Below are 115,343 nucleotides of genomic sequence, written 5' to 3' on the forward strand. Positions count from 1 at the left end.
AACCCTGTCTGAACATGGGGGGACCATCCTCCAAGGCTAAATACTCCTGACTGACCGATAGCGAACTAGTACCGTGAGGGAAAGGCGAAAAGAACCCCGGAGAGGGGAGTGAAATAGACCCTGAAACCGTATACGTACAAGCAGTGGAAGCCCGCAAGGGTGACTGCGTACCTTTTGTATAATGGGTCAGCGACTTACTGTCAGTGGCGAGCTTAACCGTATAGGGGAGGCGAAGGGAAACCGAGTCTGAATAGGGCGCATAGTCTCTGGCAGTAGACCCGAAACCGAGTGATCTATCCATGGCCAGGTTGAAGGTGCGGTAACACGCACTGGAGGACCGAACCCACATCTGTTGCAATAGATGGGGATGAGCTGTGGATAGGAGTGAAAGGCTAAACAAACTCGGAGATAGCTGGTTCTCCTCGAAAGCTATTTAGGTAGCGCCTCGGACGAATCTTCCTGGGGGTAGAGCACTGTTATGGCTAGCGGGTCATCGCGACTTAGCAAACCATGGCAAACTCCGAATACCAGGACAGACTATCCGGGAGACACACGGCGGGTGCTAACGTCCGTCGTGAAAAGGGAAACAACCCAGACCCGCAGCTAAGGTCCCAAAGTTAGTGCTAAGTGGAAAACGATGTGGAAAGGCATAGACAGCCAGGAGGTTGGCTTAGAAGCAGCCACCCTTTAAAGAAAGCGTAATAGCTCACTGGTCGAGTCGGTCTGCGCGGAAGATTTAACGGGGCTAAGCACTACACCGAAGCTCGGGGTGCACACGCAAGTGTGCGCGGTAGAGGAGCGTTCCGTAAGCCTGTGAAGGTGAGTTGAGAAGCTTGCTGGAGGTATCGGAAGTGCGAATGCTGACATGAGTAACGATAATGCGGGTGAAAAGCCCGCACGCCGAAAGCCCAAGGTTTCCTCGCGCAACGTTCATCGGCGCAGGGTGAGTCGGCCCCTAAGGCGAGGCAGAAATGCGTAGTCGATGGGAAGCTGGTTAATATTCCAGCACTTTTCTTAAGTGCGATGTGGGGACGGAGAAAGTTAGGTCTACCGGGCGTTGGTTGTCCCGGGGAAAGGCGGTAGGCATGGATCTTAGGCAAATCCGGGATCCTTTATGCCGAGCACCGAGACGAGTCCTATGGGACGAAGTGACTGATACTACGCTTCCAGGAAAAGCCACTAAGCTTCAGCTTAAGAAAAACCGTACCGTAAACCGACACTGGTAGGCAGGGTGAGAATCCCAAGGCGCTTGAGAGAACTCGGGTGAAGGAACTAGGCAAAATGGCACCGTAACTTCGGGAGAAGGTGCGCCCTCCGGTGTGGTCACGTGCGTGACTGAGCACTGGAGGGTCGCAGTAACCTGGCCGCTGCGACTGTTTATCAAAAACACAGCACTCTGCAAACACGAAAGTGGACGTATAGGGTGTGACGCCTGCCCGGTGCTGGAAGGTTAATTGATGGGGTCAGCCGCAAGGCGAAGCTCTTGATCGAAGCCCCAGTAAACGGCGGCCGTAACTATAACGGTCCTAAGGTAGCGAAATTCCTTGTCGGGTAAGTTCCGACCTGCACGAATGGCGTAACGACAGCGGCGCTGTCTCCACCCGAGACTCAGTGAAATTGAAATCGCTGTGAAGATGCAGCGTTCCCGCGGCAAGACGGAAAGACCCCGTGAACCTTTACTATAGCTTTACACTGAACGTTGAGTTCTTCTGTGTAGGATAGGTGGGAGGCTATGAAACCAGGACGCCAGTCTTGGTGGAGCCATCCTTGAAATACCACCCTGAAGTGCTTGACGTTCTAACCTAGGCCCGTAATCCGGGTCAGGGACCGTGTATGGTGGGTAGTTTGACTGGGGCGGTCTCCTCCCAAAGAGTAACGGAGGAGCACGAAGGTACGCTCAGCGCGGTCGGACATCGCGCACTGTGTGCAAAGGCATAAGCGTGCTTGACTGCGAGATCGACGGATCAAGCAGGTACGAAAGTAGGTCTTAGTGATCCGGTGGTTCTGTATGGAAGGGCCATCGCTCAACGGATAAAAGGTACTCCGGGGATAACAGGCTGATACCGCCCAAGAGTTCATATCGACGGCGGTGTTTGGCACCTCGATGTCGGCTCATCACATCCTGGGGCTGTAGTCGGTCCCAAGGGTATGGCTGTTCGCCATTTAAAGTGGTACGCGAGCTGGGTTCAGAACGTCGTGAGACAGTTCGGTCCCTATCTGTCGTGGGCGTTGGAGATTTGAGGGGGGCTGCTCCTAGTACGAGAGGACCGGAGTGGACGTTCCGCTGGTGTTCGGGTTGTCATGCCAATGGCATTGCCCGGTAGCTATGAACGGAAGCGATAACCGCTGAAAGCATCTAAGCGGGAAGCGCGCCCCAAGATGAGATCTCCCGAGAGCTCGACTCTCCTTAAGGCCCCATCTAGACTAGGTGGTTGATAGGCGCGGTGTGGAAGTGCAGCAATGCATTGAGCTTACGCGTACTAATGAGCCGTGCGGCTTGACCATATAACCCCAAGACGCTTCGCTTCTCTTCAGCGAAACATCTCGTAAGGTTCCAAATCGCTTGTCACTCGTTTACCCCTTTAGCCGGTCCGGCGCTCCTGAGCGCTGACCGCACCCCTTCCCTGGCGGCTATAGCGCTGTGGCCCCACCCGATCCCATCCCGAACTCGGAAGTGAAACGCAGCCGCGCCGATGGTAGTGTGCATCCGCATGCAAGAGTAGGTCACTGCCAGGGACCTTTTTTTGAAAAGCCCCCTCCAACAGGAGGGGGCTTTTTATTTGCGTCTTCGCTGCAGCGGATGCTGTTTCTGGACAATGGTCCTCCGTATCCGCGGGCCGGGCGTGAAATACTCTTGGTTCTGTCCACCTTTCGGACACCACATGTTCGTCCATGTCGATAATCGTCGTCGCTCACGTCTGCACTGGGCCACGCTGTTGTTGGTAAGCGTCTGTGTCGTCTGCTTCGTAAGCCTCGCCCTGATGCACCCGCCCGAGCGTGTCTCGTGGCTGCTCGACTGGGGGACGATCCCGGCGAACATCTTCGATATCAAGCAGCCTTTACTTCCCCAGCTGACCGATCCGGCGCTGCTGAGGCTCTTCACCGCGTTGTTCATCCACGTCGAGTGGACGCATCTGCTCGGAAATCTGCTGTTCCTGGCTATCTTTGGGCTGCCGGCCGAACGGTCGATGGGCTCTCTGCGCTTTCTGACACTCTTCCTTGTTGGCGGCATGGCCTCGAACCTCGTCGGAGCGCTCTCGCTGGCAGGCGTCCTGCGGCCGATCATCGGATGCAGCGGAGCGGTGTCGGCGGTACTGGGTGCCTACGTCGCGCTGTTTCCCCGGGCCAGGTTGGGGCTGGTGCTTCCCCTGGGCCTTTATCTGGAATTCGTGCGCGTCCCGGCGTTCCTGTTGATCGGCATCTGGGTGTTGCTGCAACTGCTGTTCAGTTATGCCGGTCCGAGCTATGGCGCGGTTGTGTGGTGGACCCACATCGCCGGGTTTCTGTTCGGTTTGCTGTTTGCCCTGTTTTCGCGTGACGCGATCGTGCGCCGCATGCGCCACTGAGCCGGAATCCCATGCGCAACAAGAAGCTCTACAAGGTCACTTTCCTGCATCTGGGCAAGTCGTACGAGTTTGTACGCGCGGCACGTTGCCACGAGCTCGCTATGGGGGTTCACCGAAGTCGGCGAGCTGGTGTTCGAGCCTGCTGGAGAGGGACTCCTTGTCGATCCGACCGAGGAACGCCTGCGCGAGGAGTTCGGGGATACCCGCGTATTGCACCTGCCGATGCAGGCGGTGCTCCGCGTCGAGGAGGTGGAACGCAAGGGAAGCATGAGCATCCGCGACGCTGCAGACGGTCAGAAGGTCACACCGTTCCCTCTGCCGACGAAGCCGCGTTGACCGATCTGCCTCAGCGATCCAGCGCGTGGTGCCGGACGAAGCTGCGCAGCAGCCTGCGAGCGTAAGGGGTGGGATTGACCGACGCATAGACCCGCTGCGCATCACTGCCTTCCCGGCGCATGTCATGTCGCTTGCGATGGATGTACGCGCGCATGATCTCGGCGTTGAATTCGGGATGGAACTGCACGCTTAGCGCGTTCGGGCCGTATCGCAGCAGATGATGAGGATCCCTGGCGGAGCGGGCGAGCACACGGACCCCCGCGGGGAGCTCGAGTACGCTCTGTTCGTGGGTGGTATGAGCGTGGAAACGGCCCGGCATTGCGCCGGCCACTGGGTCATCGACCGCTTCGGCCAGCCGCTCGATGGGCAAGGTGCCGATCTCGCGTCCGCCGGGCAGGTAACCGACGCGACCGCCGAGCGCATGCGCCAGCAACTGGTGGCCGTAGCAGACCCCGAACAACGGCAGTCCACGATCCATCGCAGACCGGATCCACCCGGCGGTCCGTTCACTCCACGCCGCGCGGTCGGTCACCATGGACGCCGAGCCGGTGATGAATGCGCCAGCCACCTCGCCCGGAGCGGGCAGCGCCTCTCCGGACACCACATCGATCTCCCTTACACGTTCGCGGGCCAGCCCCGTGGCCACCCGGAACCACTGCGGAAAATCACCGTGTCGCGCACGTATAGGGGCGGGTGCGGACCCGGTCCGGATGACAAGTACCGGGGCCTTCATGCGGCAGACGAGGTGTCCGACGGGTCGATCGGCGGGAGCACGGTGAGTACTTCCTTCACCGTGGTCAGGCCCAGCGCCACCTGATCGGCGGCGGAAATACGCAATGGACGCATGCCCTCGGCCAGCGCCGCGCGGCTCAGACTGGCCAGATCGAGCTGCGGCGAAACCAGGACGCGCAGCGACCGACCCAGCGACAGCATCTCGTAGATGCCGGTACGCCCCATGAAGCCGGTGTTGCGGCACTCCAGGCAGCCGACCGGCCGGTAGACCGTCTCCGGCAGGGGCACGGTCCAGCCATGAGTGAGGGCGATCCATTCGTCCGGATCCTGCGCGGCCGGCTCCTTGCAGTAGGCGCAGAGCGTGCGCACCAGCCGCTGCGCCACCACGCCGGTGAGCGTGGACTGGATGAGGTAGTGCGGAACACCCAGGTCGAGCAGGCGGGTGATCGCGCTGGGAGCGTCGTTGGTGTGCAGGGTGGACAGTACCAGGTGACCGGTCAGCGATGCCTGCACCGCCATCTGCGCCGTGGGCAGATCGCGGATCTCGCCAATCATGATGATGTCCGGGTCCTGCCGCAGCAGGGTCCGCACGCCGGCGGCGAAGTCCAGGTCGATCGATGCCTGTACCTGCATCTGGTTCAGCTCGGGGCTGACCATTTCGATCGGGTCCTCGACCGTGCACACGTTCAGCTCCGGCGTCGCCAGGTGCTTGAGCGTGGAATAGAGCGTGGTGGTCTTGCCCGAACCGGTGGGGCCGGTCACCAGCACGATGCCGTGCGGCCGCTCCACCATCGACCGCCAGGTCGATCCCTCCTGTTCCGAAAAGCCGAGCTGCTCGAAACTCTTCGACACGATGTCCGGATCGAAGATGCGCATCACCACCTTCTCGCCGAAGGCGGTCGGCATGGTGGACAGTCGCAGCTCCACCTCACGACCGGCAGCGGAGCGGGTCTTGATGCGTCCATCCTGGGGACGGCGCTTTTCCGATACGTCCATGCGACCGAGGATCTTGATCCGCGAGGTCACCGCGGTCATCACCGGCGGCGGCAGCTCGAATACCTTGTGCATCACGCCATCGATACGGAAGCGCAGATTGCCGGCTTCGCGCCGCGGTTCGAGATGGATGTCCGAGGCGCGTTGTTCGAATGCATACTGCAGCAACCAGTCGACGATGTGCACGACATGGCGGTCGTCGGCGCCGACCTCCCCGGTCTTGCCCAGTTCGACCAGCTGCTCGAAATTGAGCACGGCCGAGGCATCGTAGCCACCCGCGCCCTTGGCATCCTGCGCCAACTGGATCGAGCGCTGGACACCGTAGAACTCCTGCAGGTACCGGTGGATGTCCAGTGGATTGGATACCACGCGCAGCACGTCGCGCCGGAGCATGTGCGCCAGATCCCGTGCCCAGCCGGCGTCGAACGGCTCGCAGGTCGCGAACGTGATGGCCTCCGGGGATGCGGCGACCGGCAGGATGCGATGACGCTGCGCGTAGGCGAGGCTGACCGTCTGGGTCACCGCCGCCACGTTGATGCGCATCGGGTCGATCTTCAGGTAGGGCAGGTCAGCCTGTCGGGCAACCCACTCGGTCAGCGTCTCCAACCCGAGCGGTCGCCCCGGTTCCCGGCGGTTGGGCAACTTGGCCTGGGAGACCACGACCAGCGGATGCAACTCCACCGTGCTGCGTCCGGCGCGATGGCCCATGCGTACCTGTCGGGCATCGTCGGCAGCGAGGTAGCCATCCACCACCAGGGCGGCGAGCACTTCGTCCAGCTCGAGGCGATGACGCCGGCCGAGCAGCGGAGCACCTTGCGGGGAGGTGGCCATGAAGGGGAGGGAACTCCTGGTGTCCTGGGTGCCGAAAAGCTGGCCGCGATGCGGTCCCAGCTATACTAACGCGCTTTATCCCAGGTCACGGAAAGCCATGTCCGCGCGTACCTTCCAGGACGTCATCCAGACCCTCAACCGCTACTGGGCGGCGCAGGGTTGCGTGTTGTTGCAGCCCCTCGATACCGAGGTCGGCGCTGGCACGTTCCATCCTGCCACCTTCCTGCGCGCACTGGGGCCGGAGCCCTGGGCCGCCGCCTACGTGCAGCCGTCGCGCCGCCCCACCGATGGCCGTTACGGCGAGAACCCCAACCGCCTGCAGCACTACTACCAGTATCAGGTCGTGATGAAGCCGAATCCGGAGAACATCCTGGATCTTTACATCGGCTCGCTGAAGGAGCTCGGCCTCGATCCGCTGGTGCACGATCTGCGCTTCGTCGAGGACAACTGGGAGTCGCCGACGCTCGGCGCCTGGGGACTGGGCTGGGAGGTCTGGCTCAACGGCATGGAGGTGACCCAGTTCACCTACTTCCAGCAGGCCGGCGGCCTGGAGTGCCGCCCGGTCACGGGCGAGATCACCTATGGCCTGGAGCGGCTGGCGATGTACCTGCAGAACGTGGACAACGTCTACGACCTGGTCTGGACCGACGGCCCGCGCGGCGTGGTGACCTACGGCGACGTGTTCCACCAGAACGAGGTCGAGCAGAGCACCTACAACTTCGAGCATGCCAACGTGCCCGAACTGCTGCGCTGGTTCGACGTCTGCGAGGCCACCGCCAACCAGCTGATCGACGCCGGCCTGCCGCTGCCGGCCTACGAGCAGGTGATGAAGGCCAGTCACACCTTCAACCTGCTCGACGCCCGTCGCGCGATCAGCGTGACCGAGCGTCAGCGCTACATCCTGCGCGTGCGCACGTTGGCCCGCGCGGTGGCCGAAGCGTATGTGGCGCAGCGCGAGAAGCTCGGATTCCCGGGCCTGAAGAACATCAAGGAGCAGGCTGCATGAGCGCCGCCAAGCCGTTGCTGATCGAACTCGGCACCGAGGAACTGCCGCCGAAGGCGCTGGACGAACTGGCCGCCGCGTTCGCCCGCGGCGTCTGCGATGGGCTGGCCAAGCGCGGCATCGACGCCGGCCTGGATGCCGCAAGTGTCTATGCCACACCGCGTCGTCTGGCGGTTTATGTACCGGATGTGGCCTTCGCCCAGCCGGAGCAGGTGATCGAGCGTCGCGGTCCCGCGGTGTCTGCAGGCATCGGCGCGGACGGCCAGCCGGCCAAGGCGCTGCTGGGCTTCGCCCAGTCCTGCGGCGTCGGCGTGGACGCGCTGGAAAAGCTCGAGACCGACAAGGGCGCATGGTTCGTCTACCGCAGCGTGAAGCCCGGCCAACTGGTCGCCGACCTGGTGCCGGAGATCGTCGCCGAGGCGCTGAAGGCGCTGCCGATCCCCAAGCCGATGCGCTGGTCCGACCACGAGTACAGCTTCGTGCGTCCCGCGCACTGGCTGGTGATGCTGCACGGAACCACCATCATCGACGGCGAGGTGCTTGGCCTGAAGAGCGGGCGCAAGTCGCGCGGCCATCGCTTCATGCATCCGCAGCCGATCCACGTGGTCGACGCGGACAGCTGGGAGGACGCGCTGCTCGCCGCCAAGGTGATCGCCGACCCGGCCGCCCGCCGTGCCCGCATCCGCGAGGAGGTGGCCCGCGTTGCCGCACAGACTGGTGGCGTGCCGCGTCTCGACGACGCGCTGCTGGACGAGATCGCCAATCTCACCGAGTGGCCGGTGGCGATCGCCTGCACCTTCGAGCCCGAGTTCCTCGCGGTGCCGCCGGAGGCGCTGGTCACCACGATGGAAGCGAACCAGAAGTTCGTCCCGGTGTTCGATGCCGATGGGCGGCTCACCGAGCACTTCATCGGCATCGCCAACGTCGACAGCCGGGATCCGGCAGAGATCCGCAAGGGCTACGAGCGGGTGATCCGGCCGCGCTTCGCCGACGCCAAATTCTTCTGGGATGAAGACCTGAAAACGCCGCTTGCCAGCTACCAGGAGGCGCTGAAGAACGTCACCTACCAGCAGTCGCTCGGCAGCCTGTGGGACAAGACCGTACGCGTGGCCGAGCTGGCCCGCGTCATCGCCGGTCGGGTCGGTGTCGATGCCGGTGCGGCCACCCGTGCCGCCAGCCTGGCCAAGTGCGATCTGCTGACCCGCATGGTGGGCGAGTTCCCCGAACTGCAGGGGGTGATGGGCCGCTATTACGCCAGCCGGCAGGGCGAGCCCGAGGCCGTGGCGCTGGCGCTGGACAGCTTTTACCAGCCCCGCTTCGCCGGCGATGCCATCGCCGCGGACGCCGTGGGCCGGGTGATCGCCGTGGCTGAGCGTCTGGACACGCTGGCCGGCATTTTTGCGGTTGGCCTGAAACCCAGCGGCAGCAAGGATCCGTTCGCGCTTCGCCGCGCTGCGCTGGGTCTGGCGCGCACCCTGGTCGAAGCCGGCCTGGAGATCGACCTGGACGCCGCGTTTGCCGAAGCCCTGGAGCTGCTGCCGGACGCTGCCCTGCAGGCAGGCGTCAAGCCCGCCGGGGACGGCAGCCAGCGGCAGTTCGACGCCGGACAGCGTCGTGCCGAACTGCGCCGCGAACTGCTTGAGTTCGTGCATGACCGCCTGCGTGGCTACTACGCCGAGCGAGGCTTCGACGGACAGTCGTTCGAGGCCGTGCTGGCCGTTGCGCCGGCGAGTCTGGCCGATTTCGACCGTCGCCTGCGTGCGCTGGCCGATTTTTCTCGTCGCCCCGAGGCGGGCAGCCTGGCCGCTGCCAACAAGCGCGTGGCCAATCTGTTGCGCAAGCAGGCCGAGGAGTCCGGCGCGGCCGTGGCCCGGGCCGTGGATCCGGCGCGCTTCGAGCTGCCCGCCGAGCGCGCGCTTGCCGATGCGCTGGAAGCGGCGGACCGGGAGACCCGGGAGGCATGGGGCGCGCGCGATTACGGTCGCGTGCTGGAGCGCCTCGCCCTGCTGCAAGGTCCGGTGGACGCGTTCTTCGACGCCGTGCTGGTGAACGCCGAAGATCCGGCAGTGCGCGCCAATCGCCTGGCCCTGCTCGCACACCTGAAATCGCAGTTCAGCGCCGTGGCCGACATCGCGCTGCTATAGGGCGGACAGCAAAAGGGCAGCGCCAGACGGCGCTGCCCTTCCTTCCGGCTGGGATGGAACGGCCTCAGGCCAGCGTGCGGAGGTCCTGCCGGTTTCGTTCGGCCAGTGCCTGCTGAAACGCCAACAGCGCATCGGCATCGATGCGGGTACCTTCCGGCCCGACGATCTCGTAGAGCGCCGCAAGCATCCGCTCCTGCTCGGCCGGGCCCGGTTGCGCACCGGCCAGCGCCAGGTTCGATTGCAGCAGTCGACGGGCAGCGGCCAGGCGCCGGTCGTCGCCGTGTCCGTCGCTGATCTGCTGGTGGCTTGCACCGAAGCCCTGTGCGAGCGACGGTTCCCGATTGCGGTTCGGTCCGCTCACTTCGGTCGTCGACTGCTCCTCCGAGGCCTTGCTCATGGCGTCCGGCTGGATCGCGCCTTCACCGGCGACCAACCACACCAGGGAGATGCCCAGGGTCTTGGCAAGCGTGACGCAGCGGGCTCGCGAGGGGTCACTGTTGCCGTCGCGCCAACTCCGCACCACGCCCTCGGAGAAGCCGCACATCCGAGCGATTTCGGTGGCGCTGCCGACGCGCTGGATGAGCAGGCGAATGCGCTCGGCGAAGCTGTTGCTGGGATTGGGAACCGGGTCGAGGCGGCTGGTCTCGGAGAGCGAGGGGGGAAGAAGCGATGCGCGGCGAGTGTTCATGATCGTGCCAGGGGTTGATGACCGCTAGGGGAAGGCGCCGGAACGGAGTCCCGGCACGCCAGCTGAATCTCGACAGCTATTCAAGCCTGATCGTTCCTTCGAGAAGGGGGAGCCGCTGCCGTGCAGCCCTCTACAGACAACATCTTGCGGCTTTCCGCTCCCTTTCACCGTCGGCCCCGGGCGATCACATCCGTGTAGCACGGCATCTTGACTTTTCCCGTGGATCTTTTTTGGGCTAAGCTTGCCCACTTCCCCCGCGGTGCCTTGCGAGGCGCGAGCGCGCCTGACAGGGCTCGTGCCCGTTTCAAACCGTTCGATGAGGTTCCACGATGCGCAAGGTAATTTGGTCGCTGGTTTCGGTGACGGCGCTGGCGCTGGCCGGCTGCAACAGCTCCACCCAATCGCCCCAGGCGAACGGTGGCCCCGCCGACGCCGCTTCGGCTGCGGCTCCGCAGGCGAACAACAAGGTGACCGGCCAGATCACCCTGCGCGAACCGGCACAGCTCTCGCCGCAGGCCAAGCTCGAAGTGAGTCTGGTCGACGTGTCGGCGGCGCCGACCGACGCCAACGGCGACGCGACCGCCGCGGCCCCCAATGCTCCGATCGTCACCAAGACGATCTCGCCGGTCGGGTCGTTCCCGGTCAGCTTCGAGCTGGACTTCGATCCGGCCAAGATCAATCCGAACAACCTGTACGTGGTCAAGGCGCACATAGTGGACGGCGACCGCAACTACGAGATGCCGCTGCAGGCGCCGGTGCTGACCAAGGGCGCCAGCAACCAGGTCTCGATCCAGCTGGTCGCCCAGCAGACCCCGGCCGAAAAGGACCTCGCCGCGTTCGAGGACCTGAAGAAGCAGATCGGCGGCATGAAGATCAAGTCCGGCACCAAGCTGGAGAAGGATGCTTCGCGCGGCTGGCAGGTGTTCCGCCGCGACGGGCAGGTGCAGTTCATCCGCGAGCAGGTGGACTACGGCGACAAGGGCTTCACCGACACCGACTACGCCTACAAGGCCGGCAAGCCGTGGGTGGCCGTGCAGCAGAAGAAGTCCAGCAAGGACGCCAAGACGGGTAGCACCGAGCGGGTGAGCTGGGACGTCGATGGCAAGCCGGTACTGCATCAGGTGCTGAGCGGCGGCAAGACCAGCGATCTGTCCGACAGCGAGGCCGCAAGCCTCAAGAGCCAGGCCGAGAACATCCTCAAGCTCGCCGGCAAGTAAGTCGTTTCTATCGCCCTCGTTCGGGACCGCGGCTCTCCCGTATCCCGGATCAGGGAAAGAAAAAAGCCGTCCGCGTTTGCGGACGGCTTTTTTGTTGGCCGGAAGGCCGGGTCAGAACGCGACCTTGAACCCCAGGTTCACGCCGGTGTTCTTCTGGGTGCTGTCGCTGAAGCGGCTATTGACCGAAATCCAGCTGCTCACGCTCGGGGTCAGCTGGGCGGACAGGCCGATATCGGCGCTGCCCCAGGTCTTGTCGGGCATGAAGCCGGACAGCGCGAAGGTACCGCCCATGGTGTTCAGGCCGGCCATCACGGTGCGCGGGTCGGCCTTGCTGTCGTGGTTCCAGGCCAACTCGACGAACGGAGCCATCTGCAGGTCGTTGACCTTCCACGAACCCATCAAGCGCCAGCCCAGCGAGCTGATCAGTGCGTCGCGCTGCTGGCGCCCGAAGTACATCGCGGTCGAGTCGCTGCCGCTCTCGGTGTAGCCATTGACCTTGATGGTCTGCCACTCGACGTGGGCGAACGGACCGGTCTTCAGTGACTGGCCGACGTTGAACCACCAGCCGCCCTCGACACCGCCGCCCAGGTGGGAGCCGTCGGCCTTGCCGCTCTCGACGCGAAGGGCGGGACCGATCTGGATGCGCCGCTCGATGTCCTTGAAGTTCGACTGACCGAAGCTGGCAAAGCCACCGACGTAGCCGCCGCCGTTGGAGTACGTGGCGAACAGCTGGCCGGAGATATCCTGCAGCTTGTAGCCGCCGGTATTGCCCTGGAAGTCCGCCTTGTTCTGGCCCAGGCCCAACGAGACGCCCACGGTGGTGTGGTCGCCGGTGCGTACATCGGCGCCGACGGTCAGGTTGGCGTTGTTGCTGGTGGTCTTCGGCGAGGCATCGGTCGCGTCGAAGCGCTGGTGGCCGTAGTCGAGTGCGGCGAACATGCGCGTGCCGCTGCCTTGGCCGTCGGCCAGCATCTCGTTGCGGATCGCCCGGTACTGCGCGGCGGTCGACGCCAGCGGGGCCTCGCCCAGCATCGACACCTGGCCGGGAGCGGCGATTTCGGCCAGTACCACCTGGGAGAGCAGGCGATGTGCGGCAGTGGTCGGGTGCACGCCGTCGGCGAACAGATAGGTCTGGTCGGTGCCGGCCGCATAGCTGTAGGGCAGGCCGGAGCCTTGCGGACCGCACTGTACGGAACTCGAGGTCAGACCGCAGGCGGCGTCGGTGACGTTGCTGAAGCCGTACGCGCCGGGGTTGGCGATCACCTCGTTGATCAGGCCGTAGGTGTTCACCGGGATGACGTTCAGGCCGCCGGCGCTGAGCTGCGACAGGCCGCTGCTCAGCGTGCTGTTGTAGATAACCGAGAGCTGGGTCGCGCCGGCCGATGCCGCGGCACCACCGGCCATCGCCGACGGGGTTTTGCCGATGTCCGGCAGGTTGTACACCACCACGTAGCGGCCGCCTGCCGCCTGCAGCTGGCCGAGCAGGCCAAGCTCGGTCTGCGCCGCGGTGGCCGTGCCAGTGACCAGCGCCGTGGTGTCGGTGGTGGTCGCGGTCAGATAAAAGATGTCGTTGGCGCCGCCCCATACCTGATACAGCGCATTGGGGTCGGCCTGGCCGCCGGTCGCCGTCAGGTACATGCCCAGCTGCTGCGGCAGGGTCGGGATCGGGCCGGCCGAGGAGTTGTTGACCAGGCCGGCACCGCCGAAGGCGAAGTCGGTGCCGCCCAGCAGCGAAGCCTTGACCGGGTGTCCTAGGCCGTCGGCGACCAGCTCGGCGGCGGTCTCGCCCGGGTTGGTGGTGAAGCGCGTGGGCGACGGCGCGCCGAGGGCCAGCGACAGGTTGCCACCGTCGCTGAGGCTGTCGCCGATGATGACGACCTGGCTGAACTGGGTGGCACTGGCAGCCTGGCTGGCCAGCAGACCGGCGACGATGGCGCCGACGAGAAGACGGGTACGGGGCATGTGTTGAAGCTCCTGAAGCCGGGTTGGTTTTGTTATGACCGGGTTACGTTAATCCCTTCCATACCGGAGCGCATGCTGCGTTGCATCGCGCCGGGACGGGCATGTTGGCGGATCCGTCGTCAGCAGTCGAACACGCGTTCGACTGCGCCGCTGTCGGCGAGGACGCTGGAAAGATCCGCTACCGTAACCTCCAGCGCCTGCCGTCGCCCGCCTGGCCGGGCCAGGATCGGCTGGCGGATGAGGACGTGGCCGGTGGTCGGCATCGCGGCCGGCGCTGGCACGGCCTGGCCGACCAGGACCGCTCCCCGGTTGCCCGTGATCTCTCCGAACTGCGCGCCTTGGCGCGCCAGCGCGGTCGCGGCGAATGCCAGGTAGGGCGGCCGCTCCAACAGTGGCTCGTTGTCCCGGACACGCAATCGCTTCATGCCGGGCAGGACGAGGTCAGGAGGCAAACCCCGGATCACCGCCAGCGTGATGTCCCCCGGTGCCCGGTAGGCGGCGCGGGTCGCCTTGCCGATCAGCCAGCCGCAGAAGGCCCTGGCACTCCACTAAAAGCTGGGCAGGTAACGGCGCACCCACTTGCGCAGCGGGTGCAGCAGTCAGCCGATCCGGCTCCCGATGGATGCGGTCCGCACATCCGGCGCGGGCCGTCCTCTCTGTCAGCGCTGCTTGGCGCGCAGCAGCGCGTCGGCGAACGCGCTGTTGATCGGCGGTGCGGCTGGCTTCGGCTGGCCGCCACCGGGGCGGGGGCCGCGGTTGTCGCGGCGGCCATCGCTACCCTGGCTGCCCGGCTTGCCGCGGCCCTGGCCCGGTTCGTCGTCCAGCCGCATCGACAGGCCGATGCGCTGGCGCGGCAGGTCGACCTCCATCACCTTCACCTTGACGATGTCGCCGGCCTTCACCGCGTCGCGTGGGTCCTTGACGAAGGTGTGCGACAGCGCCGAAACGTGGACCAGGCCGTCCTGGTGCACGCCGATGTCGACGAAGGCGCCGAACGCGGCGACGTTGGTCACGCGACCCTCGAGGATCATCCCGGGGCGCAGGTCCTTCACGTCCTCCACGCCCTCGGCGAAGCTCGGCGCCACGAACTCGGGGCGCGGGTCGCGGCCGGGCTTCTCCAGTTCCTTGAGGATGTCGCGGACGGTCGGCACGCCGAACTGCTCGTCGGTGAACTGTTCGGCCTTGAGGCCGCGTAGGAAGCCGGTGTCGCCGATGATGTTGCGTACCTCGCGGCCGCACTGGGCGATGATCCGCTCGACCACCGGGTACGCCTCCGGATGCACCGCGCTGGCGTCCAGCGGATTGTCGCCGCCGGTCACGCGCAGGAAGCCGGCGCACTGCTCGAACGCCTTGTCGCCCAAGCGCGGCACCTTCAGCAGCGCCTTGCGGTTGGCGAACGGCCCATGCGCGTCGCGGTGCTTCACCATGTTCTCGGCGACCGAGGCGGTGAGGCCGGCCACGCGCGAGAGCAGGGCGGCCGAGGCGGTGTTCACGTCCACGCCGACCGCGTTCACGCAGTCCTCGACGCGGGCGTCCAGCGCGCGCGCCAGCTTCACCTGGTTCACATCGTGCTGGTACTGGCCGACGCCGATCGCCTTGGGTTCGATCTTCACCAGCTCGGCCAGCGGATCCTGCAGGCGGCGCGCGATGGACACGGCGCCGCGCAGGCTCACGTCCAGCTCCGGAAATTCCTTGGCGGCGGTTTCGGAGGCCGAGTACACCGACGCACCGGCCTCGCTCACCACGACCTTGGAGAGCTTGTGTTCGGGGTGACTCTTGGCCAGCCCCTTGATCAGTTCGCCGGCCAGCTTGTCGGTCTCGCGCGAGGCGGTGCCGTTGCCGATCGCGATCAGGTCGACGCCGTGCTTCTGGCACAGCCGGGCCAGCGCGGCCAGCGACTCGTTCCATTGCCGACGCGGCTCGTGCGGATAGATGGTGTCGGTGGCCAGCAGCTTGCCGGTGGGGTCGACCACAGCCACCTTCACGCCGGTGCGGATGCCCGGGTCCAGGCCCATCACGGTCTTGGCGCCCGCCGGCGCGGCCAGCATCAGGTCCTTGAGGTTGTCGCCGAACACGCGGATCGCTTCGTCCTCGGCGCCTTCGCGCACGCGGCCGAAGAGATCGAGCGTGAGGTGCAGGTGCAGCTTCACGCGCCAGGTCAGGCGCACCGTCTCGCGCAGCCAGGCGTCGGCGGCGCGGCGGCGATCGAGGATGCCGGCATGCGCGGCCACGCGGCCCTCGCCCTCGGCGTGGCCCTGCTCGGGATCGAGCGCAGGCGACAGCTCCAGCTCGATCACACCCTCGTTGCGCGCGCGCATCAGCGCCAGCAGGCGGTGCGAGGGAATCTTGCCGATCGGCTCGACGTGATCGAAGTAGTCGCGGAACTTGGCGCCTTCGTTTTCCTTGCCCTCGACCACCTTGGCGCGAATCTGGCCCTTGTCCCACAGCCAGTCGCGCAGCTCGCCGACCAGCGTGGCGTCCTCGGCGATGGCCTCCATCAGGATCGCGCGCGCGCCATCGAGCGCGGCGCGCACGTCGGCCACGCCCTTGTCCGCGTCGACGAAGTCGGCGGCGAAGCTTTCCGGGTCGCGCGTGGGATCCTCGCGCAGGCCGAGCGCCAGCGGCTCCAGGCCCGCTTCGCGGGCGATCTGCGCCTTGGTGCGGCGCTTGGGCTTGTACGGCAGGTAGAGGTCTTCCAGCCGCGCCTTGGTGTCGGCACTGAGGATGTCGCCCTTCAACGCGTCGGTGAGCTTGCCCTGTTCCTCGATGCTGGCCAGCACGGCCGCGCGGCGGTCCTCCAGCTCGCGCAGGTAGCGCAGACGCTCTTCCAGCAGGCGCAGCTGGGTGTCGTCGAGGCCACCGGTGACTTCCTTGCGGTAGCGCGCGATGAACGGCACGGTGGCGCCGCCATCGAGCAGGTCTACGGCAGCGCGCACCTGGTCGGCTTTTGCGGTGATGTCCTGGGCAATGCGTTGTTCGATGCTGAGCATGGTCGAGCGGGGTTTCCTTGCGAACGGGAACGCCACGCGGATGCGAGGCGGCCGCCGATCATAACAAGCGGGCTCGCGCGGCCGGCGTAAACAAGAACGCCGCAGCAAGGCCGCGGCGTCTGCGGGTCACGGTGCCTGGGGTCAGGCGTCGAAACGGCTGCCGGAGGGACTCCGGCTCTGGTTGCTGCCGCTGCGCTGCGCGGAAGCGCGACCGTTGAGCACCAGCGTACCGGCGATCATGTCGTGCAGCGCCTGTTTGCGCTGCGTCCAGCCGGCCATCATGAAGCCGAATAACAGGATGATCGCACTGAGCATCTTGGCCGGATAACGGCCGAGTGCCCGCGGCAGCGAAATGCGCGCGCCGTGCAGGTCGGTGACGCGGATACCTAGCGCCAGCTTGCCAACAGTCGCCTGCCAGGCCGAGCTTTCGCAGAACGCGAAATACAGCCAGGCAACCAAGGCTGTAACGAAACTCGTGCCTGCATTCGCGCTCAGGTACTGGCTGTAGGCGTGCATGACCAGATCGAAGTTGCCCGCAGCGTTCTGCACTGCGTTCGACAACTGTTCCCGGCCAACTTCGCCGCCCATGGCGGATAGGATCATCAGGTTTGGGATATACAGCACCAGCGAATCGACGATGTAGGCCGCGAAGCGCTTCCAGAAGCCCGCGTAGTCTTCCAGCGCCACCGTGGTGGCCTGCTCCGGCAGCGGTGCAGCGGAAAACGGCGGGGGCGTGGCGGACGTCGCCTGGTTCAACTCGTCGGGGAACAGCGAGCTGAGCGGCTGCCAGTCGGCCAGGCCGTCGTACCAGCCCAGGTCGTCGCCGGCCACCTGGCCGCTGCGTAGCCACTGACGGACGTCGGCTTCCTTGTAGGGGCCGTGGCGTTCGCCGTTGCGGCCGATCCAGATTTCCATGTGAGCATGCCTCGCGGTGTTTCGAACCACATCATGATGCCATGGAGCCGGGTCATGCAGCGCCGACTAGGCCGCCCGGCGCTTCAGGTGCACCAGCAGCAGCGAGATGGCGGCGGGCGTGACGCCGCTGATCCGCGCCGCCTGGCCGATCGTTGCCGGCAGCGCGCGCTTGAGCTTGAGCAGCACCTCGGCGGACAGGCCGCGCACCCTGTCGTAGTCGAAGCCCGCCGGAATCGCGGTGTGCTCGTGGCGACGCGCGCGCTCGATCTCCTCGCGCTGGCGCTCGAGGTAGCCGGCGTACTTGGTCTGCACTTCCACCTGGGCGGCGACGTGTTCGTGCTCGACGGCGGGGCCCAGTTCGGGCACCGAGGCGAGCCGGGCGTAATCGAGCTCGGGCCGGCGCAGCAGATCCAGCGCGTTGGTCTCGCGGCTCACCGCAATGCCGAGGTGCCGCTCGATCGCCGCGCCCAGCGCGTTGTTCGGTGCGGCCCATAGCGCACCCAGGCGCTGGGTCTCGCGTTCCACCGCCTCGCGCTTGGCGCGCAGGGCGTGGAAGCGTTCGGTCGGCACCACGCCCAGCGCGTGGCCGGTCTCGGTCAGGCGCAGGTCGGCGTTGTCTTCACGCAGGTGCAGCCGGTATTCGGCGCGCGAGGTGAACATCCGATACGGCTCGATGGTGCCGTTGCTGGTGAGGTCGTCGATCAGCACGCCGATATAGGCCTCGTCCCGGCGCGGATACCACGGCGCCTTGCCCTGCACGGCGAGTGCCGCATTGAGGCCGGCGACCACGCCTTGCGCGGCGGCCTCCTCGTAGCCGGTGGTGCCGTTGATCTGGCCGGCGAAGTACAGCCCGCCGATCGCCTTGGTTTCCAGCCACGGCTGCAGGCCGCGCGGATCAAAGTAGTCGTACTCGATGGCGTAGCCCGGACGGGTGATGTGCGCCCGCTCGAAGCCCTTGATCGAGCGCACCAGCGCCAGCTGCACGTCGAACGGCAGCGAGGTGGAGATGCCGTTGGGATAGATCTCGAAGGTGTCCAGCCCTTCCGGCTCGATGAACACCTGGTGCGAGCCCTTCTCCGCAAAGCGCACCACCTTGTCCTCGATCGACGGGCAGTAGCGCGGGCCGGTACCCTCGATCTGGCCGCTGTAGAGCGGCGAGCGGTCCAGCGCGCCGCGGATGAGTTCGTGGGTGTGCTCGGAGGTATGGGTGATCCAGCAGCTGACCTGGCGCGGGTGCTCCTCGCGCGCGCCCAGGTAGGAGAACACCGGCGCCGGATCGTCACCGGGCTGCTCTTCCAGGCCGCTGAAGTCGATGCTGCGCAGGTCGATGCGCGGCGGCGTGCCAGTTTTCAGGCGGTCGGCCGCCACGGGCAGTTCGCGCAGCTTTTGCGCCAGCGTGCCGGCCGGCGGATCGCCAGCCCGGCCGCCGGCGTACTGCGCGGGGCCGATGTGGATCTTGCCGGCGAGGAAGGTGCCGGCCGTCAGGACCACCGCCGGGGCGTGGAAGCTCACGCCCATCTGGGTGACCACGCCGGTGATCCGGCCGCCCTCGATGATCAGGTCGTCCACCGCCTGCTGGAACAGTTCCAGGTTCGGCTGGGTCTCGACGATCCGTCGAATCGCCGCTTTATATAGCGCACGGTCCGCCTGGCAGCGGGTGGCGCGTACGGCCGGACCCTTGGAGGCATTGAGCGTGCGCCACTGGATGCCGGCGCGGTCGGCGGCCTGCGCCATGGCGCCACCCAGGGCGTCCACCTCCTTGACCAGATGCCCCTTGCCGATGCCGCCGATGGCCGGGTTGCAGCTCATCTGGCCGATCGTCTCGATGTTGTGGCTGAGCAGCAGCGTGCGCGCGCCGGTGCGGGCTGCGGCGAGCGCGGCCTCGGTGCCGGCGTGGCCGCCGCCGATCACGATGACGTCATAAGGTGTCGGGTGACGCATGGAACTGACCTGCTGGGTCCAAAAGTGGACGCGATGGGGCGATATGGTACGGCGACCCCGCATCCCGGGTATCGATCCGGGCGATTGGCATGTTTCGTGCAAAACCCGCGAAGCACTTTTCACGGGCAGACGCGGCGCCGCAAGGCGCGCCGAGATGGAGCGACAGGGGTTCCATTGCGTGCCGGGAAAAGGAAGCGACGGCGGCGCCTTCGGGCGCCGTCTTTTTTTGTCCCTCAAAAACGCCAAGCCCCGCGCCAGAGGGCGCGGGGCTTGGGTTTAGAGATCTGGCGTCCGGCGGTCTCAGGAACAGGGGGAATCCAGGATGACCGTGTTGCCGGACGCCAGAAACCGGGAATTCGTGGACTGATCTTCCAAGTCAGGACTACCGGAGGCGTAGATCGATGTTGGCCTCGAACGCGTGAACCCGATGTGACTGGAACGGCTTTTTTTGCCGAGTCACGGCAGCTCGTGACGTAGCGCGTCAGTCGCGTGATCGGGTACCAAAAAAAGTGTGATCGACGTCACGCGGTTGGCACGCGCGATGCATTTACCCCGACAAGCCAACCAACATCTCAAGGGGGAGTGTCATGGAACTGAGCCTCAACTTCGAACCCGTCTATCAGCAGCATGATCTGTGGATGGAGATCGGTCGCGTCGAACTGGCGATGGAGCAGCTGGATCGTCGTACCGAGCAGGAGCGGGTCGTGTTGCGTCCGCGCCTGGAATCGCGTCGCCATCGCCTGCTCGAGCAGCTGCAGCAGCTCAGCGCCTGAGGCACCGCTCCCGGCCATCGGCCCGGCGTCGAGTTGCGACTCCGCCCCGCCGATGGCCCAGGACGGGCCCAAGCGCCACGTCCACCGGTTTCAGCGCGACAGCACGCTGGCCACGATCTCCGAAAGATTGCGCGAAAGCCCCGGCCGCCCGGCCAGGTCGGACAGGGCTTGACGGGCCATGTCGCGCCGCACCGGTTCGAGCCGTTGCCAGCCGTTGAATGCGGTCGCCAGGCGGGCGGCGATCTGCGGATTGAGTGAGTCCAGCGTCGCCAGCCGCTCGGCCAGCAGCCGGTAGCCGGCGCCATCGGCGCGGTGGAAGCCGCTCGGGTTGCCGCTGGCGAACGTGCCAAGCAGCGCGCGGGCGCGGTTGGGATTCTTCAGCGTGAAGGCCGGATCCCGTTCCAGCGTCTGCACGCGGCCGAGTGCGGGTTCTCCGGGGATCTGCGCCTGTACGGCAAACCACTTGTCCATCGCCAGCGGATTGTCCGCGTGGCGTCGGCGGAAATCGGCCAGGGCGTCGCTTGCTTCCGCGGCACCGCCACGGACGAGTATTCCCAGTGCCGCAAGTCGATCGGTCATGCCCCTGGCCGAGCGGTACTGCGCGTCGGCCAGGGCGTGGGCCGTGTCGACGGAGACCAGGGCCAGCAACTCCAGCACGCGTCGCTGCAGCCGGCGACGGGCCTTGCCTGCGGCGTCCAGCACGAGCGGGCCGGAGGCGCACAGTTCGCGGTAGCGCCGTTCCAGCGCCTCGGCCCCGATCGCCCCACCGAGACGGCTTTGCATGGTCTGGCGAAGTTCGTGGATCCGTGCCGGATCCACCGCCTCCTGCCGTTCGGCCAGCTCGATCTCGCCCGGCGGGGTCAGCAGGTCGGCAAGCAGTGCGGCGTCGAGGCCGGGCTCGCCGAACAGCCGCTTCAAGGCGCCGCTCCAGGCGTCCAGAGCTTCCGCGCCCCCCGTGCGGCAATCATCGAATGCACGCGCGGCAAGCTGCTGGCCGGCCTCCCAGCGATTGAATCCATCCGGGTCGTGGGTGAGCAGCAGTGCCAGCTCGGCGGGTGCGTAGTCGCATTCGAGCAGCACCGGTGCGGAGAAACCGCGCAGCAGCGACGGCACCGGTGCGTGCGGCACCTGTTCGAAGGTGAAGCTCCGTTCGGACGCGTCGAGCACCATCACGGCCTCGGTGCCGCGCGCTTCACCGTCCAGGTGCAGCGGCAGCATGTTGCCGTCGCGATCGAACAGGGCGAGCTTCACCGGGATCGGCACGGCATGCTTGTCCGGTTGCGATGCGGACGGTGGCGTGTACTGCGACAGGGTGAGCATGTAGCGCTGCGTCCCCTCGTCGTAGCGGCCGCGAGCGCGCAGCCGCGGCGTGCCGGACTGGCCGTACCAGGCCAGGTAGGGCATCAGGTCGATGCCGTTCGCCGTGCCCAGCGCGCCGAGGAAATCCTCCAGCGTCGCCGCGCGGCCATCGTTGTCCGCGAAGTAGCGATCCATGCCGCGACGGAAGCCCTCGGTACCCAGCCGGCCGGCGAGCATGCGCACCAGCTCGGCGCCCTTCTCGTAGACGGTAGCGGTGTAGAAATTGTTGATCTCGCGATACTCGGCGGGGCGCACCGGATGCGCCAGCGGGCCGGCGTCCTCGGGGAACTGCGCGCGGCGCAGCAGCGCCACGTCCTCGATGCGCTTGAGCGCGGTCGAGTTCATGTCGGCGGAGAACTGCTGCTCGCGGAACACCGTGAGGCCTTCCTTCAGCGACAGCTGGAACCAGTCGCGACAGGTGACGCGGTTGCCGCTCCAGTTGTGGAAGTACTCGTGGGCGACCACCGCCTCCACCGCCTTGTACTCGTCGTCGGTGGTGGTGTCCGGATCGGCCAGCAGGTACTTCGCGTTGAAGATGTTCAGGCCCTTGTTCTCCATCGCGCCCATGTTGAAGTCATGGGTGGCGACGACGTGGAACACGTCCAGGTCGTAGCTGCGGCCGTAGGCCTGCTCATCCCAGCGCATCGAGCGCTCCAGCGCGTCCATCGCGTAGTGGCAGCTGTCGATCGCGTTGGCTTCCGACCAGATCACCAGTTTCACCGCGCGGCCCTCGGCGGTCACGTAGTCGCGCTCGATCTTCTCCAGCCGCCCGGCGACCAGCGCGAACAGGTAGCTGGGCTTGGGGTGCGGATCGACGAAGCGCGCCCAGTGGCGACCGTCCGGCAGCTCGCCGGCGCCGTCGGGATTGCCGCCGGCCAGCAGCACCGGGAAGCGCGCCTTGTCCGCGCGCAGTGTCACCGTGTAACGGGCCAGCACGTCGGGGCGGTCGGGGAAGAAGGTGATGTGACGGAAGCCCTCGGCCTCGCACTGGGTCAGCAGGAAGCCGGCCTCGCGGCTGCCGGACAGGTACAGGCCCTCCAGCGCGGTATTGGCGGCCGGCTGCACGCGCACGCGGGTGGTCAGCACGCTGCCGTCGCGCATGCCGCTCACCTCAAGCACGTGGTCGGTGTGGCGCCACCGGCTCGCATCCAGTGGCGCGCCGTCCGCCGCGATCGACAGCAGCTCCAGTCCCTCGCCATCCAGCCGCAGCGGCGCATCGACGTCGCTGTGCACGGTGAGGTGGGCGGTGACTTCGCTGCTGTCGATGCCGAGGTCGAACTCCAGGGCGACGTCGCTCACCCGCCAGGCGGGCGGGGTGTAGTCGGCCAGGCGAATCGGCGCGGTGGAGGTTTCGGGACGTGCGGACATGGCGGTGAGACTGTCTGGGGACCGGTCAGGCTAACATGGCGGACCACTTCCACCGGTTCAAGGCAATGCGCTTCGAAGCCCGTTCCGACGCCCTGGGCGCATACCCTCTTGCGGCGCTGAGCGACACGTCCCGCGGCCGCATCGTACGGATCGCCCACCACGGCGCCACCGTGCTGTCGATGCAGGTCACGCATGCCGGCCGGGTCGTCGATGTGGCAGACGGCTACCGCGACGAGGCCGAACTGGCCGCCCGCCCCAGCTCGCGCTTCGCGATCATGGCGCCGTTCGCCAATCGCATCGCCGACGCACGCTATCGTTTCGACGGGGTCGAGCATGACCTGCAGCCCGGGGTGCCCGAGGGCGAGCGCGCCGCCCGCCATGGTTTCGTGCGCGGTACCGACTTCGAGCTGGCGCGGCTGCACGCCGACGAGCACAGGGCCGAGGCGCGCTTCACCACGCGGATAGCCGCGGACGCCTACCCGGGCTACCCGTTTGCGATCGGGCTGGCGATCCACTACCGGCTCGACGAGTGCGGACTGACGCTGGAGGCGACGATGCGCAACGAGGGCGAACGGCCGGCCCCCTGCTTCTTCGGCTGGCATCCGTATTTCCGTCTCGGCGACACCCCGCTGGACACCTGGGAACTGCAGATTCCCGCAGCCATCACGGTGCTGACCGATAAGCGCTACATCCCGCTTGCCGGCGCTGCGGCCAGGCAGGCGCTCGACGACTGGCCGGCACTGGACTTCCGCGCGATGCGCCCGGTCGGACCGCTGAAGCTCGACAACGCCTACGTCGACCTGGCCGCCGATGCCGACGGGCGGGTCCGCAGCCACCTGCGCGATCCGGCCAGCGGGCTCGGACTGGCGCTGTGGCAGGAGCGTGGCGTGACGCTCGCCTTCAGCGCCGATACGGTCAGCCGCGACGTCCGTCGCTCGCTGGCGGTGGAGCCGATGGAAAGCTGGGCCGACGCCTTCAATCGCCCCGACTGTGCGGCGGCGATCCGCCTTGAGCCGGGGGCGGAGCGCAGCTTCCGCTGCGGCGTGGAGTTCACAACCGCATGAACCACGACAGCCTGCCGGGTTTCGACCGGATCCGCGACGCCGCTGCGCGTATCGCGCCATACGCGGTGGTGACGCCGGTGCTGCGCAGCGATGCGCTCGACGCGCTGGCCGGTGCCGAGTTGCACTTCAAGTGCGAGAACTTCCAGCGCGGCGGCGCGTTCAAGTTTCGCGGCGCCTGCAATGCGGTGTGGTCGCTCACCGACGAGGAAGCGCGCGGAGGCGTGGTCACCCACTCCTCCGGCAACCACGGCACGGCCCTGGCGCTGGCGGCAGCCACGCGCGGCATCCCTGCGCACGTGGTGGTGCCGGAGGGCGCGGTGCAGGCCAAGCTGGCGCTGATCGAACGTGCCGGCGCGCTGCTGCATCGCTGCGCGCCGAACCAGGCCGCCCGCGAGACCACGGCGGCCGAGGTGCAGCGGCGCACCGGTGCGCAACTGGTGCATCCGTACGCCGACGACCGGGTGATGGCCGGACAGGGCACGGTCGCGCTGGAACTGCTGGCGCAGGTGCCGGCGCTGGATGCGCTGATCACCCCAGTCGGCGGCGGCGGGCTCGCTTCCGGCGTGGCGATTGCCGCGCACGCGCTGCGCCCGGGCCTGCCGCTGTACGGCGCGGAGCCGGCGGGAGCCGATGACGCGGCGCGCTCGCTGGCCGCCGGCGAACGGATCGAGAGTGTGCTCCCCGACACCGTGTGCGACGGCCTGCGTGCCCTGGTCGGACGGGCGAATCTTGCCGCCCTGCGCGATCACGCGGTCGAGGTGGTCACGGTCAGCGATGAGGAGAGCATCGCCGCCATGCGGCTGCTGTGGCGCGAGTTGCGCATCGTGGTGGAGGTCTCCAGTGCCACCGTGCTGGCCGCGGTGCTCAAGGCACGCGATCGATTTTCCGGCCGGCAGCTCGGCCTGGTGCTGACCGGCGGCAACGTCGACCTGGACGCGTTGCCCTGGTGAGGCCGCTCAGTCGGCGGTGACCGCCTCCGGGACGACCGGGGCAGGGCCGTCGCTGTCAGGTGCGGGAGCGTGCGCGGCATGGTCCACCCGCACCGGCCGGTAGCCCGGTCCGAACGACACCTCGCCCGGCTTCCAGCCGTCCAGCGTGCGCACCGCACCCCAGAAGCGCTTGAACGCCGCCCAGTGCAGGCCGACCAGGCCGTGCTCGTTGTCCCCATCGACCACCGGGTCGCCGACGCCGGTGGGTCGGATCGGCTCGCCGTACAGCGCGGTGCCGAACAGCACGTCCCAGATCGAGAACACCTGGCCGTAATTGCAGTTGTGCAGGTTCGGCCGGGTCGGGTCCACCCGCATGTGATGCAGGCGGTGGAACGTGGGGTCGACGAACAGCCGTCCAAACACCGGGCCGAAGTTCAGCCGGGTGTTGGTGTGCGAGAAGTTCTGCACCAGTTCGCCCAGCAGCATCAGCCAGGCGAAGTCGGTCGGCGCCACGCCGATCGCCAGGCCGACCACGGCGAGGATCATCGACTGGATGAAGCCGTCCACCAGGCTGCCGCGGTCGTTGGTCCAGCAGCTCATCTGCCGCGTGCTGTGGTGCATCGAGTGCAGCGCCCACCACCACGGCAGCGCGTGCTGCACGCGGTGCATGGTGTAGTACACCAGGTCGTAGATCACGTAGTAGACGAGGAACAGCGCCAGCGGATGGTGGTCCAGCGCGGGAAACCAGTGGGTGATGCCGAGGATCGAGTCGCGGCTGGAGGTGTCCGGGCCGCTCGATACGCCGCCGAAATAATTGGCGATCGGCGTCAGCACCAGGTAGGAGAACAGCGGGAAGATCCCGATCAGCATCCACAGCGTGTACTGGAAGTCGACCCGGGTCAGCTTGCGGTCGCTCCAGCGTTCGGCCGGCCAGAAGGTCTCCAGCGGGCGGAACAGGCAGGCGATGATCGCCACCTGCACCACCGCGATCAGCAGCGATTCGGCGATCTCGCGCGGGTCGCCGGCCAGCTTGTCGATGTGCAGCGACTGCAGCAGCGGCAGCACGCCGTGCTGCGAGAAGGCGTCGACCAGGGCTGACCAGGCGTGGGCGGGAGAGAACATCGAGCGTGGCTCCGGCAGGAGACTCCGTAGCCTGCCACGAAAGTCTTTCCCATGGGTTTCGGCCGAGGCGCTACAGTGCTCGCCGATTCCTTGCGGAGCAAGCCATGCAACGTTGTCCGTGGGCCGGTGACGATCCCCTGATGTGCGAGTACCACGACCACGAGTGGGGCACGCCCCTGCACGATGACCGCGCGCTGTTCGAGTTCCTCTGCCTGGAGGGCGCGCAGGCCGGCTTGTCGTGGCGCACGGTGCTGGCCAAGCGCGAACGCTACCGCGAGGTGCTCCACGACTTCGAGATCGAGCGTGCGGCCGCGATGACCGACCGCCAGCTCGAAAAGCTGCTGGCCGATCCCGGCATCATCCGCAACCGGTTGAAGGTGTCGTCGGTGCGCGACAACGCGAAGGCGGCGCTGGCGGCAATCGACGAGCACGGCAGCCTGGATGCGTATTTCTGGTCATTCGTCGACGGTCGGCCGATCCGCAATGCCTGGCGCAGCCCGGCGGAAGTCCCGCCCACCACGCCGCTGTCCGACCGCATGAGCAAGGCGTTGAAGAAGCGCGGCTTTCGCTTCGTCGGCAGCACCATCTGCTACGCCTTCATGCAGGCGACCGGCATGGTCGACGATCACCTGGTCGGCTGCTTTCGGCACGGCGTGGACGCACGCTAGTCGCGCGTTCCTGCGCGCGCCCGGTGCGCCGGGTGGGCGTGGTCTTCGTGCAGCAGTCGCCGGCTCACGCCGTTGGTCCAGCCGAAGCCGTCCTGCAGCGGATACTCGCCGCCGCCACCGCCGTGGGCGCCATCGGGCTCGTGCACCAGCACGTACTTTTCCACCAGCTTGCACTCGCGCTGGTAGAGGCTGCCGACGGTGTGCAGCCAGCGCGACGCGATCTCGCGGGCGAGCCCCTCCTCGCCGTTCCGGGCGAAGCCGTGGATCGCCAGCCATTGAAGCGGCGCCCAGCCGTTGGGGCGGTCCCACTGCTGGCCGCTCTCATCCTCGCTGGTGGCCACGCCGCCCTGCACCAGCAGGCGGTCGCGCACCGTCGCGGCGACCGCGGCAGCCTGCGCCGGCGCGGCGGCGCCGACGAACAGCGGGGTGGTGGTCGCAGCGGTCAGCCGCGTGCTCGCCCGGCCGTGCCGCCAGTCGTAGTCGACGTAGTGCTGCCGCTGCGCATCCCACAGCCACCGGTCCATCGCCGCCTGCCGCTCGCGGGCGCGTGCCGCGAAATCGGCCGCAACATCGGATCGACCGCCGAGCGCCGACAGTCGGGCGATCTTGCTTTCCAGCTTGTACAGCAGGCTGTTGAGATCCACCGGCAGTATGGCCGTGGTGCGGATGCTGGACAGCGTATCGGTGCGGTCGCACCAGCGCGCGCTGAAGTCCCATCCGGAGGCCGCCGCTGCACGCAGGTCGCGATAGACCTCGGTCGCCGGGCGACCGCTCTGCGCAGCGGTGGCCTCGTCCTCGCGGAACGATTCCTCGCGCGGCGTATCGCGATCGTCCCAGTAGCGGTTGAGCAGGCTGCCGTCCTCCAGTCGCACGCAGTGCCGATGGGCCTCGCCGGGCCGCAGCGCGTCCGCACCGTCCATCCACCAGTCATGCTCGCGCCGCAGGTGCGGCAGGTAGCGCAAGGCCTGGCACAGTCGGTGTCGCTCGAACAGGCCGATCATCAGCGCGAATACCGGGGGCTGCGAACGGCTGAGGTAGTAGCTGCGGTTGCCGTTGGGCACGTGGCCGTAGTGCTCGATCAGCCAGGCGAAGTTGTCCGCCATCGTGCTCAGCAGGTCATGCCGGCCGCTCTCGGCCAGGCCAAGCATGGTGAAGTACGAATCCCAGTAGTACAGCTCGCGGAAGCGCCCGCCCGGCACGACGTAGGCCTGCGGAAGCGGCAGCAGCGATCCGTTGGCCGGATGCTCGCGCGGCTCGCGGGTGAGCACCGGCCAGAGGCCGTCGATATGCTGTTTCAGCGACTGGCCGGGATCGGATACATAATGGTTCTGCGGCGTCCTTTCCTCGTGGAAATGCGCGTGCACGAAGGCTGCCAGCTCGAAGCCCGGTTGCCCGTGCTCGGCGCGATAGGTTTCCAGGATGCGCTTGGGCGACTGCCGTGGCACGCAATCGACGAAGCTCTTGCTGTCCTCGAACACGCGCCCGCGCTGCACCGCGACGAACAGTTCCTGGTAGCGGTCGGCCGGGCTCAGCGTGTCGGCCACCGGCACGTGGGCGACGCGTTCGGTAGTGTCGCGCGGCAAGGCTCCGTCGGGACTCATTGCTCGCGGTAATTCCACAGCAGGCCGCCGTCGACGAACAGCGTGGTACCGGTGACGTAGGCGGCCTCGTCGCTGGCCAGGAACAGCGCAGCGTTGGCCACGTCTTCCGGGCGGCCGAGGCGGCGCAGCGGGATATTCCCGAGCAGCGCGTCGAGCTCCTTGCGGTTCGACAGCAGCGCGGCGTTGATCGGCGTCTGCACCGCGCCCGGCGCGATGTTGTTGACGCGGATGCCCAGCGGCGCCAGCTCGATCGCCAGGTTGCGCATCAGCATCTTCACCGCGCCCTTGCTTGCCGAGTAGCTGGCGAAATGCGGGAAAGGCAGCTCCTCGTGCACCGAGCTGATGTTCACCACCGCACCGTCGCCGCCGCGCTCTTGCACGTGCCGGGCGAACGCCTGGGTCGCGAAGAACGTCCCTCGGAGGTTCACCCCGAGCACGGCATCGAAGTCCGCTTCCGTCACGGCGAGAAAATCGGCCCGCTTCTCGATGCCGGCGTTGTTCACCAGCACGTCGAGGCGGCCCATTGCGACCACCGCCTGCTCGATGACGCGGGCATCCGCCGGCACGTCACCGATGTCGCCGGCGATCACGCAGCCGTCGCTGCCGGCCTGGCGGACCTGCGCGAGCGTCTCCTCGGCCGCGGCGTTGTCGCTGCGGTCCTCGACCACCACACGTGCACCCTCCTCGGCCAGCCGTACCGCGATGGCCCGGCCAATGCCCTGGCCGCTGCCGGTGACCAGCGCCACCTTGCCCTGCAATCGCATGTCCGCTCCTCTTTCGATGACCGGTGTTCGACCTTGGCAGGCCACCCGTGAAGGAGGTGGCAGCGAAGTGTCAGTAGCGCCGCACGACGCGGCGGAAGAGCTTGCGACATCGCACACCCCAATGTGCCGGACACGACTGCTGCCATCGGACGTCAGCAGCCTGCGGGCGAGGGCATGGGCGTGGCTCCCACAACCTGACACCATGCGCCTCCCAGCCCCGCGCGATGCCCCACATGTCCGAGCCCTCCCGTCAGACGCCGCTATGGGTGGCGATCGCCGCGCTGCTGGTGGCGATGAGCTCCTACCAGTGCGGCGCGGCGATTGCCGAGCGCCTGTTCCCCGCGGTCGGCGCGCAGGGCGCCACCGCGTTCCGGCTGGGCCTGGCCGGAACGATGCTGCTGCTGTGGCGGCGGCCGTGGCGACGCTGGCGACGGGGGGCCAATTGGCGCCTGCTGTGGGGCTACGGTCTGGCGATGGGCGCGATGAACCTGGTGTTCTACCTGGCCCTGCGCACGATCCCGCTGGGCATCGCTGTGGCGCTGGAATTCACCGGTCCGCTGGCGATCGCGCTGTTCGGCTCGCGCCGTGCCCTGGACGTGGCCTGGGTGGGGCTGGTGATCCTGGGCCTGGCGCTGCTGCTGCCCCTGCACCGGCACGAGCATGCGCTCGACCCGGTGGGCGTCGGCTACGCGCTGGCGGCTGGGCTGGGCTGGGCGTTGTACATCCTGTTCGGGCAGAAGGCCGGTGCCGCCTACGGCCACGATGCGGTGACCTGGGGTATCGCAATCGGTGCTCTGCTCGCCGTGCCGGCGGGTGCGGCGCATGCTGGCACGGCCCTGCTGACACCGTCGCTGCTGCCGTTCGGGCTGGGCGTGGCGGTGCTCAGCTCGGTGCTGCCGTATTCGCTGGAGATGGTCGCGCTGACCCGACTGCCGGCGCGCCATTTCAGCGTGCTGCTGAGCCTGGAGCCGGTGATCGCCTCGCTGGCCGGGGCGGCGTTTCTCGGCGAGCAGCTCGGGCCCCTGCAGTGGCTGGCGGTGGCGGCGATCGTGGTCGCCTCGGCCGGCACGGCCTACACGGCGCGCGCGCCGGTGGTCGAGCCGCTGCCGAACTGACTCAGCGCCGGCGCGAGCCGCGCAGGCTGTCGACCGAGAAGGTGGCGATCTCGCCGCCGCCGGTACCGCGTCGCGACTGCCCCGGCGGCGGGCCCCAGGCATGCGCGGTGACCACTTCCCAGGTGGCCGGGATACGGCCGTCCACGCGCATGGTCTCGTAGGCCTCGAGCATGCGGCGGTAGTGCGCCTTGCCGGTGAGGTGGCGCTCGCGCGCGCTGTCGGCGTGGGTGGCGCCCAGGCCCTTGAGCTCCTTCAGCAGCATCGCCGGCGAGCTGTAGGTGAGGGTGAAGCGGTCCACGTCGAGCACGGGATCGCGCAGACCGGCGCTGATCAGCGCGTCGCCGATGTCGTGCATGTCCAGGAAGCGGCTGACGTGCGACTGCTCATCGGCGCTGGCCCAGGCTGCGCGCAGTTCCTTCAGTGTGTCCGGGCCGAAGGTGGAGAACGCCAGCAGGCCGCCGGGCTTGAGCACGCGGGCACACTCGCCGAACAGCGCGGCGAGGTCGTCGATCCACTGGAAGCACAGGTTGGAGTGCAGCACGTCCACGCTGTGGTCGGGGAACGGCAGCGCGGTGGCGTCGGCGCACACGCGCTGGAAGGGCTTCAGCCAGCGGCTGTGTTTCTTCGCCGCCTGCAGCATCGGCACGGCCAGATCCACCGCGATCACCTCGGCCTTGCCGTAGCGATCCTTCAGCAGCGCGCTGCCGCGGCCGGTGCCGGCGCCGACGTCGAGCACGCGCTGCGGCGTCTCGAGGTAGAAGCCAAGGCGGTCGAGCAGCAGCTTCTGCACTTCCTGCTGGAGCGCGTCGTGCTGCTCGTAGCTGCGCGCGGCGCGGGCGAAGTTGCGGCGTACGCGGACGCGGTCGAGATGGAAGGTGTCGCTCATCGGAACTGCTCCAGCAGCGGGCGCAGCGCGTCCACCACGGCGTCGACGTGGCCGAGGAAGGGGGCATGGCCGGCGTGCGCGATCTCGTGGAAGTCACCCTGTGCCCGGGTGGCCGACCAGCGCATCGCGTCCGGATGCACCAGCCGGTCGCGGCGGCCGGCGATCCAGGCGTTGGGCAGGCACAGCGTGGCTAACTCGCCGCGCCAGTCGGTGTGCTCCAGCAGGGCGATGCCCTCCTGCAGCACGCGCAGGTCCGGCTCGCCGTGGGCGAACACCGAGTCGCGCAGGCGACGCAGCTCGGCGCGCGGATCGGCGCTGCCCATCGCCTCCAGCGCGAGGAAACGCTCCAGCGTGGCGTGGTAGTCGGCTTCCAGATCCAGCGCCAGCTGGTGCACCAGGGCGCCGTCGCTGCCCTGTGGCCAGTCCTCGCCGCGCACGAACTTCGGCGTGGCGCAAAGCATGGCCAGGCCGCGTGCGGCGATGGTGGGCTCGCGCGCGGCGGCCAGCGCTACCAGTCCGCCCATCGACCAGCCCAGCCACACCGCGGGCGGCACGGCCTCGGCGATGGCGCGGGCGATCGCGAATGGCTCCAGCGGCAGGCCGCAGTCGCGCGAGCGGCCGTGACCGGGCAGGTCGACCACGTACAGCGTGCAATGGTCCTGCAAGGCCTCCACCAGCGGCGCGAACACGCCGCCGTGCATCGCCCAGCCGTGGATCAGCACCAGCGGCACCGGGCCGCGGCCGCGGGTCTCGATGAACAGGCTCATGGCGTGGCCCGGTCCGTCGGCGGGGCGGGAGCCAGCGTGGGGTCGACCGCGCCGCGGTCGTCGAACACGAAGCAGTCGCCCTGCCAGTGCGCGCCGCCGGTTTCCTCGAAGTACTTCAGGATGCCGCCCTCAAGCTGGAACACGCGCTCCATGCCCTGCGCCTGCATGTACAGCGCGGCCTTCTCGCAGCGGATGCCGCCGGTGCAGTACGACACCACCGTCTTGCCCTCGTAGCGCGAGCGATCGGCGGCCAGCGCCTCGGGAAATTCGGTGAAGCGGGCAATGCGGTAGTCCACCGCCTGCGGGAACTTGCCGACGTCGGTTTCGTAGGTGTTGCGGGTGTCCAGCAGTACCACCTCGCGGCCTTCGTCATCGTGGCCCTGGTCCAGCCAGCGCGCCAGCGTGGTCGCGTCCACCGCCGGCGCGCGCCCCTCAATCGGGCGCAGCTGCGGTTGGCGCAGGGTGATGATCTCCTTCTTCAGCCGCACGCGCAGGCGACCGAACGGCGCGTCGTCGGAGGGCGAGGCCTTCGCTTCCAGGCCGGCGAAGCGCGGGTCCTCGCGCAGCCAGTCCATGAAGGCCCCAGTGGCTTCGGGCGGACCGGCCAGGAACAGGTTGATGCCTTCGGGCGCCAGCAGCACGGTGCCCTTCAGTGCCAGCGCCTCGGCGCGTTCGCGCAGCCGCTCGCGCAGGGCGGGCAGGTCGTCCAGCGGCACGAAACGGTAGGCGGAGAGATTGACGATCGACATGGGGATGGGGGTCGGGCAACTGCCCATTATAGGTCGACTAGGAATCTGTCCCCTTCCGTCGGTGCGGCCAGCGGTTAGACTGCCTGGCGGCAACGACAGGGAGAGGGGAACGTGGCCGACTGCAACCACTGCGGCAAGACGATCCTGTTCGGGGGACGCAGGATCGATGGCGTGCGCTATTGCAGCGCCGCCTGCGCGGGGCGACATCCGCTGCTGGCGCGCGCCGAGCTGGTACCCGAGCACGTGCTGCAGAAGCACGTCGAGGACTGGCACCGCAGTGCCTGCCCGCGCTGCAACCGGCCCGGTCCGATCGACGTCTATCGCCACCATCGCGTGCATTCCTTCGTGTTGCTGACCCAGTGGCACACCCGGCAGAGCGTGAGCTGCCGTCGTTGCGGGCGACGCAGCCAGATCGCCAGCGCGCTGTATTCCGCGGTGCTGGGGTGGTGGGGCCTGCCATGGGGGTTGGTGGTCACGCCGGTGCAGGTCGGGCGCAACCTCGCGGCCGCGTTCCGCGGCGCGCCCGTTGCACCGTCGGAATCGTTCCGGCGGCTGGTTCGCCTGCAGCTGGCGCAGCAGACGCTGGCGCCGCCACGACGGGACTGATCATCGGCCGGCAGCCGCCGGACGAACGCGTCCGAGTGCTTCCAGCAAGCGGTCCACGTGGCTTTCCTCGTGCGCGGCGCTCAGCGTGATGCGCAGGCGCGCCTGCCCGGACGGCACGGTCGGCGGGCGGATCGCGGTGACCAGCAGGCCCTGCGCCTCCAGCGCCTGCGAGGCGGCCAGCGAGGCTTCGGCATCGCCGAGCAGCAGCGGCTGGATCGCGGTGGGTGAATCCATCAGTGGCAGGCCAAGCTCGGCCGCGCCGTGGCGGAAGCGCGCGACCAGGGCGGCGAGTTTCTCGCGCCGCCAGTCTTCCTCACGGGCCAGCTTCACGGCCGCGAGCGCGGCCGCGGCTAGCGCCGGCGGCATGGCCGTGGAATAGACGTGGGGGCGGGCGAACTGGGTCAGCCCCTCGATCAGCACGGCCGATCCGGCGACGAAGGCGCCGGCGCAGCCCAGCGCCTTGCCCAGCGTGGCCATCAGCACGGGGGCTTCCGCCTCGCCGAGCCCGGCAGCAGCGACGCTGCCCGCGCCCTGTTCGCCCAGCACGCCGAGGCCGTGCGCGTCGTCGACCATCAGCGTGGCGCCCTCGCGCGCGGCGAGCGCGGCGAGCGCGGCCAGCGGCGCGACGTCGCCGTCCATGCTGAACACGCCGTCGGTGGCGAGCAGGGCCGGCGCACTGGCACGGCTGGCCAGCTGGCGGGCCGCGCCGGCCGGGTCTGCGTGCGGATACCGCTTCAGTTCGGCACCGGCGAGGCGGCAGCCGTCGATCAGGCTGGCGTGGTTGAGCTTGTCCTGCACGCAGATGGCGCCATCCACGCCGCCGAGCAGGGCCTGCTGCACGCCGAGGTTGGCGGCATAGCCGGTGGAGAACAGCAGCGCCCGCTCGCGCCCGGTCCAGTCGGCCAGCGCCTCTTCCAGCATCGCGTGCTCGCGCCGGTGGCCGCAGACCAGGTGCGCCGCCGTGCTGCCGACGCCCTCGTCGTCGGCAGCACGCTTGAATGCGGCGATCAGCTGCGGATGCTGCGCCAGCCCCAGGTAGTCGTTGCTGCAGAAGCCGAGCAGGCGGCGGCCGTCGATCTCCAGCCACGGGCCTTCGGCGTGGTCCACGGTGCGCATACGACGCAGCAGCGACGATTGCACGCGTTCGGACGTTCGGACGTCCATGAGGGCGAGCAGGTCCGTGCGCCCGGCTCCTTCTCCCCCGGCGGCGCCGGGGGAGAGGGTTGGGATGAGGGGGAGCGCTGGCTTTTGATCGTTCATCGCATCAGGGCGAAAAAGCGGCCCCCTTACCCCAGACCTCTCCCCCGAGCTGAGCTCAGGGGAGAGGGAGCATGAAGGCTACGGTGCAGGGGACTCAGGCGGCGCAGCCGCAACCCTGGCCGCAGCCGGCGGCGGTGTCGGCTTCCAGGATGTCGGCGTGCACGGTGCCGGACTCCTCCACCACTTCCAGCGCGTGCAGGTCGAGCCGGCGGAACAGCGCTCGGTCGGCTTCCACGTCGGGGTTGCCGGTGGTCAGCAGCTTCTCGCCGTAGAAGATCGAGTTGGCGCCAGCGAAGAAGCACAGCGCCTGCACCGCGTCGTCCATCTGCTGGCGGCCGGCCGACAGCCGCACCATCGAGGCCGGCATCAGGATGCGCGCCACCGCGATCGTGCGCACGAACTCGAACGGGTCCAGCGCCTCGGTGCCGTGCAGCGGCGTGCCTTCCACCTGCACCAGCTGGTTGATCGGCACGGACTCGGGATGCTCGGGCAGGTTGGCCAGGGTCTGCAGCAGGCCGGCGCGCTGGCCGCGCGTTTCGCCCATGCCGACGATGCCGCCGCAGCAGGTCTTCAGGCCCACCTCGCGCACGTGCCCGAGCGTGTCGAGGCGGTCCTGGTACTGACGGGTGTGGATGACCTCGCCGTAGAACTCCGGCGCGGTGTCCAGGTTGTGGTTGTAGTAGTCCAGCCCCGCCTGCTTCAGCGTGGCGGCCTGTTCGCCGCTGAGCATGCCCAGCGTGGCGCAGGTCTCCAGGCCCAGGCCCTTCACCGAGGAGACGATCTCGGCGACCTTGGCCACGTCGCGGTCCTTCGGGCTGCGCCAGGCCGCACCCATGCAGAAGCGACTGGCGCCCGCGGCCTTGGCTGCCTGCGCGCGGGCGACCACGGCGTCGACACTCATCAGCTTCTCCGCCTGCACGCCGGTGGCGTAGCGCGCCGCCTGCGGGCAGTAGGCGCAGTCTTCCGGGCAGCCGCCGGTCTTGATCGAGAGCAGGGTCGACACCTGCACCGCGTTCGGATCGTGGTGCGCGCGGTGCACGGTGTGCGCGCGGTGCAGCAGTTCGTTGAACGGCAGGGCGAACAGCGCGGCGACTTCCTCGCGGGTCCAGTCGTGGCGCAGGGCAGGTGCGGTCATGGGAGGGGCTCCATCGGGCAGGCCGCGAGTGTGGGAAGCCGCTTCCGGAGTGTCAACTCGATGCGCGTACGAATGGTTGACGGTGGGCCGTGCAAGGGTCCGCTACCATCACGGGGACACCATCGGAGAGATGACGGCATGAGCGCAGGACAGGGCAGCACCGGCAATGTGATCGCGGCGATGTTCAAGCCGGCGAACTGACTGGTCCCGCCTGCGCATGGAGGCGCTCCGTTCCCGACTGGCCGACCTAGGCCGCTGGTTGCTGCCCGCGCGCTGCCTGCTGTGCGGCGCGGCCGGCCACGACGACCTGGACCTTTGCCGCGACTGCGCCGCCGAGCTGCCGCGCAACCGATCGTGCTGCGCCCGGTGCGCCCTGCCGCTGGCCATGCCGGCGGCATTGTGCGGACGATGCCAGCGGCGCGCGCCGCCGTGGGACTCGGCATGGGCGCCGTTCCGCTATGGCTGGCCACTGGACCGGCTGGAGTCGCGCTTCAAGTTCGGACGCGACCTTGCCGCCGGACGCTCGCTGGCTGCGCTGTGGCTGTGCGAGCCCGCTCCGGCGCCGCTGCCGGACCTGATCCTACCGGTGCCGCTGCATCGCGCCCGCCTGCGCCAGCGTGGCCACAATCAGGCGTTGGAGCTGGCGCGCCCGCTGTCCCGCGAGCTCGGCGTTCCGGTGCGCCATGACCTGCTGCGGCGCATCGTTGCCACGGCGGCACAGAGCGAGCTGGACGCCGTCGCCCGTCGCCGCAATGTGCGCGGTGCGTTCGCGCTGCGCCAGGGGGCCGTGCTTCCGGCCCATGTGGCGATTGTCGACGATGTGATGACCACCGGTTCGACGCTCGCCGAGTGCGCGCGCATCCTGCGGCGGGCCGGGGTCAGCCGGGTCGATGCATGGGCACTCGCCCGCGCGCCGACGCCACGCGGCTGACCGCCCGGGACCAGCGCGCGGAAATTTGACCGGCGTCAATCAAGCCGTTCTCGCGCGGCGCCGATACCCGCACGGAACGCCCGACGAAACGGGCCTGCGGTGCAATCTGCCATGCGCATCAACCTTCCGGTCACCCGGAACAACTACGAGCTGCATCCCGGCGATGCGCTGGTCTCCACCACCGATCTGCGCGGGCAGATCACCTACTGCAACCCGCCGTTCGTCACTGTCAGCGGCTTCGAGCGCCACGAGCTGATCGGCAGTCCGCACAACCTGATCCGCCATCCTGACATGCCGCGCGAGGCGTTCCGAGACATGTGGGAGACGCTCAAGGCCGGCCGGCCGTGGACCGCACTGGTGAAGAACCGCCGCAAGAACGGCGACCATTACTGGGTCCGCGCCAACGTTACTCCGGTGGTGACCGCCGGCGGCGACATCACCGGCTACATGTCCGTGCGCACCTGGGCCTCGCCGGCAGAGATCGCCGAGGTGGCCGCCATCTACGCGCGTATGGTCGACGCCGAGCGCGCCGACCAGCCGCTGCCGTTGCGCCTGCGCGAGGGCCGCATCGAGCGTCCGGGCGCGGTTCGTGCGCTGGTCCGGCGGGTGGTTGGGTCCACCGCGCTGCGCATCTTGCTGGGCATGGCGGCGATCGTTGCGCTGCCGCTGGTGGTGGCCCGCAGCCCGTGGACGGCCGCGTACGCCGACTGGCTGGTGCCCCTCGCGGTGGTGCTGGAGGCCGTGGGCGGCCTCGCACTGTACCGCACCTCGGTCCAGCGCACGCTGGAGGACCTCGTGGCGAACGCGCGAGCGGTGGCGGCCGGCGACCTGTCGCGCCCGATGTTCAGCCGCGACAGCTTCCTCGCCCGAGCCGTGGGACGCGAGCTGACCCAGCTCAGCGTCAACCTGCAGGCGGTGGTGGGCGACGTGCGCCAGGAAGTGGCGTGCTTCGGCGGCACCGCACGGGACATCTCCGGCTCGGTCAGCGACCTGGCCGAGCGCACCGAGTCGCAGGCGGCCAGTCTCGAGGAGGCCGCGGCGACGATGGAGGAGTTCACCGCCACGCTGCAGCAGAACCGCGAACGCTCGCGCGAGGCCTCGCACACCGTCGGCACCGCGGCTGAGGCGGCCGGCCAGGGCCGGATCGCCATTGAGGGGGTCCGCACGGCGATGGCCGCCATCCACAAATCATCGGACGACATCGGCGAGATCACAGCGCTGGTCGATGAGTTGGCGTTCCAGACCAACCTGCTGGCGCTCAACGCGGCGGTCGAGGCGGCCCGCGCCGGCGAACACGGCCGCGGTTTCGCGGTGGTGGCCGGGGAAGTGCGTCAGCTGGCACAGCGCAGCGCCGGCGCCGCGCGGGACATCCGGCGCCTGATCGCCACCGCCAGCGAGCACGTGCAGCAGGGCCGCCGATCGGTGGAGCATGCCGACGAACAGGTCGGCTCCATCGTCGAAGCCGTGGCGCGCACGCGTACGCTGGTGGATGAGATCCACGCCTCCGCCGACGAGCAGTCCTCGGCGATCGGCCAGATCAACGACACCATCGCCAACCTCGATGTGGTCACTCAGTGCAATGCAGCGATGGCATCGGAAATCCGCGCCTCGGCCGGCGGTCTGCTCGACCAGTCCCGGGTGCTGGGCGAGGCGGTCAGCGTGTTCCGCGTCGCTGGCAAGGAAGCGACTCCTTCGGGCAGCACGGCGCGTCCCCGCGCCGCGGCGGTTGACGCCTCGCCGCGAGAGCGGCCGCCGCACGTGCCCAAGGCAGCGGATCGGCCGCGACCGTTGCCCTCAGCGCAGCGCCAGCGCTAGGACGATCCCCACCCACAACACCAGGCCGAGCCAGTTGTTGTGGCGGAACGCGGCCAGGCACGCCTCGCGATCGCGTGTGCGGATGCGCCAGAGCTGATGCCCGAACAGTCCGAGGCTGGCCAGCAGCGCCAGCCAGTACGGCCAGCCCAGATGGGAGCGTTGGCCGACGAACAGCATCGCCAGCGCGAAGGTGGCCATCAGGATGACGAGGATCGGCAGGTCGGCGTCGCCGAACAGGATCGCGGTGGACTTCGCGCCGGCCTTGATGTCGTCCTCGCGGTCGACCATCGCGTACTCGGTGTCGTACACCACCGACCACACCACGTTGCCCAGGAACAGTAGCCAGCCCAGCGGCGGCACGGTGTTGGACACCGCGGCGAAGGCCATCGGGATCGACCAGCCGAACGCCGCGCCCAGCACCACCTGCGGCATGTAGGTATAGCGCTTGGTGAACGGGTAAAGCGCTGCCAGCGCGGCACCGGCGAACGACAGCTTGATGGTTAGCGCATTGGTGAACAGCACCAACACGAAGGCGAACGCGAGCAATGCGCCGAACACGGCCAGCGCCTCGCGCGGTGTGACCCGGCCGCTGGCGATCGGCCGGCCGGCGGTGCGCGCCACCTGCGGGTCCAGCTTGCGGTCGGCGTAGTCGTTGATGGCGCAGCCGGCCGCGCGCATCGCGAACACGCCGAGGGTGAAGATCACCAGCGTGCCCCACGGCGGGAAATCGTCCGCCGCCAGCCACAGCGCCCACCAAGTCGGCCACAGCAGCAGCAGGGCGCCGATCGGGCGATCCATGCGGGTTAGCACGAGGTAATCGTGGGCCTTCGCGCGTGCGCCGGGCGGCAGCGGGGCAAGCAGCACATCCAGCACCCGGGTGGCGCGTTTCGACGCGTCTGCCGGCCGCGGCGTGGCGCGGGTGGGCGCCGGTCGGTTTCGGGCGGCCGGCGAGGGCGGGGCGGGGCGGCGGGGGCGTTTGCGCGAGGTCGGTGCCATCGGCGAAGTCTAGCGCGCGGGGCCGGCCGGACGCCTCGTCCCGGGCCCGTACCACCGGCGCGGCCACCTCAAGTTGTTGCGCATCGGGTCGATAAGCCCCCACTGGCATCACCCGATGCCGGGCGCCCGGGGAGGGTGCCCGAACGCCGTCCGAGTCCGGGAGTTTCGTGTCCATCGATCCAGTCGCCACCGTCGATCCCGTGCTGCCGCGTTCCGCGGAGGTGCCGGGTTGGGTGTCCGGGGGCGAGGCCACGCAGGCACGCCTGGTGGATTCGGTGGCGCACTTCACTCACCAGCGCGATACCGAGGCGCTGGACCACAGTCTCACCCTGTCGCTGGCCGAGCTGGCCGACGCGCGTACCGTGACCTTGTACAAGCGCGCGGGCGAGCGCAGCGGACCGCAGGAGAGCCTGGTGCGCTGCTCCCGCAACGCGCTGGGTCGCTTCAACATCGATCTGGTGCCGCGGTCGGCGGACGCTTCCACCGATCTGCTGCTGCAACAGGGCGAGCGCGACGGCGGTTGCGTGCGTCTGCGCGACGGCGGCTACGGGATGCTGGTGCCGATCCGCCACGATGGCCGGATGATCGGCGCACTCATGCTGGAGTCCGAGCATCCGCTGGAAATGCTGCGTCCGCTGGTGGAAGGCTTCGCCCGCATCTACGCCAACTATGTGGGTCTGCTCGACGAGAGCGAACGCGACAAGCTCACGGGTCTGTACAACCGGCGCAGCTTCGATCGCCACTTGCAGCGGCAACTGCATGGCACGCGCCCCCGCGAGGGCGAGCAGGCGGGACAGACCTGGCTGGCGATCCTCGACATCGATCACTTCAAGCGGATCAACGACACCTGGGGTCATCTCTACGGCGACGAGGTGATCCTGATGATCGCCCAGCAGATGCGCACCAGCTTCCGCCACGGCGATGCGCTGTTCCGCTTCGGCGGCGAAGAGTTCGTGGTGCTGATGTCCGCGATCGACCGGGAGGCGGCCACTGCCGCGCTGCAGCGCTTCCGCACGCGGGTGCAGGATCATGAGTTCCCGCAGGTCGGCCAGGTGACCGTGAGCGTGGGCTTCGCGGTGATCGGCCCGCACGACTATCCGGCCACCGTGCTGGACCGCGCTGACAGGGCGCTGTACTTCGCCAAGAACAGCGGCCGCAACCAGGTATTCAGCTACGAAGACCTGCGTGCCCGTGGCGCACTGGACGGGGATGTGACCGCCGGCAGCGTCGACCTGTTCTGATCGATGACACGCCTCAGATCGCTCGCAGCGCCTCGGTCCGGACCTCCGCTGGTGCCTCGCACAGCAGCAGCCGGTAGGCCGGGTTGGCGCTCTCGTCGCGGTGCGGATAGCCCAGCGTGGCGAGGAAGCGCGCGAACAGCGCGCGCTCGCCCGGCGGTACCTGCAGGCCGACCAGGATCTGGCCGTGGTCGGCGCCCTGGTTGCGGTAGTGGAACAGGCTGACGTTCCAGTCCGGATGCAGCTGCGCCAGGAAGCGCAGCAGCGCGCCGGGGCGCTCGGGAAAGTCGAAGCGATACAGCAGCTCGTCCTGCGCCAGCAACGAGCGGCCGCCCACCATGTGGCGCAGGTGCAGCTTGGCCAGCTCGTCGTCGCTCAGGTCCAGCACGCCGAAGCCCTGCGCGCGGAACGCGCGCGCCAGCGCCGCGCTCTCTTCGCGTCCGCCGGTGCGCACGCCGACGAACAGGTGCGCCTCGCGCGTGTCGCCGATGCGGTAGTTGAACTCGGTCAGGCTGTGTCCACCCAGCACCTCGCAGAAGCGGCGGAAACTGCCGCGCTCCTCCGGGATCGTCACCGCGAACAGCGCCTCGCGCCGCTCGCCCACCTCGGCGCGCTCGGCGACGAAGCTGAGCCGATCGAAATTCATGTTGGCGCCGGAACACACCGCCACCAGCGTCTGGTCCTTGAGGCCGTGCGCGGCGGCGTACTGTTTCAGGCCGGCGATGGCCAGCGCGCCGGAAGGCTCCGGCACCGTGCGGGTGTCGGTAAACACATCCTTGATCGCTGCGCAGATCGCGTCGGTATCGACGCAGATCATGTCGTCGACGAACTGCCGGCAGAGCGCGAAGGTGAGCGCGCCCACCTGCTTCACCGCGGTGCCGTCGGCGAACAGGCCGACCTCGTCCAGCAGCACCCGCTCACCGGCGGCCAGCGACCGGGCCATGGCGTTCGCCGCCGTGCTCTGCACGCCGATCACCTTCACTTCCGGCCGCACCGCCTTGACGAAGGCGGCGACGCCCGCCAGCAGGCCGCCACCGCCGACCGGCACGAAGATCGCGTGCAGCGGGCCTGCGTGCTGGCGCAGGATCTCCATGCCCACCGTGCCCTGGCCGGCGATCACGTCCGGGTCGTCGAACGGATGCACCAGGGTGTAGCCGTGTTCGGTCTCAAGTCGTGCCGCCTCGGCCTGCGCTTCGCTGTAGGAGTCGCCGGCCAGCACCACGTCGACCGCCGCGCCGCCGATCGTGCGCACCGCGTCCACCTTCACCTGCGGTGCGGTCTGCGGCATCACGATCACGGCGCGGATGCCCAGCCGCGCCGCGGCCAGCGCCACGCCCTGCGCGTGGTTGCCGGCCGAGGCGGTTATCACGCCGCGCGCGCGGGCAGCGGCATCGAGCTGCACCATCTTGTTGTAGGCGCCGCGCAGCTTGAACGAGAACACCGGCTGGTTGTCCTCGCGCTTGAGCAGCACCGTGTTGCCCAGCCGCCGCGAAAGCGCCGGCGCCGGATCGAGCTCGGTTTCGCGCGCCACCTCGTAGACGCGTGCCGTAAGCACGCGGCGCAGCAGGTCAAGCCCGTCGTCGCTCATGGCGTTCACGCGCCCGCAGCCGGATCCGATGGCACCGCCACGGGCGCAGGCAATTCCACCGCCTCGATCACGTCCACCAGCTTGCGCGCCTGTTTGAGGATCTGCTCGATCGATTCGTCGCCGCCGTGGGTGACCACGATCAGGCGCGATACCTCGATGTCGGTGGTCGGCGCGACATTGAGCGAGTCGATGTTGTAGCCGCGCGAGGAGAACAGCCCCGCCACGCGCACCAGCGCGCCGGATTCGTTCTGCAGGAGGATCGAGAGGGTGTGTTTCATGGGATTCCGTGACGCGTTTTCTTGCCTTTTCCGCTCACCGACCGACGTTCAAAGCTCGGCCGAGTGGTGACGGGGCGATGATTTCTGCCATGGATGAATCACCGGATGACCGGCATTCGGCGTTGAACAGCGCTTCCAGCGTCTTTGCCTTACGTGCGGCAGCCCTGCTAGAACATGTCCGCCGGCCCGCCGTCCGCCGCCTCCGGCGGCGTGCGCGAGGCGATGTGTTCGCCGGTAATCATCTGCGCGTAGGTCATGCCGGGGCCGACCATCGGGTAGACGCCGGCGTCCGGATCGATGATCACCTCGAGGAAGGCCGGGCCTTCGAACGCGAGGAAATCGGTGATCACCCGTTCGATGTCGGCCGGCTGCTCCAGCCGCTGCGCCCAGGCGAAGCCGTCGGCCTGCGCGGCCTTGACGAAATCCTTGGTGTGCAGGGTCTTGTCCGAGGAGGCGAAGCGGCTCTCGAAGAACAGCTTCTGCCACTGCCGCACCATGCCGTCGCCGGCGTTGTTGAATACCACCACCTTCAGCGGCAGGCCGTAGGTGGTGACGGTCTCCAGCTCGCCGAAGTTCATGCGGATGCTGGCGTCGCCGTCGATGTCGATCACCAGCGCGTCCGGCCGCGCAAACTGCGCGCCGATCGCCGCCGGCAGGCCGAAGCCCATCGTGCCCATCGAGCCGGAGGTGAGCCACTGGCGCGCTCCGCGGAAGTCGAAGTACTGCGCCGCCCACATCTGGTGCTGGCCGACGCCGGTGGCAATGATCGCGCGGCCGTCGGTGATGCGGTTGATCGCCTCGATCACCGCATACGGCTGGATCATCGCGCTGGCGCGGTCGTAGTTCATCGCGTGCACGCGCTTGAGCTCGGCCACGTGCCGGTGCCACGCCGCGTAGCGGCCGTCGCCCTGCGGGCGGAAGCCCTGCGCCTTGCCGTAGCGGCGCAGCCGGTCCAGCGTGCGCACCAGCGGTCCGCAGTGGTGCCACTGCACCGCCTTCACCTTGCCGATCTCGGCCGGGTCGATGTCGACCTGGGCGACGAAGCGCGCGCGCGGCGCGAACTTCGCCGGCACGCCGGCCACGCGGTCGTCGAAGCGCGCGCCCAGCGCCAGCACGAAATCGCAGTCCTCCACCGCGTAGTTGGCGTAGGCGGTGCCGTGCATGCCCAGCATGTGCAGGGCCAGCGGCGCGGTGGTGTCGACTGCGCCGATACCCATCAGGGTGGTGGTCACCGGCAGGCCGAACGCCTCGGCGAACGCGCGCAGCGCCTCGGCGGCTTCCGCCGCGATGACGCCGCCGCCGGCGTAGATCAGCGGCCGCTTCGCCTGGCCCAGTGCGGCGAAGAAGGCGGCGCAGTCGGCGTCGGTGAGGTGGGCCTGTTCCACCGCGCGCATCCGCGCGCGGTAGCCGGGAATCGCCAGCTGACCCTCGCCATGGAAGGTCAGCGCGGCGTTCTGCACGTCCTTGGGGATGTCCACCACCACCGGGCCGGGGCGCCCGCTGCGGGCCAGCTCGAAGGCGGTGCGCAGGGTCGGTTCTAGCTTGGCCGGGTCGGTGACCAGGAACACGTGCTTGGCGCAGCCGCTCATGATGCTGCTGATCGGCGCCTCCTGGAATGCGTCGCTGCCGATCGCCGCGGTGGGCACCTGGCCGCAGATCACCACCAGCGGGATCGAGTCGGCCATCGAGTCGCGCACCGGGGTCACCGTGTTGGTGGCGCCGGGGCCGGAGGTGACCACCGCCACGCCGACCTTGCCCGATGCGCGGGCGTAGCCGGCGGCCATGAAGCCCGCCCCCTGCTCGTTGGCCGGCACGATCAGCGGCATCGCATCGCGGCCGTCCTCGCGCGGGTGTTCGGCGTTGTAGCGGAACACCGCGTCGTACACCGGCAGGATGGCGCCGCCGGAGTAGCCGAACAGCACGTCGGCGCCTTCGTCGGCGAGTACCTGCACCACGATCTCGGCCCCGCTCATGGCGCGGCCGGCGAGCGGATGCACATCCGGTGGCGTCAGCACTGCCGGCGCGGCGTGCGGGACGGGTCGGGTATCCGGTGCAGCTTTCAGCGATGGCGCGTTCATCAGCAAACATCCTTCAACGTTGGGTAGGCCCTTCACTCCCTCTCCCCGCTTCGCAGGAGAGAAGGCTTCAAGCAACGGCAACCGGCGTCCCGCGAGATGCCGGCTTCTTGCCCCCTCTCCCCCGCGGAGCAGGGGAGAGGGCTGGGGTGAGGGGGCACTGGCTCTATGCCGTGGATGGCGGCCGAAGCAAGAGCGTCCCCCTCACCCAACCCTCTCCCCCGCGGAGCAGGGGAGAGGGCTTCAAGCAGCTCCGGCCGGCGTTTCGCGAGGTGCCGACCTTCTTGCTCCCTCTCCCCTGGTGGCGCAGTCGCCGGGGGAGAGAGCTGGGGTGAGGGGGCTCTGGCTCTTTGCCGCGGATGGCGGCCGAAGCAGGAGCGTCCCCCCTCACCCAACCCTCTCCCCCGCGGAGCAGGAGAGAGGGCTTCAAGCTCGCTTACCCCACCTTCTTCAGGGGCGCCGCGGTGGCCGGCGCGTTGCCGGTCTGCAGCCACGGCATGCGGGCGCGCAGCTTGGCGCCGACCTGCTCGATCGGGTGGTCGAGATCGGCCTGCTTGATGCGCTTGTAGTTGGGCAGGCCGGCCTTGTATTCCTCGGTCCAGTTCTTCGCGAAGGTGCCGTCCTGGATGTCCCTGAGCACGTCCTTCATGCGCGCCTTCACGCCGGCGTCGATGACCCGCGGGCCGCTGACGTAGTCGCCGTACTGGGCGGTCTCGGAGACGAACTGCAGCATCTTGGTAAGGCCGCCCTCGTAGAACAGGTCGACGATCAGCTTCAGCTCGTGCATCACCTCGTAGTAGGCGATCTCCGGCTGGTAGCCGGCTTCCACCAGGGTCTCGAAGCCGGCCTTGACCAGCTCGCTGGCGCCGCCGCAAAGCACCGCCTGTTCGCCGAACAGGTCGGTCTCAGTCTCTTCCTTGAAGTCGGTCTTGATCAGCAGGGCGCGGCCGCCGCCGATGCCGTCGGCATAGGCGTGGGCCTTGGCCTCGGCCTGGCCGCTGACGTCCTGGTACACCGCCCAGATGCTCGGTACGCCGCGACCGCGCTCGTACTCGGTGCGCACCAGCGCGCCCGGGCCCTTCGGCGCGACCAGGATCACGTCGATGTCCTTGCGCGGGGTGATCTGGCCGAAATGCACGTTGAAGCCGTGCGCGAACAAGAGCGCCGCGCCAGGCTTGATGTTCGGCTCGATCGACTCGGTGTACAGCGTCGGCTGCACCATGTCCGGCGTGAGCATGGCGACCAGGTCGGCACCCTTCACCGCTTCGGCCGGCTCGACCACGGTGAAGCCCTCGGCCTTGGCCTTGTGCCAGGTCGGGCCGTTCGGGCGCAGGCCCACGACCACGTCGAGGCCGGAGTCGCGCAGGTTCAGCGCATGGGCGCGGCCCTGGCTGCCGTAGCCGAGCACGGCGATGCGGCCCTTGGCGAGGAGGTTGTCGTTGTTCGTGCTCATGCGGTGACTCCTTGGGTGTGTTCTTCGGAAGCTTTGGCCGCCGGGGCGGCCGACGTGGATGGGGCATAGGCGCGGGTGATCGCGCCGTCGGAAGCGGAGCCGACCAGCCGTGCGTACTTGGCCAGGGCGCCGTGGGTGACCTTGGGCGGCGGCGGTGTCCAGCCGGCGCGGCGGGCATCGATGTCGGCGGTGGTGCGCAGCTCGCGCGTCTCGCCATCGATCACCACGCGGTCGCCGTCCTGCAGCAGGCCGATGGGGCCGCCGCGGGCGGCCTCCGGGGAGATGTGGCCGACCATGAAGCCGTGGGTGGCGCCGGAGAAGCGGCCGTCGGTGATCAGCGCGACGTCGTTGCCGAGACCGCGACCGACCAGGGCGGCGGTGACGCCGAGCATCTCGCGCATGCCGGGGCCGCCGGCCGGGCCCTCGTTGCGGATCACGATGACGTCGCCCTTGGCGATGCCACCGGACTGCACGGCAGCGAACGCGGCCTCCTCGCTCTCGAACACGCGGGCCGGCCCTTCGAACTGCGCGCCGGTCTTGCCGGCCAGCTTGAGGATGCAGCCCTCGGGCGCGAGGTTGCCGTAGAGGATCGAGTAGCCGCCGCGCGGCTTCAGCGGCGCGCTGACCGGGAGGATCACGTCCTGCTGCTCCGCGCGCGGTGCGGCCTCGGCCTCGGCGAACAGCGAGCGGCCGGTGACGGTCGGCGTGTCGGTGAGCATGCCGGCCGAGATGAGCTCCTGCGCCACGCGGGCGGCGCCGCCGGCACCGAACATCTCCACCGCGGTGTAGCGGCCGCCGGGCAGCAGGTCGGCGATCACCGGGGTGTGTACCGAGGCGGGCTCGAAATCCTCGATGCTCCACTCCACGCCGGCCTCGCGCGCGATCGCCAGCAGGTGCAGCACCGCGTTGGTGGAGCCGGCGGTGGCGGCGACCATCCGCGCGGCGTTCTGGAACGCGTTGCGGCTGAGCAGGTCACTCGGACGACGGTTCGCCTTCAGGCACTCCATCACCAGCTCGCCGCAGCGGTAGGCCGCCTGCTTCTTCGCCGGGTGGGTGGCCGGGATGTCGTTGAAGCCCACCGGCGACAGGCCCAGCGTGGTCAGCACCATCGCCATGGTGTTGGCGGTGAACTGGCCGCCGCAGGCACCGGCGCCGGGGCAGGCATCGCGTTCCACCGAGGTCAGCTCGGCGTCGTCGATCTTGCCGGCGCCGTGCGCGCCGACCGCCTCGAACACCTGCTGGATGGTGATCGGGTGGTTGTCGTGGTTGCCGTGGGCGATGGTGCCGCCGTACAGCGCGACGCCGGGGATGTTCAGCCGCGCCAGCGCCATCGCCGCGGCGGGGATGGTCTTGTCGCAGCCGCACAACACCACCATGGCGTCCAGCGAATGGCCGTCCACGGCCAGCTCGATGGAGTCGGTGATCACCTCGCGGCTGACCAGCGAGGCGCGCATGCCGGGCGTGCCCATCGCCATGCCGTCGGTGATCGCGATGGTGTTGAACTCGATCGGCGTGCCGCCCGCGGCGCGCACGCCGGCGGTGGCCGCGTCGGCCAGTTCGCGCAGGTTGAGGTTGCACGGGCTGACGTTCGACCAGGTGTGCACGATCGCCACCAGCGGCTTGGCGATCGCCGCGTCGTCCAGGCCGGTGGCCCGCATCATCGCGCGTGCCGGCGCGCGATCGGGGCCGGTTTTCATCACATCACTGCGCATCGGTTGCTCCATCGGAATCAAGAGAAAAGCTTCCCTGCGCGCCCGGGCCACGCGTGCGCATACCGGGGAGGTGAGTGGCGCCGCGCGGCGGGGGATTGCCGGCGGGCACGCAGGGAAAGCCAAACGGAGCCGGGTTCAGCCGCATGCGCGGCCGCCGGCAAAAAAGGCGTGGTGGATCGAGGCGTGGTCTTCCACCGCCATCAGCACGGCGTCGCGCACCGCGGCAGTGTTGCCGTGGCCGCCCACGTCGCGGGTGCGCGGGCCGTGGGCCAGCACCTGCGACACCGCCGCTTCCACGCACTGGGCCTCTTCCTCCAGGCCCAGCGAGTGGCGCAGCAGCATCGCGGCGGAGAGCATCGCGCCGGTGGGATTGGCCACGCCCTGGCCGGCGATATCCGGCGCCGAGCCGTGGATCGGTTCGTACAGGCCGCGCTTGCCTTCGCCCAGCGAGGCCGAGGGCAGCAGGCCGAGCGAGCCGGCCAGCGCGGCGGCCTCGTCGGTGAGGATGTCGCCGAAGAGGTTCTCGGTGACCACCACGTCGTAGCGACCTGGCTGGGTCAGCAGCAGCATCGCCATCGAGTCGACCAGCTGGTGCTCGACGGTCACGTCGCGGTATTCCGGCGCGATCCGCTGCACGACGTTGCGCCACAGGCGCGAGGTCTCCAGCACGTTGGCCTTGTCGACCGAGGTGAGGTGGTGGCGGCGCTCGCGGGCCAGCGCGAAGGCGCGGCGTACCACGCGTTCGATCTCGGCCTCGGTGTATTTGCACTCGTCGGTGGCGGCGTCGGCGGTGCGCGTCTTGGCGCCGAAGTAGGCGCCGCCGGTGAGCTCGCGCACGAACAGCACGTCGACGTCCTTGAGCTTCTCGTTCTTCAGCGGCGACAGGTTGGCCAGCGCCGGATGTACCTGGAGCGGGCGCAGGTTGGCATAGACGCCGAGCGCCGCACGCAGCGCCAGCAGGCCCTGCTCCGGGCGCACGGTGGCGTTCGGATCGGACCACTTCGGGCCGCCGACGGCGCCCAACAGCACGGCGTCGGCCTTCTGGCAGGCTGCCAGCGATGCGGCCGGCAGCGGCTCGCCGGTGGCATCGATGGCGCAGCCGCCGATCAGGTGCTCTTCGAAGGTAAAGCGGTGGTCGTAGTGCTCGGCCACGGCTTCGAGCACGGCAACCGCGGCCGCGGTGACCTCGGGGCCGACGCCGTCGCCGGGCAGGGTGACGATATGCGCCTTCATGCAACGTGTTCCTCGTGCTGGTGTTCGTAACGGGTGATCGCCTCGGCGTGCTGCAGCAGGAAGCCGAGCTGGTCGACGCCCTCCAGCAGGCAGTGGCGGGCGAAGGGTTCGAGCTGGAAAGGAATGCGGCCGCCGTCGGGCAGGCTGATGTGCTGCTCGCGCACGTCGATGGCCAGCTCCACGCCGGGGTGCTCGAGCAGCCAGCGATGCTCGGCCTCGGACACCACGATGGCGAGCAGGCCGTTCTTCAAAGCGTTGTTGCGGAAGATGTCCGCGATCTCGCTGCACAGCACCGCCTGGATGCCGTAATCGAGCAGTGCCCACGGCGCGTGCTCGCGCGAGGAGCCGCAGCCGAAGTTGCGCCCGGCGACCAGGATCGCGCAGCCGCGCGCCTCGGGACGGTTCAGCGGGAAGGCCGGGTTGTCGCTGCCGTCGGCCTGGTAGCGCCAGTCGTTGAAGCACAGCTTGCCCAGGCCCTCGCGGGTGGTGGTGGTGAGGAAGCGCGCCGGGATGATGCGGTCGGTGTCGATGTTCTCGTCGGCCAGCACGGCGGTGCGCGAGTGGATGCGGGTGACCGGCTTCATGCGGCCTGCTCCTGGTTCATGTAGCCGCGCGGATCGGTGATGCGTCCGGCCACGGCCGAGGCGGCCGCGGTCGCCGGGCTGGCCAGCACGGTGCGTGCGCCCTTGCCCTGGCGGCCCTCGAAGTTGCGGTTGGAGGTGGACACGACCAGCTGGCCCGGCTGCGCCAGGTCGCCGTTCATGGCGATGCACATCGAGCAGCCCGGCACGCGCCACTCGGCGCCAGCGGCGGCGAACACCTCGTGCAGGCCTTCGCGTTCGGCATCGCGGCGCACCGCTTCGGAACCCGGCACCACCAGCATGCGTACGCCGTCGGCGACGCGGCGGCCGCGCAATACCTCGGCCGCTTCGCGCAGGTCGGACAGGCGCGAGTTGGTGCAGCTGCCGACGAACACCACGTCCACCGGCATGCCCTGCATCGCGTGGCCGGCGCGGGCGTGCATGTAGTCCAGCGCGCGCTGCTCGACCGCGTTGCGCGGCGCCGGCACGGGCGTGTCCATGGCGATCGCCATGCCCGGATGGGTGCCGTAGGTGACGGTGGGGCGGATCTGGCTGGCGTCGATCCGCACTTCGCGGTCGTAGCGCGCGCCTTCGTCGCTGGGCAGCTGCCGCCACGCGGCGACCGCGGCGTCCCACGCCGCGCCCTGCGGTGCGTGCGGACGGCCCTTCAGCCAGGCGAAGGTGGTCTCGTCCGGCGCGATCAGGCCGGCGCGCGCGCCCGCCTCGATCGACATGTTGCACACGGTCATGCGCTCTTCCATCGAGAGCGCCTCGATCGCCGGACCGCGGTACTCGATGACGTGGCCGGTGCCGCCGTCCACGCCGATCCGGCCGATGATGTGCAGGATCAGATCCTTCGCGCCCACGCCCTTGGGCAGGGCGCCGTCGACGTGGATGGCCAGCGCTTTCGGCTTGCGCTGCAGCAGGCACTGCGTGGCCATCACGTGGCCGACCTCGGTGGTGCCGATGCCGAAGGCGAGCGCGCCGAACGCGCCATGCGTGGAGGTGTGGCTGTCGCCGCAGACGATGGTCATGCCCGGCTGGGTGGCGCCCAGCTCCGGGCCGATCACGTGCACGATGCCGCGATCGCTGCTGTCCCAGCCGTGCAGCTCGATGCCGAACTCGGCGCAGTTCGCTTCCAGCTTGGCGACCTGTGCCTTCGCTTCCGCGTTGGCGTAGGGGCGCTCGCCGTCGCGACCGGGCGGCAGGGTCGGGGTGGAGTGATCCAGCGTGGCCAGGGTGCGGTCCGGCCGGCGCAGCGGCAGGCCGCGGCCGCGCAGTTCGTCGAACGCCTGCGGCGAGGTCACCTCGTGTACCAGGTGCAGGTCGATGTACAGGATCGCCGGGGTGTCGGCCGATTCCGGCGCGACCAGGTGGGCGTCCCACAGCTTCTCGAACAGGGTGCGCGGGCTCATGCGGCGATCTCCTCGGAAGCCACCGCAGGCACCATTTCCAGCCAGCCCCAGCGGTCTTCGGTGCTGCCGTCGAACAGGCCGAAGAAGCGCTGCTGCAGCGCGCGGGTCACCGGGCCGGGCTCGCCCGTACCGACCGGCTTGCGGTCGACCGAGCGCACCGGGGTGATCTCGGCGGCGGTGCCGGTCATGAACACCTCGTCGGCCGAGTACAGCGCCTCGCGCGGCAGGTCGCGTTCTTCCACGGTGAGGCCCAGGTCTTCGGCCAGGGTGATCACCGAGTCGCGGGTGATGCCGGCGAGGATGCCGGCACTGGACGGCGGGGTGAGCAGCTTGCCCTTCTTCACCAGAAACAGGTTCTCGCCCGCGCCCTCGCTGAGCAGGCCGTTGTGGCCCAGCGCAATGCCTTCGTCGAAACCGCCGCGGCGCGCCTCGGCGGCGATCAGCTGGCTGGACAGGTAATTGCCGCCGGCCTTGGCCCAGCTCGGCAGGGTGTTCGGCGCCGGTCGATGCCAGGACGACACGCAGACGTTGGCGCCTTTCTCGCGGGCGTCGCCCAAGTAGGCGCCCCATTCCATCGCCATGATCGCCACCTCCACCGGCGCGCCGTCCTTCGGCAGTACGCCGAGGCCGCCGGCGCCGCGAAATACGATCGGCCGCACGTAGGCCGCGCGCATGCGGTTGGCGCGGATCACTTCCAGGCAGGCGGCGTTGATCTCCTCCTCGCTGAAGCCGACGTCGATGTCGTACACGCGCGCCGACTCGAACAGGCGGCGGGTGTGGTCGGCCAGGCGGAAATAGGCCGGACCGGCCGGCGTGGCGTAGACGCGTTCGCCCTCGAACACCGACGAGCCGTAGTGCAACGCGTGGGTGGTGACGTGGACGTTGGCGTCGGCCCAGGGCTTGATGCGGCCGTTGTGCCAGAGGAAGGGCGTGCTCATCGGTGGCTCCGTGCGGTGGCTTCTTGGTGCGGCATGGGCGGGATCACAGGTGCGCCACGGCGGCCGGCTCGCGGACCGGCTGCTGGCGTTCGATGCGGTTGACGATGGCCAGCGCGGCGAGCGCGGTGGCTTCGACGATGTCGGTGCTGATGCCGTGGCCGCGCCAGTCGCGGTCGGCATGGCGGGCGGTGAGCTGGGCCTGGCCCTGGGCGTCGCCGCCCTCGCTCACCGCGCGCACGCTGAAGTCGGTCAGTTCCACGGCGTGGCCGGTGGCGCGCTCGATCGCGCGCAGCACCGCGTCGACCGGGCCGTCGCCGATCGCCGCCTCGCTGGCCTCGTGGCCGGCGTCGTGGGCCAGCTTCACCGAGGCCGATGCACTGCCCAGGTGGGTGGTGCTGTTGAGCTGCACGATGCGCCACGGACCCGTGGCCTCCGGATCCTGGCCCAGCGCGATCGCCTCCAGGTCTTCGTCGTGCACTTCGCGCTTCTTGTCCGCCAGCGTCTTGAAGCGGGCGAAGATGGCGTCCATCGCTGCCTCGTCGGGCTCGTGGCCCAGCGACTCCAGCCGCTGGCGCAGTGCGGCGCGGCCGGAGTGCTTGCCCAGCACCAGCCGGGTCTCGCCGATGCCAACGTCCTGCGGCCGCATGATTTCGTAGGTGCCGCGGTGCTTGAGCATGCCGTGCTGGTGGATGCCCGATTCGTGCGCGAACGCGTTCTCGCCGACGATCGCCTTGTTGCGCGGCACCGGCTGGCCGGTCAGCTGGGCCAGCAGGCGCGAGGTCGGGTAGAGCCGGCGCGTGTCGATGCGCGTGTCCACGCCGAAGAACGGCTTGCGCACCTTCAGCGCCATCACGATCTCTTCCAGCGCGGCGTTGCCGGCGCGCTCGCCGATGCCGTTGATGGTGCACTCCACCTGGCGCGCGCCGGCACCGATCGCGGCCATCGAGTTGGCCACCGCCATGCCGAGGTCGTCGTGGCAGTGGCTGGAAAACACCACCTGGTCCGCGCCGCGCACGTGCTGGCGCAGGTAGCCGAACAGCTCGGCGATCTCCGCCGGCGTGGTGTAGCCCACGGTGTCCGGCGCATTCAGCGTGGTGGCCCCGGCGGCGACCGCGGCGCTGAACACCTCGGCCAGGAAGTCGGGCTCGGTGCGAAGGGCGTCTTCGGCGGAGAACTCGACTTCGTGGCAGAGCTGGCGCGCGCGTTCGACGGCGGCGACGGCGGCATCGAGCACCTGGGCCTTGCTCATGCGCAGCTTGTGCTCGCGGTGCAGCGGGCTGGTGGACAGGAACACGTGGATGCGCGAGCGCCGCGCCTTCTCCAGCGCGCGCGCGGTGGTGTCGATGTCGCCGCTCTGGCAGCGCGCCAGGCCGCACACGGTGGTGGTCTTCAGCGTGCGGGCGATCTCGGCGACGGCGGCGAAGTCGTCCGGGGAGGCCTGCGGGAAGCCCGCTTCGAGGATGTCCACGCCCAGCGCTTCCAGCGCCTGCGCCATGCGCAGCTTGGCGCGGCGGTCCATCGAGAAGCCGGGCGCCTGCTCGCCGTCGCGCAGGGTGGTGTCGAAGATGCGTACGCGGTCGGCATCGTCGGGCGGGGCTACGGCTACGTCGGTGTCGCGGTTCATCGGGATTCTCCGGAAGAGGCGGAACGCAGGCCAAAAAAAACCCCGCTCCGGTGTCGGTGCGGGGTCTTGGGGGGTCTCAGGTGTGTTTCCTTTTGCCTGGGACGCAGCCGCTAGCCCGCACCTCCGCTGGTAATGAGGAGTACGAGTACAAGAGCAAGAAGAAGGAGGGTGCCGCCGGCCAGCAGCGGGTCGCCGACCGTCGTGGGACGACGGCTCAGGGCGAGGCTGTGGTGGCTGCTGCGCTGCGACATGCAATCGACCTTAGGGCAGCGGAAAAGGCCGCGTCAACAGTTTCATGTGAATCCAAGCGAAAAATTTCATTCGGACGTCCAGATGGCCAATCGAAAAAGCCACCCGGGCCTTGGCGCACAAGGATTCTGCGCGATTCGCATGGACCTGCGTTTCTCTCCCCGCTGCACCACGGGTACGGCCCCGGTTGCCACGGGGCGTCTCGATGACGCGTTGTGACGCATCGCCACAGTTCCGTTCGTGGGGGTATGGGTCAGCGTAACGCCGACTTCAACCAGGCCACGAGCGTACCGTCGTCGGCGACCAGGGGATCGGCCCGTGACGGGCGAGCCAGCATGGCCGCAAGGGCTGGCGGCACCGCGACCGGATGGCCCGCCAGCGGCTCCACCACGCTCTCGAACTTGGCTGGATGCGCGGTGGCGACCACGGTCCAGTCGTCGTGGTCGCCCTCCGCGCGCAGCGTGTCGAGCACATGCATGGCCGTGGCGGTATGCGGACAGAACACCTCGCCATGGTCGAGGGCGTGGCGGGCGATGGTGTCGCGGATCGCCGCGTCGTCGACGCTGTCGGCCCGCAGCCCGCGGCGCAGGGTGGCGTCGTCGAAGGTCCAGCGCAGTCGCTCGGCGTTGCTCGGCGCCCCCACGTCCATCGCGTTGGCGATGGTCGCCACCGCCTCGCGTGGGCGGTAATCAGCGCCGGCGAGGAACTCGGGCAGCGTCGCGTTGGCATTGCAGGCCAGCCGGACCCGGCCGACCGGCAGACCGAGCGCGCGCACCCACAGCGCCGCCAGCGCATTACCCAGGTTGCCGGTCGGCACGACAAAGTCGAGCGGCCGCCCGCGCTCCCGCCACCAGCCCAGCGCGGCATGCGCGTAGTAGCTCATCTGGGGCAACAGGCGGCCGAGGCTGATGCTGTTGGCCGAGGACAGCGGCACCACGGCCTGCAGCGAGGCGTCATTGAGCGCCGCCTTGACCATGCGCTGGCAGTCGTCGAAGCGGCCGGCCACGCGCAGGGCGGTCACGTTGTCGCCAAAGCAGCCGAGCTGGTGCGCCTGCCGCGGCGACACTTTGCCGTCCGGGTACAGGATCACCACGCGCACGCCCGGACGGCCGTGGAAGGCGGCACCGACTGCAGCCCCGGTGTCGCCGGAGGTGGCGACGAGGATGGTCAGCGGACGCGTGTCGGCCCGCGGCAGGCGCGCCAGGCAGGCTGCGAGAAAGCGCGCGCCGATGTCCTTGAACGCGGCGGTGGGGCCATGGAACAGCTCCAGTACGTGAGCGCCGTCGGTCGGCAGCGCGCGGTGCGGTACCGGAAAATCCAGTGCCTCACCGCAGATCGCCGGCAGCGCGTCGGCCAGCCGATCGCCGGCGAAGAAGGGAGCGAGCAGGGTGGCAGCCGTGTCGGCCAGCGTGCCGGCCGGATCGAAGTCCGTGGTGTCCACCCGGGGCATCGTCTGCGGTACGTACAGGCCGCCGTCGGGCGCCAGTCCGGCGGCGATGGCCGCGCTCAGTCCCACGGCGGGACAGCCACCTCGCGTGCTGACATAACGCAACGCCTCGCTCATGCATCGACCCCGGCGTCGAGGGAGTCGAGTACGCAGGCGGCGGGGCCATCGACGGGAGCGACGAATGCATCGCTGTCCAGTCCCGCCTCGGCGAAGGCGCCGCGCATCGCAGCGGCTGCCTTTTCCGCATCGGCGCCGTGTTCGTACCAGCCGAACACGCTGGGGCCGGCGCCGGAAATGCTGGCGCCCATCGCGCGGTGGTCCATCGCAGCCTGCTTCACCCGCGCGAAGTTCGGCACCAGCGGTGCACGGCGCGGTTCGACCAGCACGTCCTTCAGGCCTTCGCGCACCAGCGCCGCCTCACCGCGGTAGCAGCCGGCCAGCACCAGCGAGAGGTTGGCGCTCTGCTGCACGAAGCTGCCGAGCGGATAGTCGCCGGCCAGCGCGGCCCGCGCCTTGCGCGTTTCCAGCACGAAATGCGGATGGACCAGGGCGCAATGCCAGTTGGCCGGCACCGGGATGCGCACCAGACGGTCGTGGGTAGCGAGTACCAGGCCGCCGAGCAGCATCGGACCGATGTTGTCGCCGTGGCGGCTGCCGCTGGCCACGGCCTCCCCGTCCAGTGCGAACTCATACAGCGACTCGGGGGGGAGCGGCCGCTCCAGCAGGGCATTGGCGGCCACCAGCGCGGCCACGCAGGAAGCCGCCGAGCCGGCCATGCCTGAGCCCAGTGCGATGCCCTTGTGCAGGGTCAGCTCGAAACCATGGTGCAGGCTCAGGGCGCGGCGCAGGGAGATCAGCGCCATGCCCGCGGTATTGCGCTGTGGATCCCGCGGCAGCTCGGTGACCATGCCCTCGATCGCGGCGATGCGCACCACCGGCTCGTCGATGCGGCGCACTTCGGCGCGGTCGCCGGCACCGGCCATCGAGTGGCCGAGGATGTCGAAGCCCACGCCGACATTGCCCACGCAGGCGGGCGCGAAGGCATAGGCATGGAGGGCACGTTGCGGAGCTTGGCTCATGCGGTCTCGCAGTTGGGCATTCACGCGCGCACCTCGAGCGATTCGGCGATGCGCAGCAGGTCGGCGAAGATGCCGGCGGCGGTGACCTCGGGACCGGCGCCCGGGCCCTGCACCAGCAGCGGATTATCGCAGTAGCGACGGGTGGTGAACTGCACCACGTTGTCGGTCAGCCGCGAATGGGCGAAGGCGTGGTCGGCCGGCAACACGGCCAACCGGACGCTGGCACGGCCACGGGCATCCAGGTGGGCGACATGACGCAGCACGCCGCCTGCAGCCCTCGCCTCGGCGAGCCGCGCGGCCATCGGTGCATCGAGTTCTTCCATCCGCTCCAGGAAGTCGTCGCGCGACAGCGATGCCAGCGCGGCAGGGACCAGGCTCTCCACCGCCACGTCGTCCAGCGACAGCGCCCAGCCTGCCTCGCGCGCCAGGATCACCAGTTTGCGCGCCACGTCCATGCCGGACAGGTCGTCGCGCGGGTCCGGTTCGGTGTAGCCCAGCGCATGGGCCTCGTGTACCAGTGCCGAGAACGGCCGCGAGCCGTCGTGGCGGTTGCACAGCCATGCCAGGGTGCCGGAGAACATGCCTTCGGCGGCGATCAGCTCGTCGCCCGTATCGAGCAGGTCGCGCAGCGTCTGCACCACCGGCAGGCCGGCGCAGACGGTCGCCTCGTAGCGAAAGCGCGCGCCGCTGGCGGCGCTGGCGGCGCGGATCGCCTGCCAGCGCTCGAGCGCACCGCTGCCGGCGAGCTTGTTCGGGGTGACCACGTGCAGGCCAGCGGCCAACCAGGCCGGGTAGCGGGAGGCGACCGCATCGCTGGCGCTGCAGTCGATCAGCAGCGCGTCGCTCGCCTCGACGCCGCGCACGTGGGCGGCGAAGGCGTCTAGGTCATTGGGCCGCCAGACCTGCGCACCGCCGTGGCGGCTGTTCAATTCGGCATCGTCGCAGTCCAGCCACATGCGCTTGCTGGCGACCACGCCGCACAGGCGCAATCGCACGCGGCCTTCGCGTTGCAGCCGCGGCTGCGCGGCACGCAACTGGTCGAGCAAAGCGCTGCCGACGCGGCCGGGGCCGATCACACCGACGGCCAACTCGCGGCAACGGGAAACCGGGGCCGCCAGCGCAAGTGCCGACGGCAGCGGTTTGGGGTGTTCGAGCAGTTGGGGTGCACAGGAATTCACGGTAAGCCTCCGGATGAGGCCCGTGCTCGCTGGCGTGTCGGTGGGAATGCCGGCCCGCCTCGTCGAGGGCGGGGCCGTTGCGTGTGATGAAACTAGTCGCGCACGGACACCCACCCGGAGCGGGTAGTAATGGTCGTGGTGGTAATGGTGGCGACACAGGGGGTGTCGATGCAGCGCCCGCCGACGCAGCACGCCGCGCCGGGGAGGCGTGCGGGGCGGAGGCTGGCGGGAGCGTTGTCGATCGACATGGTTTGGACACTACGGGCGGATTTATGGCGGCGTCAACAGGTGCATTTGCAACCATGCTGGCGCCATGGTCAGCGCTGGTAGTGGACGCTCAGGAGGAAGTATCGGCCCACCACGTCGTCGAATGAGGGGCTGTAGGCGAGCGAAGGCCGGCCGTAGTAGACCGGTTGGTGATCCAGGGCGTTGTGGATGTTCAGGCCGAAGCGCCAGTGGGGAACGCCGCCGTACTCGAGGTTGAGGTCGAGCAGGGTGAAGGCCGGAGTGTCGCAATGCCCGGCATCGCGCAGGGCCTGGGGGCAGGCGAGCGGGCTGTTTGCACTGGACTGGAAGGCGTAGTGCCCGGTGTAGCGCAGGTTGGCGGTGGTCACCCAGTTGCGCAGCGTCCATTCGATGCCGGCCAGCGCGGTCGCCTTGGGCTGGTCCGCGTAGCCGTCGTAGGACTGCGGTGTTGCGCCGGGCTCGATCTGCCGCCGCAGCTTGGAGAGCCAGTCCACGCCGAGGCTGAAGGCGAGGCTGCCGTGGCGCGCGGTATCCAGCCGGTAGCGCGCGTCTAGGTCGAACGAACGCACCATGGTCCTGCCCAGGTTCACCAGTTGCTGGTCGAACGCGTACAGCACGCCCTTGTCGTTGCGGCGGAACAGCTCCGGATAGGCATCCGGATGATCCAGTGCGTAGGACACCGGCAACGGCCGTATCTCGTTCCGGCGATCGACCTGGTAGACATCCAGTGCCACGCCCAGGGCCGGAGTCGGCGCCCACACCATGCCCAGGGTGAGGCTGCGCGAGCGTTCTGGCTTCAGCGCCGGGTTGCTCACACTGTCCAGTCGAAGGGTACACAACGAGTATCCCGGGGAGGTCGTCGCCCGGCTCTGGCACGGCAGCAGGCTGTTCGGGACCTCTACCCGCACGCCGGTGGGTAGCAGCGCCTGCGGTCGGTCCAGTTCGGGCAACGTCGGTGCGCGATAGCCCCGCGCCAGGGTGCCGCGCAGGCTGACGCTCTCGGTCAGGTCCCACTTCAAACCCAGCTTCGGGGAGAAGGCCCAGCCGAAACCGCCGCTGTGGTCCGCGCGACCGGCCAGGTTCATGGCCAGTCCCCGGGCCAGCGGCGTTTCCAGCTCGACGTAGGCGGCGGAGATCCAGCGGTCGCCGCGACGCACGTACGGCGACTGAAACTGGAACACATCGTTGGAGATCAGCAGCGGGTCGGGCTGATCGTCCAGCTTTTCGCGGTAGCCCTCGATGCCCGCGGCCAGCCCGACGCTACCCTCCCGCCACTCGGCCAGCGGGCCATCGGTGCGCAGGCTGAAGCCGGTCTGGCTGGTGCGGCCGGTGCGCATCAGCGGGGGCGCCAGCGCCGCGAGTAAGGCCGCATCGTTGTGTCCCCCCGGTAGGTAGCTGCCATCGGCCAGCGCCTGATCGAGCACGCTGGAGCGCAACAGGCCCTGTACCCGGTCGGTCCCGGCATTGTGCTGGCTGTCCAGGCGCAGATCCCATGCCCAGTTCCCCGGCGTGCCGTGGAGACCGACGCTCACCTGGGTGCTGCGCGACTGGGTGAAGTCGCGGATCGGCCCGACGTCGTTGAATGCGTAGTTGATCACCTGCGCGTCCTGCGGCGCCGCCGGATCGTAGAACCCGATCTGCTCGGTGGCCGGCCCGGTCTGCTGGTGCTGGCGCACCATGTTCCAGCGCAGATCGGCGTAGGCTCGCAGCGAGCCGAGCGGATGATCGACATGGGCGAGCAGCGAGCGGCTGTCGAGCTGTGTCTGCAGCGTGGTGACCGGGCCGGAGGTGTTGACGCACGGGCCGTCCAGCGACGTGCGGGTGCAGCCACCGCCCTGGCTGTCGTAGCCGATCTGGCCACCGTCGAAGTAGTAGTAGCCGTTGCTGTCCTCGCCGGAGTTGCGCGCCCAGGCACGGTCCCGGCCGAGCAGCGGCGAGCGCTCGAGGTAGTCCAGTCCCAGGATCACGTGGCCGCCGTGGCCGAATGCCGTACCGGCGCTGATCGTGCCGCGGTGCTGGGCCGCGTCGCCACGGGAGGAGATGCCTGTATTGGCATCCACCGCGACCCCCTGGAACTGCTTGCGCAGGATGATGTTGACCACGCCCGCCATGGCGTCGGAACCATAGATCGCCGATGCGCCGTCGCGCAGTACCTCGATCCGCTCCACCAATGGCAGCGGGATGCTTTCCAGGTCGTTGACCAGGGCGAATTCGCCCTGCGCCAGGCCATAGCCGGCCATGCGCTGGCCGTCGACGAGGAACAGCGTGGCGGTGGCCCCCAGTCCGTGCAGGTCGACCGCCGCGGCACCCGTGGCCCCGGACAATCCGTTGGCCTGATACAGCGCGTTGTCGGTCATCGCCACCGGGGCATTGTTCACCCGCACGCCGGGCTGGGCGCGCAGCAACTCGAACAGCGTCTGGTAGCCACTCCGCTCGATCTGCTGGCGGGTGATGACGGTGAGCGGCGAGGCTGTCTCCACCTCGGTGCGGCGCAGATGCGTGCCGGTGACCTCCACCGGCAGCAGCGGTACCGGGACGTCCTGCAGGGGCACCGCCGGGAGCGGGTGCCCGGCGGGCAGCGCGGGCGCCGTTCGCGCTGCGGGAAGCCGGAGCACGAAGGTGTCTGCCGTGACTCGCTGCGCCTCCAGGCCGCTGCCACGCAGCAGTTCGGCCAGGGCATCGGCCGGAGTGAAGTCGCCCTCCAGCGGCCCGGCCCGGCGATGGGCGGTCAGCTCCGGCGAATACAGCAGCTGGATGTTTCCGCTGCGGGCCAGCGTGCGCAGGGACTGGTCGAGCGTGCCCGCAGGCAGCCGGTAGTGTCGGGTCGCACCCTGGCCATGCGCTGCGGCGCAGGCCATTCCGAACATGAGCGCCAGCGCGACTGCGACGGACCGGCGAAGCGGCGCGGCGGGCGCGGACTGGCGTGGGGGCATGCCGTTCAGCGTGGCTCGGCAGGCGGCAGCAGGGTGAGTTCCTTCGCACCGGTGCGCACGGCGCGCAGCTTCCAGCCCTGGGCGAGCGCCTCGGCCAGTGCCTGCTGGTCGCCCGCGTGGAAACGGCCGCTGACCCTGAGCCCGGCCAGTGACGGATCGCCCAGGCGCAGCTGGGTTTGCGAGTAACGGTTCATGGCCTGCAGCAGGTCGTCCAGGCGCTGCTTGCTGAAAGTGAACTCGCCCCGGGTCCAGCCGCGCGCTGCGTCCACGTCCAGCGGGGTGACCGGGCCGGCCTGCCCACTGGCGTCGATGTGCACCTGCTCGGCGGGCTTGAGATCGCTGACCCAGGCATGTCCCACCGCATCGCGGCTGACCGAGACACGGCCTTCCAGCAGGCCGACAGTGACGCCATCGGCGCTGCGGCTGACCTGGAACGTGGTGCCGATATCGCGGACCAGGTTGCCGTCGACCACCACCATGAACGGGCGGGCGGGGTCATGCGCCACATGGAACTGGGCGCGGCCATTGCGGAGGATCACCTCGCGCCGGTGGCCGTCGAAGCGTGCGACCAGGCTGGTATCCGCATCCAGCGCCACTTCGGTGCCGTCCGCGAGGGTGACCGCGCGCGGCAGGCCGACGCCGGCGGCGTAGGTCTGCCCGCCCAGGTCCGGTCGGTCGGTCATGATCTGCACGATGCTGACCGCAACCAGCAGGCTGGCGGCGATGCCGGCGGCCAGCCACCAGGCGCGCCGGGGCGGCCGGGCCGCCCGGCGCCGGCTGAAGTCGCGGCGCGCGGCGCGTGCCACCGCGCGCAGCATCGGGTCGCCGCCGAGCAGCGCGGCATTGCGGTGCAGGTACTCCACCTCCGCGTAGGCGGCGGCGTGGTCGGGGTCGGCCGATCGCCAGCGCTCGAAGGCATCCTCGTCCTGCGGGCTGCGGGCCGGCGAATGCAGCCGGGCCAGCCAGTCCTCGGCGCTGCTCGGAAAGTCGGGGATTGCGTGTTCCGTGGCTCGCCGGTTCATGGCCTGACCTCCGTGTGATATGCGCCCAGGCGCTCGCGCAGCAGGCGCAGGGCCCGGCTGATGTGTTTCTCCACCGCCTTCACGCTGATCCCGCAGTGTTCGGCGATTTCGGTGTAACTCATTCCTTCGATCCGGTTGAGCAGGTAGATCTGGCGACAGCGGTCGGGCAGGCGCAGCAATGCACGCTGCAAGGCAGCCAGCTCCTGTTCGGAGGCGGTGCGCTGCTCGTGCGACGGCTCGCTCGCGGCCAGTTCGGCCGTTTCTTCGTCCAGGCTCACGTGCTGGGCATCGAAACGGCTGGCCGCACGCCGGCCGCGGTCGTGCAGCGCATTCACCGCGATCCGGTAGAGCAAGCCGGACCAGGTATCTGGTGCGTAGCCGCGATAGCGGATAAGCCGCGTGAGGCTCTCCTGGGCCAGGTCCTCTGCATCGTCGGCCGAACGGGTCCGCCGTTGCAGGAAACGCACGAGCCCGTCGCGCTGCGATCGCACGAAGCCTTCGAACTCGTTTGCGTCATCGGCCTGTGCGAGTGTTCGCTTCGGGCCGGCCGGACCCAGGGCCATGCCGCGACACCGTGTATTGACCAGGGAAACAGTCGTCACGATATCGCAACCGCCGCGGCTTGTGGCTAACGAAATAAAAGTGCTTCCGCGTCCATGCGGAAGTCTTTGGGCCGCTCTCCATGCGCGGGGGGCATTCGGGCCAGTTGCCGGTTGCTGGTCGGCGTCCGGCCCACACCTCGTTCAACGTCCGGGGTGCCCTACCCCCCTACCTCCGATTTCATGGCGACAGGTCGATCGCATAGGTCGCCGTGCCGTCGCCGTGGTCGGCGAGCTGGCGGATGCCGGTCAGGCCGGCCGCGGCAGCCACGGCCTGCTTGCCAGCGGCGCCCTTGAACACCACCGGACTGCGGGTCTGCAGGGGGGCGAAGTGCCAGGAGGTCGGCTCCAGATCGCCCGGTCCCAGGTGCTGCCTGCGCTCGATCCAGCGGGCCAGGATCTCGCGGGCGCCATCGGGCGAGGCCAGCACGATGCCGCTGCCGTCCAGGCCGGGGAAGTGGCCGCCCCCGTTGGCGCGGTAGTTGTTGGTGGCCACGATGAACGGCTGGTCCGGGATGACCGGTTTGCCGTGGTAGGTCAGCGAGGTGATGCGCTCGCCGGCCGGCCGGGTCAGGTCGATGGTGTAGGCGATGCCGCCCTGGATCTGGTCGAAGTTGTAGCCCACGTAGTGCGGGTTGATCAGCTCCTGCGGGGCGGCCTTGGCCGGATCGATGCGGTTGAAGCGGCGGGCCGACTGCTCCAGCCAGGCTTTCACGCCGGCTCCGTCGGTTTTCACGGCGGCGAGCGTATTGGGGTAGAAGTACAGGTCCGCCGCGTTGCGCAGGGTCAGCGGACCGGGCGCCACGTCGGTGTAGTCGTCCGGACCGCCGAAGCCGGTGCGGAATGCCGCGGCGGCCGACAGTACCGGGATGCCGGCCAGCTCCGGGTGGGTCTTGGGCAGTTCGCGGCGCACGTAGTCCGCCTGCGCCGCGTTGATCGGCGCCAGCGCGGTCATGTTGCCCTCGTCGGCGAAGTAGCTGCTGAGCCGGACCGTGGTGTCGCCGATCGGCGTGTTGACGTAGGCGATGGCGGCCTCGTGCACCTTGGCCACCAGCGGGGCGATCGCGGGATCGGGGGCGACGCAGTCCGGCGCCTCGCCCCGGGCGGCGGGGCGGCAGATCGGCCGCACTTCGCTGTGGGTGTTGACCTTGTCGACCACCCACCGCCCGTCCCGGCGCACCAGCGCCAGCCTGATCACGCCCAGGTCCTTGCCGAAGAACCCGCCCATCACCGCAGGTACACCCCGCACGAAGCCGCGCTTGGCATCCACGTCCTGCATCCCGACGTAGTGCGGCCCGGGGAACTCGGTGTGCGAGTGGCCCAGCAGCAGCGCGTCGATGCCCGGCACGCCGGCCAGGTACCAGCCGCCGTTCTCCATCTGGTTCGTGTAGGGATGGGTGTCCAGGCCGCCGTGCAGGATCGCCACGACCAGATCGGGATGCTGGGCCTCGAGCTGCGGCAGGTATCTGCGGGCGGCCTCGACCACGCCGCTGACGGTGACCTTGCCCTCCAGCTTCTGCTTGTCCCAGTCCAGGATCGGCGGCGGGGTGAAACCGATGATGCCCACCTTCAACGGTACTTCGATGCGACTGCCGTCGGGCGTATAGGCCTCGATGGTCCGGGTCACCACCGTCCACGGCTTGAAGATCGGCTGGCCGTCGCGTGCGCTGTACACGTTGGACAGCACCAGCGGGAAGTGCGGGCCATCGCAACGCTTGCGCATGCCGCCGTCCACGTTCATCGGCGTGCCGGTGACCTGCGAGAGGAAGCCCAGTCCGTAGTTGAACTCGTGGTTGCCGGCGGTGCCGCCGTCGTAGCCCACGGCGTCCATCGCGCGGTAGATCGCCAGTTCCTGGTCGCAGCCCACCGGTCTGGCCAGCGCCTGGTAGTCGGCCAGCACGCTGCCCTGGATGGTGTCGCCATCGTCGAACAGGAAGGTATTGGGGAATTCCCTGCGCGCCTGGCGGATCAGCGTGACCGTGCGCTCGTAGCCCAGGGTCGGGTCGGCTTTCAGCTTGTAGTAGTCGTAGCCAAGGATGTTGGAATGGATGTCGGTGGTTTCCAGCACCGCCACGTCGGCGCGCGCGCCGTCCGGAAGCGTGGCGGGGCGCAAGCCGAGGTGGCTGCAGCCGGCGAGCAGGGCGGCGCCGAGCGCGGCCAGGGCGAAGGAGGCGGTAGGGGCGGGACGGGATGGACGCATGGGACGGGGCCGTTGGCGGGCGGGGAGGCGAAACCTAGCAGATCGGCGTGACCGGCGGCCCCGGGCGGGTCCCCGAACGGCCGACAACGGGGGCGCGGAGGGCACGCGGCAGCGCCCGTCATGTGGCCGTAACATTCGCGTCACGATCAATCATGGTCCGCACAGGGGTGGATCGATGCCAACGTCCGATGTCCGCACGCCGCCGCCCTCGTGGGGGCGCTGGCTGGTGCTTGCCGGCTTTGTTGCCTGTGTGGCGTGGACCGCGGGGCAGGAGCCGGCTCCCGGCGAACGCCTGTTCGTGCTGTCGGTGATGCTGGCGACCGTGGGCATCCTGCTCGCCGCCACCGCCCGACCGGTGCTGGCGCTGCTGTTCGGCGGCGGCGGATTCGTGCTGCTGAAGGTGCTGGGCCAGTTCAAGTTGCGCTACCTGGACTCGTCGCTGATGCCGGCGGACTTCGTCTATTTCGTGCGTGCCAGCCTGCTGGAAACGCTCGAGCACTACCCGCCCCTGCTGCTCGGTGCGGGGGCGGTCGCGCTGGGACTGCCGTTGCTGGCCTGGCTGCTGTGGCGACGCGAGCCGCCGCTGGACCGCCATCGCCCGCTCCCGCGCGCGCTGGCCACCCGCATGCTCGGCGTCGCCGTCGGCGTGCTTGCGCTGCACCTGGTGCTCTCGCCGGAAGGGCCATTCGCCGCCGCACACCACCGCAACGCGTGGGAAAAGCTGTCCGACCCGGCGCAGCTGACCAATTTCTTCGTCAACATCGAGGACGACGACATTCACCTGCCGCCGCGTGCGACCGATGCCGAGGCCGCGCAGCAGTGGGCCGCGTCCGCCGCCGGCGTGTTGCCCGCCGCGCCGGCGGACGCGGCAGGCTATCCGGACATCGTGCAGGTGCTGGAGGAGAGCACCTTCGATCCCGCCGGCTTCACCGCCTGCAACCTGCCGCCGTGCCGGGTCGGCATGTTCCGCGCCGATGCGCACACCCGCGCCCACGGCGCCTTGCGCGTGCACACCTTCGGCGGCGGCACCTGGGTCAGCGAGTTCGCCTCGCTGACCGGGCTGCCGCAGAGCATCTTCGGACCCGGCGGGATGTACGCGCCGTACGTGCTGGCGCCGCGGGTGCGCGACACGCTGCCGCGCCAGCTGCAGCGGCTGGGCTACCTCACGGTGGCGATCTATCCGACCGCCGGCGGCTTCATCAACGGCCGCAACGCCTACCGCGACTACGGCTTCGACCGCTTCTACGACGTCAACGACCTCGGCCTGGTGGCGTGGAAGAGCAGCGACGCGCAGATCTTCGACGCCGCGTGGAAGATCTACGGCGAGCTCAAGCGGCCGGGCCGCCCGGTGTTCATGATGATCCTCACGCTGGCCCAGCACGGCCCGCACGACCTGCATCCGCTGTCCTCGCTGCCGCCGCCCTACAACCACGGCCTGCTGCACGACCTGCCGGCACCGGCGGCACTCAACTTCGACACCTACCTGGCCCGGCTGCAGGCCTCGGACCGGGCCATGCGCGGGTTGGAGGCGCATTTCCTCGATCGCCCGCAGCCGACCGTGCTGCTCAGCTTCGGCGACCACCAGCCGGCCTTCAGCGGGCTGATCCGCGACCTCGCGCGCACGCTGCCGGCCGGCGCGCCGCCGGCGCTGGATGCCAAACGGGACTACCTCACCTACTACATGCTCAAGAGCAACCTGGCCGATTCCCCGCTGCTGCCGCGCTATCCAGTGCTGGACATCGCCTTCCTGCCCAGCATGGTGCTGCAGGCCGCCGGCCTGCCGGCCGATCCGTACTTCGCCGCCGAGACCGCGCTGCGCGATCGCTGCGACGGCCTGTACACCGACTGCGCCCAGCCGGCGCTGCTGGCCTCCTACCACGCCTGGATCTTCGATCGCCTGCACGTCTACCAGTGAGGCGGTCGGCGACCCGGCTCAGTGGCGATCCGCCGCGGCCTGGTCGAAGTAGATCCAGCGGTGGCCGTCGAAGCGCAGCACCTTCTGCTTCACCGTGAAGCTGAAACGGGTGGCTGGTAGCGGCGCGCCGTCGATGCGTACCGTCTTCAGCCCGGTCGCCGCGGTCGCCGGGCGGATCGCGGCGGGCGCCACCGTGTAGTCGGAGACGGGGCGCGCCAGCGGACCGGACAGCGCCTCATGCAGCACGCGACCCTGCGCGGTCGGCAGCGCCAGGCCGAGCACCGCGGCCAGCGTCGGCGCCACGTCGACATTGCCGCTGGGCAGCGGGTCGCGCATCGCCTGCCGGAAGTCCGGGCCGCTGGCGACCAGCGTGTTGTGCACGTCGATCGGGCTGAAGCTGCCGTGCTGGCCGCGCTCGGTCGATGCCGTGCCGACCTCGGTGCCGCGGAAGCCCTGCACTACGGCGTGGGCGTCCCAGGCGTAGCTGATGATCACGTCCGGCCCCCGCTTCGCGTTGCCCAGGTGCACCGCCTCGGCCGGCAGCGTGCCGGGCAGGGTGCCGTAGCGGCGCGCGACGAAGACCGTGTTCACCACCGCGCGCGACTGCAGGAAGCGCACCAGCCGCTGCACCAGCGTCGGGTCGTGCGAGGGCACGTAGTAGTAGTCGGTGCCGTCGTTCGGGGCGATCACCACCGCGTCGGCCGGCAGCTCGTCGGGCACCTCGTAGCTGGGCGTGGTGTAGGGGCCCGGCTTGCCGCAGATGCTGCCGTCGTCGTCGTAGCGGGTCGGGTGCAGGCGGGTGCCGTCGGCGCGGATGCCGCTCATCACCGGCGCGTAGATGCAGCCCTGGCCGTCGTAGGCGTGGAAGCCGGCGCGGGTGAGGTCGTCGGCCATGCGCACGCTGCCGGAGACCGAGTAGCCCCACGCCGGATCGAGGCCGCCGACGCGACCGTCGTTGATCGTGCGCAGCGGGAACAGCTCGGCCGGGCCGGCCACATTGCTGTGTCCGTGGTCGGACACCACCACCAGGTCGGTGTCGTCGGCCATGCCCAGCTCGCGCAGCTTCGCCTGGAGCCGGCCCAGCAGCTCGTCCTGCGCCTGCAGCGCGCGGTGGAACTCGGGCGAACCCACGCCGTACTGGTGCTGGGTGGTGTCGGGGTTGCGCAGCCAGACGACGCTGATGTCCGGCCGGTGCTTGGGCAGCACCTCGTCGAGATAGACCTGCATCATCCAGGCGTTGGCCGGCCCCGGCGTGGTCTCGCCGCCGGCGGTGGCGTCGGAGGTGACGCCGTCGCGCAGGGTGGCGAGCTTGCCCGGCGCGGTGGGCGCGCCGTTGTCCTCGGCCAGCTGCAGCTGCGACGGCAGGTAGGTGTGCACGATATTCGCCGGCAGCGGGTAGCCGGCGCGCTGCAGCTCCTTGGCGAAGCGCAGCGGTAGCACGGTGTTCTCGTCCAGCAGCACGTTGTCGCCGCCCTGGTCCGGCAGCTTGTAGTCCTGCAGGAAGGCCGGGCCGGACTTGCCGATCACCGCGGTGGTCAGCCCGGCCCGGTGCGCGGTGGCCAGCAGGGTCGGTACCTGCAGCAGCTCGCCTTGCTCAAGCCGGTCGAGGTCGCGCAGCACCGCATAGTCCTCGGTGTAGATCGGGTTCTGGAAGTCCGCTGCCTTGCCCCTGGCGTTCAGACCCTCGCCGCCGGGCGCCCAGAAACTGTTGCCGTAGAAGCCGATCGGCCCGAGGAACGATCCGGTGGCGAAGCTCGACGCGTTCGCCATGGTGAAGGTGGGGTAGGTCGAGTGGTTGTCGGTGAAGAACACTCCGCGCTGCGACAGCGCCAGCAGGTTCGGCGTGTCCTCGGCGCTGATCGCGTCCGGACGCATGCCGTCCCATACGAACACAATGACACGGTGGTGTGCGGCAGGCGCGGCGTGGACCGTGCCGCACAGGGCGGCGAGGCCGAGCAGCGGGGCGGCCAGGCGACGGAGCAGGGACATGCGGAAACCTCGATGCAGCGGTGGCGATGCGATGGACTACGGATGATCGCACCACCCCGGTTGCAGTCCCGTGGCAGCAGCGCTCACGCTGCGAACGCGCCCCCGATCCAGCTGCCCTTAACGGTCAGCGTGTCGTCCAGCAGCACCAGGTCGGCGCGCTGCCCGGCGACGATGCGGCCGTGGGTGGCGCCCAGCCCGATCCAGTCGGCAGGGTAGGCGCTGGCCATGCGCGAGGCCTCGGCCAGCGGCACGCCGACCATCCGCACCAAGTTGCGCAGGCCGGTGGCCATGTCCAGCGCGGAGCCGGCCAGCACGCCGTCGTCGCTCTGGCAGACGCCGTCTTTCATCACGATGGTCTGGCCGTTGAGCACGTAGTCCGGGCGGTCCGAGCCGACCGGCGGCATCGCGTCGGTGACCAGCACGCTCTTGCCGCGGGCCTTCGCCGCGATCGCCACGCGCAGGCTCGCCGGATGCACGTGATGGCCGTCGACGATCAGGCCGCACCAGCTGTCGGCGTCTTCCAGCGCGGCGCCGACCACGCCGGGTTCGCGGCTGGCCAAAGGAGTCATCGCGTTGAACAGGTGGGTGAAGCCGCGCACGCCGGCATCCAGCGCGGCGCGGGTGGTGGCGTAGTCCGCGCCGGTGTGCCCGGCCACCACCACCACGCCGGCTTCGCTCAGCCGGCGGATGGTGTCGGTGGCCACGCACTCCGGCGCCAGGGTCAGCATCACCACGCCCAGGCGCGGCCGGCAGATCAGCGCCAGGTCGTCCTCGCCCAGCGGGCGGAACAGCGCGCTGTCGTGGATGCCCTTGCGCGCGCCGGCGAGGAACGGGCCCTCCAGGTGGATGCCGAGGATGCCCGGCACGCCCTGCTCGATCGCCGCGTCCACCGCGTCCAGCGCGTTGGCCATCACTGTCGGCGTGTCGGTGATCAGGGTGGGCAGCAGGCCGGTGGTGCCGTATTTCCGGTGCGCCGCAGCGATCCCGCGCAGGGTCTCCACCGTGGGCGCGTCGTTGAACAGCAGGCCGCCGCCGCCGTTGACCTGCACGTCGATGAAGCCGGGCAGCAGCAGCCGGCCGCCGAGATCGTGCCGTTGCGCCGCGGCCACGCGTGGATCGTGCTCCGGGCACACGGCGAGGATGCGTCCGTCCCGCAGCAGCACGGCGAGCCCGTCGCGCGGGCCGTGCTCGCCCATGACGCGGCCGTTGACCAGGGCGGTAGTGGCGAACATCAGACGGTCTCCGTGACCTTGCGCAGGTGGGGCGGTACGTCCGGATCGTACCCGCGCGCCAGCGCGAGCGCCGCGGCCGCCTTGTAGAAGCTCTGCACGGCCAGCAGCGGTGCGGCCAGCGGCGAGACGCCTGCCGCCAGCGGCAGGCAGTCGTCGTCGTCCACCCCGGGTGCGGCCAGCAGCACGCGTGCGTTGCGCTGGCGGAACTCGCCGGCTACCGCCAGCGTGTTCGGCAGCGTGCCGTCGTCCTGGGCGAAGAACAGCACCGGGAAGCCGGCGCCGACCAGCGCCATCGGGCCGTGCTTCACCTCGGCCGCGCTGAACGCCTCAGCGTGCAGGCCGCAGGTTTCCTTGAGCTTGAGCGCCGCCTCCAGCGCGGCTCCGAAGCCGAGCCCGCGGCCGACCACGAACAGGTTCTGCACCTCGCGCAGGCCCTCCACCATCGGCGACCAGTCGGCGTTCCAGCCGGAGCGCAGCTGGCCGGGCAGGTCCGCCAGCATCGCGTCGAGCGCGCCATCACCACGCCAGGACGCGGTCAGTTGCAGCACTGCGGCCAGCGAGGCGAGGTAGCTCTTGGTGGCGGCCACGCTCTTCTCCGGCCCGGCGTGCAGCGGGATGAAGGTGTCGGCCATCGTCGCCAGCGGCGAATCTTCCACGTTGACCAGGGCGACCACGGTGGCGCCGGCGTCCTTGGCTGCCTGCGCCGCGCGCAACAGGTCGGGGCTTTTGCCGGACTGCGAGATCGTCACGAACAGCGCGCCCTCGAGCTTCAGCGGTGCGTCGTAGATCGAGGACACCGACGGCGAGGCCGAGGCGGTGACCAGCCCGAGCTGGGTTTCGAACACGTACTTGGCGTAGGCCGCGGCGTGGTCGGAGCTGCCGCGGGCGCAGGTGACGATGAAGCGCGGCGGATTCGCGCGCAGGCGCGCGCCCAGCTCGGCCAGCCGCCCGGCGTTGCGGGCGAACTGGCGCTCGATCACCTCGGCGCTCTCGCCGGCCTCGCGGTACATCAGGGTGGTGCTTGCGTCTTTCATCGGGGTATCCGTCAGGCGAAAGGGGACGCGCGGCCGCGCGCCACGGCGCCGGTCGGGCGTCGTGGATGGCGGTGGCGGGAATGGGGTTGGACCGGCGCGCGGCCGGCGGTCAGTCCGCGCGCTTGCGCGGCACGGCACCGCGCGGCGGCGCGGTGGAGCCGCGCACCACCAGCTCGGGCACGAAGCCCTCGTTGGCCGGTGGCGGCGTGTCCTCGCCGGCCTCGCGATGGGCCAGTTCGTCCATCAACCGCAGCGCGGCGTGGCGGGCGATCTCGCGGGTGGACTGGCGTGCCGTGGTCAGCGCCGGCCAGGCCTGCTTGGAGAACGGGTTGTCCTCGAAGCCGGCGATGGAGAGATCCCACGGCACGTCCAGCCCGGTCGAGCGCGCCGCGGCCAGCACGCCGGCGGCGATCTCGTCGTTGCTGCCGAAGATCGCGGTGGGCGGCTCCTTCAGCGTGAACAGCTTGCGCGCGCCGCGGAAGCCGTCGTCGAAGGCGTAGCGACCGGGCAGCACCAGCTTCCTGTTGAGCGGGATGCCGTAGTCCTTCAGCGCATCGGCGTAGCCCTGGTAACGCTCCGGGCTGGAGCGGTGGTGCGGCTCGCCCCACAGGAAACCGATGCGCGTGTGGCCGAGCTGGATCAGGTGCTCGGTGATCGCATAGGCCGCGTCGCGGTCGTCCACGTAGACGCAGGGGTAGCCGTCCCGCGGGTCCTCGCGTGAGGCGATGATGCGCACGAAGGCCACATCGTGTTCCTTCAGCGTGGCGATCAGCTCCGCCTGCTCGGACATCGGCGGCGCCAGCACCAGCCCGGCCAGTCGCGCGCGCTTGACCAGCGACACCAGTTCGTCCGCCAGGTGCGGCGAGCTGGCGTCGCAGGGATGGATCTGCAACCCGAAGCCGCGCTCGCGGCAGGCCGACAGCACGCCTTCCTGCAGGCTGATCACGTAGTGCGCGTTCGGGTTGTCGTAGACCAGGCCGATCGCGTAGGAGTGCGCCGCGCGCAGGCTGCGCGCGGACAGGTTGGGGCGATAGCCCAACGCCTCCACCGCGCGCTCCACCTTCTGCCGGGTGTCGGCGCGCACGGACGCCTCCTGGTTGATCACCCGCGAGACGGTCTTCAGCGAGACTCCGGCCCGCTTGGCGACGTCTTTGATGGTGGCATGGCGCAACGCGGGACACTCCTGGCAGGGGGCGACGCATCGTAGCCCACCCGGCCCGGCCGGTGGCGGATGCGAGGGGTGCCGCCGTCATCGCGATCTCAGCCGGCGTGCTGGCCGACGCGATGTCCGCGCAGGCCGTAGAACAGGATGTACAGGTAGCACGGCACCATCAGCAGCACGAAGGCGAGCTGGAAATCGATGTGCAGCTTCAGATGCGCAAAGGCCTGCGGCAGGATCGCGCCGCCGGCGATACCCATGATCATCCAGGCCGAACCGGCCTCGGTGTGCCGCCCCAGGCCGTTGATCGCCAGCGGGAAGATCGCTGGCCACATCATGGCGTTGGCAAAGCCGAGCGCGGCCACGAAACCCACCGAGATATAGCCGGAGGTGGCATAGGCGCCCAGGCAGAACAACACGCCGAGCAACGCCGACACCGCCAGGTAGCGCTGCTGGCTGATGAGGCGCGGGATCAGCACCAGTCCAGCCAGGTAGCCCACCAGCATCGCGCCCAGGGTGAAGGCGGTGAAGAACTTGGTCTGGTCCAGCGGCAAGTGGAAGCTGGCGCCGTAGGTGCCGATCGCATCGCCGGCCATCACCTCCACGCCGACGTAGAGGAACAGGCACAGCACGCCCAGCCACAGATGCAGAAAACTGAAGAGGCTGCCGTCGCGGTGGCCGATCGCCGCCTCGGCATTCGCGCCGGAGGGCTTGATCTCCGGCAGCGAGGAGAACGCGATCCAGATCGCCAGCAGCACCAGCAGGCCGGCCATCACCAGGTAGGGCAGGTGCACCTTGCTGGCGAAGGCGTTCAGCAGCGCCTCGCGGGCTTCCGGGGTCGGCGCCGCCTTGACCTGGGCGTCGATGTTGTCGATGCCGCTCAGCACCAGCGCGCCGATTACGAACGGCGCCGCAATGCCGGCGATCTTGTTGCAGATGCCCATGAAGGCAATGCGCTGCGCCGCGCTCTCGATCGGGCCGAGGATGGAGATGTACGGATTGGACGCGGTCTGCAGCATCGACAGGCCGGCGCCGATCACGAACAGGCCGGTCAGTGCACCCGGATAGATGCGCATGGTGGTGAACTGGCCGAACGTCGCCGCGCCGACCGCCATCACGAACAGGCCCGCAGCGATGCCCTTCTTCATGCCGATGCGCCGGAGCACGGCCGACGAGGGAAGCGAGAAGACGAGATAGGAGATGTAGAACGCGAACGGCACCAGGAAGGCGTTCACGTCGTCGAGGTTGAAGGCCAGCTTGACGAAGGTGATCAGCGGCCCGTTGAGCCAGGTGACGAAGCCGAAGATGAAGAACAGCACGCCGATGATGATCATCGGCCCGAGCGTGGAGCGGCCGGCCATCGGCGCGGCGTCGAGCGTGGTGGACGACATGCGGAACTCCCCGGAACGGTCTGCAACGGCGTGGTGGATGGTCGGGCGATGCTCCCCGGCTTCGCCTTTCCCAGGCTCGCTTTATGGACGTCCATGGCCAACGTTGTCAATCGGCTCCGACGGATCGTGTCGTGGCGAAGATGACCCGTCCGGCGCGCTGTCGGACGCCTGTCCACGCCTGCGAGTGATGCGATGCGGCAGCTCCATTTTGTGAGCCATGCCGCCGAAAACCCGCCTTTTCATGCGCCCCAAGAGTCCGCTGGGGGTGTCCGGTCAGCCGCCCGTCGGATGGGCTTGTTGCGTCGCGCCATCGATCCCCTCGACCGTGTCGAAGGAAATGGTTGACAACGTTGTCACGCCGTAGACACACTCGGTCGCTATGGGGTCCCACGGGCGCTTGCCGCCAGGGACCGGAGGGAACACGGGGGAATCCGGCGTGGCGGACGTGGCGGGACAAAGCGCAGCAACGATGATGGCGGGCGCCACGCGACCGTTCCTGGCAGCCGACGTGGGCGGAACCCACGCCCGCATCGGCCTGGTCAGTCGCACGCCCGGCACCGCGCAGCCGGTGCAGGTGCATGCCTACCACCGCTACGCCTGTGCGGACTGGCCCAGCCTGACCGCGGTGCTGGAAGACTTCGTCACCCACCTCGCACCGACGGCGCCGATCGAGCAGTGCGCGGTGGCCAGTGCCGGCTACGTGCTGGGCGACGCCATCGTCAATGACAACCTGCCATGGCCGGTGTCGATCCGCGAGATCCGCGAGCGGCTCGGACTGGCGCGGCTGGCGGTGGTCAACGATTTCGAGGCGGTCGCTTTCGCCACCCAGTTCCTCACCCGCGCCGACACCATCGGCGTGATCGACAACACCGCGCCGGCCGCGCCGGGTCCGGTGCTGGTGATGGGGCCGGGTACCGGGCTGGGTTCGGCGGTGCTGCTGCCGGGGCCGCAGGGTCCGACCGTGCTGGCCACCGAGGCCGGGCAGATCGCGCTGGCGCCGGGCAACGAGCGCGAGATCGCGATCCTGCGCATCCTCGCCCGCGAGCGTTCGCACGTGTCGTTCGAGCACGCGCTGTCCGGCCCGGGCCTGCTCAATCTCTACCAGGCGCTGTGCGAGCTGGAAGGCCGCGAGCCGACCCTGGCGCGCCCGGCCGACATCACCCGCGCCGCGCTGGATCGCAGCGACGCGCACGCGGTGGAAGCACTGGAGGTGTTCTGCGGGCTGCTCGGCAGTTTCGTCGGCGATCTGGTCCTGCTGTACGGCGCACGCGGGGGCGTGTTCCTGGCCGGCGGGATCCTGCCGCAGATCCGCGAGCTGCTGCTGACCAGCTCGTTCGCCACGCGGTTCTTCAACAAGGGCGTGATGCACGCCTACCTGCAACAGGTTCCGGTTCGCCTGATGGAGCACGGCCAGCACGGCGTGATCGGCGCGGCGGGACTGTACCTGGAGGGTCATTCGGCGACGGAGTGCTGAGCACGTCGTCGCCCTGGTTCCGGTTTCGCAACACCCACGATGCAGTAGTTCCACGTCAACGGGCGCAAGCCCAGCAACTTCACCGGCCGCGGCTTCCCGTTAGAGGACCGTCGCCGAATGGCTCTGAGGGGAGGACACCATGTCACATCGCAAGACGCTGTTAGCCGCGAGCATCATCGCCAGCCTGTGCATCGGCGGAACACTGCAGGCGCAGGATGCCAACCAGAACACCACGACGCACAAAGAGAAGGTGAAGCAGCTCGCTGCCATCACCGTCACCGGCATCCGTGACAGCGAGGCCGAGTCGCTCGCGCTGAAGAAGGATGCGAATTCGCACGTCGAGATCGTCACCGCCGAGGATATCGGCAAGCTGCCAGCCAAGAACGTGGCCGATACGCTGCAGCGCCTGCCCGGCGTGAACATCAGCTCGTCCAGCGCCAGCGAGGGCGGCTTCGACGAAAGCGACCGCGTCAGTCTGCGCGGCACCGCGCCCAGCCTGACCCAGACCCTGGTCAACGGCCACACCATCGGCACCGGAGACTGGTTCGTGCTGAGCCAGGTGCAGACCGTGGGCCGCAGCGTCAGCTACAGCCTGCTGCCGTCCGAAGTGGTCAGCGAAGTGGTGGTGCACAAGACCTCTGAAGCCAGCATTGTCGAGGGTGGCGCTGCCGGTTCGGTCGACATCATCACCCGCAAGCCGCTCGAGTTCGCCAAGCCGGTCACCGCCGAGGCGTCGATCGGCGCTGTCTACTCCGACCTGCCCAGCGACACCAAGCCGCAGTTCAGTGGCCTGTTCAACTGGAAGAACGACGCCAATACCATGGGCGTGATGGTGCAGGGCTTCTACGAGAAGCGCAGCCTGCAGCGCAACGGCCAGGAGGTGGTCGGCGGCTATGGCACCACCACGGTCAACGGCCAGACGGTCTACTACCCGAACGAGATCGGTGCCGTGCTGTTCACCCAGCAGCGCGAGCGCAAGGGCGGCGTGATCGACTTCGAGGTCAAGCCGACCGACAACCTCACCCTCGACCTGAGCGGCTTCTATTCCAAGCTCAAGGCCGACAACTACAACCGCAACTACATGATGTGGGCCAGCAACGCCCTGGCCAACGGCGGCGTACTTACCGCCAACTCGATCCAGAACAACGTGGTCACCAGCGGTTCGATCGCCGGCGGCACGGGCGCCTACGGCGTGTACGACCAGATCTCCCGCCCCGGCGCCGCGTCGGAGTCGAAGTACCTCACCCTCGACGCCGACTGGCGCGTCACCGACCACCTCGACCTGAAGGGCCAGGTCGGTACCACCCGTGGCACGGGCCAGAGTCCGACGCAGGACGTGATCGAACTCGGCACGGCCGTTGGCGCCGGTTCCAGCTGGAACATGAACGGCATCGGCAAGCCGATCGACTGGACCCTGGGCGGCGACAACAGCTCGCCGTCCGGCATCTACCCGCAGGCCGGCTGGATCTTCGGTGGCCAGGGCATCAAGGTGAAGGACAAGGAGGACTGGGCACAGTTCGACGGCGAGCTCGACTTCGACGACGGTGCGCTCACCTCGTTGCAGTTCGGTGCCCGCTACGCCAAGCACGAGCGCAGCAACCCGTTCGAGGTGGCGCAGGGTCCGAACTGGGCATCCGACTGGCAGAATCCGGCGGCCTATCCGACCGATCACCAGAACTACCCCGGCGACTTCAACAGCACCGTCGGTGGCAGCTTCCCGACGGATATCTGGTACTACACGCCGGGCCAATTGGCCCAGATCGATGCGAAGTTCGCCAACCGCGATCCGGTCGGCCGCTTCTACTTCAACGACATCTACAAGGTGCAGGAAAAGGACACGGCGGCCTATGCGCAGCTGAACTTCGAGTCCGGCATCGCCAGCGGCAACGTCGGCGTGCGCTACGTCAAGACCAAGGAAGACATCGGTTACACCAGCACCGCTCCCGACGCGCTGGCCTCCACGGTGACCGGCCCGATCACCGGTTCGGCCTTCGGCGACTACTACTGGAACACGTACCGCCACAGTTACAGCAAGTTCCTGCCGAGCGCCAACCTGAAGTTCAACCTCGACGACCAATGGGTGGCCCGCTTCGCTGCGTCGCAGACGATGACCCGTCCGGACTACTCGGCGCTGGCCGGCTCGGTATCCGCCGACGACCTGACCCACACCGGCAGTGGCGGCAATCCGCAGCTCCGGCCGCTGATCTCGACCAACTTCGATGCGGCGGTCGAGTGGTACTTCGCTCCGCGCGGACTGCTGTCGGCGGGCGTCTATGCGATGAACCTGAAGGACTACATCAACTTCGGCAACGAGGTACGCAGCTTCAAGGACATGCAGGCCAGTCAGACCGCCGGCCACGACGTGTACTCGGACTACCTCATCAGCGTACCGAAGAACGTCAACGGCCAGGTCCGCGGCGTGGAGCTCAACTACATCCAGCCGATCGGCGACAACTTCGGCGTGCAGGCGAACTACACCTATGCCGACGGTCACGCCAGCGGCAACAAGCCGCTGCAGGGCACCTCGAAGAACACCTACAACGTGTCGGGCTACTTCGAGAACAAGCGCTTCAACGCCCGCATCAGCTACACCTACCGCTCGCAGTTCTACGCCGGCGTAAGCCGCACCGACACCTACTTCCAGCAGGGCATCGGCAACCTGGCGGCTTCGTTCGGTGTGCAGCTGACCGATTACATGTCGCTGTCGCTCGATGCGATGAACCTCAACAACCCGAAGCTGAAGTACTTCACCAAGAACGATGTCTACGGCAAGCAGCCGTACGCGTTCTACGTGAATGGCCGGCAGTACTACCTCAACCTGCGCTTCAAGCTCTGACCTGTCCAGCGCGGCATCGCCTCGACCCCGATGTCGCGAAGGACCCCGGCCATGGATGGCCGCCTCCCTTTAGAAGAGTTTCTTTCTACTCCCCGCGGGTCCGATCTTCGGGCCCGTTTTTTTTGAACTGCGTGGCAGCATGCCGGTTGCCACCGTCGCAGGAGTGATCGATGCCCCTCCGTCCGACCCTGATCCGCCTGGCCCTGGTCGTCGCCGGTTCGCTCGTGGCGGCGTGCTCGCCGACCACCGCAACCCGTCCCGCCGCCTCGGTCGCCGCGACGCCGCCGACCCGCGCCGTGCCGCCGCTGTCGCTGATCCCGCGGGTCGCGTCCCTGCAGCGCGCGTCGGGCAGCTTCGTGCTCCGTTCCGGTGACGCGCTGGGCGTACCCGACGGCGATCGGGCCGCTGCCGGTGCCGCGCAATGGCTGGCAAAGAGGGTGCAGGCCAGCCGTGGACTTGCGCTGCCATTGGCGACAGATGGCCATGTCGCCGCGGTGCGTTTCGTGCGCGACGGATCGATCGCCGCCGATGAGGGCTATCGCCTGCGGATCGCGCCGGACGGCGTGCAGATCCGCGCGCGCACCGACGCCGGCCTGTTCTACGGCGCAGTCACGCTGTGGCAGGTGCTCACGTCGGTGCCGGCCGGCGCGCCGCTGCCGGCGCTGACCATCGATGACGCGCCGCGCTTCGCCTGGCGTGGCCTGATGCTCGACTCCGCGCGCCACATGCAGACGCCGGACGAGATCCGCACGCTGATCGAGCAGATGGCCGAGCACAAGCTCAATGTGCTGCACTGGCATCTGGTCGACGACCAGGGCTGGCGCATCCCGATCAAGCGCTATCCCGAGTTCACCCGCATCGGCGCCTGGCGCACGCCGCCCGACGCCGGCCACGACGGCGAGCCGAAGCGTTACGGCGGCTTCTACACGCGGGCGCAGATCCGCGCACTGGTCGCCTACGCCGCGGCCCGCCACATCACCGTGGTGCCGGAGATCGACCTGCCGGGCCATGCCACCGCGGCGGTGGCTTCGTATCCGCGCCTGGGCGTCACCGGCAAGCGGCCGAAGGTGTCGGTCGACTGGGGGGTCAACACCACGCTGTACAACCCGAGTCCAGCGACCGTGCGCTTCATGGAGCACGTGCTGGACGAGGTGATGGCGCTGTTTCCCTCGCACTACATCCACCTGGGCGGCGACGAGGCGGTGAAGGACCAGTGGCAGGCCTCGCCGACGGTGCAGGCCCAGCGCAAGCGCCTCGGCCTGGCCAGTGACGACGGGCTGCAGAGCTGGTTCATGAACCAGCTCGGTACCTACCTCGGCGCCCACGGCCGCCGCATGATCGGCTGGGACGAGATTCTCGAAGGCGGCGTACCCGGCGACGCGGTGGTGATGTCCTGGCGTGGCAGCAAGGGGGCCGTGGAGGCGGCGGGCAAGGGGCACGACGTGATCCTGTCGCCGGCGCCGGACCTGTACTTCGACCAGTTGCAGAGCGACCGCGCCGACGAGACCACCGGTCGCATCCCGGTGAAGTCGCTCGCCGACATCTACGCCTTCGAGCCGGTGCCCAAGCAGCTGGATGCGACCGAAGCGACCTACGTGCTGGGTGCGCAGGCCAACGTGTGGACCGAGCACATGCCGAGCTTCGCCCACGTCGAGCACGCGGTGTTCCCGCGGCTGGACGCGCTGGCGGAGGCGACCTGGACCGCGCCGGCCCGTCGCGACTGGCGCGACTTCCTCGCCCGCCTCCCGGCGCAGCTGGCCCGCTACCGCGCGGCCGGCATCGGTTATGCCGACAGTGCCTTCGCACCGGACATCGACGTGGACGCCGATGCCGCACTGGCTTCAGGTCGCACCCGCGTGACGCTGTCCAACCAGGCCAAGTACGGTACGTTGCGCTACACCGTCGACGGCAGCGCTCCCGATGCGCACGCGTCGGTCTACACCGCCCCGTTCGAGGTCAGCTTGCCGGTGACCGTGCGCGCCGCAGCCTACGCTGCCGATGGCAGCGTGCTCGGTGCGCCGCGCGGCCGCGTGATCGACCGCGCCGCGTTGCTCACCCGCGGCACCACGTCGCTGGCGAACTGTCCGGGCAGCCCGTTCCGCCTGCGCGTGCAGCCGCTGCCCGACGTCACCTCGCTGTCGCCGGTGTACGAGCTGCCGCTGTTCAACCGTTGCCAGCAATGGACCGATGCACCGCTGGACGGCATCCACGGCCTGCACGTCGTGCTGCAGCGCCTGCCCAACAACTACGCGCTGGCGCACGAGGCCAAGCTGGTGGTGCAGCGTCCGCATGCCACGCCGTTCGGCGAGCTGGTGGTGTATCTGGACCGCTGCGATGGCGACGTGCTGAACCAATGGACCCTGCCGGACCCGTCGCGCGCGCCGCGCACACTGACGTTCAACGCGGCGATCACGCCGCCGCCGGGACGCCACACGCTGTGCTTCGCGCTGACCGCGCCGACCGACGGCCCGCTGTATGTCTTCGACCGGGTGCAACTGTTGGACGCCACGCGATGACTGACCCGGCCAGGGCCGGCCCGGTCGCCTGCCTCCGCCAGGCTCGCTTCGGTCGACGCCCTGCGCGGCCCCACCGTTGCCGCGATGCCGCTGGTCGACGATCCCGGCGACGGGGCCACGTGTGCTGGCCGCCGGAGCATGCCGAGTGGAAAGGCAGCACGCCGACCGACCTGATCTTCCCGTTCTTCCTGTTCATCGTCGGCGTGTCGATCGCGCTGTCGCTCGGGCACCGGCTGGCGCGCGGCGACGCGCTTGCCTCGCTGCTGCGGATGGGGTTGGCACGCGCTGCGGATCGTGCCGCTGGGCGTGGCGATCAACCTGTTGGCGGCCTGGCTGCCGCCCCGCCGCGACATGCGCTGGCCCGGCGTATCGCAGCGGATCGGCGTCTGCTTCGCGGTCGCCGTGGTGCTGGCCATCCACACACCGCGCCGGGCCCGGTGGGTCTCACTGATCGGCCTGCTCGCCGGCTACGGCTTGCTGCTGCACCTTGACGGCCTGGCCAGGTGGGAAAACCCGGTCGACCGGGTCGATGGTGCCCTGTTCGGCCGCTACGTATGGGACCGCCATGCGATCACCGGCCAGGTGCACGATCCGGAGGGCCTGCTCAGCACCTTGCATTCCGTCGCCAGCACCCTGCTCGGTTTCTGCGTCGGCACCTGGCGGCGCGCCGGATCGCGTCGGACCCTGCTGGTAGCCGGTGCGGTGCTGCTCGCCGCCGGTTGGCTGGGCTCGGCGGCGATGCCGTCCAACAAGAACCTGGGGACGCCAACTTTCGTGCTGTGGACCGCCGGCTGGGCAATGCTCGCCCTGCTGGCCTGCCACGTACTGATCGATCGGCGCGGCTGGCCTGCGCTGGGCCGTCGTTCCGGCGTCAACGCCATCGCCGAGTACGCCGGCTCCGCGCTGATGCAGATCCTGCTGCCGGCCAGCGGTCTGCAGCCGGTGCTCTACCGGCGTGGCTTCGCCGGATGGATCACGCCGCCGGCCGGCCCCTGGGTGGCTTCGCTCGCCTGGGCGATCGCCTTCGTGGCTTTGGTGGGCGATCGTGTGGGCGATAGACCGCCGTGGGATCCATCTGAAGCCGCAGCCTCGCGGCCACTTGCCATGCGGCGGTAAGGTACGCCGGGTACAAGGCGTGTCTGCCGCCGGAGTCGCGCCGATGCACCGCCCAGTCCTTCGTGTCTTTCTGCTCGGGATGCTCTCGATGTCCAGCGTGCTCCATGGCGCCGAACCGCCGTTGGCCAAGCGGGTCCTGGTGATCGGCCATCGCGGCGCCAGTGCGTTGCGGCCGGAGCACACCCTGGCCTCCTACGCCCGGGCGATTGCCGACGGCGCCGATTTCATCGAGCCGGACCTAGTGATGACCCGGGACGGTGTGATGGTGGCCCGCCACGAGAACGCCATCGGCGGCACCACCGACGTGGCCGATCATCCGGAGTTCGCCGGCCGTCGGACCACCCGGGTCATCGACGGCCATCGCGTCACCGACTGGTTCACCGAGGACTTCACCCTCGCCGAGTTGAAGACCCTGCGCGCCCGCGAACGCCTGCCGGAGCTGCGCGGCACCGCATACGACGGCCAGTTCCAGATCCCCACGCTGGACGAGATCATCGATTTCACCGCCGCCGAGTCGGCCGCGCTGGGTCGCCCGATCGGGCTGATCCCGGAGATCAAGCACGGTACCTGGTTCCGCGGCATCGGCCTGCCGATGGAGGACAAGCTGTTCGCCACGCTGGAGGCGCACGCATACACGCGCAGCGCACCGGTGGAGATCCAGTCGTTCGAGATCGGCAACCTGAAGTATCTGCGCGGGAAACTCGGCCACGCACATCCGAACATCCGCCTGCTGCAGCTGATCGACGACCCGGATGTGCGCCCCGGCGACGTGCTCGCCGCCGGCGGCGAACTCACCTATGCACAGATGATCACGCCAGCCGGGCTCGCGGCGATCGCCCGCTATGCCGATGCGATCGGGCCCGGCTACCAGGCGATCATTCCGTACACCGCCGATGGCCAACTGGGCAGCCCCACCGCGCTGGTCCGCAATGCGCACGCGGTGGGGCTGGAGGTGCACGCCTACACCTTCCGCCCGGAAAACACCTTCCTGGCGAAGGCGTTCTGGGAGGGCGACCACCCGAACACGCTCAGCGCCCGCGGCATGGTCGCCGAGCTCAAGGTCTATCTGGCCGCCGGCATCGATGCCTTCTTCACCGACGACCCGGCGCTGGGTCGCGAGGCGGTGGACACGCGCTGATCGCGCGCGGCGCGAGCCGCCATGTGACAGTTGTGTTTAGACGTCCGTTCTTGCGTACACACGGATGTAAACGAATCTTCACGGGCGGCGCCCATGCTTCCCGCGATCCGCCCCACGGCGGCGGTCGTTCACCCCCATCTCCCAAGTTGGCGGCAGGTCCCCGGACCTGCGCGCCGAGGATGCCTACGCATGTCTTCCCGCTTTCCGCTACGCCGCACCGGCCTCGCGCTGGCCCTGTTCGCCGTCCTGCATGGCAACGTCTTCGCCGCCGATGCCCCCGTCGCCGCACCGGCCGATGCGCCGGCCGCCGACAACGCCAAGCAGCTGCAGACGATCTCGGTGGTCGCCACCGGCGAAACGCGCCAGGTGCAGACCATCGGCAGCGAGGACATCAAGGCCGCCACGCCCGGCACCAGCGCGCTGAAGGTGCTCAACGAGCTGCCCGGCGTGAACTTCCAGTCGTCCGATCCCTGGGGTGCCTACGAGTGGTCCACCACGATCAGCCTGCACGGCTTCGACCAGAGCCGCCTCGGCTTCACGCTGGACAATATCCCGCTGGGCAACATGGCCTACGGCGTCACCAACGGCCTGCAGGTGACCCGCGCGATCAGCTCGGACAACATCGCCTCGGTGCAGCTGGCGCAGGGCGCCGGCGCGCTGGGCACGCCGTCCAGTTCCAACCTCGGTGGCACCGTTCAGTTCTACTCCGCCGATCCGGAGGCGAAGGCCGGCGCGCGCGTCGACCAGGCGATCGGCTCGGACAACACCCGCCGCACCTACGTGCGCCTGGATACCGGCGATTTCCACGGCCTGTCCACGTACGTGTCCTACAACCACGCCAACACCGACAAGTGGAAGGGCTACGGTTCGCAGCGCTCCAACCAGGTCAACCTGAAGTCGGTCTACCAGTGGGGCGAGGGCAACCGCATCAGCCTGTTCGTCGACAGCTCCAAGCGCAAGGAATACGACTACCAGGACCTGTCGCTGACGAGCCAGCGCGTGCTGGGCTGGAACTTCGACTACTACCAGCCGGACTGGAGCAAGGCGGTGCAGGCGGCGACCGCCTACCAGGCCACCGGCCAATACAACGGCGTGGCCAACGGCTACCCGAGCGAGCTGGCCGGCCTGCCCGCCGACTACGACTGGCTGGACGCCAACTACTACGCCGGCGGCGGCATCCGCCACGACAACCTGGCCGGGCTCAGCGGCAGCTTCACCCTCGGCGAGAACCTGACCTGGAACCTGGGCACCTACTATCACGGCGACCGCGGCGAAGGTCAGTGGACCACGCCGTACACGCCGTCGCCGGCTACCGGCGTGCCACTGGCCCTGCGCACCACCGACTACGGCCTGGACCGCTACGGCCTGACCAGCTCGGTGCAGTACACGCTGGGCAACAACGACATCGAAGTGGGCGTGTGGGGCGAAAACTCGAAGAACAACATCGAGCGCAACTATTTCAACCTCGCCGGCGCCTACACCGGCCTGTGGACCATCTACGACGGGCAGACGCCGTTCTACCGCGCTTTCCTGCAGCACTACACCTACAACACGCGGATGGTCTACGCCGAGGACACCCTGCACCTGATGGACGGCCGGCTGACCGTGAATTTCGGCGCCAAGTCGCTGCGCTCCACCACCACCTCGGCCTCGCGGGTGCCGACCGGTGCCTACGCGCAGGGAAGCATCAAGGCCAGCGACGGCTTCCTGCCGCAGGCCGGCGTGGACTACCGCATCGACGACTTCCAGGACGTCTACGCCTCGTACAGCAAGAACATCAACGCCTATGGCGCGCTGCCGTTCTCCACCTCGCAGGCGGCGTTCGACGCCAGCAAGGGCACGCTCAAGCCGGAAGGCTCGCAGACGCTGGAAGCGGGCTACCGCGTGCGCGGCGCCACCTATGAAGCGGCGGCCGACCTGTACTACACGCGCTTCACCAACCGCCTGCTGCAGACCACGCCGTGCTCGGCCGTGCAGACCTGCGCCAGCCAGCTCAACAACGTCGGCAGCGTGGACAGCCGCGGCGTCGACCTGTCGCTGATCTGGCGCCCGCTGGACGGCATGCGCTGGCTCAACACGCTGTCCTACGGCAGCACCAAGTACCAGGACGACTACCTCAACGGCGGCGTGGTCGCGACCAAGGGCAAGTACGTGGTCGGCATCCCCAGCTGGATGTTCACCTCGGGCCTGAGCTATGGCGTGGGCGGCTGGAACTTCACCGTCGACGGCAAGTTCACCGGCAAGCGCTACATCACCTACACCAATGACTCGTTCGTGCCCTCGTACTGGCTGTTCAACGCCGGCGCGAGCTACGACTTCGGCGCGATGGCGGGCCTGAGCGACCTGCGCCTGGCGCTCAATGTGACCAACCTGACCGGCAAGCACTACTTCGCCACCACCGGCACCAACGGCTATGTCGCAGCCGACCCCAACGGCTACAACCAGACCCTGCAGGCCGGTGCGCCGCGCCAGGTGTTCTTCAACGTCAGCGCAAAGTTCTGATGACCGTCGCCGCGTCCGCCGCCTGCATGCATGGCGGCGGACGCGGCGCGTTGGAACACCGTTGTCACATCGCTGCGCAAGCCTGTCCGCATTCCCAACCTCCCCGTCGGCGGTCACGGCCTGCGCGACGGCTTCATGCGTCTATCGAGATTTCCGATGAAACGTCGTCTGCTGCCGCTGGCCCTGATGCTTGCACTCACCGCGTGCCACCACGACACGCCGTCCACGACCGGCAAGGTCCACGTCACGCTCGATGGCGTGGTCGGCGGCGCAGTGCCGGTGGCAGGCGTGCCGGTCACGGTCACCGATCATGCCGGCCGGCACACCGTGTCCGCGGTGACCAATGCACGCGGTCATTACTCGCTGGTGGTCGAAGGCAGCGGTCCGTTCGTGCTCACCGTGCCGGCGGCCGGCGGCGATGGCGCACCAGTCACCTGGTCGGCGGCTTTCGTCCCGACGACCGGGCAGGCGCAGGCGGTGGTGAACATCAGTCCGGTCACCACGCTGGTCGCCCAGCGCGCGTTGGCCGGCGTGCCTCAGGGCGCACCCGCGGCAGCGCAGATGGCCGGGCTGACCCACGCCCGCGTCACCACCGCCGCGAAGGAGGTCGCCGGCGTGCTGGCGCCGCTCTATACCGCGTTCCAGGTGCCCGCTGCGCAGGCGGCGGACCCGGCTGCTGCGGCGGACTTCCAGGTCGGCGCCGACACGCCGCTGGCCCGGCTGCTCTCCGTGGTGCACTTCGACCTGCCCGCGGGCGCGGTCAGCGTCGGCAGCGATGCCGACCGCGCGGTGGTGTCGATCCCCGCGCACGGCGCGCTCTCCGCCGTCGTGCCGACGACGGCGGCGACCTCGGCGCTGGCGCTGGCGAACGGTCCGACCACCACGCCGATCCGGCACGTGATCGTGGTGATCGGCGAGAACCAGACCTTCGACGGCCTGTTCGGCGGTTACGCGCCGCCGAAGGGGCAGACGGTGGAGAACCTGCTCTCCGAGGGCATCATCAACGCCGACGGCACGCCGGGTCCGCACTTCGCGCTGGCCGCGCAGAGCCAGGGCAAGCTGCAAACCGGCTACACCCTGCAGCCCGAGCGCGCCGCTCCGTACGCCACGCTGCCGCAGCCGCAACAGATCGGCGAGATGAACCCGGTGACCTTCCAGGCCGCCGGCGGCCTGCCCGACAAGCGCTTTCCCGCCGACCTGCCGAACGGTCCGTTCCAGATCACCCGCTACGTGCCCTACATCAATGCCGACAAGAGCGGCCTGGACGCGGCAGTGCGCACCGGCGACCCGGTGCACCGCTTCTTCCAGATGTGGCAGCAGACCGGCGGCGACAACCACCGGCTGGACATGTTCACCTGGGTGGCCGACAGCACCGGGCAGGGCGGCGATACCAAGGGCGTGAGCCCGGCCAACCCGGCACAGGGCGGCGAGCTGATGGGCTTCATGAACATGTCCGCCGGCGATGCGCCGCTGTTCGACGCGCTGGCGAAGCAGTACGCGCTGAGCGACAACTACCACCAGTCGATCATGGGCGGCACCGGCGACAACTTCTTCGCCATCGCCACCGCCGACGTGCCGTTCTTCAACCGCGACGGCAAACCGGCGATGCCGCCGGCCAACCAGATCGAGAATCCGGAGCCGATGCCGGGCACGGCCAACTTCTACACCCGCGACGGCTACGAGGGCGGCTCGTACGTGAACTGCGCCGACCCGAAGCAACCGGGCGTGGCGCCGATCCTGGCCTTCCTCGCCGAGCGCCACATCCCCAGCAAGTGCGCGCCGGACACCTACTACCTGGTGAACAACTACAACCCCGGCTACGACATGGACGGCAAGCCGCAGCCGATCGGCCCGGACAACTACAACTACCCGCCGCAGACCGTTCCGACCATCGCCGAGGCGCTGGCGCAAAAGGGCGTGAGCTGGAAGTGGTACACCGGCGGGCGCGATGCGGCCGACGTCGCCGCCGAAGCCGCCGCGTACCACGTGCCGGTCGCCAGGGCGCAGATGCTCCAGTACAACAACATCGGCGATCCGTTGGCGGCGTCGGCCAAGGTGATGGGTGACCCGGCGCTGAAGTCCGGCCTGGCCGGCCTGGCCACGTTCGACGCCGACATCGCCCACCACACCCTGCCGGCAGTGTCCTTCGTGGTGCCGAAGAACCTCGACAGCGGACACCCGGGCTACTCCGCGCCGGCCAGCTACGAGGCCTTCCTCAAGACCCTGCTGGCCAAGGTGCAGGCCGATCCCGAGTTGTGGGCGCATACCGCGATCCTGATCACCACCGACGAAGGCGGCGGCCACTTCGACACCGGCTACATCCAGAGCGTGGATTTCTTCGGCGACGGCCCGCGCATCTCGATGCTCGCCGTGTCGCCCTATGCGCGCAAGGGCGTGGTGGACCATGCCTACCAGGATCACGCCTCGATCCTGAAATTCATCGAGCGCAACTGGCGCCTGTCGCCGCTGTCGCCGCGAAGCCGCGACAACATGCCCAACCCGGTCGTGACGCCCGCCAAGCCGTACCAGCCGATCAACGGGCCGGCGGTGGGTGACCTGATGTCGATGTTCCAGTTCTGATCCGAACGACCGACGGCGACACTCCGCCGTCGGCTGGCCCGCGATGCGCTGTTTCTCCGACACCTGGCTCGGTCCGCGTGCCGTCGTTGCCCTCGCGGTGGCGGCGGTGATCGCGTGCGTCGGCGGCGGTTGGTCGGTCGTCGCCGCGCGCCGTCCGGTGGACACTACGCCGGCCGACGCGGCGATCCGCCAGTGGGTGCGTTATCCATCGATAGCCGACCATCTGAGTCCGCAGGCCGAGCTCGGCAAAAGGCTCTTCTTCGATACCACTCTGTCCGCCTCGAAGCGGATGTCCTGCGCCAGCTGCCACAGCCTCGCGCATGCCTACGGCCCGCCGAACGGGCGCGCCGTGCAGCTGGGTGGACTACACCTCGATCGCCCCGGCACCCGTGCCGTGCCCTCGCTGCGTTACCTCGATCACACGCCGCTGTTCAGCCTCGATGCCTTCACGCCGGGCTCGGAGGATGCCGAGTACGAAGGCCCGCGCGGCGGTTTCACCCGCGATGGCCGCGCTGCTTCGCGCCAGCAGCAGGCGGCGATCCCACTGCTGGACCGCAACGAGATGGCCAATGCCGATCCGCAGACCGTCGTCGCGGCGGTGCGCGACGGTCCGCATGCTGCGATGTTCCGCCAGGTCTTCGGCGCCGATGTGTTCGCCCATCCGGCGCAGGCGTTTGCCGACGTCGGCGCGGCACTGGCGGCGTTCCAGCGCGAGGACCCGAGCTTCCATCCCTACACCAGCAAGTTCGACGCGGTGATGTCCGGCCACGCCCGCTTCACCGCGCAGGAGCTGCGCGGCTACGCGCTGTTCAACAATCCGCGCAAGGGCAACTGCGCGTCCTGCCATATCGACGTGCCGGGGCCGGGGGGCCGTCCCGCGCCCTTCACCGACTTCGCCTACGCCGCGCTGGGTGTGCCGCGCAATCCGGCGATCCCGGCCAACCGCGATCCGCATCACGTCGATCTCGGCCTGTGCGGACCCTATCGCCGCGACCTGCGCGGGCAGGCGCGCTACTGCGGCATGTTCAAGACGCCGACGCTGCGCAATGTGGCCACCCGGCGGGTGTTCTTCCACAACGGCGTGTTCCACTCGCTCCGCGACGTGGTGGCGTTCTACGTGCAGCGCGACACCGACCCGCGCCGGTGGTATCCGGTAGTGCATGGCAAAGCAGTCGCCTACGACGATCTGCCGCCACGCGATCGCGGCAACGTCGACCATGCCGATGCACCGATGGACCGCCGCCCGCGCGACCCGCCAGCGCTGGACGCGCAGGAGATCGCCGAGGTCTTAGCCTTCCTCCGCACGCTGGACGATGGTTATTCCGCCAACGCTGGTGGGCCGGCGCTGCGCGCCGATGCAACCATGGCCGGTGGCGCGAGCGGCAGCAGGCACGGCGCAGCTGGAGTTGATTCGCCGAGGTGATTCTGCGGTCGCGCGATACCGCCGGGGGGTGTATCTGCGCTCGCCGGCAACGCAACGAACCCCGGGGCCAGCCGTTGCGTCACTATGATCGGCAGGCCCCGCCACACGGATACCCGGCATGCATGCAGCTCGTCCCGCGTCCGCGCCACGCATGATCCGATCCTGGCCGGCGATGGCCGGCGCACTCGCGGCCATCGCCGCCATCCTCGGTGCACTGCTGGCCGCACCGGATACCGCCGACGGCTGGCGCTGGCTGCACTGGATCTGCAAGCCGCTGGCGACGGTGCTGATCCTGGCGATGGCCTGGCGCGCGAGGCCGCCGTTGTCGCTGCGCTATCGCCGACGCGTGCTGGCCGGTCTGGGTTTCGCCCTGCTTGGCGATGTACTGCTGATGCTGCCGGGCAATTTGTTCGTGCCCGGGCTGGCGGCGTTCCTGCTCGGGCACGTCGCCTTCCTCGCCGCATGGTTGGACGATAGCCGCTTCGCCATTCGGCCACTCGGGCTGCTGGCCTGCCTGCTCGCCGCGTGCGGCCTGTTGTGGCTGCTGTGGTCCCACGTGGCCGCGCCGCTGCGTGTGCCGGTGGTCGTCTACGCGCTGGTGCTGGCCACCATGGCGGGGCAGGCCGTGGGGCGCGCCTGGCAACACGCGTCCACCGGCGATGCGCGGGCACTGCCATCGCGCATCGCCGCACTCGGCGCCCTGCTGTTCATGGTCAGCGACAGCCTGATCGCCTGGGATCGCTTCCGTCATGCCTTGCCGTTGGCCACGCTGTGGATACTCGGCAGCTACTATCCGGCGATCGGGCTGATCGCATGGTCGGTGCGGAAGGCGCCGGATCGCGTGCCATGATCGCAGTGTTTAGCGTCCACATCGCGGCGAGCCATCGGGCCCTGCGTCGATAAGGACTCTTCCTGGTCCGATCATCGTCGGTGTTGTCTGCAGGGTGGTCGGATTGCCTGGGTAGCGATGCCCATCGAATTCGAGCGTGACGTCCTGTGGGGAACTGCCTCCACCTGCCACGTGCACGGTCAGGGCGTGCCAGCCCTTGTGACGTTGGTCCAGCAGGCGAATGGGTGGGCGCGTGACCGTGATCCGCGAGACCTGTCGCCATGTCTTCCCGAGGTTCCGAAGCACCAGCAGCGTGCAGCCACCGCTGCCGCACCAGTCACTGCCGTGCAGGTATACAAGGGCATCTCTCCGTCCGTCACCATCCAGGTCGGCCAGTGCGACCAGTCGATCGGTGGGCTCGACGCCCTGGGCGTCGAGGAGCCGATCCAGGCTGGCCGGAATCGGCTGGCTGGCACCGCAGGAATACGTCCCGGCGCCGGCGGATGCGGCACCCGGCATGCCTATGCAAAGGAGCGCGACCAGCAAGCGCCTGCTGCGTGTGTTGGCGGCACTGCCCCCTTCACCCTTGGGCTTCATCGCAGCCAGCCGCGTGCACTGGCCAGGCCCGCCAGCGGCACCAGGCCGATCGCCACCAGCAGCACCGCGCCCTGCAGCAGCGGGGCCACCGGGTTCGCCGCCTTCAGGTTCTCGAGCATGATGAACAGGCCGACATCCTGCGCCAGCACCCCGAGCAGGGAGGCGATCAGCAGGCCGGTCGCCCAGCGCTTGCGCAGCAACAGGCCGAGGCAGCCGACTGCGCCGCCGACGACGGCGATGCCGGTGGCAGCGACGGCCCACAACGGGCGTTCCCGATAGAGCATCTGCTGCGCGTCGGGCAGCTTGGCGATGTCCTCGGGACTCAAGTGGAGATCTGCGATAAAGGCCGCACATCCGGCCAGGTTCCACAGCAGGGCGGCGGTGGCGACGACGTAGAACCACATCGGGGGCTTGTTCACGGGCCATCCTCCAGGAGCGCAGGGGCGATCGACGCGGATTAGTGCGCCCGGTCGAGGCCCCGGGTCAAGAGGCGGCGCGCGAAGGGGCCGGCCGCTAGCGACTGAACTCGGTCGGCCGTTCCAGCTGCAGGATCGCGTCCTGCAGGTCGTCCAGCTTCTGGCCGAGCAGGGTATGGGCGTCGTACAGGCCGCGGTTGTAGAAGTACGCGCCGATTTCCTGGCCGATGAAATCGAGCAGGAACTCCGCGTCGAACTGGCCGATGCGTTGTTTCAGCTCCTCACTGAAGTAACCCTGGATCCTGCGCACCAAGATCGCGCGCTCGTCGGCGGTGAAGGTGATGTCGGTCATGGGAGATAGGTCACCTCGTCCGCGGGTCGAGGACCTGCGGGTGGTTGGGGAGAGCGGGTGGAGGGCGCGGGTTTCCGTACCCTCCGCTGTCGCCATCACCGGCATGGTGCCGGAGCTGGCGCTTGGCTCCCGGCAGCGAAAGGAGCCGGCCTCAGGCAGCTGCCTCCTTGTGCCGGTCGGGCAGGAAGAACAGCACCAGCAGACCGATCAGGCTGAGGATCCCGAGGGCGCCCCATAGTGGCGAGTGGCCCTTTGCCTTCGCGTACTGGCTGCATCCCCAGATGAACACGCCGAGCCCCACCAGCGCGATCAGGACACCGAGACCTTCGCTACCCGACTCCATCAGCACGCGGCCGATGATCGAGCCGATGAGGCCCAGGCCGACGCCGATGTTGGTGGTGCGCTTGTACTCTGCAAGCATGTCTTTCCCCTTGGTGACACGTCCCTGAGCACCCCTTGTGCGGGACGTGTTCCCGGATGGTCGGTGGAGCGGGCCGGCCGGTCAATCGACGTCCGCTCGCGCGCGCCCGATAAAGCAAAAGGCGCGGTTGCCCGCGCCTTTTGCCTTCCCAACGGCGATGTCGCCGGATGACTCAGGCCTCCAGCAGCGGCGGCTCTTCTTCCTTCGCCTGGTCCGCGTGGTGGTCGGTGGACAGCAGCATGTAGAACGCCGGCACCACGAACAGGGTGAACAGGGTGCCGATCGCCAGGCCGGTGGAGATCACCAGGCCCATGTTGAAGCGGCCCGCCGCACCGGCGCCGGAGGCGATCACCAGCGGCACCACGCCCAGCACCATCGCTGCGGTGGTCATCAGGATCGGGCGCAGGCGCACCGCGGCGGCATGTTCGATCGCCTCGCGCTTGCCCATGCCGGCCAGCTGCGAGTGGTTGGCGAACTCCACCATCAGGATGCCGTGCTTGGAGATCAGGCCCATCAGCGTCACCAGGCCCACTTCGGTGTAGATGTTGAGGCTGGTGAACAGGTTGACGAAGATCAGCGCGCCGAACAGCGCCAGCGGCACCGACACCAGGATCACGATCGGGTCGCGCAGGCTGTTGAACTGCGCGGCCAGCGCCAGGAACACGATGATCACCGCGAACAGCAGGGTGCCGCCGAAACCGCCCGACTCCTTCTCGAACTGCCGCGACTGGCCGGCGTAATCCACCGTGTAGCCGGTCGGCGCGACCTCCTTCACCAGGCCGCTCAGGTAGGCCAACGCATCGCCCTGCGACATGCCGGACACGCCGGAGATGGTCGCCGAGTTCAGCTGCTGGAAGTGGTTGAGCGAGCGCGGCACGACCGAGTGCTTGATGCTCGCCACGGTGGAGGCCTGGATCACCTGGCCGTTCGGGGTGTTGAGGTAGTAGTCCAGCACCTGGTGCGGATTGAGCCGGTCGACCTGCAACACCTGCGGGATCACCCGGTACGAACGGCCGGAGATCGAGAAGTAGTTGACGTAGCCGCCGCCGAGCGCCGCGCCCAGCGAGGCACCGACGTCCTTCTGGGTCAGGCCCAGCGAGGTGATCATGTCGCGGTCGAACGACACCGTGGCCTGGGGCTTGTCCACCTTCAGGTCCGAATCGATGAAGTAGAACTTGCCGCTGGCCTGGGCCTTGGCCAGCACTTCGCTGGCCACCTCGTTGAGGTTCTGGAACGGCTCGGTGGTGGTGATCACCATCTGGATCGGCAGGCCCGAGGCGCCCGGCAGCGGCGGGAACTGGAACGCCGCCACCTTGGCGCCGGCGATGCCGTTCCATGCGGCCTGCAGCTCCTGCTGCAACTCGTGGGCGCTGCGGCTGCGCTGGTCCCATGGCTTGAACAGCACGCCGCCGATGCCCTGGTTGGTGGTCGGCACGCCGGTGAGCTGGAACATCTGCTCGTACTCCGGCAGCTTTTTCGCCGCCGCATACATCTGCTCGGCGTACACGTTCATCTGCTGCGCGGTGGCGTTCGGCGCGCCGACGATCTGGCCGGCGACGATGCCCTGGTCCTCCTCCGGCGCCAGCTGCGACTGCGCGGTCATGCCCAGCGCGACCGTCGCCAATGCCAACAGGATGGACATCACCACCACCACCGACCAGGTCGACAAGGTGCCGTGCAGCAGGCGCTTGTAGGCGTTCTGCACGCGCTCGAACTGGTGGTCGATGAACTTCACGAAGCGGCCTTCGTCCTGGTCGCCGCGGAAGAACGTGGCGCACATCATCGGCGACAGCGTCAGCGCCACCACGGCCGACACCGTGACCGCACCGGCCAGGGTGAACGCGAACTCGGTGAACAGCGCGCCGGTGAGGCCCTTCTGGAAGCCGATCGGCACGTACACCGCGATCAGCACCACGGTCATCGCCAGGATCGGCCCGCCCAGCTCGCGTGCGGCCAGCAGGGCCGACTGCAGCGGGGTCTTGTGCTCCTCCTTCATGTGGCGGTCGACGTTCTCCACCACGATGATCGCGTCGTCCACCACCAGGCCGATCGCCAGCACCAGGGCGAGCAGGGTCAGCAGGTTGATCGAGTAGCCCAGCGCCAGCATCACGAAGAAAGTGCCAACCAGCGACAGCGGCATCGCGATCACCGGGATGATCACCGCGCGCAGGCTGCCGAGGAACAGGAAGATCACCAGCGTGACGATCACCAGCGCCTCGACCAGGGTCTTGATCACCTCGTCGATCGAGCTGTTCACGAACTCGGTGCCGTCGTAGACGATCTCGCCGGTCAGGCCGCTGGGCAGCTGGTGCTGGATCTCCGGGAACGCCTCGCGCACCTGCTTGGCCACGTCGAGCACGTTGGCATCCGGCGCCACCTTGATGCCGATGAACACCGAGCGCTTGCCGCTGAACGCCACGTTGAAGTCGTAGCTGTCCGAGCCCAGCGTCACCTTGGCCACGTCCTCCAGCCGCACGATGGCGCCGTTGACCTGCTTGACCGCCAGTTGCTTGAACTGCTCGACCGTGTGCAGGTCGCTGTCGGCGGTGAGGTCGACGGTAACCGCCTGGCCCTTCGACGAGCCGACCGCGGCCAGGTAGTTGTTGGCGGCCAGCGCGTTGTTGACGTCGGCGGCGGTGACGCCGTGCGCCGCCATCCGGGCCGGGTCGAGCCAGGCGCGCAGGGCGAAGTTGCGCGCGCCCAGCAGCTCGGCGGTCTGCACGCCGGGGATCGAATCCAGCTTCGGTTTGACCACGCGCGAGAGGTAGTCGGTGATGTTGTTGGTGGGCAGCACGTCGCTGTAGAAGCCCATGTACATCGCATCGACCGTCTCGCCGGTCTGCACCGTGAGCACCGGCTGCTGGGCCTGCGGCGGCAGCTGGTTCTTCACCGAATTCACCTGGGTGGTGATTTCGGTGAGGGCGCGGTTGGCGTCGTAGTTCAGGCGCAGCGTGGCGGTGATGGTCGACACGCCCTGCACGCTGGTGGAGGACAGGTAGTCGATGCCCTGCGCCTGCGAGATCGCCTGCTCCAGCGGCTGGGTGATGAAGCCCGCCATGGTCTGCGCGTCGGCGCCGTAGTAGGCGGTGGTGACGGTGACGGTGGCGTTCTCGGTTTCCGGGTACTGGCGCACCGTGAGGCTGGTGACGGCCTTCAGGCCGAGCACCAGGATCAGCAGGCTGACGACGATCGCCAGGACCGGCTTGTTGATGAACAGGTCGGTGAATTTCATGGGGCGTAGGGTCCGCTCGCAGTCATCCGGGTGAATCGCGTTGTCTTCGCAGCGTCTGTCAGACAAGGCGCGCGCCGCAGCGCCATAGCATCGCTATGGCCAAGGTGCGCACCGCCGGCTGGCGGGCGCTGCGGAGCAACCCTCGGGGCCGGGGGCCTTTGCCCCCGGGGATGCGTGGATGGTTGATTCATTAAAGGCATACATCGTCCTCGCGATGCCAACGATTGCGGGCAAAGGGCCGCGGCGCGACCAGCTGGGTGGCGGCGGGCGGACCCTATTGCTCCTGCGGCGTGGGCTGCGCGGAGTCGGCCGGCTGCACGCTGTTGTCGACGGTGATGGTGGCGTCGTTCTTGAGCTTCATCTGGCCGCTGGTCACCACCTCGGTGCCGGCGCTGATGCCCTTGAGGATCGCCACCTGGTCGCCGCGGGTGTCACCGGTGGTGACGAAGGCCTGCTTGACCGTCGGCGCATTCGGCTTGCCCTGTTCGTCCTTGCCCTTGGCCGGACGCACCACGTAGACGGTGTCGCCGTAGGGGTTGTAGACGATCGCCGCCTGCGGCAGCGTGAGCTGCCGGCGCTGCTGGCCGACGTCCACGGTGAGCTTGGCGAACATGCCGGGGGTCAGCGTGTTGTCGTGGTTGGGCACGGTCGCTTCCACCTGCACGTTGCGGGTGCTGGTGTCGACCTTGGGGTTGATCGCGCTGAGCCGGCCCGAGAAGGTGCGGTCCGGCCAGGCGTCCAGGTGCAGGCGCACCGCCTGGCCTACCTTCAGCCGGGCCAATTCGCCCTGCGGCACGTTGAAGTCCACGAACAGCGGGTCGAGCTGTTGCACCGTCACCACTTGGGTGCCGGCGGCCAGGTAGTCGCCCGGGCTGATGGTGATGATGCCGGCGCGGCCGTCGAACGGCGCGTGCAACTGTTTCTTGGCGATCACTACCTGCTGCTGCGCCACCGCGGCCAGGCGGGCCTTGTAGTCGGCCTGCGCGGTGTCGAAGTCGGCCTGACTGATCGCCTGGGCCGCGAGCTGCTTGCGGGCGCGCTCGAGGGTGAGCTTCGCCAGCTGGGCATTGGCCTGCAGCTGCTGCAACTGGGCCACTTCGTCGCCGTCACGCAGCTGCACCAGCAGCTGGCCCTTCTTCACGTCCTGGCCGGACTTGAGATGCACGTCGGTGACCAGTCCGGCCACCTCGGTGGCGAGGTCGGCGCCGTTGGCCGCACGCAGGCTGCCGACCGCATTGATCGAGGGCTGCCAGTCCTGCTCGCTGGCCTTCACCGTGCTCACGGTGACCGGCCCCGGCTTGGGCATGGAGTGGATCATCCTGACCACCAGCAGCACCTTGGCGCCGACGATCACGGCGATCAGGGCGAGCGTGCCCAGGATCACCCAGATCATCCGCTTGGTCGTGCTGGGCTTCTTGTCTGCGCGCGAGGTCATGCGCGAACTCCTTATCGGGAAACGTTGGAAGGGGAAGCGGTGGCCGCCGTCGGCGCGGCGGCGTCTCGGCGCCAGCCGCCGCCGAGCGCGGTGTACAGCGCGGCGGTGTCGGACAGGCGCGCGGCGCGTGCCTGGATCAGGGTGATATGCGCCTGCTGGTAGCTGCGTTCGGCGTCGAGCAGGTTCAGATAATTGGTGGCGCCGATGCGGTACTGCTCGCGGGTGAGCTCGAGCCGCTTCGATGCCGCCTGCTCGGCGGTGGCCTGGGCGGCCAGGGTCTGGGCGTCGTACTGAAGTGCCTGCAGCGCGTCGGCGACGTTCTGGAAGGCGGTCAGCACGGTCTGCTGCCAGTCGGCATCGGCCTTGTCGAGCCCGGCCTGGGCGGCGCGCTTGCGGTGCAGCAACTCGCCCCCGCGGAACAGCGGCTGGGTCAGCCCCAGGCCCAGCGACCAGGCGCGGGTGCCGGCGGAGAACAGATCGCCGCCGCTGAGCGCCTGCGAGCCGACGCTGCCGGACAGGGTGACCTGCGGCAGCATGTTCGCGGTGGCCACGCCGACCTGGGCCGAGGCGGCATGCAGCAGGGCCGAGGCGGCGCGGATATCCGGACGCTGGTCGACCAGCTGCGAGGGCAGGCTCACCGGGATGTCCTGCGGCAGGCGCACGTCGTCCAGTGCCAGCGGCGCGGCGTCGAACTGCGCCGGCGTGCTGCCGAGGTAGGTGGCCAGGCGGTTGCGCACGGCGGCGAGCTGGGCGCGCAGCGGCGGCAGCGTGGCCTCGGTGGCGGCCAGCTGCGCGCGCACGGCCAGCGTGTCGGACAGCGAGCGGGCGCCGATCTGCTGCTGTTGCTCGGCGATGTCCAGCGTCTTGCGCTGCCAGTCGACGATCTGCGCGGTGGCGCGCACCTGCTCGCGCAGCGAAGCCTCCTGCAGCGAGGCGGTCACCACGTTGCCGGCCAGAGTGAGGTAGGTGGAGTCCCGTTGCGCCTGCTGGTAATCCGCCTGCGCCTGCTGCGCCTCAATGCCGCGACGCACGCCGCCGAACAGGTCCAGCGTGTAGCCGACGCTGACCGAGGCGTTGTACAGGGTGAACGGACCGGCCCCTCCCGGCACGCCCGAGGCGGCGGCGGACTGCTTCTCGCGGGTGGCGCCGGCGGAGGCGTCGACTGACGGGAACAAAGCACCGCCCGCGGCGCGGGCGTTCTCCTGGGCCTGGCGCAGGGCGGCCTGGGCCGAGGCGATCGTGGGACTGTGCGCGAGCGCCTGCTGCACGCGCCGGTCCAGCTCTGCGCTGCCGAACGTGGCCCACCAGTACTCGGGCACGTCGCGCCCGGCGAGGAAGCGCTGTGCATCGCCATCGGCAGCATCGGCCGTCGCGGTGGCCGCGGGCAGGGCATCGTGGGTAAAGCGATCGACCGCCGGTGCGTCGGGGCGCCGGTAGTCCGGGCCGACCGCGCAGCCGGCGAGCCAGAGGGAGATGGCCGTCAGCGCAAGAAATTGCAGGCTGCGGGCGAGCGGGCGGGACGCTGGCAGAGCGGGTTGGCGGGACAAGATGGCTACCTGGAGTAGGGGCGGGAAGCGGGGCGGGACAATACCACACCAATCAGTTTACATATGCGTGTCGTCAGTCATGCACCGAAAAAGCGTGAATTCGTAACCGCTCGCGCCTGCGCGCCTTGGGCCTGCACGGTGGTCGTAGGCAACAGGGCGACGATTCGTCGGTGCCGATTTCGACACCCGGGGTTGTCCGGCATCCGCCTTGGCTATGATCGCGGACAGACCATGACGGAAACCCCCATGCGCCGATCGCCCACCGACCGTGTCCCGGACGACCGCCACCGATCCGACGGAGCGACGCGATGATCTCCGCCGAGACCGTCATCACTTTCGCCACGCCGGTGTTCTTCGCGCTGATCGGCGTCGAGCTGCTGGTGGCGAAGCTGCGGGGGCGTCGCGCCTATCGTGGCAACGACGCGGTCACCAGCATCGGGCTGGGGGTGATCTCGCAACTGGCCGGGGTGTTCCTCAAGGTGCTCACGGTGGGCGTGTACGCCTGGTGCGTGGAGCGCGTGGCGCTGTTCGCATTGCCGGCCGACGCATGGTGGGTGTGGGTCAGCGGCCTGCTGCTGTACGACTTCCTCTATTACTGGCTGCATCGCATGGGGCACGAGGTGAACATCCTCTGGGCCGCCCACGTGGTGCACCACCAGAGCGAGGACTACAACCTCTCCACCGCGCTGCGGCAGACCGCCACCGGCGGCCTGCTGGGCTGGCTGTTCTACCTGCCGATGGCGCTGATCGGCTACCCCGTCAGCGTGTTCGTGGCGATCGCGTTGATCGACCTGCTGTACCAGTTCTGGGTGCACACCGAGCAGGTCGGCAAGCTTGGCTGGTTCGACCGGGTGTTCTGCTCGCCGTCCAACCACCGCGCCCATCACGCAGTGAACGACCGCTACCTGGACCACAACTACGGCGGCATCCTGATCCTGTGGGATCGGCTGTTCGGCACCTTCGTCGAGGAGGACGAGGTGGATCGTCCGGTGTACGGCACACGCGCGCCGCTGCGCAGCTTTAATCCGCTGTGGGCGAACCTGGAGGTGTACTGGGCCACCTGGCAGGACGCGCGGCGTGCGACGCGCTGGCGCGACCGGCTGCAGATCTGGTTCCGGCCGCCGGGCTGGCGGCCGGCGGATGTGGCGGCGCGCTATCCGAAGCAGGCCTTCGACATCGGCCGCGAACGGTTCGACCCGCCGCTGTCGCGCGCACGCACCGCCTACGGCCTGGTGCAGTTCGCGCTGCTGCTGGGCATGACCACGCACTTCCTGGGGCTGGCCGCGCAGGCTGGGCTCGGCCTGTTGGTTGGCTACGCGCTGGTGATCGCGCTCAGCCTCACCGTGCTCGGTGCGTGGTGGGAAGGGCGGCCGGCAGCGATGTGGCTGGAGGGGCTTCGCGTGCTTGCGCTGGCGCTTGCGCCGCCGCTGGTCGGCGGCTGGTTCGCGCTGCCGGGTACGCCGGTCGGGGTGGTGTTCGCGGCGGTGTTCGGGCTCAGCGCGGTGGCGCTGGCCTGGGTCTCGCGCACCGGTGGCGATGCGTCCCACAAGCCTGTCGTCGGGCCGGCATGAGCTTCTAACGTTTGGCCGTATAGCCGTCTAAATATCTGATTTCGTTAGTCTTCAGTGAAGAAATTCACGGAATGGGTTGCTATAGTCACCGGCTGTTGTGCGTCGGTATCAAGGGGATACATGATGGGTTTTCTTGCCAAGCTGGTTCGGCACAAGTCGATCGAGCAGTTGCAGTCCGAAGCGGGCTCGCGTGGTGATTTCCGCCGCGTGCTGGGTCTGTGGCAGCTCACCGCGATCGGTGTGGGCGCGATCATCGGCGTGGGCGTGTTCGTGCTCGCCGGGCAGCAGGCGGCGGCCAATGCCGGCCCCGCCGTGGTACTCAGCTTCATCATCGCCGGGCTGGGCAGTGCCTGTGCCGCGCTGGCCTACGCCGAGTTCGCTGGGATGATCCCGGTCACCGGCAGCGCCTACACCTACGGCTACGCCGTGCTGGGCGAACTGTTCGCCTGGATCATCGGCTGGGACCTGCTGGTCGAGTACGCGCTGATCGTCGGTGTGGTGGCGATTGGCTGGTCGGGCTACGTGCAGGCGCTGGTCGAGCAGTTGTTCGGCGTCACCCTGCCGGTATGGGCGCAGGGTGCCTACGACCCGCACCATCCGGACAACGGCCACGTATTCAACGTGATCGCCGCGGCGATCACCCTGCTGATCGCGTGGATGCTCACGGTGAAAACCGAGTGGGGCGCGCGCGCCAACACCGCCATCGTCACCATCAAGGTGATCGGCGTGGCGCTGGTGATCGGCGTGGGCGCGTTCTACGTCAACACCGCCAACTGGCATCCGTTCGTTCCGCCCACGGTGATCAAGGACGGCGTCAGCACCTTCGGATGGGGTGGCGTGCTGGCCGCCTCCAGCGTGGTGTTCTTCGCCGTGTTCGGCTACGACACGCTGACCACCGCGGCGGAGGAGTCGAAGAACCCGCAGCGCGACCTGCCGCGCGCGGTGCTGCTGTCGCTGGCGGTGTCGATGGCGCTGTACCTGGCGGTGTCGCTGGTGCTCACCGGCATGGTGCCGTACACCGAGCTGGCCGGCGCCGCGCCGGTGGACGCCGCATTCAAGGCACTGGGCCTGCACTGGGTGCGCGCGATCATCTCGATCGCCGCGATCGCCGGCATCACCAGCGTGATGTTCGCCTTCATGCTCGGCGCGGCACGCATCTGGTTCGCGCTGTCGCGCGACGGCCTGCTGCCGAAGTGGTTCGCCCAGGTGCATCCGAAGTACGGCACGCCGGCGCGCCCGACGATGATCCTGGGCGTGTTCACCGCGCTGGTCGCCGGCTTCCTGCCGATCGGCGAGGTGGCCGAGCTGGTCAACATCGGCACGCTCGCCGCCTTCATCATCATCTGCGGCTCGGTGCTGATCCTGCGCGTGCGCCAGCCGCACGTGCAGCGCCGCTTCCGCACGCCGATGCTGTGGCTGGTGGCGCCGGCCGGCATGCTGTTCTCGCTGTTCCTGATCATCGGCTGGCCGTGGTTCGCCGATGGCAGGTTCCAGCTGCTCGGCGGCCTGCCGATGATCACCATCTGGCGTTTCATCGCCTGGATGGTGCTGGGGCTGGTCATCTATCTCGGCTACGGCATCCGCCACAGCGAGCTGGCGAAATCGTAAGCCTGCAAGCCGATAATTGACGCCCGCGGAGCCCGCCCGGTTCCGCGGGCGTTTCCTTTGCCGCGGCCAATAGATCGATCAGCGCTGCATGGCGGGTGGCGCGGCCATCGGGGCCTGGATCGGCGCCTGTGCTTGCGCCGGGGCCGCGTGCCCGGCGACGGACGACACCGGCATGCCGGCGGCTTGCACGGAACTCTGCTCCAGCGGCGTACGCACGGCCTGCGCAGTATCCACCACCGCATGGCGCTGGAAGGTGCGACCCAGCACCTGCTCGGTGGCGACCGCGCGGCTGCCGTCCTCGCTGAGCGTCACCGCGTCGATACGTGTCATGCCTTGCGCCTTGCAGGCGACCACCAGCATCCCCGTCAGGTTGGCGCTGCACTGGTCGGACGGGCGCCCAAGCCCGGCATCGATCCGCTGCACGTTGGTCCAGCCCCGCAGGAACATCGGATGATCGGGATGGCGGGGGTCATCGAGTCGCGGCGCGTCCTCCAGCACGTCGCGAAGCGCGTCGTGCGCGCGGGTCGAGGCCAGGCCCGCCATGGTGTGCTGTAGCCGATCGCCTGCATCCCGCCACTGCCGGGAGACCCACGATGCACTTTCATGCAGGGCGGCGCCGGCCTCGTGCATTTCGCGCGATGCCCAGCCGCTCGCCGCGTGGGCCAGTCGGCCGGTCGCATCGATCTGGGTGGCGAGATCGTCTGCCGCCATGTCCCCGGCGACGCCGACTATCCGCGAGCCCAGGCCCACCGTATCGGCCGCCAGCGGGGCGGCCGGTCGCCATTGCGCCGCGGTGTCGGCCGCCGCTCCGCTCGCCTGATGCCATGCCGCCCCACCCTCGCGCAGGGCGCGCGACGCGACGCGGGTGGCTTCGTCCAGCGCCTCGCCGGTATCGTGGATGCGCTCAGCGGTCGCCGCGACGTTGACCTGCACCACGGTCTCCAGCGCCTGCGTTGCCGCGGCGATCCGTTGCATGCTCGTTCCGGCGGCGTCGAGTCCCGTCACGTATTCCAGCCCGCGCACCGCGACCTTGTATCGCGCCACGTCGATGGCATCTTCAAGCTGGCCTGCAAGATGCGCCTTGCTGGCCTCCCGGTTCGTGTCGTTCAGCAGATCGTGTAGTGCCACGCGCGAGGCGAGCACGTCGTGGCGGAAGTGGTCGAAGGCGGCGTGATACTGCTCGTAGCGTGCTTCGTTCGCTGCCGTCAGGATGCTCTCGCCCTTGCCGGGCTCCGGCGCGAAATTTGAGATGAAGTGGGCGCCCAGCTGCCCGGTGATCATCGGGTTGGCAGGGTGGTGCGGATCCGGTGTGTTGAGATACCGCCCAGCCTGGAGGGCGGCTACGTCCTGCTCGGTGGCATAGACCCGCACCGTGCCGTAGTGGCGGCTCGCTGCGCTGACGATGTCGGTTGCCCTGACGTGGTTGATAAAACGGGGAGCGTTCCCCGGCTGGCCTTGGGGTACTCCGTAATCGAGATCGACCGCGCCGTAGCCGTTGAAGGCTTCGCCGGAGAGCTTGTAGCGGAAGGCCATGACTTCGGCCGGGACACCGCCGAGCGAGTGGCCGGCGACGCTTACCTCAAGCGGATGTCCGTACTGCGGTTCCAGTGTCCTGGCCTGGGCGAGCACGCGTCTCGTGAAAGCGTCGGCTTCAGGCAGCTGGGCGTCGATGCGCGACTTCACCATCCCGAAATCCACACGGTCGTCGCGCAGCCAATCGCCAAGCGCCTGGGTGCCGCGAAACTCGATCTTGATGTTGCCGTTGTCCACCCGTTGATAGGCGGTCGCCTGGAAACCGGTCGGCGACGAATTCACGGTGGCGAGGATCGTGTAAGCGACGCCGTGCACCTTGGTAGCCGATTGCGGTTTGTGATCCTTGTAGGCGTCGGCCGAAAGGCCAGCATTCTCATTCCAGGCTTGATCCATGGCGCCGCTCCTTGGCAATCAGCGTCATCGAGAAAAAATCATCAGGATGCGCGCGAACGTAATCCGACATGGGAACGCCGTTGACACCGAAGTCTTCAATGTCGGAAGGACGGAACAACTTCTTCGCGAAGAACTGGGTTGTCGGTTCTCCGGAACGCACGTCTTCGTCCGTCATTGTCCCGACGAAACGGACGCCGTAGGCCTGGAATGAGGCGAGAAGTCCAGTGAAATGCCATCGGCATCGACCCAATCCGAAGTAATCGCTGTCCCGAAGCAGATCGAGATACACCGTGCCCCTGTAGGTGCCGTCTCCCGCGGGTCGAAGCTCGAAAGCCGGATAATAGGTGGGCACCTTTCTGGCGCCGCTGAAGGGATCCTGGGGTACGCACTCGTGGTTCTCGACCTCGAAAGCCATTTCGCCCCTCACGGAATCGAACGGCCCCGGTGCATCCCGGAGGGTCACCGTGATGTCGTAAGCCTGCTTCGGGTGCGGGTTCTGCTTGATGTCGGAATCGTCCATGGTTCGGCTGCAGGCAGTGAGGAAGAGCAGGGCGAGGGCGGCGGCAACGGGAAGTCGCGGCATCGGGGTTCCATCTCCGCGGGCAACGAGTGGCGAACCTAGCACGCGTGCCGCGGCGCGATCTGTCGGTCATCGCCGATCCCTGCGTCCCCTGCCGCGCGTCGCGTGATCTTGCGCACGGTCGCCCGTCCGCTGCGCCGGGTGGCCCGAGCCCATGACACCGGTGTGACCAATGGCAGGGGGAGGGGCCATGACCTTCGGCCTACCATCGACCGCTCGATCCACACCGACCCCGCGCCACAGGACGTGACGGGTTGCCGGCGTGGCTGTCGCCGGGGGAGCGGCCATCGCGGTCCCGGTATCTGTCCGGAGTGAATCCTGTGCGCCGTTCTCCTCGCCTTTCCCTGCTGTCCTCGGCCCTGCTGCTCGCCGTGGCCGTACCGGTCGTCCATGCCGCCGAGCTGCCGGCGCCGGTCGACCAGCCCTATCCGGGCACGCTCACTCTCGCGGTGGATCTCTCTGGCGCACCGAAGAAGATCTTCCGCATCGCCGAGACCATCCCGGTCGCGCCCGGCCCGCTCACGCTGTACTACCCGAAGTGGATCCCCGGCGAGCACGCGCCATCCGGCCCGATCCAGAACGTCACCGGCCTGGTGATCAAGGCCAACGGCAAGCAGCTGGCCTGGCGCCGCGACCTGCGCGAGATGTACGCGGTGCACCTGGACGTACCTGCGGGCGTGAGCCAGCTCGACCTCTCGTTCCAGTTCCTCTCGCCCGGTGACGGCGGCGAGTTCGGCGCCAGCGCCTCGTCCACGCCGAACCTGGTGGACGTCGAGTTCAACCAGGCCGCGTTCTACCCGGCCGGCCACTACACCCGCCAGATCACCATCGCGCCCAGCGTCACGCTGCCGGCCGGCTGGAAGTTCGGCACCGCGCTGGAGGTGGCCAGCCAGTCCGGCGACACCACCACCTTCAAGCCGGTCACCTTCAACAACCTGGTCGACTCGCCGCTGATCGCCGGCAAGCACTTCAACCGGGTGGACCTGGATCCGGGCGCCAAGGTGCCGGTGCACCTCAACGTGGTCGGCGACGGAGCGGCCGACGTCAAGCTCACCGACAAGCAGCTGGCCGGCCAGCGCGCGGTGGTGCAGCAGACGCTGAAGCTGTTCGGCGCGCACCACTACGGCCACTACGACTTCCTGCTCACCCTGTCCGACCACACCGGCCACTTCGGCCTGGAGCACCACCAGTCCAGCGACGACCGCCTGCCGGCCAACTTCTTCACCGACGACACCATGCACAAGCTCGCGGCCAGCCTGATGCCGCACGAGTTCGTGCATTCGTGGAACGGCAAGTTCCGCCGCCCGGCCGACCTGTGGACGCCGACCTTCATGGAGCCGATGCAGGACGACCTGCTGTGGGTCTACGAAGGCCTCACCGACTACTGGTGCGGCGTGCTCACCGCGCGCGCCGGGCTGTGGTCGCCGTCCGACTACCGCGATTCGATCGCCTCGATCGCCGCGGCGATGGCCCATCGCACCGGCCGCAGCTGGCGTTCGCTGCAGGACACCGCCGATGCCGCGCCGCTGACCTACTTTGGCGGCGGCGGCTGGATCAACTGGCGCCGCGGCACCGATTTCTATCCGGAAGGCCAGCTGCTGTGGCTGGACGTGGACACCAAGATCCGCGAGCTCTCCCACGGCAAGCATTCGCTGGATGACTTCGCCAAGGCCTTCTACGGCATGGACAACGGCAGCTACGTCACCCGCACCTACACCTTCGACGACGTGGTCAACACGCTCAACCAGGTGCAGCCGTTCGACTGGGCCACGTTCCTGCGCCAGCGGCTGGACTACGTCGGCACCGACCTGCCCGAGCACGGCATCGAGCGCAGTGGCTGGAAGCTGGTCTACACCGACCAGCCCAACACCATGGACAAGGCGATGGAGCAGGTGCGCCACGGTGTCAACCTGGCCTACTCGATGGGCCTGTCGGTCGGCAGCAACGGCCGCATCTTCGACGTGCAGTGGGACGGTCCGGCATTCAAGGCCGGCCTAGTGCCGGGTCTCACCGTGGTGGCGGTGAACGGCAAGGAGTTCTCCGCCGACGCGCTGAAGGACGCGGTCACCGCGGCCAAGGGCGGCACCGCACCGATCGAGCTGCTGGTGAAGAACGAGGACACCTACACCACCTATCGCGTGGACTACCACGGCGGCCTGAAGTACCCGCACCTGGTCCGCGGCACCGGCAAGGATCTGTTCGACGCCATCGCTGCTCCCCGCAAGTAATCGCATGGCCGCCGGTGCGGCGACGCGCCGGCGGCCGCTCCCTTCCCCGCATCGAGGAGATGCCCGCTTGAAGACCTCCGCTCTCGCCTCCGCCCTGCTGCTTGCCGGTCTCGGCTTCGTCGCCGCACCGGCCCACGCCGACAACGTGCCGCCGGTGCAGGACACCCCGTACGCGCCCGGCGCGCTGAGCATCCATGTCGATGCCACCGATGTCGCCCAGCGCATTTTCCGCGTGCAGGAAACCATCCCCGCCGCGGCGGGCCCGCTGACCCTGCTGTATCCGCAGTGGATCCCGGGCAACCACTCGCCGACCGGCCCGATCGACAAGTTCGCCGGTCTCACGGTGAAGGCGAACGGCAAGGTGATCGAGTGGACGCGCGACCCGCTCAACGTCTACGCCTTCCACATCAACGTGCCGGAAGGCGCCAGCGCGGTCGACGTGGAGTTCCAGTTCCTGTCCTCGCAGGGCGGCCGCCAGGGCCGGGTGATGATGACCCCGGAAATGCTCAGCCTGCAGTGGGACAAGGTCTCGGTGTACCCGGCCGGGCACAACATCCGCCAGATCACCGCAAGCGCCAGCGTCACCCTGCCGGCCGGCTGGCAGGCCGCCACCGCGCTGCATGTGGCATCCAAGAGCGGCGACACCATCAGCTACGAGCCGATCAGCTACAACGCGCTGGTCGACTCGCCGCTGCTCGCCGGCAAGTACTACAAGCAGTTCGAGCTCAATCCGGGCGCCAGCGTGCCGGTGCGCATGAACCTGTTCGCCGACGCGGCGAAGAACCTCGACTTCAAGCCCGAGCTGATCAAGCCGTACCGCGAGCTGGTGCAGCAGATGTACAAGCTGTACGGCGCGCACCACTACAACCACTACGACTTCCTGGTCTCGCTCAGCGACAAGCTCGGCGGCATCGGCCTGGAGCACCACCGCTCCAGCGAGGACGGCGTCGGCGCGGACTACTTCACCGACCCCAAGAAGAACATCTTCGACCGCGACCTGTTCTCGCACGAGTACAACCACTCCTGGGACGGCAAGTACCGCCGCGGCGCGGACCTGACCACGCCGAACTTCAACGTGCCGATGGGCGACTCCCTGCTGTGGGTGTACGAGGGCCAGACCCAGTTCTGGGGCTACGTGATGGCCACGCGCGCCGGGCTGTGGACGCCGGAGCAGGCCCGCGACATCTGGGCCTACGCCGCCGCCACCTACGACAAGGGCCGCCCGGGCCTGGCGACCTGGCGCAACGTGCAGGACACCACCAACGACCCAACCATTGCCCAGCGCGCGCCGCTGCCGTACCGCAACTACCAGGCCAGCGAGGACTACTACGTCGCCGGCGCGATGATCTGGCTGGACGTGGACGCCAAGCTGCGTGAACTGAGCGGCGGCAAGGACAGCATCGACAACTTCGCCAAGGCCTTCTTCGGCATGAACAACGGCGACTGGAAGGTGAACACCTACACCTTCGACGACGTGGTCAAGACGCTCAACGGCATCAAGCCGTACGACTGGGCCAGCTTCCTGCGCAGCCGCCTGGACGGCCACGGCCCGCTGATCGGCGGCCTGGAGAAGCACGGCTGGAAGCTGGTCTACACCGACCAGCCGTCCGACGCCGCCAAGGCGATCGAGGCGCGCCGGCACACCGTCGACCTGACCTACTCGCTGGGCCTGTCGGTCGGCAAGGACGGCTCGATCAACGACGTGCTGTGGGACGGCCCGGCGTTCAAGGCCGGCATCGGCCCGTCGATGAAGATCGTCGCGGTGGACGGCAACGAGTACTCCGCCGATGCCATGAAGGACGCTATCGGCGCCTCGGCCAAGGACAAGTCCAAGCCGGTCGAGCTGCTGATCAAGGAGTTCGACAGCTACCGCACCGTGCGCATCGACTACCACGACGGCATGAAGTACCCGCATCTGGTGCGCGACACCAGCAAGCCGGACACGCTGAGCCAGCTGTTCAAGGCCCGCTGATCCAGGTCGCCCCGCCCGCCAGCGGGGCAGGACTGGAACCGGCGCTCTCGGGCGCCGGTTCCGTTTCCGGCCGATCGCGGCATGGATCGCGCCACGCCGCGCAACTTCGCTATACTGCGCGTCCGCCGCGGCCCCGCCCGCGGCGCGCATCCCAGAAGCGCCCGTAGCTCAGCCGGATAGAGTAGTGGCTTCCGAAGCCATTGGTCGGGGGTTCGAATCCCTCCGGGCGCGCCATCTGCCATGGGTCATCGCTTCGCCAGTATCGACTGGCACGCGGTGATCCCGAAGCGACTGAAAGCCGCCTCCAGCAAGCCTCCCAGGCCCTGTCGACATTCTCGGCGGGGCCTTTTTGCTTGGTTCGTCTGCGTCCGAACGGACCGAATTGACCCATGGCGTACGGGACACATTCGTCTCTTGAGATCAGTCTGGGACAAATCCGTGACAGTCCCTGGAACGGCCGCGAAAGCTCGCTCCTGAGCGTGACTCATGGCTTCCGGGCGACAGGGGTGTTGGCGCTCGCGTCGGATTGACCATCGTGCTCGCTTTCGATCGACCACCTTCATTGACCGCGAACCCCTCGCCGCGCGCCAGGTTGGACGGAGGCGGCCCTGATCAATCAATTCCCGGCTATCTGGTCAAATCTCGGCGCGCGCCAACACAGCGGCGGGAGACGTGCGTCCGCAGCGCCGAAAATCCGGTCCGATGCGCGCTGCCAAGAAAGCCATACATAGATCGGAGCTATCAGAAGTGGTACGGGACGGCGCTTCTCAATAGCCTGCCAATGCCGGATCCCCGGTGATCATCGTGTCGCCGGGAGCGCGCATCGGGCGGCATCTGTTTGCCGCTGCCGGACGCGGCCATTTATGCTGGTGGTCTTAGCTTCGTCGACACGTTGACGTGACCCCCGACACGCCCTCCCTGCCACCGTGCAACGCCTGCCGCCCCGGCGAGGAGCTGCCGTTCGACTTCACCATGGCCTTCCAGCCGATCGTCGACGTGCGCGAACGCAAGGTGTTCGCCTACGAGGCGCTGATCCGGGGGCTGCAGGGGGAGGGGGCGGAGACGATCCTGCCGCTGGTGACCACCGAGAACCGCTACGTGTTCGACCAGGCGTGCCGGGTGAATGCGGTGGAGCTCGCGGCGCGGCTGTCTGTGCCGTGCTTCGTGAGCATCAACTTCCTGCCCAATGCGGTGTATCAGGCTGCGACCTGCATCCGCGCCACGCTGGAGGCGGCGCGGCGCCACGGCTTTCCCACCGAGCAGCTGATCTTCGAGATCACCGAGCACGAGGAACTGGTCGACAAGGAGCACCTGAAGGGCATCATTCGCGAGTACCGGCGACAGGGCTTCAAGACGGCGATCGACGACTTCGGAGCCGGCTATTCGGGTCTCAACCTGCTGGCCGAATTCCAGCCGGACATCATCAAACTGGACATGGCGCTGGTGCGGGCGATCGACCACGATCCGGTGCGCCAGGCGATTGTCCGCGGCATCCTGGGCGTGTGCCAGGCACTGGCCATCGAAGTGATCGCCGAAGGCGTGGAAACGTTGGCCGAATTTACGCTGCTGCGCGAATTCGGGATCCGCCTGTTCCAGGGCTTTCTGTTCGCCCGGCCGGGCTTCGAGCGCCTCCCCGCGGTGGACTGGTCGGCGCTCGACGTGGGCTGATCCGCGGGCCGCTGACGGCGTTGACCGCCGAACTCGGTCCACCTGCGGGGTGGATCAGCATGTGGGTCACGTTCGTCTTCGGGCGGTGGGGCACCCTGGTCGTGGATGTTCAGATCGATGAAGCGAGGGTGTTCCACGTTTGGCCTGGTGGCCGCACCGGAGCGCAAGTCATTCCTTGCGAGGTCTTGGATTCGACGATAGTCGGGCAGCGTCCCGTCCACGATTGAACAGTGCGCCGATGCCGGCCAGCACCGTGAATGCGTTGAATATCAAAGCCTGGGTTCAGGAGGCCCACATTCGATCCCGGTGAGCCCTGCCGAGGCAACGAGTTCCTCGATGATCGCCTTGCCGGCATCGTTGACGTAGATGCGCGTCCTCGCCATCTCCGGATCTTTGAAGACGGCGGCTTCGGCGGGTACGTTGGAGGTGTCGAATACTTCCCGCCGTATATGACCGAGCCTGTTCCTCTCGGATTTTTCGGCATCTACGCAAGACACCAAATGGGTGACGTTATAGAAATAGTGGGTCGTGGGTTCTTTCTCGTTGTAAAACTCACCCGGGTCGAGTCCTGTCTCACTGCGCAATTCAAGCAGTTGTCCAAATTTCGACAAAAACGGTCCAAGCACCTCATTGGCACGAGCATTCAACACAAGCACTCCCCACTGCATCAAGCTGACATCAGCGGGTGGCTTCTTATGCTTTTTCCGCGAGCTGTCGGCAAAGCCGATGCGCGGCACTTTCCCCCAGTGCAACGGTTCACCATTGACCCGAAAGATCTGGGCGCTTATGTCGCTCTTGTCCAGTGGTACTGCCATTGAATAGTCGTCGACATTTGCGCAGCGCAATTCCCAGATCATCATTGATGTATCCATGTCAGAGCGGAAGCCGGCCATCCAGGATGTCCATCTTGAGCGATTTCAACGTGGCACGGCATGCCTGGGTGTCTCCTGAATCGACGAACTGGAGTTGATCCAACACCGCTGCGTGATAGCTGGGATGGTGGTGCGGATCATGGCGTGGCGCGTCGGGGTGGTTGGGTAGTTTGTTGGCGTAGCGAGGTAAAAAGACCCCGTTATCGACATCGTTAATGCCCACTCCGCAACGAAAAAGCACATCGCGCGAACGTGCCGCTGCGCTAGCGTGCAAAGCGACGATGTGATGGGCGCAGACGTCTTTGGGGCGGGTCTGCCCTGTTCCCCGGACGATGCTGTGAGACAGGGTACGCCGATGGTTGTAGTCACGGCGCTCGGCATTGGCCAGGAGCGCCTCCGCCGAAGTAGGCAGCGTGACGCCGCTGCGATAGCGGACCCGCGCTTTTTCTTTGCGCGTCAGCAGTTGGTTCCGCACCTGATACGAATTGACGGTGTCGGTCCCGGCAGCCATCCCGTTTACCGCGATGGTCAACTCAAGTAGCTGCTCTTGCGTGCGGGGCGCCAGTGCACCGGGCATCTGGACGTTTCTCGGCTTTGTCGTCATGGCCTGTCCCTGGGCGACGTATTCGCGCCTACCTGTCCTTGTCAGACGGCCAGTATGCCATGGTGGAAATCACCGGCATTCTCATGTGAGAAGTCGTTCGTGCCCGATAACGCCATGCACGGATCAGCCACGCACAAGCTCAATCATTTGAAAGCTCGGGTCAGCAAGCAAGCCGGAGCCGCAGCGAAGGACTTGGCATGGATGATCGGTATCAGCGGCTCGGTCAGCTGCGGCGACCATGTGGCCGGCGTAGCTGACAGGCACCTCTTGCGTCGCGCCGATGGGCGGCCCGTCGGCGCGATCGGACATCGTCATCCGATCCCGCCAGGGCAACCCAAGCTTTTCTTCCAGATACGTGTCCGATCGGGCACACCGGAGCAAGACCGGGGAAGCGTGCCTCAGCTGGCAGAGGGCTTCAAGCGATCGACCACGCCACCTGGCCACCGGCGCGCATCGGCACGCACACGCTCGACCCCAGCGGCACGGTGTCCGGCACGGTCCAGGCGCGGCGCTCCAGCACCATGCGCGCGGTGTTGCGCGGCAGGCGGTAGAAGTCCGGGCCGTTGAAGCTGGCGAAGCCTTCGAGGTTTTCCAGCTTGCCCGCTTCCTCGAACGCTTCGGCGTACAGCTCGATCGCCGCGTGCGCGGTGAAGATGCCGGCGCAGCCGCAGTCGGCCAGCTTGGCCTCGCGCGGATGCGGTGCGCTGTCGGTGCCGAGGAAGAAGCGGGTGTCGCCGCCGGTGGCTGCAACCAGCAGCGCCTGGCGGTGTTGTTCGCGCTTGAGCACCGGCGCGCAGTAGTGGTGCGGGCGCACGCCGCCGTCGAACAGCGCGTTGCGGTTGAGCAGCAGGTGGTGGACGGTGATCGTGGCGGCCACGTGCTTGTCCTGCGCCTGCACGAACTGCACGGCGTCGGCCGTGGTGATGTGCTCGAACACCACGCGCAGGTTCGGGAAGCGCGCGCGCAGCGGCACCATGTGGCGGTCGATGAAGGTCTTCTCGCGGTCGAACACGTCCACCGCGTGATCGGTCACCTCGCCGTGCACCAGCAGCGGCAGGTCGGCCTTCTCCATCGCCTCCAGCACCGGGTACACGGTGGAAAGATCCGACACGCCGGCGGCCGAGTTGGTGGTGGCGCCCTGCGGGTAGAACTTCACGCCGAACACCTTGCCGCTGGCCTTGGCCGCGACGATGTCGTCCGGCGTGGTCTGGCGGGTGAGGTACAGCGTCATCAGCGGCTCGAAGGTCATGCCAGCCGGCACCGCGGCGAGGATGCGCCCGCGGTAGGCCAGTGCCTGCGCCACGGTGGTCACCGGCGGCTTGAGGTTGGGCATCACGATCGCGCGGGCGAAGCGCCGCGCGGTGTGGCCGACCACCGAGGCCAGCGCCTCGCCATCGCGCAGGTGCAGATGCCAGTCGTCGGGGCGGACGATGTCCAGTCGGTCCGTGCTCATGGGCCGTTCCTCGTGCAGGGATGGGGAATCAAAGACGCATAGTGTCCCGCGTCCGGCGAAAAAAGTCCGGGGGGTGCGTCAGGGGTTGCAGGCGTCGCAGTGCGCGGGGTCGGCGGGGCCGTCATGGCGCGGCTGCCGCTCGAGGTGGCAGCAGCCGGCGCAGCGCCGTTCGTCGGCCAGCACCTGCCGGGTCGGCGCGCCGCACCATCCGCAGGGCCGGCCGGGCAGGCGGGCGGTGACCACGAAGCCCGGTCGCGCGCAGGCCGGGCAGGGGCTGCGCCACGCGCGCAGCAGGTCCACCGTGGCGCGGCGGATGCAGCGCATGCGCGGCGGATTGCGATGCGCGCGCATGTCGGTTTCCAGCGACGCCGCGCCGCAGGTGGCCAGCGCGCGGCGCACCGCGGCGATGAGCGTGTCGTCGTCGTGCGCGTCCTTGGCCAGCGCCACGGCGGGCGAGGGCTGGCCGTCGACCACGCCCATCACGATCACGCCCTGGCGGGGAAAGCCCACGCGCGCGGCGAAGGCCAGCGCGGCATTGATGTTGTCCACCTGCGCATGTACGAAATACGCGGCCGGCGCCTCGTGGCGGCCGACCAGTTCCAGATCGCTGGCGCGATCGACCAGCATCACCTGCTCGCTGCCCCAGGCCAGGAACGGCACCTGCGGATGCGGCCCGAAGCTGCCTTCGCTGGCCAGTCCGATCCGCGCGTCGGGGACGCGCGCGAAGCCGGCGGCGATCTTCGCCCGCGCCGTCTCCAGCGGCGTGCCGGTGCGTGCGATGTCGCGGCTGAAGGTGCCGAAGCGGTCGGTATCGAAATCCTGCGGCACCACCACCCGCAGGCCGAGGAAGCGCGCCAGCAGCGGCGCGATGGCTCGCTGCTTGCCGTGCATGGTGGCCAGCACGGCGGTCTCGCCGCGCAGCGAGTGCGCCGCTTCGGTCATCAGAAGTAGCCTTCGAGCTTCTGCTGTTCCAGGCTGCCGCCGCCTTCGCGATCGGCCAGCCGGCCCTGGCGCTCCGAGCCGCTGGCGCGCGCGGTCTCGGCGATCACCGTGCGCAGGTCGCGCGCGTCCGAGGCGATCGCCCCGGTCACCGGCCAGCAGCCCAGCGTGCGGAAGCGCACCGGGCGATGCGTGACGGTTTCGCCCGGAGCGAGCCGCATCCGCGCCGGGTCGTCCACCACCAGCAGGCCGCCGTCGCGCTCGACCACCGGGCGCGACGCGGCGAAATACAGCGGCGCCAGCGCCAGCTCGCGGCGCAGCGCGTAGCACCAGATGTCCAGCTCGGTCCAGTTGGACAGCGGGTAGGCGCGCAGCGACTGCCCCGACGCCAGTCGCGTGTTGTAGAGGTTCCACGGCTCCGGCCGCTGCTGGCGCGGGTTCCACGCGTGGGTGGCGCTGCGCACCGAGAACACCCGTTCCTTGGCGCGGGTACGCTCCTCGTCACGGCGCGCGCCGCCGAACACCACGTCGTGACGGCCGCGGTCCAGCGCCTGCTTCAGCGCGTCGGTGCGCATGGTGGTGGTGTAGGCGTCGCCGTGGTCGAACGGGTTGATGCCCGCGGCGCGCCCGGCCTCGTTGGCGTACACGTGCAGCTCGAAGCGGTGCGCCCGCGCGAACGCATCGCGGAACGCCAGCAGCTCGCGAAACTCCCAGGTGGAATCGACGTGCAGCAGCGGCATCGGCGGCGGCGCGGGATGGAACGCGCGCACCGCGAGATGGGCCAGCACGGTGGAGTCCTTGCCTGCGGAGAACAGCAACACCGGGCGCTGCGCCTGTGCCACACCCTCGCGCAGGATGTGGATCGCCTCGCTCTCCAGCGCGTCGAGGTGGCCGCCCAGCCGGCGGCCGCCCGCGACGTTCATGCAAAGCGTTCCCAGCGGCCGTCGGCGCCGCGGCGGCACAGGCCCTCGCCGCCGGGCGGCAGCGCGAACAGGTGCAGCCAGCCGTGCTCGACCAGTTCACGCACGCCGGCCTGCTTCGCCAGCACGCGCTCGATCGCCTCGGTAGGCGCGGCCAGCACCGCGCTGAGCCGGCGCGGCTCGTGCACCAGCGCCGTGCCGTCGGAGACCGACTGCCAGGGCAGGCCGCTGCGCAGGTGGCCACCGGCGCCTTCCATCACGCCGACGCCGGCGACCACGTTGTGCAGGGTCTTGTTGCCGCTGCCGAACGCATCGTTGTCCACGCTGGAGGCGTAGTACTGCAGGTTGATCCAGCTGGCGACCACCATCGGCGCGCTCATGATCTGCTCCAGCACGCGGCCCTCCGGATCCTGCGCCCAGTCGTAGCTGTGCAGGAACACGCGGCCGCCGAGATCGAGCGTGCGGGTGGCCTCGCGCGGCGCTGCGATGAACGCGGCGCAGCCGGCCAGGCCCCATTCCGGCCGCGGCTGGCTCCAGTCCTGGCTGCGCGCGAGCAGGGCACGCAGGCCGGCGGGCGAGGCGTCCAGCCCCAGCCGGGCGGCGCGCTCGGTGCGGGTGCGCGCGCCGGCTTCGGCCAGCGCCTGCTCGAGGCGGTCGAGGTCGTCGGCGTGGCTGGCCGGCACGTCGTCGCGGTCGTACAGGATGAGCGCGTCGATGGTGGTGTCGTGCAGGCCGGCCACGAACACGGTGTCGGCGGGAATCGCGATGCCGCGGGCGCCTAGGCCTGCGCGCACGGCCGCGTCGTTGAGCACGCGCGCGGCCAGCCGGGCGTTCGCCTCGCCGCTGTGGCCGCCGCAGGCGCCGCAGTCCAGCCCGCTGGCGTAGGGGTTGTTGGTGCTGCTGGCGCCGTGGCTGGCGAGCAGCACCAGCCGCGCGAAGCGGTCGGTGAGCGACATGCCGCGCAGCAGGTGGGTCGCCAGGTCCAGCCGGACCTCCGGCGGCGGCAGCGTGGCCTCCATGTCGTCGCGGCAGCGGCCGTGCGGGGTATGCCGGGCCAGCCCGAAGCCGTCCAGCAGCAGGCGCGCGGCGTAGACCAGGCCTAGGCTCTCGACGAAGGCGAACGAGGCCACCGCCGCGCGCTTGAACGCCTGCCAGCCGGCGGCACGCAGGTTGCGCGTGCGCTGTTGCGCGAGCCGTGCCGCGCGCTCGCGGTCGGAGCTGCGCTTGGGCTGTTCATGCACCGTCAGCGGCGGCGCGAGCAGCGCCGGGCACTGCGCGCGGCCGGCATCGTGGCCGAACGGGACGTAGCTCACCGGCATGCCGAAGAAGCCGGCGAAGCCGAGCGTCTCGGCCCCGGGCAGGCTGCCTTCCAGGGCGCGGCGGAATACTTCCGAACGCACGTCGATGCAGAACGCCGCCTGCAGCGGTGCGCGCGGTGCGGGCTCGGTCGCTGGCGTGCGGGTCGTCGCAAGCTTCGCGGCCAGCGTGCGCTGCCAGGCGATCTCGTAGGCGCGCTGCACGATCTCGTCGACCACGAAGGCGCGCAGTCGGCGC

At 68.7% G+C, this 115,343-nt stretch carries 83 protein-coding genes, 1 tRNA gene, 2 rRNA genes and 1 pseudogene (2 of these 87 cut by a window edge); 32 read left to right on the forward strand and 55 right to left on the reverse strand.

Going from position 1 to position 115,343, the window contains the following annotated elements:
- From NC595_RS02435 to NC595_RS02450, 4 genes and pseudogenes are all read left to right on the forward strand, one after another.
- Positions 1–2,505, forward strand: a 23S ribosomal RNA gene (locus tag NC595_RS02435); it begins 376 nt to the left of the window's first position.
- Positions 2,506–2,623: 118 nt separating this feature from the next.
- A 5S ribosomal RNA gene (gene rrf / locus NC595_RS02440) occupies positions 2,624–2,736 on the forward strand.
- A 146-nt stretch (positions 2,737–2,882) separates the two neighbouring features.
- Positions 2,883–3,566: a rhomboid family intramembrane serine protease gene (locus NC595_RS02445; RefSeq protein WP_253564692.1), complete on the forward strand. Its 684-nt coding sequence runs from the start codon at positions 2,883–2,885 to the stop codon at positions 3,564–3,566.
- Positions 3,567–3,577: 11 nt separating this feature from the next.
- A pseudogene (locus tag NC595_RS02450) lies at positions 3,578–3,902 on the forward strand (DUF1820 family protein).
- A 10-nt stretch (positions 3,903–3,912) separates the two neighbouring features.
- Here NC595_RS02450 and NC595_RS02455 read toward each other — a convergent pair.
- Both NC595_RS02455 and tfpB read right to left on the reverse strand, forming a co-directional pair.
- The gene (locus tag NC595_RS02455) at positions 3,913–4,635 is read right to left on the reverse strand and encodes a glutamine amidotransferase (protein WP_253564693.1); all 723 of its coding nucleotides are present in this window, start codon (positions 4,633–4,635) and stop codon (positions 3,913–3,915) included.
- Entirely contained in the window at positions 4,632–6,458 is a 1,827-nt protein-coding gene (tfpB, locus tag NC595_RS02460) for a type IV pilus assembly ATPase TfpB (RefSeq protein WP_253564694.1), read from the reverse strand. Before tfpB ends, NC595_RS02455 begins: the two co-directional genes overlap by 4 nt.
- A gap of 97 nt (positions 6,459–6,555) precedes the next feature.
- Between tfpB and glyQ the strand changes: the two genes are divergently transcribed.
- The gene (gene glyQ, locus NC595_RS02465) at positions 6,556–7,464 is read left to right on the forward strand and encodes a glycine--tRNA ligase subunit alpha (RefSeq protein ID WP_253564695.1); all 909 of its coding nucleotides are present in this window, start codon (positions 6,556–6,558) and stop codon (positions 7,462–7,464) included.
- Positions 7,461–9,605, forward strand: coding sequence for a glycine--tRNA ligase subunit beta (glyS, locus tag NC595_RS02470; protein ID WP_253564696.1), 2,145 nt, complete (start codon positions 7,461–7,463; stop codon positions 9,603–9,605). The genes glyQ and glyS overlap by 4 nt, the downstream gene beginning before the upstream one ends.
- A 64-nt stretch (positions 9,606–9,669) precedes the next feature.
- On the opposite strand, the gene NC595_RS02475 is transcribed toward glyS, so the two are convergent.
- Positions 9,670–10,293, reverse strand: coding sequence for a helix-turn-helix domain-containing protein (locus tag NC595_RS02475; RefSeq protein ID WP_253564697.1), 624 nt, complete (start codon positions 10,291–10,293; stop codon positions 9,670–9,672).
- Between the two features lie 329 nt (positions 10,294–10,622).
- Here NC595_RS02475 and NC595_RS02480 point away from each other — a divergent pair, with 329 nt between their 5' ends.
- Positions 10,623–11,510, forward strand: coding sequence for a YbaY family lipoprotein (locus tag NC595_RS02480; RefSeq protein ID WP_253564698.1), 888 nt, complete (start codon positions 10,623–10,625; stop codon positions 11,508–11,510).
- A gap of 111 nt (positions 11,511–11,621) precedes the next feature.
- Here NC595_RS02480 and NC595_RS02485 read toward each other — a convergent pair whose 3' ends face one another.
- From NC595_RS02485 to mnmG, 5 genes are all read right to left on the reverse strand, one after another.
- Positions 11,622–13,472 carry an autotransporter domain-containing protein gene (locus NC595_RS02485; protein WP_253564699.1) on the reverse strand — a complete coding sequence of 617 codons (1,851 nt, stop codon included), beginning with the start codon at positions 13,470–13,472 and terminating at the stop codon, positions 11,622–11,624.
- A 119-nt stretch (positions 13,473–13,591) separates the two neighbouring features.
- A complete protein-coding gene (locus NC595_RS02490; protein ID WP_253564700.1) occupies positions 13,592–13,897 on the reverse strand; it encodes a hypothetical protein in 306 nt (101 codons plus the stop codon).
- Positions 13,898–14,131: 234 nt separating this feature from the next.
- Positions 14,132–16,462 (reverse strand): Tex family protein, encoded by a 2,331-nt coding sequence (locus NC595_RS02495; RefSeq protein WP_253564701.1) that lies wholly within the window; start codon positions 16,460–16,462, stop codon positions 14,132–14,134.
- A gap of 141 nt (positions 16,463–16,603) precedes the next feature.
- A complete protein-coding gene (locus NC595_RS02500) occupies positions 16,604–17,377 on the reverse strand; it encodes an RDD family protein (RefSeq protein ID WP_253564702.1) in 774 nt (257 codons plus the stop codon).
- Positions 17,378–17,443: 66 nt separating this feature from the next.
- Positions 17,444–19,318, reverse strand: coding sequence for a tRNA uridine-5-carboxymethylaminomethyl(34) synthesis enzyme MnmG (gene mnmG, locus NC595_RS02505; RefSeq protein ID WP_253564703.1), 1,875 nt, complete (start codon positions 19,316–19,318; stop codon positions 17,444–17,446).
- Between the two features lie 587 nt (positions 19,319–19,905).
- Between mnmG and NC595_RS02510 the strand changes: the two genes are divergently transcribed.
- Positions 19,906–20,091 carry a hypothetical protein gene (locus NC595_RS02510; protein ID WP_253564704.1) on the forward strand — a complete coding sequence of 62 codons (186 nt, stop codon included), beginning with the start codon at positions 19,906–19,908 and terminating at the stop codon, positions 20,089–20,091.
- Positions 20,092–20,181: 90 nt separating this feature from the next.
- Here the strand turns inward: NC595_RS02510 and pepN are convergent, their stop codons facing one another.
- On the reverse strand, positions 20,182–22,818 hold the full coding sequence (gene pepN / locus NC595_RS02515) for an aminopeptidase N (protein ID WP_253564705.1): 2,637 nt from the start codon (positions 22,816–22,818) through the stop codon (positions 20,182–20,184).
- 35 nt (positions 22,819–22,853) lie between these two features.
- Here pepN and NC595_RS02520 point away from each other — a divergent pair, with 35 nt between their 5' ends.
- Complete coding sequence (locus NC595_RS02520; protein ID WP_253564706.1) at positions 22,854–23,882, forward strand: aldose 1-epimerase; 1,029 nt, start codon at positions 22,854–22,856, stop codon at positions 23,880–23,882.
- A complete protein-coding gene (locus NC595_RS02525) occupies positions 23,879–24,832 on the forward strand; it encodes a pyridoxal-phosphate dependent enzyme (protein ID WP_253564707.1) in 954 nt (317 codons plus the stop codon). The genes NC595_RS02520 and NC595_RS02525 overlap by 4 nt, the downstream gene beginning before the upstream one ends.
- 6 nt (positions 24,833–24,838) lie before the next feature.
- On the opposite strand, the gene NC595_RS02530 is transcribed toward NC595_RS02525, so the two are convergent.
- Positions 24,839–25,933 (reverse strand): sterol desaturase family protein, encoded by a 1,095-nt coding sequence (locus NC595_RS02530; RefSeq protein WP_253564708.1) that lies wholly within the window; start codon positions 25,931–25,933, stop codon positions 24,839–24,841.
- Positions 25,934–26,037: 104 nt separating this feature from the next.
- Here NC595_RS02530 and NC595_RS02535 point away from each other — a divergent pair, with 104 nt between their 5' ends.
- On the forward strand, positions 26,038–26,601 hold the full coding sequence (locus NC595_RS02535) for a DNA-3-methyladenine glycosylase I (RefSeq protein ID WP_253564709.1): 564 nt from the start codon (positions 26,038–26,040) through the stop codon (positions 26,599–26,601).
- On the opposite strand, the gene treF is transcribed toward NC595_RS02535, so the two are convergent.
- Both treF and NC595_RS02545 read right to left on the reverse strand, forming a co-directional pair.
- On the reverse strand, positions 26,598–28,202 hold the full coding sequence (gene treF / locus NC595_RS02540; protein ID WP_253564710.1) for an alpha,alpha-trehalase TreF: 1,605 nt from the start codon (positions 28,200–28,202) through the stop codon (positions 26,598–26,600). The genes NC595_RS02535 and treF overlap by 4 nt on opposite strands.
- Positions 28,199–28,966, reverse strand: a complete 768-nt coding sequence (locus NC595_RS02545) for an SDR family NAD(P)-dependent oxidoreductase (protein ID WP_253564711.1) — start codon at positions 28,964–28,966, stop codon at positions 28,199–28,201. The genes treF and NC595_RS02545 overlap by 4 nt, the downstream gene beginning before the upstream one ends.
- A 233-nt stretch (positions 28,967–29,199) precedes the next feature.
- Between NC595_RS02545 and NC595_RS02550 the strand changes: the two genes are divergently transcribed.
- Entirely contained in the window at positions 29,200–30,081 is an 882-nt protein-coding gene (locus tag NC595_RS02550; RefSeq protein WP_253564712.1) for an EamA family transporter, read from the forward strand.
- Position 30,082: 1 nt separating this feature from the next.
- Here NC595_RS02550 and bioC read toward each other — a convergent pair whose 3' ends face one another.
- The 3 genes from bioC to NC595_RS02565 are packed head-to-tail and all read right to left on the reverse strand — an operon-like array spanning position 30,083 to position 32,483.
- The gene (gene bioC / locus NC595_RS02555; protein ID WP_253564713.1) at positions 30,083–30,967 is read right to left on the reverse strand and encodes a malonyl-ACP O-methyltransferase BioC; all 885 of its coding nucleotides are present in this window, start codon (positions 30,965–30,967) and stop codon (positions 30,083–30,085) included.
- Complete coding sequence (gene bioH, locus NC595_RS02560) at positions 30,964–31,734, reverse strand: pimeloyl-ACP methyl ester esterase BioH (protein WP_253564714.1); 771 nt, start codon at positions 31,732–31,734, stop codon at positions 30,964–30,966. Before bioH ends, bioC begins: the two co-directional genes overlap by 4 nt.
- Complete coding sequence (locus NC595_RS02565) at positions 31,731–32,483, reverse strand: sulfurtransferase (RefSeq protein WP_253564715.1); 753 nt, start codon at positions 32,481–32,483, stop codon at positions 31,731–31,733. Before NC595_RS02565 ends, bioH begins: the two co-directional genes overlap by 4 nt.
- Before the next feature lie 111 nt (positions 32,484–32,594).
- Here NC595_RS02565 and NC595_RS02570 point away from each other — a divergent pair, with 111 nt between their 5' ends.
- On the forward strand, positions 32,595–33,089 hold the full coding sequence (locus tag NC595_RS02570; protein ID WP_017460684.1) for a hypothetical protein: 495 nt from the start codon (positions 32,595–32,597) through the stop codon (positions 33,087–33,089).
- Here NC595_RS02570 and bioF read toward each other — a convergent pair whose 3' ends face one another.
- Together bioF and bioB are read right to left on the reverse strand one after the other, a co-directional pair.
- On the reverse strand, positions 33,090–34,253 hold the full coding sequence (bioF, locus tag NC595_RS02575) for an 8-amino-7-oxononanoate synthase (RefSeq protein WP_253564716.1): 1,164 nt from the start codon (positions 34,251–34,253) through the stop codon (positions 33,090–33,092). It abuts the gene before it with no gap.
- Between the two features lie 190 nt (positions 34,254–34,443).
- On the reverse strand, positions 34,444–35,484 hold the full coding sequence (gene bioB / locus NC595_RS02580; RefSeq protein WP_253564717.1) for a biotin synthase BioB: 1,041 nt from the start codon (positions 35,482–35,484) through the stop codon (positions 34,444–34,446).
- A 217-nt stretch (positions 35,485–35,701) separates the two neighbouring features.
- Between bioB and NC595_RS02585 the strand changes: the two genes are divergently transcribed.
- Together NC595_RS02585 and NC595_RS02590 are read left to right on the forward strand one after the other, a co-directional pair.
- Complete coding sequence (locus NC595_RS02585) at positions 35,702–36,415, forward strand: ComF family protein (protein WP_253564718.1); 714 nt, start codon at positions 35,702–35,704, stop codon at positions 36,413–36,415.
- 111 nt (positions 36,416–36,526) lie between these two features.
- Positions 36,527–38,230: a methyl-accepting chemotaxis protein gene (locus NC595_RS02590; protein WP_253564719.1), complete on the forward strand. Its 1,704-nt coding sequence runs from the start codon at positions 36,527–36,529 to the stop codon at positions 38,228–38,230.
- On the opposite strand, the gene ubiA is transcribed toward NC595_RS02590, so the two are convergent.
- On the reverse strand, positions 38,210–39,103 hold the full coding sequence (gene ubiA, locus NC595_RS02595; RefSeq protein WP_253564720.1) for a 4-hydroxybenzoate octaprenyltransferase: 894 nt from the start codon (positions 39,101–39,103) through the stop codon (positions 38,210–38,212). The genes NC595_RS02590 and ubiA overlap by 21 nt on opposite strands.
- Before the next feature lie 290 nt (positions 39,104–39,393).
- Between ubiA and NC595_RS02600 the strand changes: the two genes are divergently transcribed.
- Positions 39,394–40,467 carry a GGDEF domain-containing protein gene (locus NC595_RS02600; protein WP_253564721.1) on the forward strand — a complete coding sequence of 358 codons (1,074 nt, stop codon included), beginning with the start codon at positions 39,394–39,396 and terminating at the stop codon, positions 40,465–40,467.
- A 13-nt stretch (positions 40,468–40,480) separates the two neighbouring features.
- On the opposite strand, the gene ilvA is transcribed toward NC595_RS02600, so the two are convergent.
- The 17 genes from ilvA to NC595_RS02685 all read right to left on the reverse strand — a co-directional run bounded on the left by ilvA (position 40,481) and on the right by NC595_RS02685 (position 64,314).
- The gene (ilvA, locus tag NC595_RS02605; protein WP_253565681.1) at positions 40,481–42,052 is read right to left on the reverse strand and encodes a threonine ammonia-lyase, biosynthetic; all 1,572 of its coding nucleotides are present in this window, start codon (positions 42,050–42,052) and stop codon (positions 40,481–40,483) included.
- A 5-nt stretch (positions 42,053–42,057) separates the two neighbouring features.
- Positions 42,058–42,330 carry an acetolactate synthase small subunit gene (ilvN, locus tag NC595_RS02610; protein ID WP_343214882.1) on the reverse strand — a complete coding sequence of 91 codons (273 nt, stop codon included), beginning with the start codon at positions 42,328–42,330 and terminating at the stop codon, positions 42,058–42,060.
- Between the two features lie 167 nt (positions 42,331–42,497).
- The gene (ilvB, locus tag NC595_RS02615) at positions 42,498–44,408 is read right to left on the reverse strand and encodes a biosynthetic-type acetolactate synthase large subunit (RefSeq protein WP_425493054.1); all 1,911 of its coding nucleotides are present in this window, start codon (positions 44,406–44,408) and stop codon (positions 42,498–42,500) included.
- 433 nt (positions 44,409–44,841) lie between these two features.
- On the reverse strand, positions 44,842–45,858 hold the full coding sequence (gene ilvC, locus NC595_RS02620) for a ketol-acid reductoisomerase (RefSeq protein WP_253564722.1): 1,017 nt from the start codon (positions 45,856–45,858) through the stop codon (positions 44,842–44,844).
- Positions 45,855–47,570 (reverse strand): dihydroxy-acid dehydratase, encoded by a 1,716-nt coding sequence (ilvD, locus tag NC595_RS02625; RefSeq protein WP_253564723.1) that lies wholly within the window; start codon positions 47,568–47,570, stop codon positions 45,855–45,857. Before ilvD ends, ilvC begins: the two co-directional genes overlap by 4 nt.
- Before the next feature lie 135 nt (positions 47,571–47,705).
- A complete protein-coding gene (gene leuB / locus NC595_RS02630) occupies positions 47,706–48,803 on the reverse strand; it encodes a 3-isopropylmalate dehydrogenase (protein ID WP_253564724.1) in 1,098 nt (365 codons plus the stop codon).
- Positions 48,800–49,387, reverse strand: coding sequence for a 3-isopropylmalate dehydratase small subunit (gene leuD, locus NC595_RS02635; protein WP_253564725.1), 588 nt, complete (start codon positions 49,385–49,387; stop codon positions 48,800–48,802). The genes leuB and leuD overlap by 4 nt, the downstream gene beginning before the upstream one ends.
- Positions 49,384–50,799, reverse strand: coding sequence for a 3-isopropylmalate dehydratase large subunit (gene leuC, locus NC595_RS02640; RefSeq protein WP_253564726.1), 1,416 nt, complete (start codon positions 50,797–50,799; stop codon positions 49,384–49,386). The genes leuD and leuC overlap by 4 nt, the downstream gene beginning before the upstream one ends.
- Positions 50,796–51,737 carry a branched-chain amino acid transaminase gene (locus NC595_RS02645; RefSeq protein WP_253564727.1) on the reverse strand — a complete coding sequence of 314 codons (942 nt, stop codon included), beginning with the start codon at positions 51,735–51,737 and terminating at the stop codon, positions 50,796–50,798. The genes leuC and NC595_RS02645 overlap by 4 nt, the downstream gene beginning before the upstream one ends.
- Before the next feature lie 43 nt (positions 51,738–51,780).
- Complete coding sequence (locus tag NC595_RS02650) at positions 51,781–53,361, reverse strand: 2-isopropylmalate synthase (RefSeq protein WP_253564728.1); 1,581 nt, start codon at positions 53,359–53,361, stop codon at positions 51,781–51,783.
- 502 nt (positions 53,362–53,863) lie between these two features.
- Positions 53,864–55,174 (reverse strand): threonine synthase, encoded by a 1,311-nt coding sequence (thrC, locus tag NC595_RS02655; protein ID WP_253564729.1) that lies wholly within the window; start codon positions 55,172–55,174, stop codon positions 53,864–53,866.
- Entirely contained in the window at positions 55,171–56,136 is a 966-nt protein-coding gene (locus tag NC595_RS02660; protein WP_253564730.1) for a homoserine kinase, read from the reverse strand. Before NC595_RS02660 ends, thrC begins: the two co-directional genes overlap by 4 nt.
- A 20-nt stretch (positions 56,137–56,156) precedes the next feature.
- Positions 56,157–57,314: a homoserine dehydrogenase family protein gene (locus NC595_RS02665; protein ID WP_253564731.1), complete on the reverse strand. Its 1,158-nt coding sequence runs from the start codon at positions 57,312–57,314 to the stop codon at positions 56,157–56,159.
- Positions 57,315–57,631: 317 nt separating this feature from the next.
- Positions 57,632–60,427, reverse strand: a complete 2,796-nt coding sequence (locus NC595_RS02670) for a TonB-dependent receptor (protein ID WP_253564732.1) — start codon at positions 60,425–60,427, stop codon at positions 57,632–57,634.
- Positions 60,428–60,498: 71 nt separating this feature from the next.
- Positions 60,499–61,515, reverse strand: coding sequence for a FecR family protein (locus tag NC595_RS02675; RefSeq protein ID WP_253564733.1), 1,017 nt, complete (start codon positions 61,513–61,515; stop codon positions 60,499–60,501).
- Entirely contained in the window at positions 61,512–62,078 is a 567-nt protein-coding gene (locus tag NC595_RS02680) for an RNA polymerase sigma factor (RefSeq protein WP_253564734.1), read from the reverse strand. The genes NC595_RS02675 and NC595_RS02680 overlap by 4 nt, the downstream gene beginning before the upstream one ends.
- 217 nt (positions 62,079–62,295) lie before the next feature.
- A complete protein-coding gene (locus tag NC595_RS02685; protein ID WP_253564735.1) occupies positions 62,296–64,314 on the reverse strand; it encodes a bifunctional 2',3'-cyclic-nucleotide 2'-phosphodiesterase/3'-nucleotidase in 2,019 nt (672 codons plus the stop codon).
- 175 nt (positions 64,315–64,489) lie between these two features.
- Between NC595_RS02685 and NC595_RS02690 the strand changes: the two genes are divergently transcribed.
- Entirely contained in the window at positions 64,490–66,229 is a 1,740-nt protein-coding gene (locus NC595_RS02690; protein ID WP_253564736.1) for a sulfatase-like hydrolase/transferase, read from the forward strand.
- Between the two features lie 18 nt (positions 66,230–66,247).
- Here the strand turns inward: NC595_RS02690 and NC595_RS02695 are convergent, their stop codons facing one another.
- From NC595_RS02695 to NC595_RS02715, 5 genes are all read right to left on the reverse strand, one after another.
- Positions 66,248–68,218 carry an alkaline phosphatase family protein gene (locus NC595_RS02695; RefSeq protein WP_253564737.1) on the reverse strand — a complete coding sequence of 657 codons (1,971 nt, stop codon included), beginning with the start codon at positions 68,216–68,218 and terminating at the stop codon, positions 66,248–66,250.
- A gap of 83 nt (positions 68,219–68,301) precedes the next feature.
- Positions 68,302–69,450 (reverse strand): N-acetylglucosamine-6-phosphate deacetylase, encoded by a 1,149-nt coding sequence (gene nagA / locus NC595_RS02700; protein WP_253564738.1) that lies wholly within the window; start codon positions 69,448–69,450, stop codon positions 68,302–68,304.
- Positions 69,450–70,484, reverse strand: coding sequence for an SIS domain-containing protein (locus tag NC595_RS02705; protein ID WP_253564739.1), 1,035 nt, complete (start codon positions 70,482–70,484; stop codon positions 69,450–69,452). Before NC595_RS02705 ends, nagA begins: the two co-directional genes overlap by 1 nt.
- Before the next feature lie 109 nt (positions 70,485–70,593).
- Entirely contained in the window at positions 70,594–71,655 is a 1,062-nt protein-coding gene (locus NC595_RS02710) for a LacI family DNA-binding transcriptional regulator (protein WP_253564740.1), read from the reverse strand.
- An 89-nt stretch (positions 71,656–71,744) separates the two neighbouring features.
- Complete coding sequence (locus NC595_RS02715) at positions 71,745–73,004, reverse strand: sugar MFS transporter (RefSeq protein ID WP_253565683.1); 1,260 nt, start codon at positions 73,002–73,004, stop codon at positions 71,745–71,747.
- A 499-nt stretch (positions 73,005–73,503) separates the two neighbouring features.
- Between NC595_RS02715 and glk the strand changes: the two genes are divergently transcribed.
- From glk to NC595_RS02760, 9 genes are all read left to right on the forward strand, one after another.
- A complete protein-coding gene (gene glk / locus NC595_RS02720; protein WP_253564741.1) occupies positions 73,504–74,508 on the forward strand; it encodes a glucokinase in 1,005 nt (334 codons plus the stop codon).
- A 139-nt stretch (positions 74,509–74,647) separates the two neighbouring features.
- Positions 74,648–77,344, forward strand: coding sequence for a TonB-dependent receptor (locus tag NC595_RS02725; RefSeq protein ID WP_253564742.1), 2,697 nt, complete (start codon positions 74,648–74,650; stop codon positions 77,342–77,344).
- 170 nt (positions 77,345–77,514) lie between these two features.
- Complete coding sequence (locus NC595_RS02730; protein ID WP_253564743.1) at positions 77,515–79,860, forward strand: beta-N-acetylhexosaminidase; 2,346 nt, start codon at positions 77,515–77,517, stop codon at positions 79,858–79,860.
- Between the two features lie 252 nt (positions 79,861–80,112).
- Positions 80,113–80,976, forward strand: coding sequence for a DUF5009 domain-containing protein (locus NC595_RS02735; RefSeq protein ID WP_343214884.1), 864 nt, complete (start codon positions 80,113–80,115; stop codon positions 80,974–80,976).
- A gap of 88 nt (positions 80,977–81,064) precedes the next feature.
- Positions 81,065–82,114: a glycerophosphodiester phosphodiesterase gene (locus tag NC595_RS02740; RefSeq protein ID WP_253565684.1), complete on the forward strand. Its 1,050-nt coding sequence runs from the start codon at positions 81,065–81,067 to the stop codon at positions 82,112–82,114.
- Positions 82,115–82,207: 93 nt separating this feature from the next.
- Positions 82,208–84,616, forward strand: a complete 2,409-nt coding sequence (locus tag NC595_RS02745) for a TonB-dependent receptor family protein (protein WP_425493055.1) — start codon at positions 82,208–82,210, stop codon at positions 84,614–84,616.
- Positions 84,617–84,772: 156 nt separating this feature from the next.
- A complete protein-coding gene (locus NC595_RS02750) occupies positions 84,773–87,196 on the forward strand; it encodes an alkaline phosphatase family protein (protein ID WP_253564745.1) in 2,424 nt (807 codons plus the stop codon).
- A 43-nt stretch (positions 87,197–87,239) separates the two neighbouring features.
- A complete protein-coding gene (locus NC595_RS02755) occupies positions 87,240–88,619 on the forward strand; it encodes a cytochrome-c peroxidase (protein ID WP_253564746.1) in 1,380 nt (459 codons plus the stop codon).
- Positions 88,620–88,770: 151 nt separating this feature from the next.
- Complete coding sequence (locus NC595_RS02760; protein WP_253564747.1) at positions 88,771–89,469, forward strand: lysoplasmalogenase; 699 nt, start codon at positions 88,771–88,773, stop codon at positions 89,467–89,469.
- Positions 89,470–89,478: 9 nt separating this feature from the next.
- Here the strand turns inward: NC595_RS02760 and NC595_RS02765 are convergent, their stop codons facing one another.
- The 7 genes from NC595_RS02765 to NC595_RS02795 all read right to left on the reverse strand — a co-directional run bounded on the left by NC595_RS02765 (position 89,479) and on the right by NC595_RS02795 (position 97,448).
- Positions 89,479–89,994 carry a hypothetical protein gene (locus NC595_RS02765; RefSeq protein ID WP_253564748.1) on the reverse strand — a complete coding sequence of 172 codons (516 nt, stop codon included), beginning with the start codon at positions 89,992–89,994 and terminating at the stop codon, positions 89,479–89,481.
- Positions 89,995–90,041: 47 nt separating this feature from the next.
- Positions 90,042–90,464, reverse strand: coding sequence for a hypothetical protein (locus tag NC595_RS02770; RefSeq protein WP_253564749.1), 423 nt, complete (start codon positions 90,462–90,464; stop codon positions 90,042–90,044).
- Between the two features lie 94 nt (positions 90,465–90,558).
- A complete protein-coding gene (locus NC595_RS02775; RefSeq protein WP_253564750.1) occupies positions 90,559–90,813 on the reverse strand; it encodes a DUF2164 domain-containing protein in 255 nt (84 codons plus the stop codon).
- A 151-nt stretch (positions 90,814–90,964) separates the two neighbouring features.
- Positions 90,965–91,234, reverse strand: coding sequence for a hypothetical protein (locus NC595_RS02780; protein WP_253564751.1), 270 nt, complete (start codon positions 91,232–91,234; stop codon positions 90,965–90,967).
- Positions 91,235–91,406: 172 nt separating this feature from the next.
- Positions 91,407–94,466 carry an efflux RND transporter permease subunit gene (locus tag NC595_RS02785; RefSeq protein WP_253564752.1) on the reverse strand — a complete coding sequence of 1,020 codons (3,060 nt, stop codon included), beginning with the start codon at positions 94,464–94,466 and terminating at the stop codon, positions 91,407–91,409.
- A gap of 274 nt (positions 94,467–94,740) precedes the next feature.
- The gene (locus NC595_RS02790; protein ID WP_253564753.1) at positions 94,741–95,901 is read right to left on the reverse strand and encodes an efflux RND transporter periplasmic adaptor subunit; all 1,161 of its coding nucleotides are present in this window, start codon (positions 95,899–95,901) and stop codon (positions 94,741–94,743) included.
- Positions 95,902–95,912: 11 nt separating this feature from the next.
- Positions 95,913–97,448 (reverse strand): efflux transporter outer membrane subunit, encoded by a 1,536-nt coding sequence (locus tag NC595_RS02795; RefSeq protein WP_253564754.1) that lies wholly within the window; start codon positions 97,446–97,448, stop codon positions 95,913–95,915.
- Between the two features lie 308 nt (positions 97,449–97,756).
- Between NC595_RS02795 and NC595_RS02800 the strand changes: the two genes are divergently transcribed.
- Complete coding sequence (locus NC595_RS02800) at positions 97,757–99,019, forward strand: sterol desaturase family protein (RefSeq protein ID WP_253564755.1); 1,263 nt, start codon at positions 97,757–97,759, stop codon at positions 99,017–99,019.
- 123 nt (positions 99,020–99,142) lie between these two features.
- Positions 99,143–100,627, forward strand: coding sequence for an amino acid permease (locus NC595_RS02805; protein WP_253565685.1), 1,485 nt, complete (start codon positions 99,143–99,145; stop codon positions 100,625–100,627).
- Positions 100,628–100,705: 78 nt separating this feature from the next.
- Here the strand turns inward: NC595_RS02805 and NC595_RS02810 are convergent, their stop codons facing one another.
- Positions 100,706–102,553, reverse strand: a complete 1,848-nt coding sequence (locus tag NC595_RS02810; RefSeq protein WP_253564756.1) for an XVIPCD domain-containing protein — start codon at positions 102,551–102,553, stop codon at positions 100,706–100,708.
- Entirely contained in the window at positions 102,534–103,136 is a 603-nt protein-coding gene (locus NC595_RS02815; protein ID WP_253564757.1) for a hypothetical protein, read from the reverse strand. Before NC595_RS02815 ends, NC595_RS02810 begins: the two co-directional genes overlap by 20 nt.
- Positions 103,137–103,453: 317 nt before the next feature.
- Between NC595_RS02815 and NC595_RS02820 the strand changes: the two genes are divergently transcribed.
- The 4 genes from NC595_RS02820 to NC595_RS02835 all read left to right on the forward strand — a co-directional run bounded on the left by NC595_RS02820 (position 103,454) and on the right by NC595_RS02835 (position 109,001).
- The gene (locus tag NC595_RS02820; protein WP_253564758.1) at positions 103,454–105,361 is read left to right on the forward strand and encodes a M61 family metallopeptidase; all 1,908 of its coding nucleotides are present in this window, start codon (positions 103,454–103,456) and stop codon (positions 105,359–105,361) included.
- 67 nt (positions 105,362–105,428) lie between these two features.
- A complete protein-coding gene (locus NC595_RS02825; protein WP_253564759.1) occupies positions 105,429–107,333 on the forward strand; it encodes a M61 family metallopeptidase in 1,905 nt (634 codons plus the stop codon).
- 157 nt (positions 107,334–107,490) lie between these two features.
- Positions 107,491–107,567 (forward strand) — tRNA-Arg (locus tag NC595_RS02830).
- A 738-nt stretch (positions 107,568–108,305) separates the two neighbouring features.
- Complete coding sequence (locus NC595_RS02835; RefSeq protein WP_253565686.1) at positions 108,306–109,001, forward strand: EAL domain-containing protein; 696 nt, start codon at positions 108,306–108,308, stop codon at positions 108,999–109,001.
- A gap of 269 nt (positions 109,002–109,270) precedes the next feature.
- On the opposite strand, the gene NC595_RS02840 is transcribed toward NC595_RS02835, so the two are convergent.
- From NC595_RS02840 to NC595_RS02865, 6 genes are all read right to left on the reverse strand, one after another.
- Positions 109,271–109,861 carry a hypothetical protein gene (locus NC595_RS02840; protein WP_253564760.1) on the reverse strand — a complete coding sequence of 197 codons (591 nt, stop codon included), beginning with the start codon at positions 109,859–109,861 and terminating at the stop codon, positions 109,271–109,273.
- 13 nt (positions 109,862–109,874) lie between these two features.
- Entirely contained in the window at positions 109,875–110,477 is a 603-nt protein-coding gene (locus NC595_RS02845) for an AHH domain-containing protein (protein ID WP_253564761.1), read from the reverse strand.
- A gap of 415 nt (positions 110,478–110,892) precedes the next feature.
- On the reverse strand, positions 110,893–111,930 hold the full coding sequence (pyrC, locus tag NC595_RS02850; RefSeq protein ID WP_253564762.1) for a dihydroorotase: 1,038 nt from the start codon (positions 111,928–111,930) through the stop codon (positions 110,893–110,895).
- Between the two features lie 78 nt (positions 111,931–112,008).
- Complete coding sequence (locus NC595_RS02855) at positions 112,009–112,872, reverse strand: DUF6671 family protein (protein WP_253564763.1); 864 nt, start codon at positions 112,870–112,872, stop codon at positions 112,009–112,011.
- Positions 112,872–113,792: a sulfate adenylyltransferase subunit CysD gene (cysD, locus tag NC595_RS02860; protein WP_253564764.1), complete on the reverse strand. Its 921-nt coding sequence runs from the start codon at positions 113,790–113,792 to the stop codon at positions 112,872–112,874. The genes NC595_RS02855 and cysD overlap by 1 nt, the downstream gene beginning before the upstream one ends.
- Positions 113,789–115,343: the 3' portion of a YbcC family protein gene (locus NC595_RS02865; RefSeq protein ID WP_253564765.1), read on the reverse strand. It continues 899 nt past the right edge of the window; the window shows 1,555 of its 2,454 coding nt (coding positions 900–2,454); its start codon lies beyond the right edge, outside the window; its stop codon occupies positions 113,789–113,791. The genes cysD and NC595_RS02865 overlap by 4 nt, the downstream gene beginning before the upstream one ends.

Origin of the sequence: Dyella lutea (assembly GCF_024158035.1) — a bacterium.
Lineage (GTDB): Bacteria > Pseudomonadota > Gammaproteobacteria > Xanthomonadales > Rhodanobacteraceae > Dyella_A > Dyella_A lutea.

Excerpts from the sequence above, each read along its gene's own strand:
- NC595_RS02445 (WP_253564692.1), top strand. The coding sequence starts at position 2,883 with ATGTTCGTCCATGTCGATAATCGTCGTCGCTCACGTCTGCACTGGGCC.
- NC595_RS02455 (WP_253564693.1), bottom strand. The coding sequence starts at position 4,635 with ATGAAGGCCCCGGTACTTGTCATCCGGACCGGGTCCGCACCCGCCCCT.
- tfpB (WP_253564694.1), bottom strand. The coding sequence starts at position 6,458 with ATGGCCACCTCCCCGCAAGGTGCTCCGCTGCTCGGCCGGCGTCATCGC.
- glyQ (WP_253564695.1), top strand. The coding sequence starts at position 6,556 with ATGTCCGCGCGTACCTTCCAGGACGTCATCCAGACCCTCAACCGCTAC.
- glyS (WP_253564696.1), top strand. The coding sequence starts at position 7,461 with ATGAGCGCCGCCAAGCCGTTGCTGATCGAACTCGGCACCGAGGAACTG.
- NC595_RS02475 (WP_253564697.1), bottom strand. The coding sequence starts at position 10,293 with ATGAACACTCGCCGCGCATCGCTTCTTCCCCCCTCGCTCTCCGAGACC.
- NC595_RS02480 (WP_253564698.1), top strand. The coding sequence starts at position 10,623 with ATGCGCAAGGTAATTTGGTCGCTGGTTTCGGTGACGGCGCTGGCGCTG.
- NC595_RS02485 (WP_253564699.1), bottom strand. The coding sequence starts at position 13,472 with ATGCCCCGTACCCGTCTTCTCGTCGGCGCCATCGTCGCCGGTCTGCTG.
- NC595_RS02490 (WP_253564700.1), bottom strand. The coding sequence starts at position 13,897 with ATGAAGCGATTGCGTGTCCGGGACAACGAGCCACTGTTGGAGCGGCCG.
- NC595_RS02495 (WP_253564701.1), bottom strand. The coding sequence starts at position 16,462 with ATGCTCAGCATCGAACAACGCATTGCCCAGGACATCACCGCAAAAGCC.
- NC595_RS02500 (WP_253564702.1), bottom strand. The coding sequence starts at position 17,377 with ATGGAAATCTGGATCGGCCGCAACGGCGAACGCCACGGCCCCTACAAG.
- mnmG (WP_253564703.1), bottom strand. The coding sequence starts at position 19,318 with ATGCGTCACCCGACACCTTATGACGTCATCGTGATCGGCGGCGGCCAC.
- NC595_RS02510 (WP_253564704.1), top strand. The coding sequence starts at position 19,906 with ATGGAACTGAGCCTCAACTTCGAACCCGTCTATCAGCAGCATGATCTG.
- pepN (WP_253564705.1), bottom strand. The coding sequence starts at position 22,818 with ATGTCCGCACGTCCCGAAACCTCCACCGCGCCGATTCGCCTGGCCGAC.
- NC595_RS02520 (WP_253564706.1), top strand. The coding sequence starts at position 22,854 with ATGGCGGACCACTTCCACCGGTTCAAGGCAATGCGCTTCGAAGCCCGT.
- NC595_RS02525 (WP_253564707.1), top strand. The coding sequence starts at position 23,879 with ATGAACCACGACAGCCTGCCGGGTTTCGACCGGATCCGCGACGCCGCT.
- NC595_RS02530 (WP_253564708.1), bottom strand. The coding sequence starts at position 25,933 with ATGTTCTCTCCCGCCCACGCCTGGTCAGCCCTGGTCGACGCCTTCTCG.
- NC595_RS02535 (WP_253564709.1), top strand. The coding sequence starts at position 26,038 with ATGCAACGTTGTCCGTGGGCCGGTGACGATCCCCTGATGTGCGAGTAC.
- treF (WP_253564710.1), bottom strand. The coding sequence starts at position 28,202 with ATGAGTCCCGACGGAGCCTTGCCGCGCGACACTACCGAACGCGTCGCC.
- NC595_RS02545 (WP_253564711.1), bottom strand. The coding sequence starts at position 28,966 with ATGCGATTGCAGGGCAAGGTGGCGCTGGTCACCGGCAGCGGCCAGGGC.
- NC595_RS02550 (WP_253564712.1), top strand. The coding sequence starts at position 29,200 with ATGTCCGAGCCCTCCCGTCAGACGCCGCTATGGGTGGCGATCGCCGCG.
- bioC (WP_253564713.1), bottom strand. The coding sequence starts at position 30,967 with ATGAGCGACACCTTCCATCTCGACCGCGTCCGCGTACGCCGCAACTTC.
- bioH (WP_253564714.1), bottom strand. The coding sequence starts at position 31,734 with ATGAGCCTGTTCATCGAGACCCGCGGCCGCGGCCCGGTGCCGCTGGTG.
- NC595_RS02565 (WP_253564715.1), bottom strand. The coding sequence starts at position 32,483 with ATGTCGATCGTCAATCTCTCCGCCTACCGTTTCGTGCCGCTGGACGAC.
- bioF (WP_253564716.1), bottom strand. The coding sequence starts at position 34,253 with ATGGACGTCCGAACGTCCGAACGCGTGCAATCGTCGCTGCTGCGTCGT.
- bioB (WP_253564717.1), bottom strand. The coding sequence starts at position 35,484 with ATGACCGCACCTGCCCTGCGCCACGACTGGACCCGCGAGGAAGTCGCC.
- NC595_RS02585 (WP_253564718.1), top strand. The coding sequence starts at position 35,702 with ATGGAGGCGCTCCGTTCCCGACTGGCCGACCTAGGCCGCTGGTTGCTG.
- NC595_RS02590 (WP_253564719.1), top strand. The coding sequence starts at position 36,527 with ATGCGCATCAACCTTCCGGTCACCCGGAACAACTACGAGCTGCATCCC.
- ilvA (WP_253565681.1), bottom strand. The coding sequence starts at position 42,052 with ATGAGCGACGACGGGCTTGACCTGCTGCGCCGCGTGCTTACGGCACGC.
- ilvN (WP_343214882.1), bottom strand. The coding sequence starts at position 42,330 with ATGAAACACACCCTCTCGATCCTCCTGCAGAACGAATCCGGCGCGCTG.
- ilvB (WP_425493054.1), bottom strand. The coding sequence starts at position 44,408 with ATGAACGCGCCATCGCTGAAAGCTGCACCGGATACCCGACCCGTCCCG.
- ilvC (WP_253564722.1), bottom strand. The coding sequence starts at position 45,858 with ATGAGCACGAACAACGACAACCTCCTCGCCAAGGGCCGCATCGCCGTG.
- ilvD (WP_253564723.1), bottom strand. The coding sequence starts at position 47,570 with ATGCGCAGTGATGTGATGAAAACCGGCCCCGATCGCGCGCCGGCACGC.
- leuB (WP_253564724.1), bottom strand. The coding sequence starts at position 48,803 with ATGAAGGCGCATATCGTCACCCTGCCCGGCGACGGCGTCGGCCCCGAG.
- leuD (WP_253564725.1), bottom strand. The coding sequence starts at position 49,387 with ATGAAGCCGGTCACCCGCATCCACTCGCGCACCGCCGTGCTGGCCGAC.
- leuC (WP_253564726.1), bottom strand. The coding sequence starts at position 50,799 with ATGAGCCCGCGCACCCTGTTCGAGAAGCTGTGGGACGCCCACCTGGTC.
- NC595_RS02645 (WP_253564727.1), bottom strand. The coding sequence starts at position 51,737 with ATGAGCACGCCCTTCCTCTGGCACAACGGCCGCATCAAGCCCTGGGCC.
- NC595_RS02650 (WP_253564728.1), bottom strand. The coding sequence starts at position 53,361 with ATGAACCGCGACACCGACGTAGCCGTAGCCCCGCCCGACGATGCCGAC.
- thrC (WP_253564729.1), bottom strand. The coding sequence starts at position 55,174 with ATGAGCGAGGCGTTGCGTTATGTCAGCACGCGAGGTGGCTGTCCCGCC.
- NC595_RS02660 (WP_253564730.1), bottom strand. The coding sequence starts at position 56,136 with ATGAGCCAAGCTCCGCAACGTGCCCTCCATGCCTATGCCTTCGCGCCC.
- NC595_RS02670 (WP_253564732.1), bottom strand. The coding sequence starts at position 60,427 with ATGTTCGGAATGGCCTGCGCCGCAGCGCATGGCCAGGGTGCGACCCGA.
- NC595_RS02675 (WP_253564733.1), bottom strand. The coding sequence starts at position 61,515 with ATGAACCGGCGAGCCACGGAACACGCAATCCCCGACTTTCCGAGCAGC.
- NC595_RS02680 (WP_253564734.1), bottom strand. The coding sequence starts at position 62,078 with ATGGCCCTGGGTCCGGCCGGCCCGAAGCGAACACTCGCACAGGCCGAT.
- NC595_RS02685 (WP_253564735.1), bottom strand. The coding sequence starts at position 64,314 with ATGCGTCCATCCCGTCCCGCCCCTACCGCCTCCTTCGCCCTGGCCGCG.
- NC595_RS02690 (WP_253564736.1), top strand. The coding sequence starts at position 64,490 with ATGCCAACGTCCGATGTCCGCACGCCGCCGCCCTCGTGGGGGCGCTGG.
- NC595_RS02695 (WP_253564737.1), bottom strand. The coding sequence starts at position 68,218 with ATGTCCCTGCTCCGTCGCCTGGCCGCCCCGCTGCTCGGCCTCGCCGCC.
- nagA (WP_253564738.1), bottom strand. The coding sequence starts at position 69,450 with ATGTTCGCCACTACCGCCCTGGTCAACGGCCGCGTCATGGGCGAGCAC.
- NC595_RS02705 (WP_253564739.1), bottom strand. The coding sequence starts at position 70,484 with ATGAAAGACGCAAGCACCACCCTGATGTACCGCGAGGCCGGCGAGAGC.
- NC595_RS02715 (WP_253565683.1), bottom strand. The coding sequence starts at position 73,004 with ATGGCCGGCCGCTCCACGCTCGGGCCGATGATCATCATCGGCGTGCTG.
- glk (WP_253564741.1), top strand. The coding sequence starts at position 73,504 with ATGATGGCGGGCGCCACGCGACCGTTCCTGGCAGCCGACGTGGGCGGA.
- NC595_RS02725 (WP_253564742.1), top strand. The coding sequence starts at position 74,648 with ATGTCACATCGCAAGACGCTGTTAGCCGCGAGCATCATCGCCAGCCTG.
- NC595_RS02730 (WP_253564743.1), top strand. The coding sequence starts at position 77,515 with ATGCCCCTCCGTCCGACCCTGATCCGCCTGGCCCTGGTCGTCGCCGGT.
- NC595_RS02740 (WP_253565684.1), top strand. The coding sequence starts at position 81,065 with ATGTCCAGCGTGCTCCATGGCGCCGAACCGCCGTTGGCCAAGCGGGTC.
- NC595_RS02745 (WP_425493055.1), top strand. The coding sequence starts at position 82,208 with ATGCTTCCCGCGATCCGCCCCACGGCGGCGGTCGTTCACCCCCATCTC.
- NC595_RS02750 (WP_253564745.1), top strand. The coding sequence starts at position 84,773 with ATGAAACGTCGTCTGCTGCCGCTGGCCCTGATGCTTGCACTCACCGCG.
- NC595_RS02755 (WP_253564746.1), top strand. The coding sequence starts at position 87,240 with ATGCGCTGTTTCTCCGACACCTGGCTCGGTCCGCGTGCCGTCGTTGCC.
- NC595_RS02760 (WP_253564747.1), top strand. The coding sequence starts at position 88,771 with ATGATCCGATCCTGGCCGGCGATGGCCGGCGCACTCGCGGCCATCGCC.
- NC595_RS02775 (WP_253564750.1), bottom strand. The coding sequence starts at position 90,813 with ATGACCGACATCACCTTCACCGCCGACGAGCGCGCGATCTTGGTGCGC.
- NC595_RS02780 (WP_253564751.1), bottom strand. The coding sequence starts at position 91,234 with ATGCTTGCAGAGTACAAGCGCACCACCAACATCGGCGTCGGCCTGGGC.
- NC595_RS02785 (WP_253564752.1), bottom strand. The coding sequence starts at position 94,466 with ATGAAATTCACCGACCTGTTCATCAACAAGCCGGTCCTGGCGATCGTC.
- NC595_RS02790 (WP_253564753.1), bottom strand. The coding sequence starts at position 95,901 with ATGACCTCGCGCGCAGACAAGAAGCCCAGCACGACCAAGCGGATGATC.
- NC595_RS02800 (WP_253564755.1), top strand. The coding sequence starts at position 97,757 with ATGATCTCCGCCGAGACCGTCATCACTTTCGCCACGCCGGTGTTCTTC.
- NC595_RS02805 (WP_253565685.1), top strand. The coding sequence starts at position 99,143 with ATGGGTTTTCTTGCCAAGCTGGTTCGGCACAAGTCGATCGAGCAGTTG.
- NC595_RS02810 (WP_253564756.1), bottom strand. The coding sequence starts at position 102,553 with ATGGATCAAGCCTGGAATGAGAATGCTGGCCTTTCGGCCGACGCCTAC.
- NC595_RS02815 (WP_253564757.1), bottom strand. The coding sequence starts at position 103,136 with ATGCCGCGACTTCCCGTTGCCGCCGCCCTCGCCCTGCTCTTCCTCACT.
- NC595_RS02835 (WP_253565686.1), top strand. The coding sequence starts at position 108,306 with ATGGCCTTCCAGCCGATCGTCGACGTGCGCGAACGCAAGGTGTTCGCC.
- NC595_RS02840 (WP_253564760.1), bottom strand. The coding sequence starts at position 109,861 with ATGATGATCTGGGAATTGCGCTGCGCAAATGTCGACGACTATTCAATG.
- NC595_RS02845 (WP_253564761.1), bottom strand. The coding sequence starts at position 110,477 with ATGACGACAAAGCCGAGAAACGTCCAGATGCCCGGTGCACTGGCGCCC.
- pyrC (WP_253564762.1), bottom strand. The coding sequence starts at position 111,930 with ATGAGCACGGACCGACTGGACATCGTCCGCCCCGACGACTGGCATCTG.
- NC595_RS02855 (WP_253564763.1), bottom strand. The coding sequence starts at position 112,872 with ATGACCGAAGCGGCGCACTCGCTGCGCGGCGAGACCGCCGTGCTGGCC.
- cysD (WP_253564764.1), bottom strand. The coding sequence starts at position 113,792 with ATGAACGTCGCGGGCGGCCGCCGGCTGGGCGGCCACCTCGACGCGCTG.